We start from the raw sequence: 115,343 nt of genomic DNA on the forward strand, positions 1-115,343 counted from the left end.
TCGGTAGCAGTATTGGCCATTAGGGAATCCGGATTGAATCGAGCTCCCCAAAAACCCGCAGTCCCAACCCCTCCACCGAAGGGCTTGTCGGCTAGGTATTTTCCAAAGGTGATCTGATTTTCAAGTCTAACTTCCAAAGACCGATTATTGGGGTCAAGTGCTGTTCGCATTCTCCGTACTTGCTCTACTCCTTGAAAAAGAAAGGTGTATTTGAGTATGACAAATACCAGTATCATGGCAGAAAAGCCGACACCTAAAACTTTGAAATTTTTGGTCGTAATGAGGTAGGCTATTCCTCCAAAAAGTGGCACTGCCAAAGCCCCTCTCGTACCGGAAATAGCGAATCCCAGGAAGAACACTATGGCAAGAATTCCAAACAGAATTCTTTTGAAAGTAGGCAGGGGGCTTACTGCCAAAATTCCCGTCAATAGGGCCATCATGGCTTGAGAAGCACCAAATTGCCCTGCGTCACTGTAAAATGAAAAGACCCGAAGTACTCCGTGAAGGACATGCTCCTCGTGATGATTTTCATCCCAAAGCCATCGGTATTCAGCGGCATCTACTCCTAGGAGTTGTTGCTTAAATCCCCAAGCTGTCCCAGCCAAAGAGAGGATAATCAGAATATTCAGAAAAGTATAAAAGTGCTTCTCTTCCCTGAGAAAAAGATAGATCATGGGAACTGACAACATTTGATAAAACCCAATCCCGCGCATGGCATAAAACCAGGCTACTAGACCATTCCCATGAGGGTTTAAAATTTCAAAAATTAAATAACCCATCCAGACCAAAGAAAAAATGGTAATATCATTTTTGGTCCTTTTCCAATCGATCTTTATAGATGAGTTGATCAAGGAAAAAAGTAAAGAAAGGAAAAGGAAAATATCGATAGTCAAACCCCATGGTGCAACTATGTAGCGGCTCAACCCGGATATCAAAAAACCCATGATTAGACTAAGCCAAATGCCGGCTTTCGGGTCAATCCACAAGTAGGACAATAGTCCGATTACAAAGGGCAATCCCAATAAAAGAAACCCTGCCATCAGCCCTACCTTCACAATCATTACTGCCGCCAATAAGCCAAATCCTACCAAGAATAAAATCCCCAGTCCGCTTTCTAACTTGATAGCGCCTGTTTTGATTCTATTTGTCTGTGAATAGCTCATTGCCTTAATTTTGGTCAAAGCTACCCATCCCACAGTCGGTAATTTCTTATTAACGATTAGTGACTGAATGTCTTCGACCAATGGCAGAAAAATGCCGATTAATGAAAAAGCCTCCCGATTAGGAGGCTAAGGCTTGCAAAAACTCTTGGGATCTTGCTTCCCAACTATTCTTCGAAGCGAAGTCAATGCGTTTGTTAATTTTTAGGCGATTGTCGGCCCGTTTTTCCCGATGGATGCCTTTGATAAAACCTTCCTCATCTTTGGCAATCCGGACAATTCCCTTGAAATCACTCAGATTTGCAAAATCGGTAGTGACTACTGGCTTTCCTAAAGCCAAATACTCATTGATCTTAAGCGGATAAATGGATTGGGTGAAGGGTGTCTTGAGAAAAGGAATTAAACAGACACTCCAATCGCGAACAAAATCCTTGATCTGATCTTGTGGGCAACTCCCTAAGAAAATCACATTTTGGGGTAGGCTAGATTGGATTTTTACCGGCCCAAGTATTTCCACCAAATAATCCGGATACTCAAGCGCCACTTTTTCAAGAAGATCCAAATCTATTCGCTGATCAAATGCTCCAACATATCCCAGTTTCTTTTTGGCTTTATGAATTGGATCAGACGTAAACAAACTTAGATTAACCCCATTTTTTACACAGGAAACATGCGAGTGAAGTGGATCAAACTTTTTCTTTAATCCCTCCGAACTGACAATAACCTTATCTACCGTTGCTATGAATTTTTCCTCATAAACTTTTCCCCATTTTCCAGCCCAAGGAGTGGATGACATTTCATCATAGGCGTAGTAAGAAACAGGAAGCCCTTTCCATAATTTTCTGGTGTACCACCCAAATATCGGATTAAAAGCATTGACTACTTGGGTTTCTGAAGGATTTACTGTTTTCAAAATTTGCTTAATCGTACTTTTTATAAGCCTAGCATTGGCTTTCATTAGCGAGTCAAAAAGACTAGGCTGATTGATCCACTGGGTAGGAATCATAGGGGCTGAATTATATACCTCGATAGGTCCAAACTCGGTTTCTATTTTCCTAGCCTCGCTCTTGAGCAAATTCTGCCTCGGCGTATGTGGGTTCGAAAAATAATCCTTCCAGGTGTATGGATAATCCAGAAATATCACTCGATGCGTAGCCGCCATACGGGTAATCAGCTCTAGGGTAGACTTGACATAGGGCGTGTCCCAAGCCGGGAAACTATGAACAATGATCGTTTGCATAGGAATTAACTTAACAGGGATTTAACTTTGGCCCGTATCCAAGATCTTCGTCGAGGCACTTCACCAGTAATTTCTTCCATGATATCTGTGCGAACTCGATTCAAAAACAAGAGTGGTTTTTTGCCAATAAACTTTTTGAACACTTTTAGCGCATGCTGATCTGCCTCCGTCCACTTGCGATCTGCCCTCGCAATAAGAAGGAAGATCTCTCCTTCTTGTATTTCCAGATGAAAGGGGTGATGAAGCAAGGAAGGGATTTCTTTCAATTCGAATTGATCTTTGCATTGAGGGAAATAGGTCGCCAAATGCCTTTCCAAAGCTGAAATCAGACTACTTTTCCCTTCTCCAGGCTGTATACTTGAAAAAGTCACTCGTACCTTATCCCGATCCTGAGCCTGTATTCGGAGCTCTTGCACAAATAAATTGAGCGCTTGCTTAGAAAGCTGATCAAAATCCACCGGATGCTTCTCAAGATTTTTGGGGTATTGAGGAAGAATTCCCACCAATTTCAAGCCGGTCTGACTAGAGGCATTTTTTGGCGTTTTTAGGCTTCCATCTAAAATTTCCATAGTCACCACAAGTCCAGCTGGCAATACCAATCCCACCAGAAAAGACAGAATAACCATCATAGCCGCTTTGGATTTTTCAGGCTGAGCGGGGTAGTATGGAAAGTCAATTACCTTCAGATTGGTAGACATCATCATGTTATATTTGTGAAGTCTAGCCTGATTGTAGGAATGTAAATTTTCCAAATATTCGCGCTCTGCTACGTCAATTTCACTTTCCAGTCTTCGGAGAGTTGATCCAAGAGGAGCAAATCGATCATAAATCTGATCATATTCTTTCATCCTGTTATCAATCACCTGAATCTGAGCAGTAGCCTCTTCATAAGTAATGAGCGAATTAAGCCACTGAGTCAGAATATTGGTAGTGGGAACTCCGTCTGTGGTGTGATTATAGTCCACCACCCCGGCCGTATTGCTCATCATTTCGGCCTTCAGGGAATTGATCTTTTGCTCGAGTTCTTCTTTAAGCACAACCGTTTGAAAATCCTCCTGCCCTCCATCTAGGAGAGAAAGCTCCATTAATGCAAAGTTGTAATCGGCAATTTGACCCTGGCTTTTGGAGATCTCATTTTGTAGCCTCGCCAGCGTTTGTTTATCCGAAATTTCACTTTCCATCCGATTCAGTGAAGACTGGGCTGCCGCCTGAATTTGAAGTTGCTCTTGATATTTTTTATCCAATTCCTCCCTGTTTCCGGCGATGAAACGGGTTTGCTCATAGTAGTTGATGATTTGATTTTTCACCCGGAAGCTCAGCAATTCATCTTCTGCATTTTTTAAGCGGTCCAAGGTCTTTTGAGTAGCTTCCTCAAAAAACTGAATTACCGTATCAGATTGTCCTTCTTTGATATTCTTTTGCTTATTTATAAAAATCTCCGTCAACAGTTCCAGCGTCCGCTTACTCAAGAAAGGATCGATGGAAGTGTATTCCATTCGGATCATATCCGAGCTTCCTTCTCGGAAAACCTTGATTGTTTCCAATTGCTCTACGCCTATCAAAGGATTTTTGGAATAAGTAAGTTTATAGACCTCATTATCCTTGTCATTATCCCGAATAGCTTTGATAGATTCAAATAGCTCCTCAACTGTCCTTCCCTTGATCCCTGATTTGTCCACGCTTTCCAGCAAGGCTTCAAGCTCAGAATCATTATCTTCCAAAAGAGTCGCTTCATTGTTTTTTGCCTGAAAAACCAATTCTGCGAAAAGCCTGGCAGATAGTTCTCGATTTGTCTCGAGCGAGGTGGCCAAATTGATCAGGTTATCAATTTCATTATTAGTATAGGCATAGTCGATCCGATTACCCTTACTGCTCTCAATGTTATATCCAGAAATCAGACCGGTATTGAGTAGAGTATGACTCTTATACTCCTTTTTGTTTTGTAAAGAAAAGTATGCTACCGTGACAGCTAAGAATAAAGCAGATCCTAAAAGATATGGTGCGAAGCGGACTAAAAGCCGCACAAGTTGTACAAAGGTCATGATTATTTCAAAATAGGTGCTCCAACAATTTGCTCTAAAGTCTGCAAGTAAAACCAGGCGTCTCTTTTGGTCTTTTCCAGTTCGATTTTGGCGGTATTTAGAATATCCAATGCCATTCTGTACTCCGCCATAGTCGCTGTACCATTTTTGAAATGCTGTTCAGTAATCAACACCGCCGACTCGTCTGCCTCCACTTTTTTAGCTTGCAAGCGGATCGTTCCAATACTTTTCAATAATTCATTGTACCGTTTGATTACCTCCTGTTCAATGGTCTGTTCCAAATCCAATTTTTGATACTCGATCTCCTCAATAGCCAATTCTTGGATTTTGATCAGGTTTTTTCGAGTGGTTATTTCTGAAAGGGGTAATCTCAAAGAAGCTCCCACAAAATAGGTGGAGGAGGTATTGGTACGGAAGACCGTGCTGATATCCTGAGGCGTGCTGAGTCGATCCGCTACTACTACATTTCCATAATTGTATCCTCCAGTCAGCGCAATGTGCTGGGTCCAACCTTTCTTAGCGATCTTGATCTCTTCCTGTCGTTGCTCCTGCCCTTTGGAAAGGCGTGAAATCAAGGGGGCATTCGATATTGCTGTTTCGATCAAAACCCCTAAAGGAAGGAGTTTTTCTTCTGTCAAAGAGGTGTTAACTTCTTGGCCAAAAACCCAATAAGGCAAAAGGAAAATTAAAATCAGACTCCATTTTTTCATCATTCTGTGATTTGAGCTTACTCAGAGATTGCAGCAGAAGCTTCAGCAAAATGAGCTTTTGGTTTTGCTTTGGCCTTCACCATGAAAGGCTGTTCAATCCATCTGTAAGCGATTACACCACAAAGAAAAATCAAAGGGAGGGCGATTATCAGACTTATCGATAACTGACCGATATAGTCAGACCAATGACCGAATTTGCCGATGAACAGGTAAAAGCCTTCAAGTAAGGGTAGATGTGTCAGGTATAGACTGTAACACATTCCCCCGATGATTACTACCCAGGTGTAGGATAGAAACTTGGGAAGTATTCTTCCATAAAAAGCCGAAAAGAAAACACCTAACAGACCTAATTCAAATACAATGGATTTCCAAAGCTCTTCGGTCCAGGTATATGCAAGGATCAAAACCAATCCCGGAAAAAATAAATCCCAAACAATTGATTTGGTTTTAATTACAGGTCGAGTATAGAAGTCAGCAGCTAGCATTCCTACAAGGAAATGGGGGAGCTGTCCCAGCAAGGTTGCTTTATACGGCATCAAGTGCCAACCCATTCCATGTTGGAAAAGCAGAAAAGAAAAAATCAGATATGCAAGTCCCCACCTTCGGGCAAAGGTGTTTCTGATACTGAAATAGAACTTAGCTAAGAATGGGGCAATAAGGTAATACTGTATTTCTACTTCCAAGGACCAGGCCACCGGGTTTATGATAGAGTATTCCCCATAAATAAATTGATGGGTATAGGTAATACTCGCTAAGAAATGTCCCAATAACTCTTTTCCCGGATAATCCCCTTTCACCAACAAAATGATGGCAAAAATGCTCATCCATAAGAGGTAAGGAGGCTCGATACGGATCAATCGCCTCTTGATATAGCCCCCGTAAGATTCTTGTTTTCGATTTTGCGCAAAAGGAAGGCTAAGGATGAATCCACTAATAGCAAAAAATAAAAATACCCCGATCGTCCCTCTGGAAATAAGGAAAGAAAGCATTTCCTCTATAGCAGACAACGGCCCTACGTCTCCGTATTTGAAAAGTCTTTCATTGGCATGCTGAAGAATAACCGGCACTATGGCCAAAAACCTTAATCCATCCAGCACGGGAAGGAATTTTCCGGAATGGGGCTTCCGAATGAGTTTATTGCTAAGTGATGAAAAGAACATGGCTTAAACGTTTTCGTGTTGGAATGCTGCAAGAGGTGTTTTGAGCAAAATTTTCAGATCCAACCAGAAATTGTGCTTCTGCGCATACTCTATATCCAACTGGCAGCGGGAATCTTTACCTATGGTATTCTTTCCTCGCTCAGTCACCTGCCAGAGTCCTGTTAGACCAGCAGGCCCTAAAAATCGTCCTATTGCCTCATCAGAAGTGAGCTGTTCGGCTTCATATAAAGGAAGCGGTCGATTCCCCACTAACGACATATCCCCTTTTAGAATATTGAATAGCTGCGGCAATTCATCAATACTACTATTTCGGATAATCCGTCCGATTCTGGTGATTCGAGGGTCATTTTTTAGCTTCACAAAAGCCCCCTGAGAAGACTGATTTTTGGTAGATTCATAGACCATCTCCGGAATTAACCCTTCCGAACCTACGCGTAGGTTTTCTTTTCCTGCATGGAGAATTCTCTCTCGATCAAATGGAATGATGTCCTGGGAATTTTCCTCATTTTGCTGGTAGGCATTGAGATGTTTGAGCTGATCCAATAATTGATCAGCATCAGTCCGCATGGATCTAAATTTGTAAAATTTAAAAATCCGGTAATTCATCCCTACCCGATAGGAATAATAAAAGACTGGTCCTTTTGACTCCAATTTGATAAGAATAGCAACCAGCAAGAATAGCGGGCTCAGCAATATCAAAAGTAGGGAGGACACTATGATGTCAAATACTCTTTTAGCTAAAGGAATTTGTACTGTTGTTTTCATGTGATTATCGTAAAATTTTTAGGCTCGGATTGCTCGAGAATTCTTTTCCTTACAGGACTTGAACTTTCGAATTCTTGAATGATTTACTGATTATTTAATGGGTTAAAATTACTTCACTCCTTTCTCGAAAACCGCCTAATACGGTGAATGGAGGCCCTTTTCCGACGAATGGTGAATTTTATTCGATAAAAAAATTCTCATGGACTTCCCCTTTTTTATTTGCAAAAAAAAAAGAATCAGCATTCTCTTCCCTTTCAAGAAGATCTGCTGATTCTTTCAAAAAGCTAGGTTTAGCTTGATCTATTTTAAATAGAGCTTTTCGATATTTCTATATCCAGATTGACCTCTATACCAGTCCATATAACTATATCCATTACTTTTTGCCCAAGTGTCAAACATCAAATGCGCACTTCGAACATCCTGTTTTTCCTTTGGGTAATCAAATGATTCCGGGAGATGAATTGCCCAGGGAAGAGCAGTTTTTGACTTATAGAAAGAATTGGCTAATCCAGGATTACTGGCGTCATCAGACTGGCCAAAATAACCAACATCTGCTAAATCAGTAGGACTATACCCTGGAAGATGAATTTCCCTTCCCCTAATTTGATTTACAATTAGAAAAGGATTATAAGGCGCATTTCCTAGCTCACTAAGTGTTTTTGGGCTCGTAAAGGATATTTCCAAGGTTAATTCCTTTTGGCTAACCTGAATATCCGTGTCTTTGGTATTGATAAATCCTGTGTGATTCATCAAAAAGTGCACATTATCCGCAACCACAATGACTGCCTTCGCTTGACTTGCCTCAGTTCCATTTGCATTTCTCTTGATGAAGTTGTCATTTACTAATATCCCAGAAACCGACGAAACTGCGCTAGAGGGAATATTTAATTGGAACCCAAATCCATTTCTAAATCCAGCTCCCGCTGCTCTAAATTTAAATTTTGGTTCTAGAGAAGTTACTTGATTGGAGCTATTCATGACTTGCTTGATTTGATAATCTACCACCAGATCATTAAAGTCATAATCGCCCATTTCAGGCCAATTGTCCTCAAATGCAAAGCTCCCAAATGAGGTAGAAGAGGGATAATAGTTATCATAAGCCTTAGAAGGGTCGTCAGGATATTCATCCAAAATATCATTGATACCATCTCCGTCCCGGTCCAAGGTCCCCGGTTTATCCACCAAACTTACATCTTGATTACTGATGGCCCTTACAGGATTACTCGATACAAAAAGAATTGCATCATTAAAATCCTGATCACATCCGCTATTGTCTCTTCGAACGTCCTCAAAACCAAGCAAAAACACCTTGTTTTCCTCATCCCAAAGCAACACATTGTGTTGTTTTAGGGCTGGAGAAGATTCAGGATTCAGATTTTTGTCTGCAAATACAGGATAGTAGTAATTGCTCACTTGACTCCCATTCCAACCATTTGCAAATAATACCAATCCAATAGTAACACCTGCAGGAAACCTTCCGATATTTATCTTGTCTCCTGAGCGCAAAGCACCTCCACTTCCTACCATCGAGAGGTTTGGAAATAAAACTGTCACTTTCTCAATTTGGTCTATTGAGGTTGGAGGTTGATTGGTAGGATAGGTGTAAAATCCTATGGAATTTCTCCATCCTGCTCCCTCATGGACAAAAGTGATCCAAACGTCTGCCTCTTGGGTTACATCCAATGTAGTCTTTTTCCCTTCTGCCAGGTAGGTAGGATGATAGGTCGGTACAGGCTGGCTTTCTGGGAGTGAAGCATTGATGTAGTTCAAAAGTGTGGAAGAAATATAATCCCGCTGTGGCTCCAAATTAGCGGGGAGGCCTGAGGAATTATAAGATGCCGCATAAGCGAGAGGTAAAGCTACAGCCATTCGGGCATTGAGCCCTTCATCCACAAAGGCCTTGGGGTCTAGTTCATACGAAATTACTTCTGCAGGATTGCAAGCACCTTTGTAATTCAACGTTACGTTTCCCGCCTTTATCGGAACCAAAATACGATTGGGAATTCCAATGAAATGAGCTTCTATAATGACTTGATTCAGATAGCTAGGCAGCTTTTGCTTTGCCTTAAAATTCCCTAAACCATCAGTAAGCCCCTTCAGTAAAACGCTTCCAGATTCAGGGTTTATCAATTCAATTTTAATCCCTGCAAAAGGAAGATCTTGAGCATCTGAGAAATGGATGTCAATAAGGTTTTCACTTGTAGTATTGAAATCAAAAGTCCCGTATTCATTGACTCCTTCCTCAGCAGGAATAGGCTCAAAATCAGGCACCCGTACACAGGAAGCCAAGCCAACAAAAAGAAGTAATAATGACCGCTTCATTGGATTAGGCTACTGAGGAAAGAGTGCTCCCGAATGAGAATTGAGGCAAATGAGACTGAACACGAAGCTGAAGTTCAATCGGATTGAATGGTTTACTGATACAATCTTTGGCTCCACTCTGTAGGGCTTGGATTCGCTCCTGACTCTTGTCTTGGTCTGTCAAAACAATCATAGGGGTAGTTCGAATTGAACTATGAACGCCTAATTCTTGGATTTTTCTGGATGAAGAAAAATCGGCCAGAATAAGGTCAGGGGTATTTTCAGCAAGCCAGGTACTCGCCGCCTCCGGTGAGTCTACTGCATATACTTCGTAGTTTTTGCTGAGAAAGTTTATGAGGAAAAGCCGCATAAACTGATGCTTTTCGATAATTAGTACGGTTTTCATGACATCTTTTGGTTAAATGTTTCCCAAAAGTATCTTCAGCCATACTCTCAAAATCCTGAAAAAGGTAAGTATCTAAAATGTCTCGATAAGTGGACCTAATTCTTCGATGAATGGAATTAAAAAAATCACTTTTCAGAAGACTCACTTTCATCCCATACCACAACTTGATCCTCCAAATAATGAGGATAGATCTTTTGGTGGATCTTTTTCACCTCTTCGGTCAGCCGCTTACGAAATTCTTCCACATGTTCACCCGTTCCCGCTGCCATGAATACAGGTTCAATTCCAGTCTTTTTCTTATATGCTTCTGCCAACGCCTCGAAATCTTTGAAGTCAGCCTCTTCCCGCTCCATCTCAGACATCTCCATGATTTCAGCTTCTGAAGGCATAGTTTGTACCAGATCAATTTTATTAAAGACCAGCAAGACTGGCTTGTCTCCCGCATTAATTTCCCGAAGGGTCTGATTGACTACTGCAATATGATCTTCGAAACTTGGGTGAGAGATATCCACTACGTGCACTAGTAAATCTGCTTCCCGAATCTCGTCCAAGGTGGATTTGAAAGATTCGATCAAGTGAGTCGGTAATTTCCGGATAAACCCAACCGTATCTGAAAGAAGAAAAGGAATATGGTCCAAGACCACTTTTCGAACCGTGGCATCAACAGTCGCAAAAAGTTTATTCTCAGCCAGAATATCTGTTTTGGTAATCAAATTCATGAGGGTACTTTTCCCCACATTGGTATACCCCACCAAAGCTACCCGAACGATTCCTTTCCGGCCTTTTCGCTGGGTGACTCCTTGCTTTTCGATTTGCTTTAACTTGCCCTTGAGCAGGGAAATCTTATTTCGAATGTCCCGCTTATCGGTTTCAATTTCCTTTTCACCGGCACCACCCCGGGTGGACGTCCCCCCTCGCTGACGCTCCAAGTGAGTCCACATCCGAGTCAATCGAGGAAGCAGGTATTGATAGCGGGCTAATTCTACTTGGGTTTTAGCCTGGGCGGTTTGAGCTCTTTTCAGGAAAATATCCAAAATCAATAAGGAGCGATCATAGACTTTCACCTTCAACTCATTTTCGAGATTTTTCATCTGCGAAGGACTCAAGTCATCATCAAAAATGACCATATCCACTCCAAAGTGAGTAATATATGCTGCGACTTCCTCCAATTTTCCCTTTCCAATGAAAGTTCGGATATCAGGCTTTTCCATCCGCTGGGTAAACCGATAAACGGCTTTTACTCCAAGCGTCTCTGTCAAAAATGCCAACTCTTCCAAATGCTCTTCCACTTCCTGATCTGATTGATTTTGTCGAATCAAAGAGACCAAGACCGCCTTCTCTTGTTTGGGAGCCGTATCAATTAATTTTTTGAGTTTTCTAGAATATTTACTCATTCTTGTGTTTTCTATAGGTAAATAAGCAGATCTTAGGTCCTTTGGTTCACCTTCTTGGGCCGAGGAACTCACTAGGAAATCAGACTTTTGTGTGCAAAGGTCGTGATAATTCCATGAATTTGATTAGGATACTCTAGTTGGGAATATTTATTTTGACCGATCAATCCATTCATTATGCCAGAATTTCGAAAAAGTAAGCTTCAAGGTGTCATAGAAATTTATCCAAAAGTCTTTCGGGATGAAAGGGGTTATTTCTTCGAATCCTTTCGGCAGGACTGGTTTCAGGAGTTAGGTGTAGATGTTAATTGGAAACAGGACAATCAATCCTATTCCGTAAAGGGAACCATTCGTGGTTTACATTTTCAGCGACCTCCCTATGCTCAGGCCAAATTGGTTCGGGTCATTCAGGGAAAAGTCTTGGATGTAGTGGTGGATCTCCGCAAAGGTTCGGATACCTATGGCCAATCCCATTCTGTAGTTCTTGATGCAGACCAACACAACCTACTTTACGTGCCGGCTGGCTTTGCGCATGGATTCTCGGTATTGGAAGATGCCATTTTTTTATATAAGTGTTCTGAATACTATCACTTCCCAAGTGAAGGGGGGATCAGCTGGAATGATCCTGATCTTCGGATCGATTGGATGGTAGAAGACCCGATTATTTCCGAAAAAGACGAAAAATGGCCAACTTTAGCCACATTCACATCTGAAAGCGAAGGAGGATTCTAAGTCGTGGGACTACTCGATATTTTCAAGCGAAAACCTGTAGAAGTTGAGGACCTGGACCTGAATTGGTTGAAGGCAGATATGCATTCCCACCTAATCCCTGGGATAGACGATGGATCCAAGACCATGGAGGAGTCGATTGGGCTGATTCGGGAGATGGCGGAACTGGGACTTAAAAAACTGGTTACCACTCCTCATGTCATGTCCGAATACTACCGGAATACTCCCGAGATCATTCAAATGGGACTTGAAGACCTTCGAAAGGTTGTTGAAAAAGAGGGTATATCCATTGAAATTGAAGCTGCTGCCGAATATTACCTGGATGAAATTTTCCTCGAAAAGGTAAAATCGGGAGAACCCCTGCTAACATTTGGAGATAAATATATCCTGGTAGAAACCGGCTTTATCAATAAGCCTCAAATGTTGTTAGAGTCATTTTTTCAATTGGAAATGGCTGGATTTAAACCGGTTTTTGCTCATCCGGAACGTTATCAATATTTATTAGCTGACAAAAACCTTCAGCAGGAAATTCTCGACCGAGGAATTCTACTTCAGGTAAACATGCTTTCCCTAACTGGGTTTTATTCACGGCCGGTAAAGGATTTTGCCGAGTATCTTATCGATACGGGAAATGTCCGGTTTTTGGGTTCGGACTGCCACAATGCCCGCTACTTGGAAATGCTCAAATCCCTTTCTGCTACAAAATATTATCCTAAAATCAAGGATATGGATTGGTTGAATACCACACTTTGATCATTTTTCATGAATATTCTGATTACCGGAATCACAGGTCTTTTTGGAAGTTACCTAGCTGCAGAGTTTGCTTCGCTAGGGAAAATCATTGGTCTCCGAAGAGCCAATTCCTCCACTAGGCTTTTGGACCAAAAGAATCTTGAGATTACTTGGAGGGAAGCAGATTTAGGCGATCCAAGCCAACTTGAATCTGCCATGGAGGATGTGGATTTGGTTATTCATTCAGCGGGCATGGTTTCATTTTTCCCCTCCGATTCAGATCAACTCTACCAAACCAATGTTATTGGTACAAGGAATTTGGTAAATGCCATGCTGGATAAAGGCGTGAAAAAACTGATTCACATTTCCTCGGTAGCCGCTATCGGAAGATCAACTGAGCTCACGACGATCAATGAAAAATTCAAATGGACAGAATCTCCACTTAATACAGATTATGCGCGATCCAAATATGAAGGTGAATTAGAAGTCTGGCGGGGAGAGCAAGAAGGATTGGAGGTTTTGGTGATCAACCCATCGGTAATTTTAGGAAAAATCGCCGATGATCGAAGCAGTACCTCGATTTACAGTTATGTATTGGAGGAAAAATCCTACTACCCAAAAGGAGATATCAACTACATCGATGCTCGGGATGCGGCAAAAATTACCCGTCTTTTGTTTGAAAAAGAAGCTTGGGGAGAGCGCTTTATCCTAAATGCTGGGAGCATTTCCTACCAGGAATTTTTCAAGCAAATGGCTCAATCATTTGGTAAAAAAGCTCCTCAAAAACCTGTAACTCCTTTACTGCTGAATCTTGCAGTTTGGTATGCAGGATTCAGCCGATGGATAGGAGCATCCAAGATTCCATTGAATAGCAGTACAGCACGGATTTCACAATTATCTGTGAATTTTGACAATACCAAAGTCAAAAAAGCCCTTGGGTATGAGTTCCGCCCCCTCTTAGAAACATTTAACTGGGCTAAATAAACTTAATTTCCTTTTTGGCCGTTATCCATCACTGCCCTGAATAAGCCTTGATTTTTGACCAAAAAAATTCACATTTCAGTGTATTGAGTGACCAATTATTTTGGTAACTTATAAAAACCTTATGCGATACGAATGACCGGAGATCACGATCACGATTGGGAAAACGACAGAAAACTTGTCGAACGCTTCGAAAAATCCCTAAAATCAAACCTGGACTTATATTTTGACGAGGAAGAACTGGAAGACATCATCCGGTTTTATTTTGACCAACAGCGATTCATGAAAGCACTCAAAGCTTCCGAATTTGCACTGGAAAAATTCCCTTTCTCGATGGAAATCAAACTGCTCAAAGCCCAAAGTCTCATCTTTATGGATGAGGTTGAGGAAGGGCTTTCGCTCTTGGAAAACATCAACAATATTTCGCCAAATAATGAAGAGGTTGTTCTTGCTTTGGCGAATGCCCATATTATTGCCGGAAATCCTCAGGAAGGAATCGATTTATTGGAGCGATTTCTACCTCTAGCCGAAGACAAAGCAGAGGTCTTTTATTCCTTAGGAAATCTCTACCGCGCCAAAGGCGACAACAAAAAAGCAAGCGATTATTTCAAAGAAGCTGTCAAAATCCGAATCAACCACGAGGATGCACTTTTCCAATTGGCTATGATCACGGAAGAGGAAGGCTCTTTTGATGAAATCCTCCACTTTTATCAGGAATTTATCGATCAGGATCCTTATTCCGCAGGAGCTTGGTACAATCTGGGGGTCGTTTACAATCGACTTGGAAGATTTGAGGAAGCCATCAAAGCCTATGATTATGCGCTTCTGATTGATGATTCTTTTGCCTCAGCTTATTTCAATCTCGGAAATGCCCTGATGAATACCGGACAATACGAACAGGCGCGGGAAGCTTATCAAAACACCATCAACTGCGAGGGTGCAAATGCCGAAAACTGCTGCTATTTGGGAGCTGCTTATGAAAAACTTGGGCAGATTGATGAGGCTTTCAAGTATTTTAAGAAGTCCGCCAAACTGGATGAAGAATACGATGATGCTTGGTTTGGCTTGGGGATGTGTATGCTGAAAAAGGAAAAGTTTTTTGAAGCAATTCATTATTTCAAAAAAGCCCTCAACCTTAATAAAGAAAACCCAAATTACTGGGTGGGCCTTGCCGATGCGGAGTTTAACCTAGGGAATCTTCAGGCAAGTTCTGAAGCCTACGAAGAAGCCATCAATCTCGAACCAGGGATTATGGAAACCTATGTCAACCTTTCTTTGATTTATTTTGACCAAAATAGATTTGAAGAAGCTATCGATGTTATACGAGAGGGAATCGAGGAACTTCCGGAATCAGCTGAATTGTATTATCGCCTGGTCGTTTATCTGATTAAAATGGGTAAATACAAGGAAGCGTTTTCATATTTGGAAAATGCTTTAACTTTGGACTTTGACCGGCATACGATTTTGTATGAACTCATGCCTGAACTCAAGCAACAAAAGGCTATCTACAAACTCATTGCCCAGTATAAAGAAGACAACCCTAGCTAATCATTTTAAACTTTCAATCAATGAATTATGTGCTAAAGAATCTTCCGGTACGGACTGAAAAGCCACGTGTATCGGGATTTACTATGGCCATGGACAAAGGTCTTAGCCTGCGAGCAGTTGAAGATTTTATGAGTTGCTGCTCAGATTATGTAGATATCGTCAAGTTAGGTTGGGCTACCTCCTACGTGACCAAAAATCTGAAAGAGAAAATCCAGATATATCGCGATGCAGGAGTTCCTGTTTATTTTGGAGGAACCCTCTTTGAAGCTTTCATCGTTCGGGATCAATTTGATGACTACCGAAGAGTCTTGGACAAATATAACCTCGAGCATTGTGAGGTTTCCGATGGATCGATTTCACTAAATCACGATAAAAAGTGTGAATACATTTCTACACTTTCCAAGCAAGTGACGGTACTTTCCGAGGTAGGTTCTAAGGATGCCGCGAAAATCATCCCTCCTTACAAATGGATTGAGCAAATGCAAACCGAATTGGATGCAGGTGCTTGGAAGGTAATCGGTGAAGCCCGCGAAGGAGGAAATGTGGGTTTATTTCGGGATTCCGGGGAGGTCAGACAGGGATTGGTTGAAGAGATTCTAACTCAGATTCCTGAAGAAAAAATCATCTGGGAAGCACCGATCAAATCCCAGCAGGTTTGGTTTATCAAACTCCTAGGTGCTAATGTCAATTTGGGTAATATCAGCCCCTCTGAAGTAATTCCTTTGGAAACAATCCGTCTTGGATTGAGAGGCGATACATTTGATCATTTCCTAGGCGAAATCAAACTTTAATCATTCTCTAAAAAGAATGGGCTGGCCGATCACATCGGTCAGCCTTTATTTTTCTATGCGAACTGTTAAAAAATATTTGCTTACCTATTTAAAAGGAATGGCCATGGGGGCGGCAGATATCGTTCCCGGAGTCTCAGGTGGTTCCATTGCCCTAATTACAGGGATTTATCAGCGATTGCTGAACAGTATCAATTCTTTCAACAAAGCAAACCTCTCTCATCTACTCAAAGGAGAACTGAAAAAGTTCTATAAATCCGTCAATGGGACCTTTCTGCTCAGCTTGTTATTGGGAATTCTCACTTCGATTTTCACGCTTTCCAAGCTTATCACCTACTTGATGGATGAGCACCCCATTCCCCTTTGGTCCTTTTTCTGCGGATTGATTTTGGTAAGTGCTTTTATCATTTTGAAGGAAATCAAACGATGGCACTTGGGAGTGATTCTTTCCCTCTTAATCGGGACTTTTCTGGCTTGGTGGGTGACCGAACTCCCTCCTACAAGTTCCCCAGATGCAATCTGGTTTACCTTTGTCGCGGGGGCTATAGCTATCTGCGCCATGATTCTTCCGGGAATCAGCGGAAGTTTTATTCTGCTGATTTTAGGAAAATATGAAAACATTCTAGCTGCTGTTTCTGAACGGGACTTTTTAACCCTTGCTGTTTTTGCTATGGGTTGCTTGGTAGGGATTTTATCATTCAGCCGTCTAATTTCCTGGTTGCTTCGAAAGTTTTACTCCACTACCATAGGCTTGCTTTCCGGCTTTATGCTTGGTTCGATCAACAAACTTTGGCCTTGGAAAATGGTAACTCAATACCGGATTTCTTCCTCAGGAGAGGAAAAACCATTCTTGACCGAAAACCTTTGGCCAGCAGAATACTTAGATCGAGTGGGACAAGAACCGAATTTGGGCTTGGCTATTGCAGGGTTTCTTGGAGGAATCATTTTGGTGTTAGGAATTGATTACTTGGCAGCAATCTGGAAGAAATCATGAGAAAGTTTGGATTGATCGGCTACCCGCTGGGGCATTCTTTTTCCAAAAAGTATTTCACGGAAAAATTTGAAAAGGAGCAGATCCTGGATTGTAGATTCGATATGTATGAGATCGAGCAGGCCGATCAACTCCCTGAAATTTTAAAAAGCAACCCCGAATTGGAGGGACTTTCGGTAACAATTCCCCACAAGCAAGCAGTCATTCCTTTGTTAGATGAATTAGATCCTGCCTGTGAAGCGATCGGAGCAGTCAATTGCATCCAAATCAAAGAAGGAAGACTGAAAGGTTATAACACGGACTATATCGGCTTCAAGGAATCATTAGAAGAATGGCTGGAAGAAAAACCTTCAGGGGCCTTGATTTTAGGCACAGGGGGAGCATCAAAAGCTGTAAAGAAGGCCCTTGAAGATTTAGAAATACGCTTTCAATTCGTTTCCAGATCAGCTTCTTCAAATTCCATATCTTATGAAGATTTGAAGAAACAGCCTGGTCTTTTAGAGCAAAGTCCCCTCATTATTAACTGCACTCCATTGGGTACCTTTCCTAAAACGGATGCCATGCCGGACATTCCTGTTGACAAGCTATGCTCTAAAAACCTCGTCTATGATTTGGTGTATAATCCAAGCATCACCAAACTCATGCAAGCTTGTTTGGATCGGGGAGGAAAAGCCAAAAATGGGTTGGAAATGCTGGAAAGACAGGCGGAAGCTGCCTGGAAAATCTGGAACTCCAAGTAAAAAATCAATCAATTATTTTTCGAGGGATATCCCGTGGAAGGCGAGTTAGTAATTCGTAATTGACCTGTTGGGTCGATTCGGAGAAACTGGCAACTGTTATCTCCTGCCTTCCTTGCCTCCCGATCATTACAACTTCATCTCCAACTTGGACCTGTTTTAGGCTAGTAATATCCACAGCGATGGCATTCATGGTAACTGTGCCCACTACTTGGCAATATTTCCCACCAATCAAAACTTGGCCAGAATTGCTTAATAGCCGACTATAGCCATGACCATAACCCACCGGTACAATCGCCAACATCATATCCTTTAAGGCCATGAAGCTATTTCCATAACCCACAAATTCTCCCATTTCCACTTTTTTCAAACTCATTACCTGACTTTTCCAAGTAATCAGCCGCTTCAGAGGGTTTTTGTTGTTTTTGGGAAGATCTTTTAGCTTGGCAAAGTACGTCTCCTTAGTTGGCCAAAAGCCATAACCCGCAATGCCAATCCGAACCATGTCCATGATGGTTTCGGGAAAAATCAACGTAGCTGCAGAACAGGCAGTATGATAGCGATTGAAAAAAAGGTTATTCTCTGAGAGGTAGTTTTTGAAGTCATAATAAACAGAAATCTGATTCTTTACCCGAACATAATTGCTCACACTTTCAGCTCCTGCATAATGCGTGCAAAGTCCTTCCAAAACCACCTGATCTTTACCCTTTTGCAAGACCTCCACCAACCTTTCCCTATCTTCCCACTCAAACCCTGTCCGATGAAATCCAGTCTCCAGCTCCACATGTATTTTAGCAGGAATTTCGATCCTGCTGGAAACTTCAATAGCCTTTTGTAATCGCTGAAAATCAAAAACATAAAAACTAATGTCAGCACGGATTAAATCTTCCAATTCCTCCTCATAGAGCATTCCCATAATCATGATTTCAGAATTTTTGATAGAATGCTTTTTCACCATCCAAGCCTCATCCGAACTAAAGGTGCTAAAATGCCGAATACCTGATTTTTCAGCTATTTGGACCATTTGAGCGATTCCATGGCCGTAGGCATTTCCTTTGACCACCGCAGAAATAGTAGGCTTTGGACCGATTTCAGAACGGATGTATCGGATATTTTGGCGATAGGCTTTGGCGCTGATTTCAAGTCGGGAAGTTGGGACAGGTGCAGGAAAATTTTGCATGTCAAAAAGTAAGGGCATATAGAGGGAAATCACAAACCTTTTCTACTTTTAATCAAATGAATGCTATGAAGTCTGAAGAAAACATAACACGCTGTCCCTGGTGCTTATCTTTTGAGAAGTATGTGCGATACCATGATGAAGAATGGGGAGTGCCCGTTTATGACGACAGAGTACATTTTGAATTTTTGGTTTTGGAAAGTGCTCAAGCAGGTTTGAGTTGGGCGACCATTCTCAAAAAGCGGGAGGGCTATCGAAAGGCTTTTGCTGATTTTGCCTACCAAATCGTGGCCGATTTTCCAGAAAGCTATGTGCAGGAATTATTACAAGAACCTGGAATTATCCGCAATGCCTTAAAAATCCGTGCAGCCATTAATAATGCTAAGCGATTCATGGAAGTTCAGGAAGAATTCGGTTCCTTTTCCAACTATATCTGGTCCTTTGTAGGAGGAAAGCCTATCCAAAACCAAATCCAAAGTATGAAAGAAGCTCCTGCCACTAGTACAGAATCCGATCGCTTAGCCAAAGACTTAAAAAAGCGAGGCTTCAAATTTTTGGGAAGCACTACCATTTACGCCCACATGCAGGCTACAGGCCTGGTGAATGATCACCTCGTCGGATGTCACCGATATGAAGCAGTCAAGAAATTAGGCGAAAGCAAAAAAGACTAGCCAAACGATAAATAGCAAGGGAAGTAATATCGGCAAGGAGAATCGGATGATGTATCCAAAGAAGGAAGGCATTCGGATTCCGCTTTGCTCCGCGATGGATTTTACCATGAAGTTTGGACCATTTCCGATATAGGTCATCGCTCCAAAGAATACAGAGGCAATCGCGATTGCCATTAATTCAAAAGCAGAATCATGGAATCCATCAGCAGCAAACTGTCTGACTTGCTCAATATTGTTGATAGAGGCTCCCTTGGATGCCATAGCCGCAGCTAGGAAGTTTAGGTAGGTAGGAGCATTATCCAAAAAGCCGGATAAGGTACCCGTTCCCCAATAAAGGGTATTGTGAGTAATTAAGGCAGCACCTTCAGGAGACTTGGCGAAATTTCCAACCAACTCCAAAGCAGGCATCATCGTGCCGAAGATCCCAATGAAGATAAAGGCAACCTCCCGAATGGGTTCGAAGTTGAATTCGTTTCCTTTGATCGCACGCTGATCTGCAAACTTGTAGGAAAGAAATGCTACCGATAGCATGATAATTTCCCGAATGAAGGAAAATTTCTGCCCATCATACTCTATTGCCGGAACCCATTCGATCACGTTTGGATCAAGGAATACAGAACAGATGACAATAAATAACCAACCAAAGTTTTTAGAGCCGATCAAGGAGAACTTGTTGGTATAAGTTGCTGTCTCCAATTCAGAATCATCGGCAGATCTGCCAAACTTACGATCGATAACATAAAAGACTGCAGCAAGTACCAACAATGCAAATACCCAAGCTGGCCAGTTATGTGTCAAAGTCCAGAAGAATGGAATTCCTTTCAGGAAACCTAGGAACAATGGTGGATCTCCGATAGGAGTCAAAGAACCGCCTACGTTACTCACCATGAAAATGAAGAAAATGATATGGTAAGCCTGAATATTTCCTTTATTCAATCGGATAAAAGGACGAATCAACAACATGGAAGCTCCTGTCGTACCGATCAAATTGGAAATCAAAGCACCTATTAATAGCAAACTTACATTAGCAAGTGGAGTTGCTTTCTTGTCGATTTCGATCAGAATCCCCCCTGAAGCAATATAAAGGGAAGCCAAAAGAGCAATAAACTGCACATATTCCGCCAAGGCATGAACAGGTCCGTGCACATTATCCAAGACAAAGAGGTAATATAAAACAACTAGCAAGGCAAATGCTACTGCAATCTTGGGATAGTTATGATGCCAAAAATGCTCATAGAATAAGGGTCCTGTGGCAATCATCAGCAATAAAGCCACAAATGGAATCACCAACCATCCAGGAGGAGAATGATGCGCTTCTCCTTCTCCGTGCTCTCCTGCTACAGTTTCTCCATGAGAAGAATCTTGGGAATGGTTTGCTTCATCAGATTCCTGATGATCTTGGTCAGCAAGCATTTCCATGGCAATAGGCTCCTTTGCATAGCTTTCTACGGCCATGAATCCTTGAAAAAATAATATTCCGAAAAGTAGGGTGACTACTGGTATAAAATTCTTCATTTTTTGCTTCTAGGTGTGCTGCGTTCGATTTTGGATAAAATTAAGCAAAATATTTATTGACTAATCTATCCTCCTGAGCTTCGCTAAGCTACTGATTTTGCCGGAATTCGCCCAATTCAGAATGGAGAAAGCTCGGCGGAATTAACCAAAAATTAATGCCAACCGAGCTTTCTGAAAGCATACTTTTACACGAGTTGAGCCAAAGCTATTTTAAAGGAGCTTTCAACTAGTTTGGTTTTTTCTGGATTTTCCTGATACGTCTTTCGAAGAGCATTCCCAATCGTCTGACTGACATCCGAGAAAATCGCCTCATCGGTCACTTCCGCCTGCTCACTCATTAAGTAGGCAAAAACCCTTGCCATACCACAATTTGCTATAAAGTCAGGGATAACCGCAACTTGCCCATCTGTCCAAGCAGCAATCGGTCCGAAGAAAATCTCAGGGTCGGCAAAAGGAACATTCGCCCCACAAGAAATCACCTCCAAGCCTGCTTTGATCATTCGGTCAGATTGATCCTTGGTGATCAATCGGGAAGCAGCAGCCGGAATGAAAATTTCACTCTCCAAATCCCAGATCTTTTCATTGATTTCTTCGAAAGACATCAAATTATCCGCTACTAATTGATTTCCCTTTCGGTTCACGAATAACTCTCTGACTTCATCCAGGGTATAGCCTTCAGGATTTATTAAGCCTCCATTTTTATCAATGATCCCGACGATTTTTACGCCTTCCACTGCCAAAAAGCAAGCTGCTGCTGAACCTACATTGCCCCATCCTTGGATGACAGCACGCTTTCCTTTGATATTTCCACCCCAAATTTCATAATAATGCCGAACAGCCTCTGCTACACCATAACCGGTGATCATATCGGCAACCGTGTACTTTTTCGGACCATTAGGCGTGTATTTTGGATCCTCCAGAACTTTGGAAACCCCCTGTCGAAGCTGACCGATTTTTCGGATTTTTTCAGGTTCAGTGGCATGAAAATGCCCATTCACAATTCCTTCCTGGGGATGCCAAATCCCGTAAGATTCCGTAATGGGAATTACCTCATGGATTTCGTCTACGTTTAGGTCTCCACCTGTTCCGTAATAGTTTTTCAATAAAGGAGTTACGGCCTTGTACCAACGTTTCAGAACTTCCTCTTTTCTCGGGTCGTTGGGGTCGAAATTAATTCCTGATTTAGCGCCACCGATGGCAGGACCTGAAACCGTAAATTTCACCTCCATGGTTTTGGCCAAGGATTCCACTTCTCGCTTGTCTAGCCCTTTTCGCATCCGGGTTCCTCCACCTGCAGCCCCTCCACGCAGGGAGTTGATTACTACCCAGCCCTCAGCTTCAGATTCTGAGTCGGACCATTCAAAAATGATTTCAGGCTTTTTATTTTCAAACCTTTTCAGTAGCTCTTGCATGTTTTTTTGGGTTTATATCTGTGGCGCAAAAATAGAAAATTATCCAGCCTGACCCAGAAAAAATCCATGAGGGGAATTCACACCCTTCCAAATTCAAAATCAGCCATAAATCACTCCGGAACAGGAATCTTTATCGGCACCAGTAACATCGGAAAGCACATTGTCTATTCCTAAAATCCGCAGATAACCCAAAAAAGCAAAAATCAAGGCCTCCTTAAATTCTATTATAGTGGAAGAAACCTCAGCCTTCTCCCAATTAGATTCAAGGTAAAAGTCTAACCTAGAAATAAAGAATTCATGATAAGCTCCCCCGCCAGTAATTAAAACCCGAGGACACGTATTGGTCGAATGGCGATGAATAACTTGACTGATTTGAATGGCATAATGCTCAACGAGGGTTGCCAAAATATCTTTTTCATCCAGATCCGAATTTTCCAGCAATGGAAAAAAATCATTTTCCATGTCTTCTCTTCCCAAAGATTTGGCTCCAACTCGTTTGTAATAAGATAAATTATTGAGTTGGTTTAGTAAATCATTATTCACTTTTCCTTCGGAGGCCCACTTCCCCCCATCATCATAGGGAGCTCCGAGCTTTTGTGCAAAAGGATTGAGCAATAGGTTGAAAGGACAAGTATCAAAGGCCAAGCGCTTTCCATTTTCTTCCATGGAAATATTAGCTATCCCCCCCAGATTCAGACAAAAATCCATATCTGCAAAAAGTAATCGATCCCCTATCGGTACCAAGGGAGCTCCCTGACCTCCAAGTTGAACATCCAACATGCGGAAATCATTGACCACCTTGAATCCACTCTGCTTATGCAAAGCCCAACCATTCCCGATTTGGAGGCTGTATCCTTTTGAAGGTTGGTGAAAAACGGTATGTCCATGGGAACATACTGCCAATGGTCTCAGACTTTTTTGCTCACAAAAATCCCGCACCTGCTTTCCCATCCAAGCCCCGAAATCCACATCCAATTGGGTCAATTGCTCGGATGAAAGTAGATGGGAGTTTTGAAGTAATACACCAAGCTCTTTGGGAAAAGGCACGGTCAAAGCATGGAGAATTTTAAATGACCATTGGTCTCCTTTTTCAAATCGGCAATAAGCGATATCCAATCCATCACCGGAAGTACCGGACATCAAACCGATTAATTCCGCAGAATTCTCCATGGGTTAATGTTTGTTAAGTTAAATGAGGATTAAAGATAATTTTAGAAAAGATAAAAAGTAGGCTTTTTTGAATTGGTTATTTTGCAGGCCTTTTGTCACATGAAAAACTTAATCATCGACATCGGTAATACCCGCATCAAATCTGCTCTTTTCGAAGAGGATGAATTGATTTGGGAAAAATCCTTTCAGGAACTCGCTGAAGGAAAGTCCCTATGGGAAGAAATAGCCTTTGATGCTTGCCTGATTTCTTCCGTTCGATGGACGAGAGAAGAACTACAGCAAGGGCTGACCTTTTCCTTCCATTTTTTGGAATGGAATACTCCGCTTCCCATTATCAATGGCTATGGTACTCCACAAACCCTTGGTTTGGATAGAATCGCGGCGGCTGTTGGAGCTTGGAATTTGGCGGGTGGAAAAGCAGTGTTGGCGATTGATTTGGGCAGCTGCATGACTTTCGAATTGGTCGATCCGGAAGCTGTTTATAGAGGTGGAGCCATTAGCCCGGGGATGCGGATGCGAGCGAGAGCCATGCATGAATTTACCGCGAGACTTCCCTTGGTGTCGGTGGAGGAGAAACCGGGTTCACCCATAGGAACAAGTACCTTAGAAGGAATGAAAGCAGGGATTTGGTATGGAATGGCTCATGAAATAGAGGGTCATATTGCCGGACTAAAGCAGAAATTCCCGGATTTACAGGTATTTATTTGTGGGGGTGATGCCCAATCTTTTGAATCATTGGCAAAAGACCACATATTTGTAGTCCCAAATTTGGTCCTACGAGGATTGAATTGCATTCTAAACCACAATGTTAAACAGATTTAAATGGCATTTGCTGGGTGTTTGCTGCACCCTTTTCTTGTTTAGAGAGGTACAGGCTCAGTCCAGTGCATCTACCTATTCCGCTTTGGGAATCGGGGAATTCAACTACTCCGGATTGACCCATAATCAAGGAACAGGAGGTTTGGGAATCAGTTTTGGAACCGGATGGAATCCAAATGTGGTGAACCCAGCCCTACAGACAAGAAATACAATTTTTAATTTCCAAGCTGCACTCAATTACAAACGCATCAACGCAAACAACGGAACCGAAACCTCTAATGTAGACGGGGGAGGACTTTCTTACATTGCGATGTCTTTGCCGTTCAAGCCTACCAAGTTTACGATGGGTATGGGTTTGAATCAGCTTACCTCCGTTAATTATGATTTAGAAATCACAAGTCGGGTGGCAGGCACACAGCTCAACAGCTTCAATACCATCACCGGAGACGGGGGAATTTCTGAAGCCTATATTAGTGGAGGCTTTTTGCTAGCAAAAAATCTAAGCATCGGAGTTCATGGATCCTACCTTTTCGGATCGACCATCCGGACCAATCAACTGGCGATTTATGACTCCCTAGGTACTCAAGTCGGCAACTCTTCCGAATTTTATGAAAGATTAACAATCAGTGATGTTGGTCTAAAATTAGGTGCCCACTACTATTTCCGCCTAAACGAAAAGACCAACCTTCATCTCGGTGCCATTTATCAGACTTTAGGGGATGTCCGTGGAAAAGCTTTTGCCAAACTGGCTTCATTTGGGGAAGCTAGCGACCCAGATACGCCGGGTGACCTACTCGCCAATGACGAGAAGGGAAGTGTTTATATACCAAATCGTTACGGATTTGGGATAAGTTATGAAAGATTGAATAAATTTGTGATTGGCTTGGAAGGTCAGTATCAAGACTTTACCGGATTCCGATCCTTCTTGGGTGATCCTTTGAATCTTAGTGAAGCGATAAAAGTAGGCCTTGGGTTTGAAATTGTGCCGGATTATCTGTCAGTTGACAACCTAGCCAAACGATCCACTTACCGGGTAGGGGTGGAGTTTCAGCAAACTCCCTACTATCTGAACCAGACTTCAATCAATGACCTTGGCATTAACTTTGGAACCTCATTTCGTGTTAATCAATTATCCTTGCTCAACCTGGCATTCAAAGTGGGACGCCGAGGTACCTTGGAGCAAGGACTGGTCAGAGAGACTTATGTGAATTTCTCACTTGGGTTCTCACTGAATGATAACACTTGGTTCTACAAGCGTGTATTTGAATAAGTACTATTAAACCGAATAAAACCAACAGAAACCATGAAAATTAAATCAACCCTTCTGGGGCTTTCAGCCTTACTCCTGGCAGGCATGGTGCAGGCCCAGGATGGATGGAACTGGCCCGCAGATTCTGAGCAAGAAGCTAAAGCGCGTGAACTCAATGCCGCTTACACAGACTACATGAAGTCTGAGCAGTTTGTAGAAGCGACTAAGCCTCTCAACTGGCTATTAGTAAATGTCCCTGAGCTCAACGAGTCCATCTATATCAATGGGGTGACGGTATACAAAGGGGCTGCTGATGCTGCTGCTGACGAAGCCCAAAAGCGCGTCTACCAAGATTCCGTGATGTTGATTTATGACAAGCGGGACGAAATCTATGACAACGCGTCCAAGTGGATAGAAAATAAGGCCTATTTCGGCTATGGATTTTACAAAGGAACCAAGGAAAAATTGGGCGATGTAGTTGCGGACTTCGAAAGAGCAATCGAATTGAACGGTGAGCTGTCTTTGGTTGACCTTTATTCTGCTTATTTCGATGCAGTATATCGACACAATGCTTACAACAAAGCCTATCAGCCAGAAGAGGTCTTAGCTATCTATGATAAAATCCAGGATCATCTAGATAAAGCTGCTGCTGAAGGAAAGGACGTTTCCAGACCAAAGAGCACTACTGAGACTATTTTGGTGGCTATGAAGTTGATCGATTGTGACTTCATCGAAAATACCATGGGTCCAAAATTGGCCGCTGATCCTACCAATGAAACATTGGCAAATCAGATTTTCAAGTATTCTGTTCAATACAAGTGTTTCTCTTCTAATGCATTCTTGGCTGCTTTGGAGCTAATCGACTCCAAAAATCCAACCTACTCTACTTCTCAAGTACGAGCTATGCGTTACATCCAAGAGCAGGACTATGAAAAAGCACAGCCAGTTTTGGAAAAGGCTTTGACCTTAGCCGAAAATGATGCTCAGAAAGCTGAAATTCACATGGAATTGGCGAAGGTTCATGCAAACCTTGGAAGAAAATCATCCGCTAGAAATGAAGCTAAAGAGGCTGCGGCACTTAGCGAAGAATTCGTAAAAGACGCTTACACCTTGATTGCTGGTCTTTACATGAACTCCTTCAACGATTGTAGAGGTGGACAGTCTCGTGCAAAAGACTATTCAATCTATATTGCAGCTTATAATGCTTATCAGCGTGCTGGTGATTCTCAAGGAATGGCTTCAGCTAGATCTCGATTCCCTTCCAAAGAGGAACTCTTTACTGAAGGATTGCAAGCTGGTCAGACTATGAACACTGGATGCTGGATTGGAGAAACAGTAACCCTCGCTACCAGAGATTAATATCACCCAACCATATTTAAAGGCAGTCTTCGGGCTGCCTTTTTTTGTTGGAACTCATCTAGGCTTTTCCCGTATCTTTGTGCTGTGAATAGAATAATTGTTTTTGTATTACTTCTTTTTAGCTGGGCTACTACTTCCTGCAGGGAGGATGTGGATGCTAAAGCACTACAGGTCTATGAGGGCCCCGTTAACATAGCTTCCAATATCCATGTAGTTCAATCCGACTCTGCTATAATCCGATCCGAAATCAGAGCTCCCAAGCAATATGAGTATCTGGAAGGAGACATGGAGTTTCCTGAAGGTGTGGAAATCCAATTCTATGAAAAAGACGGAACCCTAAGTACAACTTTACGAGCGGATAAGGGCTATTTTAACAAAAAGGATAATCTTTATCGAGGTGTTGGAGATGTGCAAGTAATCAATATGCTGGAGGACCAAAGTTTACAGGCTGAAGAGTTGTATTGGGACCCAACAAAAAAGATTATTTATACGGAAACATTCGTAACGGTACGAGATAAGCAAACCCTTTTCAACGGAACAGGAATGGTAGCCGATGAAAGCTTTACTAATTACACGCTAAAAAATGTCCGGGATAGCCGCACGCTTCTTCCCGGTGAAGGCTTATGAAACTTGCAGACGTTTTAATTCTTTCCCTTGCTTTGGCTTTGATAATCATAGGCATCCACCAAACGCTAACGGTTGGTATTGGCTTCTCTTATACCATTTTTATGTTTGCGGTAGCCTTGCTATTTTGGTTTCAATATCGAAAAACTAAGCGGGCAGAAGAGAATGAAAATTCAGCTCCAAAAAGCAAAAAGAATAAGCGATAGGCTATGGAAACAAGCTACTTGATTTACGTTATCATTACCCTGCTGTTTTCGGCCCTATTCTCAGGAATAGAAATCGCCTACATTTCTGCCAACAAACTCCAAATTGAACTTCAGAGTAAGCAAGGTGCTTTAAGCGGAAAAATCCTGAGCAGCTTCGTGCAACGCCCCGGTCAATTCATTGGGACCACCCTAATGGGAAACACCATTTCCTTGGTGCTTTACGGTACTTTTATGGCCTTTCTCTTGGAAGAACCCCTTGCAAATTGGCTTCCGGAAGGTTTTAATCAAGAAGGGGTAGTCCTCATTTTACAAACCCTCATCTCCACTTTGATTGTCTTAGTGACTGCTGAATTTTTGCCAAAAAGTGTCTTCATGCTTAACCCCAACAGGATGCTTCACTTTTTTGCAGTTCCTTTTCTGATGATTTACTACGTGATGTATCCGGTGGTTTGGGCAGTAGTAGGTCTTTCCCGATTTTTCATCACCAAAGTTTTACGTCTCGAATACAGTGAAGACAAACCGGTTTTTACCGTAACGGACTTAAACAGCTTTATCCAAAACCATCTTTACCAAGACCGCTCAGAAGGTAATGCGGAGATTGACACCAAGATTTTTGACAATGCGGTAGAATTCAAAACTATTCGCGTAAGGGAATGTATGATTCCTCGAACTGATATTGTTGCTGTTGAAGTAGAGGACACGGTCGAAGAACTGAAAGAGGTTTTTGCTGAAAGTGGCCATTCCAAAATCATTGTTTATCGAGAAACCATTGATGATGTAATCGGCTATTGCCATCAGCTGGAGCTTTTCAAAAAACCTAAGACCATTGAAGAAATCCTCACTCCCATCATTATTGTGCCTGAATCAGCATTGGCGAATGAATTATTAATCCAATTTATTCAAGAGCGAAAAAGCTTGGCTTTGGTAGTAGATGAATTTGGCGGAACCAGCGGAATTGTGTCTATGGAAGATATTATTGAGGAAATTTTCGGGGAAATCGAGGATGAGTACGATAGCGATGATTTGATCGAACAAAAAATCTCCGATCAGGAATATTTGCTGAGTGCCCGACATGAAATTGATTATTTGAATGATAAATATGAGTGGAATCTTCCTGTTGGAGACTATGAAACCCTCTCGGGGTTGATTTTATCCTACACCGAAAATCTTCCAAAAAAAGGGGAGTCCGTGACAATAGGCCCCTTTACTTTTACAATCGTCTCCAAACAAGAGCATCGCATCGACTCTCTACGCCTGAAAATCAACCCATCTACAACTTTTTAGATAAGGCTTTGATTCAGAATATATTTTGAAAATCGTTCGCAATGCTATTATTTTGCGTCTCTTCTAAAAAAGTGTACTAAATCTAATGGCGTTAATTAAAGAAATAAGACAGCGGACAGGTCTCGCAATCGGTGTAATTGCCGGCGGGTTGATTCTATTCCTTTTGGGTGGGGATTTGCTAAGTCCTAACTCCACTTTATTGGGATCAAACAACCCTGTAGTGGGTGAAATTGCTGGTGAAGAAATCACCTACCAAGAGTATGTTGATAAGGTGGAAGAATTCCGCATTGCTTATCAGCAGCGAACTGGAAGAGCTCCTTCTGAAGTGGAAATGTTTACCGTTCGGGAGCAGGCTTGGCAGGCCATGATCGTTGAAAAAGTATTCGACGAAGAATACGAAAAGCTGGGAATGACCATCTCTCCAGAGGAATTGGTGGATATGGTACAGGGTAAAAACATCGTCCCTGAACTCAGACAGCAATTGATCAACCCACAAACCGGTCTGTTTGACAAAACCCAGTTGATTGCATTTCTTCAGTCATTGGAGACCGCTGACCCAGCTCAGCAGGCTTTCTGGGCTCAACAGGAACAACTTTTCGCAGAGTCTCGCCTTCGAATCAAGTATGACAACTTACTGTCTACTTCTGAGTATGCTACTTCTGCAGAAGGCAAAATGGAATACAAAGCAGCAAATACCATTGCTGAAGCCTCTATCCTTTTCGTGCCTTACTATGCTATTCCAGACACTGCTATTTCAGTTAGTGAATCTGAGATGGAAGCATATCTAAGAGATAATAAGGAGAAATTCCAAACCGGAAATACTGCAAACATTGAATATGTAAACTTCTCTATTCTTCCTAGCAGTGCTGACTCTGCTGCTGTGATTGAGGAAATCACTCAATTGACAGAAGAATTGAAAAATGCCGACAATGACTCTGTTTTTGTAAACAGAAACTCTGACTTACGTCCTGCATTTTACACTTTCCGCCCTGGAGATGAGTTTCCGGAGGATTTGACTCGAAATGTATCTGAATTTGTGGAAGGCGAAACTTATGGTCCTTTCGTCACTGCGAATTCTACTTATATCAGCTTCAAAGTTTCTGACAAATACGAAGGAACTCCTCGCATGAGAGCTTCTCACATTTTGTTTAGCACAGAAGGTTTGGCCGATGCTGCTAAGGCCGATGTAAAAGCGCAGGCAGAAGAAGTTCTTCAGGACTTAAAAAACGGTGGTGATTTCGCTACTGCTGCTCGTAATTACGGTCAGGATGGAACTTCACAAACTGGTGGTGATTTGGGATGGTTTGCTAAAGAAGAATTTGTGGACGAATTCGCAGAAGCTACCTATGCACGAAGAACAACTGGTTTGTTGCCAAATTTGGTAGAAACCGAATATGGATACCACATCATTGAAGTAACTGACCTTCCTAAAACCGAGTACACCAAAATCGCAGTACTTCAGAAAGAATTGATCGCTTCTGATGCTACTAGAAATGAAGCATTCAGAAATGCTGATTCTTTCGCTGCTGAGTCCGGTAACAGAAATGAGTTCACTGAAAATGCTGTAGACCAAAATTACCGAGTACTTCAAGCAAACAATGTAGATGCTACATCCAGAAACCTAAACAATCTTCAAAATGCCCGCGAAATTATCCGATGGGCTTTTGCTGAGGCTACTGAAGGTGAAGTTTCTCCAGTATTCGAATTAGAAAACGCTTACATCGTAGCGACTTTGGTGAGTAAGAAAGAAGAAGAAGAGACTACCTTGGCAGATGTAAGAGATCAAGTGGAAGGTCAAGTTCGAAATGACAAGAAGGCTGCCTTGATTATGGAAGCACTTGCTGGAAAGAGCACTTTGGAGGAGATGAAAGCTGTCTATGGTGATGATGCTTCCCTGAACGAAATTCCTGACTTGAAATTGAGCTCTTCAGTAATTCCTGGAATCGGATTTGCGCCTAAGGCTGTGGGAGCGATTTTTGGACTTTCTGAAGGAGGAATTACCAAGCCTATTCAAGAAGACATTGGAATCATTGTTGGTAAATTGAATACGCTAACTCCAGCGGCAGATATTGCTGATTACACCATTTATCAGGCACAGCTGGCTCAAAGCGGTGCGCAACGGGTTTCTTATCAAGTCATGATGGCGCTGGAAGATCTCGCAGATGTCAAGGACTACCGATACAAATACTTCTAAACAACCAAATTGGAACCCATGTCACTCGGCATGGGTTTCTTTTTAGAATTAAAATTCGAAAGGTAGAAAATGTTACAGAAGCCCTTTAGCAAAGAGACTTTCAAAGAAAAGCTCGAGGCACATGGAGAATTTCCCATGCTTTATATGTTTAAATTCATTGTCCCGAATGGACGGGAAAATGAAATAGGTGCGATCTTCCCAAAAAATGAGATGAGCCTAAAAGCAAGCTCTGGAGGAAAATACGTGAGCACCACGATTCAAGTGATGGTACACAGTGCCGATGAAATCATCAATTACTATGAAAAAGCCTCTTCCATAGAGGGAGTAATTTCACTTTAAAATTTCTAGCTGATGTGGAAAGAAGAAAATAATCGACTCAAAAAAACCTTTACCTTCAAGGATTTCCAAGAGGCATTTGCCTTCATGACTCGAGTGGCCTTTTTGGCAGAAGCTCAGCAGCATCATCCTAATTGGAGTAATGTGTATAATACAGTTGAGATCGAACTGACTACACATGATGCGGGAAATACGGTAACTGAAAAAGATCATCAACTAGCAAAAGCTATCGATGCTATCCTAGCATGAGCGAATCACTTCCCATCAGTTTGTATCTGGTTCCAACACCGATTGGAAATCTCAAGGACATCACCCTTCGGGCCCTAGAGATCCTCCAATCGGTGGATGTGATCTTAGCCGAAGATACACGAACCACGGGAATGCTGCTCAAGCATCTTGAAATTTCCAATTCCCTTCAATCCTACCATATTTTCAACGAACACAAAGCTGTGGAAAAGTTGGTAGAGCGAATGAGGAGAGGAGAAGTTTTTGCTCTGGTTTCAGATGCTGGGACGCCAGCAATCTCAGACCCCGGATTCCTACTGGTGAGAGAAGTAATAGCGGCTGGATTAGCGGTTCAAAGTCTTCCTGGCCCTACTGCTTTTGTGCCAGCATTGGTCAATTCAGGTTTACCTAACGACCGATTCGTCTTTGAAGGATTTCTTCCACATAAAAAAGGCCGTAAAACCCGGATTGATTCCTTGGTGGATGAACCTAGGACGATGGTTTTTTATGAATCTCCTCATCGCTTAATCAAGACCTTAGAGCAGCTTGCGGAAGCTTTTGGTGCGGACAGACAAGCCTGTGTTTCTCGTGAATTGACAAAAATCCACGAGGAAAATGTCCGAGGAACCTTAGAAGAGTTGATCGCTTATTATGAGACAAATCCATTGAAAGGGGAAATAGTACTCACTGTTGCCGGCAAACCTGAAAGGAAGGAATCAAGAGAAGAAAAACAGGAAAAACGATCTAAAAAATATCGGGATTGAGACCCCACATCTTTTTCCACCCTTACTTTTAAAACCGAATTACCCATGCTCAGTCAAGAAAAACTCCAGCTACTGTTAGAGCAAACCCAAGAAATAGCCAAGTCTGTTGGTGCCTTTATCCGAAAAGAGCGACAACATTTCGATGTGCAAAAAGTCGAGCACAAAGGATTCAATGACTTGGTTTCCTATGTGGACAAAGAGGCTGAGCGAAGAATCGTCGAGCAGCTAAGTGAGCTATTTCCAGAGGCAGGTTTTATAACCGAAGAGGGAACAAACTCGACAAGAGCTGAGGTATACAATTGGGTCATTGATCCGCTGGATGGCACTACCAATTTTATTCATGGTTTGCCGATATTCTCCGTAAGTATCGCCTTGATGGAGCGGGATGAAGTTATTCTAGGTGTGGTTTACGAAATCAACCTCCACGAATGCTTCTATGCAGTCAAAGGAGGAGGAGCTTTTTGCAATGAAACTCCAATCCATGTTAGTAAAGCGCCGAACCTAGCAGCTTCCCTGATAGCTACAGGCTTTCCTTACTATAATTTTGAACAGATAGATAAATACCTAGCTGCATTGAAATCCCTGATGCAAAGCACACATGGACTTCGTCGCTTTGGTTCTGCAGCGGTTGATTTAGCTTATGTAGCTATGGGTAGAATCGAAGGATTTTTTGAATACAACTTAAACTCTTATGATGTGGCAGCAGGTTCCTTGATTGTCCAAGAAGCAGGAGGGAAGGTCACGGATTTTTCAGGAGGCTCAGATTACATTTTTGGAAGACAGATTGTCGCCACCAATTCCATCATTCATCAAGAATTCCTAGAGGAACTTAATAGGATTTGGTCAGCCTAGGAAAAAATACCAGCACCCCAAGGTGACTAGTGAAACCACCATCCCCAAACCAGAAAGCAAAGCCGCTAATCGCGGCGCCAAATTATAATTGATTGCCACGATCGAGCCCGTAATCATCGGTGCCATGGCAGACTCCAAAACGGTCACTTTGAAAGTCAACCCCTCTGCATCCATGAAATTTCGGTAGAGGATATAGATTAATGCCGGAGCCAGAAGCAATCGGTATCCAAGTCCCGCCCAAAAATAAAGAGACTTCAAATCAGCTCGCTCCACCCGAAAACGTAAACCAATAGCCAAAAGGGCCATCGGAGCCATGGACTTCCCAATTAAAGTTAGGAATGGAAGCAGGAATTCAGGCGTTTTCAGCCCCACAAGACTCATAATCAGGGTTCCAATCAAAAATCCAAAGGGCGGGAACTTCAATATTTTCCAAGGGATTTGCCGGTAATCTCCGGACTGGTGACTATAGATCGAACCAATGATAATAGCCATAGATGAAACCAATAGAAATGAACCCCCTTGATCCATCAATAAGGCAATGGGTAATCCCTCAATTCCATAAAGTGCTTCTACAACCGGGAAACCCAAAAATGAGGTATTGGCCAAACCGGCTACAATTGATAGACAACCTGTAACCTGAGGGCTCCAGCCCAAGATTCTCCCCAAAATCCCAAAAATCAACCAAGAAAGGAAAAAGGTCAACCAGGCGGCCGATACCGGAATCAGTAACTCCCAACTAGGTTCAATGCTAGGAATATACAAAAGAGCGATGGCAGGAAGCACTAAATTAAACAGGTAACTATTCACCCATTTTATTGCTTTTTCAACAGGAAATCCGGGTCTACGCTGGCCAATTAGCCCAAGTACCAAAAACAAAAAAGCAAGGAAAGCCCCGATCATAAGGGAAAGATAAAAACTCAGGTTTTATTAACATAAAAATAATTTGGCATCATTGTAGCAGGCTGATAATCAGGATACTTTTACCGAAAGGAAAATGGCTTATGAAAAAACTAATACCTATCCTTATCGACAATAAATACTGGATACAATTATCCCAGCTACAAAGCGAGCAGGCCAAAAAGCTGAAGTCTTGGCTCCCATCCGGTTCATTAAAGAACCTCACCTATCAAGGAATACTTTTGAAGGATTGTCTACAATTCGAAACTTATGAATACTGGTTTCGGAATCAAGGTTTGAGAAACCAACGACAAGAACATTTGGATTTCTAATCCAAACCGAAGTTTTTCCGCTTTTCTGAAAAGTATTTTTCAAGATCCGGGTAAAAGGAACTACTCGCCTCAGGGATTCCATCCAACACCAATTCCATTCTTCCGTCCCAGGAATCTTGATTGACCTGCATTCCTTCGATCAAATAGATCAAATCCTCCAGAGTCATGGGCTCATCAACTTTGGATGGGTAAAGCATATAGTCATTTCCATAAAAATCGACTGCCTCGAGTTGAATCATCCGATCAATTTCATGGGCATAAATACTGATCTGCTCTCCCCATTGACTTTCGGGATAGTGTAAGCGTACCAAAAGAGCCGAATTGGTATCTTCAGAGAAGTAAGTAGCAGGTCGAAATTTAAAATCTATCATTTCCCGAAATTAGGAAAATTCACCTTTTTCATTCCTCAAATTTCAATTCCTTTCTACATTGGATAATAGGTACTTTCGGGCTATTTTTGGACTTCATTTAGCATAGGCCTTTTCTGTTTTTTGGTACAGCTAGGCTTTCAAACCCCTTGAATATGAAAAGAGATACGGTTGTATTTGACCTCATCAACAAAGAAGAAGACAGACAAAAGCGAGGCATTGAATTGATTGCTTCTGAAAATTTCACCAGCAAGCAAGTCATGGAAGCTGCAGGAAGTGTATTAACGAATAAATATGCGGAAGGACTTCCTAAGAAGCGTTACTATGGAGGTTGTGAAGTAGTAGATGAGATCGAGCAAATCGCAATTGACCGGGCAAAAGAACTCTTCGGTGCATCTTGGGCTAATGTGCAGCCTCATTCAGGGGCTCAGGCAAATGCTGCTGTGATGCTTGCCTGTCTAAATCCCGGTGATGCTATTCTTGGGTTTGATCTAGCACATGGAGGACACTTGACGCATGGTTCTCCAGTGAATTTCTCTGGTAAGCTTTATGATGCACATTTTTATGGTGTTGAAGAAGAAACCGGAGTCATCAACTATGACAAGGTTGAAGAAAAAGCCCTGACAGTAAAGCCCAAAATGATTATCTGCGGAGCTTCAGCTTATTCAAGGGATTGGGATTATGAACGACTTCGGGATATTGCTGATCAAGTGGATGCTATTTTGCTAGCCGATATTTCCCATCCATCAGGATTGATTGCAAGAGGGCTTTTGAATGATCCTTTGGAATATTGTCATATTGTAACCACCACCACACACAAGACTTTGCGTGGTCCAAGAGGGGGTTTGATTATGATGCGCGAAGATTTTGATAATCCATGGGGCTTGACCACACCAAAAGGTGAAATCCGAAAAATGTCTTCTCTCCTTGATATGGGCGTTTTCCCGGGTACTCAAGGTGGTCCATTGGAGCACATCATCGCCGCTAAAGCAGTAGCTTTCCAAGAAGCACTTTCTGACGAATACATGCATTACATCGTCCAGGTGAAGAAGAATGCGGCAGTGATGGCAGATGAATTTGTCAAGTTGGGATATAAGTTGATCTCAGGAGGAACCGATAATCACTTGATGCTGATTGATCTTCGAAACAAGGATATTACTGGAAAACTCGCAGAAGAAACCCTAGGCAAAGTAGATATCACCATCAATAAAAACATGGTTCCTTTTGATAATAGATCCCCATTTGTGACTTCCGGAATGCGCGTAGGCACCCCAGCGGTGACGACAAGAGGTCTTAAAGAGGACGATATGCGCAAAATTGTTGGATTGATTGACCGGGCCTTGATGAATCATTCCGATGAGGCAGTCTTGAATCAAATCCGAGCTGAAGTGAATGAATGGATGGTTCAATTTCCTTTATACTAATCTGTACCTAGTAAAGTGGCATTAGACCAATATCAAGAAGAAGAGGAAGGAATGTCCTTCCTAGATCATTTGGAGGCCTTGCGCTGGCATTTATTGCGGTCCATAGCAGCCATTCTGATCTTTTCAGTCATTGCATTCTTAGCCAAGAGCATTGTATTCGGCATGGTTATCCTTGGGCCTTCGAAGATAGACTTCTTTACCTATCGGGTTCTTTGTGATTTGTCCAGCTTTGTAAATATGCCGGCTCTTTGCATTGATGAACTTCCCTTCACCATACAAAGCCGTCAGATGACCGGGCAGTTTTCCATGCACATGACATCCAGTTTTGTGGTGGGATTCATTGTCGCCTTTCCTTATGTTTTTTGGGAAGTTTGGCGATTTATCAGTCCGGGACTCTATGACCAGGAAAAGCAAGCTGCCCGTGGAGCAGTATTCTTTGTGAGTTTGCTTTTCTTCTTGGGAGCAGCATTCGGATATTACATCCTTTCGCCGCTTTCTATCAACTTCTTATCCAACTACCAGTTGGACCCTTCCATTCTGAATGAATTTGACATTACATCATATGTTACTACATTGACCATGTTGGTTTTGGCTTCGGCCATTATGTTCCAACTTCCTGTGGTCATTTATTTCCTCTCCATGTCAGGATTGGTAACATCAGGAATGCTGCGAACTTACCGGCGTCATGCGATTGTCGTGATTTTGGTTTTGGCAGCAGTCATTACTCCTCCTGACGTGATCAGCCAATTGCTTATTGCAATGCCTATTTTGGTGCTTTATGAAGCAGGAATCAACATTGCAAAGCGACTAGAAAAGAAACGAGCATTGAAGGAAGCTGAATACGAGCGGGAAAGAGAAGAAGAAAACGATTAAAACTTATACACACATGGCGAAGAGAATTGCAATCGGCGGGGACCATGCCGGCTTTGAGTACAAGGAAATGTTAGTCGAAAAGCTCAAAAAGCAGGGATATGAGGTGAAGGATTTTGGTCCTTTCTCTGATGCTTCGGTAGACTATCCAGATTATGTTCATCCCCTTTGTACTGCGATCGAAAAGGGAGAGTTTGACCAAGGAATTGTAATTTGTGGAAGCGGAAACGGCGTAGCTATGACAGCAAACAAACATCAGGGAATTCGTGCTGCTCTTTGCTGGAATACTGCTTTAGCTTCCTTGGCTAGACGACACAACAATGCCAATGTAATCGCAATACCTGCGAGATTTGTCAATTTTCAAGATACCGAAAATATGGTGGAAACCTTCCTTACTACAGATTTCGAAGGTGGACGTCACAAAAACCGAGTTAATAAAATAGCCTGTGGTTAATCGATCCACAGGCTATTTTTTTCTTTAACAAGGTTTTACGATGGTCTAATTTTTAATGATGAACTTGTTAATCAAGCTCATTACTCCAGCTCCCAATAAGGAAGAAGGGAAGGCAATTATTTCAATAAATAAAATCTCAAAGGGCCAAAGGTTATGATAGGTAGGTCCTAATGCAAAAGAATCATAAACCACTCGGAAAAAGATTGCAAGTGCAAAACCAAGGGAAACTAGTACAGCAGTGTTGAGAGGTGCTTTCTTTTTTAATATTCCACCAATCACTCCAACAACAATACCAGCAATCCCCATCTTCAAAATATATGGCTGGCTAGAAATAATGACCTCCTTATAAGGAATTGGCCAATGAACAAAGCCTGCGGCAATAATTCCTAAGAATATGATAAGAAGAGAATAGCGGTCATTAAATAGTGATTTCATTGTTTATTTTTCAAATGCATTAACCTGATCAACATCAAACTTTTTCATCGCCTCACCGGGAATCAGTTTGTATGAAACTTGTCGTATCCCCCCTGTAGGATTTGAATTGGAATCGCCTTCCAAATAGATAGGAAATCGCTGAACAAGGCGAGTTTCAACCAAAGCAAATTCATCATGTCCCATATAGCCCTGACTGATATCTGGGTTTTCAGAAGTGGGGGGAAAATACACCTGACTCATGGATTTTAGATTGTTTACTGAGAAACCATACACATTCCCATAGCTACCGCTTCCATCTGAAACTGTGTAAACCATCAATTCCGGGGAGCCATCCGAATCTAGGTCTTCTACTTCAGCATCCACAACTTGTTCCCCAACCAGGTCAAAGGATTCATTATATTCCTGCTCTTTCAAACCAAAAGTAAAGACCGTTAACTTGGTCGCATCTTCCTCCTTTACTGAAGTCACATTGAAGCCTATTCCTTGAAGATTTAACACTTTGGAAAAAAGCGTAGGGTCAATTTGGTCCGCGTCTAAAACTCCATCAATCTTTTGATATGTTCCTTCCAGCGTCGCCCCTCCACTACAGAAGAAGTATAAAATTCCGTTATCTGCTGCATTCTCTGTGGATATTTGAAGGCTTCCATCCTGAAAAGAAAAAACAATCTGCTTCCCATCCTGATAGCTTGAGTATTGATTTTCGGATAAGGGGTAGGCTTTGGTGTCATAGGTACAGGTTGGTTTTTTTCGATCGGCTCTAGATCGTACGGAAATGGAAATGCTACCATCCTTTCCGGGCTTGACTGCTACTGATACCCAATCATACCCTTGATCGCGTTGTGCATAGCCCTCATCGACATAGTTTCCAAAAACAGATGATTGCGACTCATCAGGTGATTCAGCGACAATTTCAGCAGGGTTTTCCTGCTCTTCAACTTCTTGATTTTTCTGGCTGCAGCTTAGAAGTACGCTGCCGATCAATGCCATCAAAAAAATCTTTTTCATAGCGCTAGAAGGTTATTTTTCAGTGGGTTTCAATAATTAACCCTAATGCAAAATAGACGATTTAAGGAAAAATCCTAGCTGATCAACTTAGGATAAACCATATTCAAAAACCAAAAAAGAAAAATCCCCGCCTGTTTGAATCAAGCGGGGATTGATAGTTTATGCTGAATTTAAGCTCTAAAGAATCGATCGAAACTGCTTTAAAAACCGGACATCATTTTCGGTAAACAAGCGTAAATCCTTGATCTGATACTTCAGCATGGCAATTCGTTCAATACCCATTCCGAAAGCAAAGCCCGTATACTTTTTGGAATCGATACCACAATTTTCTAAGACATGAGGATCTACCATTCCAGAACCTCCTATTTCGACCCAGCCTGTTCCTTTACAAACATTACAGCCTGCTCCTCCACATAGCAGACAAGAAATATCAATCTCTGCACTTGGTTCGGTAAAAGGGAAGAAAGAAGGGCGGAAACGCACTTTGGTACCTTTGCCAAACATTTCCTTGGCGAAGTGATAAAGCGTGTTCTTCAAATCCGCAAAACCTACATTTTCATCCACATATAATCCTTCCACTTGGTGGAAAATACAGTGAGCACGGGCAGAGATAGCTTCATTCCGGTACACTCTACCCGGGGAAAGCGTTCGGATCGGTGGTTTTTGATTTTCCATCACCCGAACCTGCACCGAAGAGGTGTGTGTCCGAAGCGCGATATCCGGATTCTTCTCGATAAAGAAGGTATCCTGCATTTCTCGCGCAGGGTGATTTTCTGGGAAATTCAAAGCCGTGAAATTATGCCAGTCGTCTTCGATTTCCGGGCCTTCAGAAAGATTGAATCCGATGCGTTCAAAAATCTCAATGATGCGCTGACGGGTAGCAGTCAATGGATGGATTCCCCCAATCGCATGATTGGAAGGAGGAAGTGTCAAATCCAGATCAGCTGATTTTGCTTTTTTATTGGCAGTATTTACCTTCTCAATAAGCTCCTGGAACTTAGCTTCTGCGAGTTGCTTTACGCTGTTGACCAATTGGCCGTAAGCACGTTTCTCTTCATTGGGAATTTGACCCATGGCAGCGAAAAGTTCACCTACCACACTTTTTTTGGAGATGAACTTCATTCGATAGGCCTCTAACTCATCTGCATTTTGGGCATCAGCCGCCGCGATGGCAGCTTTTATCGCTTCAATTTTTTCCTGATGCATGGATATTTCCTTTCTAAAGCCACAAAGCTACAATTTTTAAGTTTTTGAAGAGGTGTAAAAAGCAGAAGTTCCTCTTGAAAAAGAAAATAGCCCAGATTTTTCAACCTGAGCTACTTCTATTTTAATGATTTTCGGATTATTACCAGGTTCTTCCTCCTCCCGGACGCATTCTTCTCCATGGGCTATCATCTGGTTCTGGCTCCTTGAAGTTACCAATGATATAGGTGAAGGTGAGCATTCCATAGCGGGTCAAGACATTAGTAAACACATCAGTTATAGCCACATCGGAAATCGTTCTGCTAATGCTGTTATTTTGGTTTAGCAGATCGAAGATCACAACCTTTAATTCGGCCTTGTTATTCTTCGCAAAGCGGAAGCCGCCTTCTATATTCCATAGCCAAACCGACTGATCAAACCCTTCTGAAAGCCCACTATACAACATGTTGTTAATGTTGTTTCCAACGAAAAGCTTTCCATTGTTTGGAGAGAAATACAAGCGAATGTTAGACTCTTGGATGTAATAGTTTTGATCTAAGTTGGCTTGCAGACTGGAGTTAACAATAGTATATGTACCAGTCGTGCTTACCGAGAAATCCACATTCTTACTGATATTGGAGCTGATGGTAATACCCTGACTAATGTCAATGTTATCGTTGATATTTTTCTCTCCATTAATCAAGCCTGGAGTACGGTTGAAGCCCAATCGGGTATTTGTGTTGAATTGCAACTTGAGCTTAGGAATTGGCATCCCATAGGTCGCAAACGCACGAACTCTCCAGTTACCATCCAAATTGACAGGCTGAGAAATCTGACCACCCGGACGAAGGAGTACCTCACCATTGATCAAGGTGTCCTGTGTTGCAACAAAAGTGCTATTACCAATAAAATTGCTCGTTGCCGAATAGTTGATGAAGGTGAAGAAAGTCTTGGATTTCTCGAGATTCACCTTGGCGATGTTGGCGAAGATATTGTGATTATAACTTTGTCCAAGACTCGGATTACCTACCCGTAAATTGAGTGGGTTTTGGTTATTGATCACATTTTGAAGCTCGCTTACACTTGGCTCATCCGTATCTGTTCGATATCGGATTCTCCAAGAAAATCCTGTCTCCCGATTTCTGAAATTGATATTTGCACTAGGAAGGATATTGTTGAAATCTCGCTTGAAAACACCCTCAGTTGGGAAGAATGCCTCATTGTCCAATCGGGCAAACTGATAATCCAAATTCAGGTTGATGCTGTAGCCATTATTATTATAAGCATAACCACTTCGTAGTCGTTGGGTGATGAATTTGTTGTTAAACTCATTACTCAAGGCAGTATCCAAAACAGGAAGATTTTCCTCATTGAAAACTCGGGTTTTCTGATCCGCCATAGTCTTATTGTTGGCTACTTGGTAACCAAATGTACCCATAGCTTTCTCACCCAAAGGCTCGGTCAAAGTAACATTCACCCGATAATTGAATCCATCATTCAAGGCGTCTGTCCTCTGAATGGTGGTATCCAATAAATTTCTATTGTAATCCCTACTCGCCGCCGTCAAATCAGACAATTGGTCACGATTATTCCAAGTGGTAGAGATATCTGTAGAAAGTGTTCTTCTTGGTTTGTCGAATTTATAGCGATAAGTGATATTGTTTGACACATTAAATGCCTTGGTTTCTGCATCCGAAATGGATCGAAGGGCAGAAAGCGAATCCCCTTCATTTCCCAAAGTCAATGCATCCCGATCACTGAAGGTTTTATTATTCTGGAATGACAGACTCGGAGTAATGATAATGCTATTCTTTTCATTCAAATCTGCCTCAATTCTCGCATTTGCTCGGTGGTTGTAATTATCCACACTATTGATCAGATTTTCCTGATAAAACTGGCTTTGCGTTTCAGAGATAATCCGCTCTTCATTCGTGATTTGCTGAAGGGTATTATTAGTATTATTGAAGAAATAACTTCCTGTCACATTGACCTTTTTACCCCACTTATCACTGTAATTGAGGCCAATGGCATTGGTCTGAATGATACCGATATCATTTCCGACGAAGAAATTGTTATTTCCTCCACCCCATCGGCCACCGCCTCCACGGAATCCACCTCTTCCTCCTCCTGAGGAATTGGCTGTAACTCCTGCCAAGTCTTGAGAGGAAAAGTTTTGCTGATTGACATTGTTAGTCAAACCCAGGATCGAAAAACGCCTATCTCCACTGAAGAAGTTAAGGCTACCTCCAGCCGAATAGCGGTCATCGGTACCATAGCCTGCATAGACCCTTCCAAATTGGCCGTTTTTGCGATCCTCTCTAAGAATGATATTAATCGTCTTGGTATAATTTCCATCGTCAAACCCAGTCAACCGGCTTTGGTCGGAGCGTTGATCCAAAACTTCTACTCGCTCGATCGCATCGGCAGGTAGATTTCTTAAGGCAATGCTAGGATCTGAACCGAAGAATTCTCTTCCATCCACCAAGACTCGTTGAACTGCTTCCCCTTGGGCTTGCAGCTGCCCACCCTGCATGGTGATTCCTGGCATTTTTCGAATCAAATCTTCTGCCTGTGCATTTTCCATGGTTTTGAAGGCATTGGCATTAAAGGAAGTCGTATCTCCTCGCTGCTCTCCAACTGGAACTTGTCCCTCAATCAGGACTTCTCCAAGTTCTTTGGTGTCTTCCTGAAGCACAAAGGTCCCTAGATCGTTAGGGTCACGAAAACTGTGGACTTTGGAAATTTTTTGATAGCCTATAAAGGTGATTTCTATTTTCACTTGAGGAATATCAGGCCGCACAAGTTCAAATTTTCCCTGTCCGTCTGTGACAGTTCCCCGAAGAAGTGAATCTGCTAGGGTTTTGATTTGTACATTGGCCCCCACCATGGGCTTATTGATAGTGCCGTCCATGACGATGCCGGTAAGTTTTCGTTCGGGACGGTCTCCACTTTGGTTTCGTTGCGCTAAAACAGGTTGCGCTGCTAATAAGCTGAAAACCAACAAAAAGAATACTGAATAGTTTTTCATAGAAAGACAAAGTTCAGCTTCTTTGACTCATTGACAAAGGGGAAGGTTTAAATCGGATTTACTAAAAAATAAGAATGGAGAATTTGAAGGATAAATGGCAAAATTCTAATGTGGTTTTCACTCAAATTTTGCTCATAATTGCCTGATAGGAGATTCCAAAATGGCTGTCATCAAAAACCACTTGCTCATTCTTCACTAAAATAACCTGAGGGGACTGATGGGGCACACCAAACTCTTTAGCCACCTGATTAGAAAGGTCTCGATAGGAAATCAAGTCTAAAAAATAGGAAGTGACTTTTTCATCATCCTCACTTCGCCAATTCCAAGCAAGCCGATCCAAGGACATACTACTGATAGAGCAACGCGTACTATGCTTAAAAATCAGAACAGGCCTATCCTTACTTTGACGCTTTATTTCTTCTATTTGCTCAACTTGGGTCAGTTTTTGCCAATTCATACGTTATGATCTTAATTTTAGTCTCAGCTTTTCTATACAGCCAAGAGTCGATACATGGATAATTCAAACGCAACTCATTTGCAAAAATACACCCTTTACTTATTTAGTTCCCTGTTTTTGTTTTTTTCCTGCAAAAGCCTGGATATTACTTCTCCTGGTCCCAGTCCGGTCGTTCCTCCTGCAAATTCTCAAGTGAACCTAGCCACACAAATGCCTGCAAAAACCATGGATCGGCTGATCAATTCTCAAGTTCCCCAAACCCTGGTTCAAGAGGAAAATATGCAGTTTGGAAATGGAATAGAAGGAGACTTGGAAATTCGCCGAAATGGAAAAATCCAATGGGCTTCTTTGGATGATGAGCGCTTGAAATTAACAGTCCCTTTGCAAATTGAAGGTGAATTTGGTTTACAGCAAGGAGGCTTGGGAAATTTATTTCGTCGAAGGGTACCCATTAATCGAGAACTGGCTCCTTCCTTCTTGATAAACCCAGAAGTCAAGGAAAATTGGTCCCTATACCTAGAAGATTTTGAGCTTTTGGACCTTGGAGGTGAATTGAAGTTGGAGGTGCTGGGAATGGGGGTTGACCTATCAGGTACCCTTGAAAAACAGATCAATCAATGGGCGGCCCAAAACTTAGGACCAAACCATGAATTGGCCCCGTTGAAACCTTGGGTCAATTTACTTTGGGAGCAGGTGGGAAAACCCTTTTCGGTAAGTTGGGAAGGACAGGAACTTGGATTTTCCATTCAACCTCAAGAAGTCAATTTTGAAGAGTTTTTCTCTGAAGAAAACCAACTCGCCTTGCGCTTGGGACTCAATGGAACCATCCAAACCCATCCTTCAGATGCGCTGCCTTCGCGTGCCTTTCCCCTACCAAATTTGAGTCCAAACCCTTCGGATGAAAACCTACTTCAGGCATTACTTCCTTTAAGTATTGACTATTCTACTATCGATCAGGAACTGGAAAGTTTTTTGGGAAATAAAACCGTTCGCGTGGACCGGAAGACCTTGATGGAGCTGTCGAATTTTAAAACAGGTGCTTTTGGAGAATTGCTCAAAATTGAAATGGACTTCAAGGCTATTCGAAATAATGGGGAAGAAATTGAGGGAGCGCTTTTTGTGGTGGGTAAGCCTGAATTCGATGCTCGATTACAGGAATTAAAAGTATCCGATCTCAACTTTAAACTGATCAGTGATAATGCCAAAGCCAAATGGGCTGTTGCTTTGAAAAAGGGAAAAATTATCCGAAGAATAGAAGCAGAGGCGGTTTTTCCTCTGGAAGAATTACTTCTTTCTACTTCCCAATCCTTTTCGGAGAGACTGAGTTTACAAACTCCTTTAGCGGATCTCAAGGTCAAAAATTTATCATTGAGCCCTGAAGGGTTTTATCCTTTGAAAGATCAATTGCAAATTCATATTCAGGCAAATGGGGAAATAGAGGTGAGTTGGAAATAATCAACGAAATAATTGCTGATAGTTGACTATTCCTTTTTTCTCAGCCACTTTCAACAATTTCAATAAAAGCTGAGCTGTCAAAAAAGCATCGCCTCCGGCCGTATGACGATCATCGCTTGGAATTTGATAGCGCTCACAAAGAGCATCCAAGCTGTATTCCTTCATAGGAATCTCCTGCCAATTCACATGAGGTCCATGCTCCAATCGAACCGCTAATTCCAAGGTATCAAGACTTGGATTTCTAAAATTCTTAAGCCCCGAGGAGCTTCCTATCTTTTGGAGCATTTCCAGATCAAAATTCAAGTGATGCCCCACCAAAATGGATGGCCCTATGTATTCCAATAGCTTTTCAGAAAAGACCTTAGGCCTAAGGAGATTTTCCCGATTCACTAATCCGTGAATCATAGCGGTATCGGCCCCTTCTTTCGGGGATTCCGGATACCATTCAATAGCAGTTTCTACTAGGATTTTTCCCTTTTGGATCTTGATGCCACCAAAGGAAATCACATAGTCATTTTTGGGGTCCAAACCTGTGGTTTCCGTATCCAAAACCACAAAATCCAATTGCGTGATCTTTCGGATACCGGGAATAGGCTTTTCAAAAAGTCGAAGGTATTCCTCCACAAAATCCTGCTTCTTGGATTCAGATCGAAAGGGCCACCAACTCATGATCGAAAATAGTCCAATTGAAAACGAACCTGAACGATTTCCTGTAGCTCCTGAATCGGAGCAAAGGAATTTTTAAGCAAATGACGCTGGATTTTGCCCAATTTTTCCGGAGCAATAAATCGCCCACTGGAATTTTGCTGCAAGCCCTCCAAAGCACGCATTCGCATCAATATTTCATAGGCTTTAGCAGCCTGAGTAAACAAATCCTTGTAGTTCGGTTCTACTTCTGCCAATTTTTCAAAGCGCTTGAAGGTATTGTTGACTCCTGGAATTCCATGGTATAAAATGAGCAAACGAGCTAAGTCCGTCAAAGGCAACATTGCTCGCGCTTTTATGTCAAATTGATCGCGATGCTCTCCTGATTTCTCCACCAAAAAATTGCGGAAAAAGCCCAAAGGAGGAGGATTTTGTAAGGCATTCTGTGCAAGGAAATTAAGGAAAATCGGCTTTTTCTTGATCTCATCAAAGATGTGATTACTCAAGTCATCACCCAAAGATCGGCTTCCTTTCACTACCCGGAAATCAAAAAAGATGGAAGATTTCATCAAGGCTTCCGGGCTTGGATGGAGAATCCATTCGGAAAATTGTGCCTTCCAAGACGATATTGGCAAAACCCATTTGGGGTTGGAAGCCATGATTTCTCCCGGACAGGAAGCAAAGCCACAAGTCAAAAGGGTCTCCACAACGTAAGTTCCTAGCTGTAGGAAGTAATCTTTCGCTTTTTCTTTCAGCTTTTCAGGCACATCTCCGTAGACTAAAGCATTGTCTTGATCTGTTCGCAAAAGCTGTTCTTCTCTACCTTCTGACCCCATGGACAAAAAAGCAAAGGGAACAGCTTCCATTTCTGGAAAATCTGGAAGTAATTGTTTTTGTCCTTCTTCAATCGCCTGTTGAATGATGACATCATTGATTTCGGTCATCACTCCTGCCACGAAATCCATAGAAACTTCATTCTCTAAATAATAGCGAAGCATGGTTTCGGCTCGATCCCGAATCTGCCCCATTTCTTCACTGCTTTTTGCATTGATCAGGGCATGAATCAAAACAGCCGGAGAATTTCCCATGGAAAGCAGCACATCATGATCCGAAAAAATCCCACAAACCCGACTTTTTGGTGTTCCATCTTCTGTCAAGACCAAGTGATGAAGCCGATTCTTGATCATGCTGAGATATAACTCTGCAAAATCACTATCCGGTTTTTTGGTGATAACAGGAGAAGACATAATCTCCGAAACAGGCAGGCTAGGAGAAAGTCCCTTTGCCAAAACCTTACTTCGCAAATCTTTGTCTGTAAGTATGCCAATAGGAAAGTTAGATTCATCGCAAATCACAATGCTGCTTACCTGCTTTTTATCCATTCGATTGGCAGCTTCTTGCACCGAATCTGAAGTTTTACAGGTAAGAACATTTTTGGAGATTTGAATGGTACTCTGACCTGAAAAAATCAATAGTGAATGGTCCTGTTCTTTTCGGCCAAAGACCTCCCTAGCTTTTTGTCCTTGGCCCAAATCCGTACGAAAAACTACCTGACCAGCAGCAAACCCGGCAGCGAAATACAAGGAAACCTTTGGATTCTTTTCGAGAAGCTTTTCAAACTCTTCGACCGGAACTGCATAAACCAGGGAGTTTTCTCCAGCTAAGGCATCCAACACATAGGGTCTTTTACCAAGCAATGCCAATACCCCAAAAAGATCCCCTACATCACAATATTCCCGGATTTCTCCCTCCTCCTGAAGGAGAATCTGTCCTTCTTTAAGAATAAAAAAATGGGGATTTGCCGGCTCTCCTTTGCGGAAAAGGACTTCATTCTTAGCCAAATAACTGATCTCAACCGAACAGGCAATTCCTAACAAATCTTCTTCCTCCAAAAAAGAAAAAGGAGGGTGTCTCCGAAGAAACTCTGCCACGCGATTGATGATGACATTACTCATTGGAAAAGGAAAGAGGGTATTTTGGAATTTTTTCTGCCAAACTGGCAAAAATTTATTTGGTTAACTTTTTGTACTTGAAATGATTCAAATTATTTAAATGAAATCATTTTCCCAATTCATCCGACCAATTAGAAGGCTCTTATGGGCCTTGATTGTCGCTTTTATGGTTGGGGTTCATAATTTTTACAAGCAGGAAATGGACTCGCCAGATTCAATTGTTTCTTCCATCGAGCTTGAGGCAGAGGAGGAAGATTCTTCTCCAAAAGACTAAAAAAGGAGCTAGAAAACCAGCCCCTTGATTTGTTATTTCCTTCCCTGAATAATCTGATTGACTACTTCCGGATCAAGTAACGTACTGGTATCACCCATATTTTCAGTGATTCCCTCTGCCACTTTTCGGAGAATTCTACGCATAATTTTTCCTGAACGGGTTTTTGGCAATCCTGGTACAATCTGAATCTTATCTGGCTTGGCAATCGGACCAATAATCTTGGAAACTGTATCCTTGATTTCATTGACCAGATTCTCCTCCGTTCGGTTTTTCATATCGCAGATCACATAAGCATAGATTCCCTGACCTTTGACTTCGTGAGGATAGCCCACTACCGCAGATTCAATCACCAAAGGATGCTCGTTGATGGCATTTTCTACCTCAGCAGTGCCCATTCGGTGACCGGAAACATTGATCACGTCATCCACACGTCCGAGAATTCGGTAATAGCCATCATGATCCCGCTTCACGCCATCTCCGGTAAAATACATTCCCTTATAGGTAGAAAAATAAGTTTTCCTACATCGGTCATGATCTCCGTATGTTGTGCGAATCATAGACGGCCAAGGGAATTTGATACAAAGATTTCCCTCAACACCATTTCCCGTAAGCTCTTTTCCATCAGCATCCACGATGCAAAGCTGAATACCCGGAAGAGGTAGCGTAGCATAGGCGGGTTTGGTAGGTGTAATTCCCGCCAAAGGCGAAACCATAATTCCACCTGTCTCAGTCTGCCACCAAGTATCTACGATGGGACATTTGCCTTTTCCAATATGCGTGTGATACCAATGCCATGCTTCCTCGTTGATGGGCTCACCTACAGATCCTAAGACTTTCAAGGAACTCAAATCATAACCTTCTACCGGCTCAGTTCCAAAGGCCTGAAGTGCTCGAATTGCTGTTGGGGCAGTATAGAATTGATTGACTTTGTGCTTTTCAACAATCTGCCAGAATCTTCCCGGATTGGGATAGGTCGGCACGCCCTCAAACATGAGGGAGGTAGCCCCGGCTAAAAGAGGCCCATAAACAATGTAAGAATGACCGGTAATCCATCCGATATCAGCGGTACACCAATAAATATCTCCCGGAGAATATTGGAAGACATTTTCGAAGGAATACTTGGTATACACCATATATCCTCCAGTGGTATGGACCACTCCTTTAGGCTTTCCCGTGGATCCGGATGTGTACAGAATAAAGAGCATATCCTCAGAATCCATCACCTCAGCCTGGTTTTTGGTGGATTGGCCCTCTACCAATTCATGCCACCAATAGTCACGCCCCTCTTTCATGGTAACTTCCTGCCCGGTGCGCTTATAAACAATTACGGTCTCTACGGAAGCTTTATTTAGGGATTCATCGACAACTGCCTTTACTGGGATTTTTTTGTTTCCTCTGAAATTTCCATCCGAAGTCAAAACCGCTTTTGCTTTGCAATCTTGGATTCGATCTGCCAATGCGGATGCGCTGAAACCGGCAAAAACGACAGAATGAATAGCGCCAATTCGGGCACAAGCTAACATAGCGACAGCTGCTTCAGGCACCATGGGCATGTAGATAATCACCCGATCACCTTTTTGAATTCCTTTTGATTTCAGCACATTGGCAAATCGACAGACCTCCTCATACAATTCCCGATAAGTCAGCGTCCTTCCTGTTTCATCAGGGTCATTAGGCTCCCAAATAATGGCAGGCTGATCAGCATGGGTAAAAAGCTGCCGTTCGAAAATATTCTCTGTAATATTTAATTTTCCATCTGTAAACCACTTGACATCTGGCTTTTCGAAATTCCAGTCCAAGACCTTAGACCATCTTTTCCTCCAGAAAAAGGAATCTGCGATCCGGGCCCAAAATTCCTCTGGCTGGCTAACGCTTTTTTGGTACTCGTATAAATAGCCGCTTAGGGTATGTAATCGGTCACTCATGGTTCAAAAGGTTTATTGTTATTAAAATAGAAATCAATCAATGGTCAATCGCTTTGCCCGCTCCCCGAGGAATTCGGATTTCTTCGATCATTTCCTGAATGGACGCCGGTGGTGCAGGCGTAAACCGTGACACCACTACACAAACGATAAAATTCAAAATCATCCCAATCGAGCCAATTCCCTCTGGTGATACACCAAACCACCAATATTTGGCGGTATTCAGCTCGGGGCTGATGAATTTGAAATAGGTAATATAGCCTAAGGTAAAGACCAATCCGACCAACATGCCGGAAATAGCCCCTTCTTTATTGATTCGAGAAGAAAAGATACCCAATAGGATAACAGGAAAAAAGGATGCAGCTGCCAATCCAAAAGCAAATGCCACGACTTGAGCCACAAATCCAGGTGGATTAACCCCGAAATAACCCGCCAAAATCACCGCTCCGGCTGCGGCTATTCGTGCAATCATCAACTCTTTCTTCTCGGTGATTTCCGGGCGGAAAGTCTTAAATAAATCTCGAGATACGGAGGTCGAAATTACCAAAAGCAATCCTGCTGCTGTGGATAAGGCCGCAGCCATTGCACCTGCAGCCACAAGACCGACCACCCAATTTGGAAGTTCGGCGATCTCAGGACTGGCCAAAACCATAATATCCTTATCAATCTGCAGCTCATTTTGATTAGGATCGGGAAGGTATTGAACGATTCCATCCCCATTTTTATCATCCACCTGGATCAGGTTGGTTTTCTGCCAAGTTTGGACCCAAGTGGGTAATTCGGAAACGGGTTTTTCAGAGGTACTATTGATGGCATTATAAATCCCAAAAGCTGCGACCGCCGGGGCAGTTGTGTACAAAATAGCAATGAATACCAAGGCATATCCCGCTGAAAGCCGAGCATCTTTCACCCGTGGAACCGTAAAGAACCTCACAATGACATGTGGTAAACCTGCCGTTCCGACCATCAGGGCCAAGGTGATCATGAACATATCGGTCATGCTCTTTCTACCGTCCGTGTAAGCGGCAAAACCCAAATCGTCCAGCACGCCATCCAATTTGTCCAGCAAGGATACTCCTGCCTCCACTTCTCCTCCAAAACCCAATTGTGGAATAGGATTCCCGGTCAATTGCATGGAAATGAAAATGGCAGGAACCATGTAAGCGAAGATGAGCACGCAATATTGGGCAACTTGGGTGTAGGTAATTCCCTTCATGCCTCCCAAAACCGCATAGAAAAACACGATGATCATCCCGATCACCACGCCCCACTCGATAGGGACTTCCAAGTATCGGGAGAAGACAATTCCCACTCCGCGCATTTGTCCAGCGACGTAGACAAAGGAGATAAACAAGGCACAAATTACCGCTACCACCCGTGCGGTGTTGGAATAGTAGCGATCTCCCACAAAGTCAGGAACCGTAAATTTCCCGAATTTCCGAAGGTAAGGAGCCAATAAAAGAGCTAGAAGCACATAGCCTCCAGTCCAGCCCATCAAATAGACAGAACCATCATATCCGGCAAAAGCGATCAAACCCGCCATAGAGATAAAAGAAGCCGCCGACATCCAGTCTGCCGCAGTAGCCATTCCATTGGCGAGGGGAGAAACTCCTCCACCCGCAACGTAAAATTCCTTTGTTGAGCCGGCACGTGACCAAATCGCAATTCCAATGTACAGAGCGAATGTCAGGCCTACGAGTATGTATGTCCAGGTTAGAATTTCCATTTCAATCAGCTTTATTCTTCATCCACATCAAACTTCCGATCGAGCCGATTCATCCAATACACATAGGCAAAAATCAGCAGGACAAAGACATAAATCGACCCTTGCTGAGCAAACCAAAAGCCCAATTTAAATCCTCCAAGTTGAATGGAATTGAGTTCTTCTACCCATAAAATTCCACAGCCAAAAGAGACCAAAAACCAGATCAGTAGCAGAACTACCAAGGTTTGTAAATTCTTCTTCCAGTAAACTTTTGTTTTCTGTTTGGGATCGATGGGCATAGCTTATTCGGTCAGAACATCATTTATCCTATAAAGTAGCAGGTACTTCTAGGGATTTCCAACCGCTTTTATATAAAAATTTGAAATTTTAGGAGGACTTTTAAAAAAATTTCATCCTAGTCCTTAAAGTAAAAACTCAGAAAGTATAGCCAATCCAGCAGCTAAGAAACTCACCAAAAGCTTGTTCAACTGAAGTTTATGATGCGGGCTACTTTCAAAAAAGATGGTGGTAGAAATATGCAAAAAGCCACCGGACACCAAGCCAAAGAGTACTCCAATCCATTTGGTTTCCAATAATCCACTTTGGAAAATATAAGTGCTCAAAATCATCCCCAAAGGAGAAGCTAGGGCAAAAACCACCAAAAGAATGAAAGTCCATCTCTTGGAAAGTACCTGAGAAAGAACTGCCGCCAAGGCAAATGCAGCTGGACCTTTGTGCAATATAATTCCTAAAAGTAGGGTGTTTTCATTGTGTACATGCCCACCCGTTTCCCCCATCAGAGAGCTATGAGAAAGCAAGGTCCCCTCCAAAAAAGCATGAATAAACAAACCCAACATCACCGTCAAAACCCCCTTAGATTTGGGACCATGTGGCAAGTGAATATGTCCATGCTCAATCCCACTTGATAGGTATTCGAGAAGCTGTTGAAGCAGGAAACCAATCAGGATGTACAAACCCATTTTGCCACTATCGAAGGCATTGTCAAACAACTCCGGAATAATGTGCAAAATGGTAATGGAGAAAAGGTAAGATCCCGCAAAAACCAGAAATAGCTTGAAATATCTTTCCTTAAATGCCGGTGCAAAAAACACCAAAGAGCCGGCTAGAAGAACTGTGAAAAAAAGAAGAATGAAATTAATTACCATGCTGTGACAGGACCGCTCAGAATACGGTCATGCTTGTAAACCTCCGCAAAGGTAAGAAAATTCAATAATGTTGCATTTATTTAAAAATACTCCCCTCAATCCGTCATAAAGGAGAGATAGGGTCTCAAGCTTTCACTCACATAGCTCTGATAATTGCCCGCTTCATCACTGTAGATCAAAAAGACCTCAATCTCATCCAATTCCTCATCCAAGGCAATGGCTTTTTCTAGCCCCATTACCATCATAGCAGTGGCAAAAGCATCCGCAGTCATACAATCAGGACCGAGCACCGTGGCAGAAAGCAAATTATGTCGAACAGGAAAGCCTGTTTTGGGATCAATGGTGTGAGAAATTTTTACCGAATCTCGCACATAAAAATTCCGATAATTTCCAGAGGTAGCCATTCCCTTATTATTAAGAGCAATGATGGAATAAAGATCAGATGAAGAGGAATCTTCATCTGGCCGGTTGACTCCCACTTTCCAGATTTCCCCTTTGTCATTCACTCCTCTCGCAACCAACTCTCCTCCAATCTCAACCAGGTAATTTTGAAGACCCTTCGAATTCAAAAATTCTGCTACAACGTCAACTCCTTGTCCTTTGGCGATGGCAGAAAAATCCAAATAGATCCCATCTACCAATTTATACACCAGCGTATCATTAAACTGCACTTTTTCAAAACCCACCTTACTCAACAAATTCTGGATATCAACCGAATCTTTCAATTCCGGACCACCCGGTCCAAAACCCCAAACATTCACCAAAGGGCCTACGGTAGGATCAAAAGCCCCTCCGGTTTTTTGGAAAATTTCTTTGGAAGCTTTCAGCACCTGCGGAAAATACGGGAGTTCAAATACCAAACTATCCTCTCGGTTAAATCGGCTTAATTCAGAGTCAGGAATGTAGGTAGAAAGACTTTGATTAAAGATTTGCAGCAAGGAATCCACCGAGTTTTTCAAATTCCTTCCTTCCGAATCCAAATAGGTAATCTGATAGGTTGTGCCCATCGTTTGCCCGGTGATGGTAATCTTCTGTTCAGAAGCTACCTGCTGCTGTTGGAAGTCGTTCGGTTCTTGCCCTTGGTTTCGCCAGAGGTACACGGCCAAAACCATAAGCAAAAGGACAAGCGAATAAATAATGTTTTTTTGTTGGTTGGATCGCATAGCTTGCAGGAATATCTGCTTCAAATTTAGGGCATTTTTTAGCTTGCCTCCCCTTGAAGCCTTGGAAAATCTAATCGCTCGCATGTGTTATTTTCTATATTTGTGACAAAGCAAACTCATGAGAGAAGACTATCTAAGTGGTGATGAAGAAAGCCTGAGTCCAAAAGACCGGGAATTTGAGCGGGCGCTGAGGCCGCTGAATTTTGATGATTTCACGGGACAAGCCAAAATCGTGGAAAACCTCAAGGTCTTTGTTCTCGCTGCCAAAAAGCGAAGCGAACCTCTCGATCATGTCTTGCTTCATGGCCCTCCCGGATTGGGAAAAACCACCCTCAGCCATATCATCGCCAATGAACTGGAGGCGGGAATCAAAATTACATCGGGGCCTGTTTTGGACAAACCTTCCGACTTAGCAGGACTTCTCACTAATTTGGAAGAAGGTGATGTGCTTTTTATCGATGAAATCCACCGACTCAATCCCATCGTGGAAGAATACCTATATTCCGCTATGGAGGATTTTCGAATCGATATTATGCTGGATAGCGGCCCGAATGCCCGATCCGTTCAGATTTCCCTGAATCCTTTTACCCTGATCGGGGCCACCACCCGTTCTGGTTTGCTTACTTCTCCGCTTCGTGCGCGTTTTGGAATTAATTCCCGCTTAGAATACTACGATGCTAAATTATTGACTGACATCGTGAGCCGTTCAGCTGGAATTTTAGAAACTCCCATAGAGGAAGTTGCCGCCTTCGAAATAGCCAGAAGAAGCCGTGGCACTCCACGTATTGCCAATATGCTTTTACGTAGGACTAGAGATTTTGCAGAGGTGAAAGGGAATGGAAAAATCACCTTAGACATCGCCAAACTAGCACTCAATGCACTCGACGTGGATGAGCATGGATTGGATGAAATGGACAACCGCATCTTGCTCACCATCATTGAAAAGTTCAAAGGTGGACCGGTAGGATTGGGAACCATCGCCACAGCTTGTGGGGAAGAAGCCGAGACCATCGAAGAAGTGTATGAGCCCTTTTTAATTCAAGAAGGATATATGAAGCGCACGGCCCGAGGAAGAGTCGCCACAGAATTGGCATATAAGCACCTGAAAATCAAACCAAATCCCGGAATGGGATCCTTGTTTGGGGATTAAAGCAAACTCGCTGCTTCTTGATCTAAAAACCAAATCAATTTTCCGCTCTCTGGTTGTACCAAACTGGCAGGATAAGCTTTTGCCGAAGGCTGATTTTGAAGGATTTCCTGCACCTTTTCGGCTTTCCCTATTCCTGTCACTAAGAAAGCCACCTCTTTGGCATGGTTGATAATTCGGCCAGTCAGCGAAACGCGAATCTGTCCCGAAACAGGATGAGCTACCGCCACACAATTAGAAGGGGCATCCCATTTGGCAATGGAATCAGGAAAAATTGAAGCCGTATGACCATCGTCACCCATTCCTAATATCACCAAGTCAAATTGAGGCAAACCGCCTACCATAGACAATTGCTCATCCAAAACTCTTCCATAGCGAACCGCTTCGGATTCGGGATTATTTTCTCCCTGAATTCTAAAAATATTGACCTCGGGAATTCGGACCTTGGACAAAAGATGGTCCCTGGTCATTTTGTAATTGCTTTCGGAGTCAGTTGGCTCCACACAACGCTCATCCCCCCAATACAGGAAAACCTTGTTCCAATCAATCTGATGCGAATAATGGGCCGCCAATTCGTTGAAAACAATTTTTGGCGTACTGCCTCCGGATAAAGCAATGTGCACGGTAGGTTTGGAGGCAATCAATTTCACCAAATACTCACAAAAAGCCTTGGCTACTGATTCCTTGGATTCAAAAATTCGGGTTTCCATCAAATACAATTTCAATTAGCAAAGAATACAGAATCCGGTCTCATCGGTCAGATGGTCTCCGGGATTTCTCCAACCAAAACTATCCTCGATCATTTCGTCGGAGTTGCGAGGACCCCAAGTACCCACAGAGTATCCATAGGTATTGACGGCTGGATTATTTTCCCAGCATTTCAAGATAGGATCCACGAAACGCCAAGCTGCCTCCACTTCATCAGCCCGGGCATAAAGTGTGGTATCGCCCTGCATGGCATCCAAAAGCAGGCGCTCGTAAGCATCCATAACCTGAGCAGACTCAAGATCTGAATAGTAGAATTCCATATTTGCTTGATCCACATGGAAGCCTAAACCCGGAACTTTCACACCAAATTTGATCAGAATTCCTTCATTTGGTTGGATACGGATAATGAGCTTGTTGTCCTTTCGGTAAGCATCCTGACTCATAAATACCTCATGAGGAGGAGTTTTGAAGTGAATAACCGCTTCCGTCACCTTGGTTGGCATGGCCTTACCAGTGCGAACATAGAAGGGAACTCCCTTCCAGCGCCAGTTATCCACATAAAACTTGATTGCCGCGAAGGTTTCCGTAGTCGATTCCGGATTGACTCCTTCCTCTTCCCGATATCCTTTGTGTGTTCTCCCCTCAATTTGAGTAGTGACATATTGCCCCCGAAGCGTATTCTTGATAATTTCTTCATCGGATTTCATAATTCGAAGAGACTTCAAAGCCTTCACTTTTTCATCCCGGATCTCCTCCGCATCGGCACTGATCGGCGGCTCCATCACGATGAGAGAAACAATCTGAAGCAAGTGGCTTTGGAACATATCCCGCAGAGCCCCAGACTTGTCATAATAGCCTCCACGCTTTTCCACACCAACGGTCTCGGCATTGGTGATTTCTACATGGTGAATGTAGCGGCGATTCCAAAGGGGCTCAAAAATGGAATTTGAAAAACGGGTAACGAGCAGATTCTGCACCGTCTCCTTTCCTAAATAATGATCGATTCGATAGACCTGCTTTTCTTCAAAATAATGATGCAGGGTTTCGTTCAGTTTCTTGGCAGATTCCAGATCGTAACCAAAAGGCTTTTCCACAATCAATCTCCTGAAGCCACCATTTTCTTGGCTTAGGTTTGCCTCATTGAGGTTTTTGGCGATGGTGCCATACAAACTGGGAGGAGTGGAAAGGTAAAAAATATAATTGCCCTGCGTTTGGTACTGTTCATTCAGCTCGGCAATCTTTTGAGCTAGATCATCATAACTTCTATCGTATTCACTTCCCAAATCGTGGTAGTGAAACTTCTCAGCAAAGGTTTTGATGAATTCGTCTTCCTGCTTTGCAATGGCTTTTTGTAGAAAAGGACTTTTCCAGATGGATTTATCCCGAAACTCCTTGTCGGAAAGTTGGCTACGGCTCACCCCGAGTACGGCAAAAGATTCAGGAAGGTGTCCATCTTTGTAAAGATCAAAAATAGCAGGAATGAGTTTACGAGTTGTCAGGTCACCGGATGCCCCGAAGATTATCAGCATCTGATTGGGTATTTTTTTCATCGGGAGCAGACTATTTTAGCGAAGTGGCACATGGAAAAGGGCAAGAATCAAGGTTTTTTTCCAAAATCCAGCAAGACATCAATCAATCGGTTAATTTTGGATCCGTGCACAAAAATAAGTGTATTTGTGAGAATCTGAGGCAGTAGGGAATAAGAGTGCCAAATATTTTAAAACAGAAAATTGACAATCATGCAAAACACGCAATATGATTTTGGTTTGATCGGATTAGGTGTCATGGGGCGGAATTTTATTCTGAATGTCGCAGACCATGGTTTTTCGGCATTTGGCTATGACCTGGACCGTGAAAAAGTGGATGCGCTAAAGGAGGAAGGAGGAGACCTGAATCGGGTCGATGCCACGCAGGATTTGGCCACTTTTGTGCAAGCCCTTGGCAGTCCCCGTAAGATCATGTTGCTGGTACCTGCCGGAAAAATCGTCGACCAAGTCATTGATCAATTACTCCCTCACCTGGATCAAGGAGATATCATCATCGATGGAGGAAATTCATTTTTCACGGATACGGACCGTCGGGATGCCTATTTGAGCGAAAAGGGCATTCATTTCTTCGGTTCGGGTGTATCAGGAGGAGCCAAAGGAGCTCGACGTGGACCGAGTATCATGCCCGGAGGAAACCGGGAAGCTTATGAGCATGTGCGTCCCATCTTCGAAGCCGTTGCGGCCAAGTTCCAAGGCGAGCCTTGCGTGGCTTATTTGGGCCCTAAGTCTGCCGGTAACTATGTGAAAATGGTTCACAATGGGATCGAATACGCCATGATGCAATTGACCTCGGAAGTTTATGACCTGCTTCATCGGGGAGCTGGACTTTCAAATGATGAACTGCATCAGGTGTTTGATTCCTGGAATAAGGGAAGGCTGCAGTCCTTCTTGGTAGAAATCACAGCTGAGATTTTCCTCAAAGAAGACGAATTGGGAAATGGTCGCTTGGTGGATATGATTTTGGACAAGGCCAAGCAAAAAGGCACAGGAAAATGGACTTCTCAAAATGCCATGGACCTAGGAATTCCAGTGCCAACCATTGATATGGCTGTCAGTATGCGAGAAATTTCCGCGTTGAAAGCAGATCGTGAAAAGGCAGATGCCCTTTATTCCCATCCGGAAATGCCTGCTTTGGATAAGGAAGAATTGATCAGCTTGAGCGAACAAGCCCTTTATTTCGCCTTTATCATTTCTTACACCCAGGGCTTGCACCAACTGGCGGCAGCATCCAAAGAATATGGCTATGAGTTGAATCTATCCCAGATTGCGAAAATCTGGCGTGCAGGCTGTATCATTCGGGCAGGTTTATTGACGGATATTGCCGAAGCCTTTGAAGCTAAGCCTGAATTGGAAAACCTCTTGCTGGCTCCGGGCTTTGTGGAGAAAGTTCAGGGAACCTTGGATGCAGTACGAAAGACCACTCAACTAGCTATCGCAGGAGGTATTGCTATGCCGGGCCTGCTCACGACTATCAGCTACTTTGATGCCTTTAGTAGCGGACGCCTTCCGCTTAATTTGATCCAAGCTCAGCGAGACCATTTCGGCTCACATACCTATGAGCGTATCGATCGAGAGGGAATATTTCATACCGAATGGTAAATTGAAAAATTCTGAAATCAGGAAAGCTTCGGGAGAAACCTCGGAGCTTTTTTGATTGGGTTAATTCAAAAATTATTTTTAGTTAAGATGAGTCGATTTTTGGAGATCTTTTCATAAATTGCTTTTAGTTCAATTTTTAATCAGTTGAAAACGATTTTTATTAAAAGTGGTGTTTGGAGAAAAAAGGGATTAGTCCTGCTAGAATTTGCATACGATGAGGAGCTGAAAGAACTGGTCAAAAGCCTACCGGGTGCTGTTTGGAACGGAAAAAGAAAAGCCTGGATTCTCCCTTATCAAGATACAATTCTGGAAAGCCTATTAACTATTTTCAAAGGAAAGGCTTGGTTGGACTACTCTGGTTTTCAAAAAATCCAACCCGAAAAGCTCCCCGCCGAACTTCCTGAATTAAATCAATCCCTGAATTACGAGATTCAAAAATTTGCTGAATGGATGCAAAACCGTCGTTATGCTGCCTCCACCATTAAAACCTACAGTCAGAGTCTTAGTCTTTTCTTCAGGTTTTTAAACAATAAAAACCCCGAGGAAATCACTACGGAGGATTTGGAGAATTTTCATCAAACATATATTCTTAAGAGAAAATACTCCGTTTCATTTCAGTCCCAGGTGATAAATGCGGTTAAGCTATATTATTCGAATAAATTGAAGCGAAAACTTGATCCTATAGAAATCGAGCGACCCAAAAAACCAAAACTATTGCCTCATGTACTCAGCAAAGAGGATGTGAAATCAATACTTCAAGCTCACAAGAACATCAAGCATCGAACCATGCTAAGCCTAATTTACGCCTGTGGGCTGAGAAGAGGAGAGTTACTAAATCTCAGACTCGGAGATGTAGATTCCAAAAGGGGCTTACTTCGGATCAATCAGGGCAAAGGAGCCAAAGATCGAGTAGTGCCTATCAGTGAAAAGGTTGTAGAAATGTTAAGAGATTATTACAAAATGGAGAAACCTCAAAATTATCTATTTGAAGGATCGAAAGCAGGAAAGCCCTATTCTGCAAAAAGCCTTGAAAATGTTTTGAATCAAGCTGTTCGGAAAGCCAAACTAAAGGATAAGCCAACTCTTCATTGGCTGCGGCATAGTTACGCAACACATCTATTGGAGTCTGGAACAGATCTAAGGTATATTCAAGAACTTTTGGGTCATGGAAGCAGTAAAACTACTGAGATATATACACATGTATCTACTAAATCCCTTCAAAAAATTAAATCTCCATTTGATGATTTATAAAAAAATAAACGCCACAATTCTTAGGGCTTCATGGCGCTTAGCCACCCAAAACAGAACGCTATCCGCCATTTTATGGCGTAAATAAGTAAGTTGGCGGTAATTTGAAGAAACAATTAACAACGAAAAACATTCAAGAAAATGAAGCTATAAGTAACTGTAAGATAGAATAAGAATTGAAATATCCTTTAATACGCAAAGTAGAAAGGGCGATTGTTAATATTAAAAAATTAGAAAATGACACAGTTACAAATGATTGACAAAACAAAGTCAATAGCTCAAAATGATAAAAATATTTCTGCCGTATTTATGTACGGGTCATTTACCAAAAATGAAGGGGACAAATATTCAGATATTGAATTCTACATCTTCTTGAAGGATAAAGAAAAATTTTCCGCTGAAAATTGGGTAAGCCAAATTCATCCTTTGGCATTATATTTTACCAACGAGTATGGAAGTGAAGTTGCCATTTTTGAAAATATGATAAGGGGGGAGTTTCATTTTTTGACAAACGACCAAATGGAAGTTATCAAATCGTGGGACGGTTTGGTAGAGTTTAGCGACTTTGACAAGATGATTTTAGTAGATAAAGAAGATTTATTGACTAACACGCTCAAAGAAATAAAAACTAAAGTACCTGATCGAACAACAAATGAAAATATCCTGTGGTTGAGCCAATCATTGTTGAATGTTTTACTTACAACAAGCAACTTAATTAAACGACAGGAATTTGCTCACGCATACCAAAGCTTATCAAATGTTCAAAAATATTTACTTTGGTTAATAAGAATTGAAACATACCAAACCAAACATTGGGAAAGTCCAACAAAAAGCTTGGAAAAAGACATAGATCCATATTGGTATTCGTTATTTCAGCAGACAACATCAGAATTAGATCCGACAGATATTAAAACAGCTTTCAAGAAGACATTAACATTGACTGAAAAACTTTTTGATAATCTTGGAGTTGAAGCAAAATTAAAGGGGGTATTAAGGAGAATTGAATAAAAAAACTACCGCCAACATTGTATAAGCGTAATGCGGGCGAAGTGGCTAAAATTTGGTATTTTGGCATCTATCAAAGTTCGTGCTAGCGGACAGTGTATTGCTCCGAAAACCCGCACTACGCTTATACTTGACCGTTAGCTGCAAGGCAAAAAAAACGATGAGATACAAACCGACACCAATAAATATCATTTGCGGACTATTAATAATAGCCTCAATTTATGGTGCAATTTTCCCAGGACCTATGGGATTCGGTTTTCTTGGACTTTTTTACCTTCTTCCAATTGCCATTTTTGGTCTTCTACTTGACTATCTTGGACAAAAGACAATTAAAGGTTACAAGAGACTATTCCTAATTGAAATTGGAATTGTTTGTGTCATTGCTTTTGGCTTTGTGTGGCAAGAACGAACTAAGACCTATATAATTCCAGACCAAAGGAACTTTGAATTTGTAGTTACAATCTATGATGTAAAAGACTCGGAAGAACTACCAGTCAGCTTTTTTACGTGGACTTATGAAAAAGAAATTCCAGAAAATGGAATTCTATTGACCTCGAACAGAATCAATTCGGACTTGCCCAAAACAGAGATGTTTACAAAAGCAGGATTAAGCCTTCAAGACAGAAATGACACGGTTGACTTGTGCTTTGGTCGAGCAAGTACCTCTAAAATTGAGATTGATGGAGAAAATTATAACTACCAGGCCTGGAAAATAGATAAAGGCGGAACAATCGGATATTCCTCAAGTGATATTGAAAAATTGGAGGAAGAACTAAAAAAGTATTTAAAAAGAAAAAAGCCCAGCAGCTAACATCGGCTATAGCAAATGCGGGATGACTTCTTAAAAATGAAGATATTACAACTAAACAACAATCGGTCTGGCGGACAAAGATTCGGTTTCAAAATCCCGCACTTGCAATAGCCGGGGCCGTTGCCAGTAATATCAAAATGACCGAAGATTTAAAACAATACGAAAAGTCCATTAAGAAAAAACACAGCTTTAGTTGGACACCTAAATTTGAAGAGGAAATAAGAACCGATTTAAATAAAACCGTAATAATTCCGATTGTAGTAAAAACTTTTGAAAAATTAGGTTGGGATTTAATTTATCAAGAAGAAACAATTGCAGAAGCTAAACGAAAAGGCGATTGGAATAGATGGACTGAAAAAATAGCGGTTTCTTTTGATTATGGTAAATTAACAATCAAAAGTGTTTCTCTAGGTAATGAAATGTGGGACAACGGAAGAAATTCAAAGAGGGTAAAACTATTTATTCACGCATTCAAAGAAATTGAAAAAGAATACGACAGAGAAGCATTAGCCGAGTTAGAACAAGAAGTTGAAAAGACAAATAATTGGGATGATTATGAAATACCTGAAAGTTTGCCACAACCAAAAACGAGAAAGAAACCTCAATTTTCGATTCCAATTGTTGGAGGAATAATTACTGCACTTTTATTAGGTTTTATTGTTGCTTTTCTCTCTGTAGAAGGAATTTATATAATAGGTCTTTTTGAGGTTGGTGTTGCAATTGCAATGGGTTTTATACTAAAACAGTTAATTAAAATAAGTAATTACACCTTTTACGACAATTTACACTATCTATTAATTGGAATGATTTTGATAACATATATTTCAAATCAATATTTTCAGTATCAAATAATATTAAATCAAAACAACTTTCAACCTTTTAGTTTTTGGGAATTTATGCAAGCTAGATTTGAAGTAGGATTAACAATCAAACAACTAAATACTGGTTGGATAGGACTATTAATAAGTTGGGTTTTACAATTAGTAATCACATATTTTGTTGGAATTTTAAGACTTTCTTCAAGCTTAATATCTTATTCACTTGAAAGAGTACCAATGGAAGTTGTGGATTTTGCTTACTACCATTTTGTTAAAGAAAAAACAGAAGACCAAGTAAGAGAAGAATTATCAAAAATGGGGTGGACTGAAAAACAAGACCAAGAAGAAGTTTTTGAAGCAATAGGTGCTATGCAAGGAGCAACAGAAATGAATCGAATGGAATAAATACTACTGGCAACAATGTATAAAAAAATAGGCGAAACAGTACTAAATTCAAGGCTTTTGGCTCGTATCAAACTTTGTGTTTAATTGAAAGTTCAGCACTTCGAAATCGCCTACTTTTCATATACTAACCGTTGGACTCAATTCTAAAATGGCAAAGCAGAATCCTTGGATAATCGGAATATTAGGTTTTGGAGTTTTTCTATACCTAGCATGGAATAATTTTCAAATACTATTTGCTCCATGGACAAAAACAGCAGAAGCCAAAGCAGTGATTACAGAAAATGCTCTTGGGTATGGGCCAATGGGGAGAGGATTTACTCAAATTATCACGATATCCTATCAGGTTGACGATTCAGTTTATGTTCAGAAGAAAAAACTTTCTCAGAGGATCGATAAAAAGGAAATTGGATCAAAGGTATTAATAGAATATGCCGTTAAAGATCCTGGCAATTTTGAAATCAAAGGTTTTTTGAAATAATGAACTAATATTTTTATCAAAAAACTTTATCTTCCAACATGGAATCAATTGACTTCATTTCTGAGATAGTGGTTTTCAAACCCTCCCAAGGTAGTAATGAATTTGAAATCATTTTGGATGGGGAGCACGATACGGTTTGGGTCACCGAACAGCAGCTTGTTGAGTTATTTGGTAAAGCTAGAAGAACGATTGGTGAGCACATCCGAAATATTTACAAAGAGGGAGAATTGGAAAAAGAGTCAACTTGGCGGAATTTCCGCCAAGTTCAAAAAGAAGGGCAAAGAATAGTAAAAGGGAAGTTTAAGCTTATAATTTGGATGAAAGATGAATAAGAAAAATAAGTGAAAATACATTGGTCGCCCTGGCATTGGCAGTAGCACAAAGTTTACCCGAGCAAAGGGATTTGATAATAAAACTGATAGTGAACCTAATAAAGAACTGAGTCCAACATCACCTTGAATCCAGCGGGCGGTTTCGAGTAAACAGAAAGTTTAGTATCTTTAAGAAGTTAGGAGCAGGCTGGAAGAGAACGGCTCCGAATGCCCGCCATCTCCAAGCTGAATCCCGTTAATTTTTAATAAATATGAAAATAATAGGTATTCTAATTTTATTATTCTTTTTCAGTTGTTCCCGATCAAATGAATCCAATAAAAATTTTATCTATCCACCAGAATGGGAGCCACACAAAGCCATTTGGACCGATTTTAATTTTGAACCCTACAATGCTGTACCGAATGAACAAGCAAGACTGAAACTTATCTCAATCCTTTCAAGGAATATAAAAACAAAAGTGGTTTATAATAATGATTCGTTGATGGAATTTGGCAAAGAAAAGCTCAAGGAATTATCGGCTAACATTGACAGTCTTGAATTTATCAAACTACCTTATCAATCCTCATGGATGCGTGACCCTTTAATGTTTATTTCGAATGGTGAACAAGTAAAAGTTTTGGATTTTGAATGGAGTTGTTATGGAGTTTATAATTGTGATGAAGACCAAAGAGGTTTACTTTCCAATACCCTTCAAGATTTAAAAGGATACGAAAAAGACTCTACAGGTCTGTATTTAGAAGGTGGAGCTATAGAGGTCAATAGCAATACTATTATTGCTTATAAAGCACTGGCTACACAAAGAAATCCAGATAGAAAAATTGAAGAAGTTGAAAGGATTCTGCTGGATAAATTGGGTAAAGAACAAATTATTTGGCTAGACGAATTTCCGCTTATTGATAAGCCTATGATTAAAATTGACCAATTTATTGGACAAGGTGCTAATGGGCATATTGATGTTACAACTCGGTTTTTAAATGACACAACAATTCTAGCAACGGTTATATCAGAAAATGATCGAGATAAAAACTCTTTATTATCTCATGATTATGAAGTATTCCAAAAGAATTTAGCTCAATTAAAGGCTGCTCGGCAGCCAAATGGAGAACCGTACAATATTGTTACTATTGAAGCGCCTGATTATTCACTTTATGAATATTCTACTATCATGACAGAGCCAGTTTACTATGGTTTATTAGACGAAGAGTCAAGAGAAAAAATTTCGTTAGGTGATTCCATCCGCTTCGTACCTGCTTTAGAGTATGCCAATTTCACGATTACAAATGGAGTAGTAATAGCATCAGAATATTGGAAAGAAGGAATGCCAGAATCAGAGAAAGATAAAGACGAAAAACTTCGTGCAATTCTAAAGAAATATTTCCCTAATCGAGATATAGTCACCTATGACGCTTTACCTATCAACTGGGGTGGAGGTGGCATACATTGCCGTACTCAGCAAGAACCGAAATAAACTAAACACAACATTGTATATAAGCCATTAAAACGACCGTTTATTAGAGTCGTTGTGCATCATAATCTGAAACTGCTGAGCAATGATAAAATTTTTTAGAAAAATTAGACAAAAACTACTTGCTGAAAATAGATTCAGTAAATATTTGGTGTATGCAATCGGAGAAATTGTTCTTGTTGTAATTGGAATTCTAATTGCTCTTCAAATAAACAATTGGAATGAGTACAAAAATAATGAAGCAGTTGTAAATATTTACTTCAATCAATTACTTCAGGATTTTAATCTTGATAAGATTTACATTGAAAAGATTACTCTACATCTGGATTCTAATATTAGAAAGTATAATGATTATAAAAAAATAATAGAACTCCCTGAATTACCTATTGATAGTAATATATATTATATAGGCAAATTAGATTGGCTTACTAGTAGTATTATATTTCAAAGTAATACTATAAAAACTTTAGAAAGTTCAGGTGATATAAAGTTATTGCCAGCAGATTTAAAAAAGAATCTAATTGCACTTAAAACTCTGCAAGATAGAACAATGAGTTCCATTAATTTCAATAATGAACTTTATGGAGAAAGGATTGGGTATGCAAATAGATTTTCTGGAGGTGGCGACTTTATTGCTAGCAACAGTAAAAATTCAAAAATTGTAGAGTACTATTCCAATGAAAAAAGAAAGATAGATTGGTTGTTTGCCCTTCAGAATTCTCAAGAAGTTAAAACGATTGGAGAAAAGGCAACCCTAGCTAACCTAACTAAGATTTCAGAAGACCTAGAAGAACTTACAAAACAAATAAAAGATAAAATTAAATAAATAACCAAAGCAAAATAATGGCTATATGTAATTGCTAGTTTTCGCCTAGTTCTGAAAATCCTCGAGGATTTTCAGTTTGGTGCGTACTTGCAAAGTTGAGTGCTAAACCACCCAACTACTCATAGCCGAGACCATTGTGCATCATAATCTGAAACCGCTAATCAATGATAAAATTCTTCAGAAAAATTAGACAAGATTTACTTTCAGAAGGAAAGACGAGAAAGTATTTGAAGTATGCTATTGGGGAAATTGTTCTTGTAGTAATTGGGATTTTAATCGCATTGCAGATTAATAACTGGAATGAAAACAGAAAAATCGACGCCAAAAGGCAAATTTATTATCGTCAGCTTCTAGTAGATTTAGAAACCGATAAGGATTATTGTAAAAATAGAATTCTGGATTTCGAAGCTATCTTGAAGAAATACGCAGATTATGAAAATGAATTCCAAAAAGGAGCATTAAATCTAAAGACAAGTTTAGAAAATATAAATGACCTTGAGATAGGCGGAATACATTTATTCTTTAAGACAAATACGATCAAGACACTTATTAGTACTGGAGAAATCAATTTATTTTCACAAAACATCAATAATAGCCTATCAAATTATTTAGATTTTCAAAATGAATTGATTAAAGGCAACAATTCAAACGCCAATACAATGCTTGACATGATTGCGCAAAGTTCCATGTTAGGATATTCTTATTTTCGCAAGAGAACTGGAAACCAACCAGAACTATCTAAAGAATTGAATATTCAAGATAATATTCCAAAAATTTTTATTCAACTCGAAGCTTATCATAGTTGGAAAGCGACTACATTAAAAACTTCAATAAGAAACCTGAATAACTTAATTATAAATGCTGATTCTACAATAACTATTATCAATAATGAACTAAACAAATAACGAAAGCACAACAATGGCTATAAGTAATTGCTTGTTCTCGCCTACTTCTGAAAATCCTCGCGGATTTTCAGTTTGGTGTGTTCTTGCAAAGCTAAGTGCTAACCCACCCAACTACTCATAGCCCAGACCGTTAGCTTCAATAAATAGATATGAAAAAACATTACCTCCTCCTTTTCATCTCAGCGATTTTATTTTCTTGTAATCAAGAACCACCAGCTGATTATTTGATACAAAATGGTACCATTATAGACGGTCTTGGGAATCCCGCAATCAAAGCAGACTTATTGATTCGTAACGGAAAAATGGAGCTCGTAACAAGAGGAAAGGACGTTAGTGCCACTGAGACAATAGACGCAACTGGCTTAATTATTTCACCGGGATTCATTGATGTCCATAATCACTCCGATGAAAGCATAAATGATCCTGCCAAAAGGTTGAATGAAGGATTTATTCGACAGGGTGTTACGACTATTGTTGGTGGACCTGATGGTCGCTGGGCACCAGCCACTTTGAAAGAACTAATCAGCGCATACGACTCACTGGGCATTGGAACCAATGTTGCATTTTACGTAGGTCACAATGGTATTCGTAGAACAGTAATGAAAGAAGATCAACAAAGGAAGCCTACCTCCGCTGAACTCAACCAAATGAAAGCCCTGGTTCGGGAGGGGATGGAAATGGGTGCAGTAGGACTTTCAACAGGTTTAATGTATACGCCTGGAACGTTTAGTGAAACGGAGGAAGTAATAGAACTTGCAAAAGAAGTTCAACCCTACAAAGGCATCTATGATTCACATGTTCGGAATCCGGTTCAAGCATTTGTTCAATCTCATGCAGAGGTAATCGAAATTGCGACCGCTGCTAATATAACTGGTAAGTTGGGTCATCTCAAAGCGGTGGGGCTGCATAATGAAGGTGCCATCACTGATGTAATTGAAATGGTTGAAAGATCAAGAGTTAATGGACTTAATATTGTATCCGATCAATACCCATATAATGGTGCCCAGACTGCAATTTTGGAAGAAATTATTGTAGTTCCCTCTACCTTGAAAGAGGATCAAATAATTGATAGTCTGTGGATGGCTGGACAAAAAGAAAAAGCACAAGATATAGTCAAAAATATCCTTGCCGACCCTGAAAAAAGAGCGCTGATCAAAGAAACAAGTGAAAATGGTGAGAATGGTGGATTCGCCTGGCTAAAAGCCACCGGATATTCAAGCATAAGAGTTACCAACAGTACGGATCATCCAGAATTAGTAGGCAAATACCTCTCTCAAATTGCCGATGAGAAAAACGTAGATGGATTTGATTTAGTTTGCGATTTGATCATCAGCAGTAAAGAACGTGTATCTGTTACTTTGGGAGGGATAAATGAAAATGATGTTCAAACGCTTCTGAAACAACCCTGGAATATGGTCGCAAGTGATGGTGCTTATGCCGAAAATTCGACTGAATCCGGAGGACACCCCAGAAGCACCGGTACATTTACTAGAGTTCTAGGTCATTACGTACGTGATTTGAAAGTTCTTCCTATAGAAGAGGCAATACGAAAGATGACGTCATTCCCTGCTGATGTAATCGGCTTCAAAAACAGGGGTAGAATACAAAATGGATTACCTGCGGATATTACAATATTCAATCCGGAGACAATTATTGATAATTCAACTTTCGAAAAACCAAATTTATATTCAAGTGGAGTGGTACATGTCTTTGTTAATGGCATTCCGGTTTTACTAAACGAAGAAATGACAGGGAATGCTCCGGGTTATTATTTGAATAGGAAAACTGAAGCTAACATAAAATAAACGGCATTAAAACGACCGTTTATTTGGGTAGTAGCAAAACCAAATAACGCTTTTTGAACAGAAACTATTTTTTAGGAAGAAGCCTTCCACTGACTGGCTCAAGGTCATACATAACAAATGTTTCGATAATGCTTTCCATATCTTCATTTTCTCCGTGATCCTCTTTCCCTTGCTCGGTTTCTAGAAAATTGTAAAGCGTTTCTTTTTTGTCATAAGTGGCCCATACAACTACGGAGTTTCTTTCTTTATCGACACTAACCTGATAGGCTAGGAGACCGTCAGATTTTTTGTCCATTTTCATAGTTGGAGCTTTAGCAATTCTCACCAAATCCTCCAATTTCCCTGGTTTAGCAGTCGATACTGACACAAAAGTGTACGTTGGATAATTCATATTCATCATAAATCAAGTTAAATACCATGTTTCCGATACAAATATAAAAATTTACTTCAAAAAAATAATATTTTATGTAATTTTATTCAATTTCGATGTAGGTTTAGATATAATGGACTACACACTACTCAAAGAACTGATACGGTATGTTGAGGAGTATCAAAAAAAATACTCTTCTGATAAAATTGAAGAGTTCACTATTTGGCTCAATAACGAATTGTTTAATGGTAAAAATCGAGTAGCAGAAGCCACACATGATGAATTGCTAATAGCCTTTAAATTGATGCATCTGAACAAGGAATTGAGAAAAAAGACTAAAAGCGTTTTGTCAGAATCGAAAATTTCCTCAATAGATGAATACAGCTTTCTATTGCATTTAAGCCATCAAGACAGTTTCAGAAAAATGGAATTGGTAGAACTTCACAACCTAGAAGCTCCCACTGGAATTGAAATCATTAAAAGACTTCTGAAAAATGGACTTATTGAGGAATTTCCAGATGAGGAAGATAAAAGAGCCAAAAGAATCAAGATTAGGAAAAAAGGGGTCGAAGAATTGAATGGACTCAAACCTAAAATGGATTCTGTCTTTTCTAAATTTTCTGAACCATTGAGCCTAAATGAAAAAATTCAGATTAGTGGAATTTTAAATAAACTGATTGATTGAAAATCAGGCTCATACAAACTGAAACCTACCTTAAGCATTTTCTATCGTACAGAACCACGTAAGTTTTTTTATTTTCTGCGCTTTCCAGAATAAGTTTTTAACTTGAAAGGATCCCGGATTTTTGGACCTATTCAATTTGCTTACGTAAATACTCCCAAGAGCCACAAAACAATTCAATAAAACCTCAGCCATTGGAAAAATCAGGCCGTCTGATAGTATTAGCAGTATTTATCATCCTCCTTGCTTGCAAAAAATCAGGCGAAAAAAGAGATACTCAATCAGCTAAAGTGGAAGCGCAATCCATAGACTCGATTAAGACAAAAGAGGTAAGATTTGAAAGTGAGGGTGTGAGTTTAGCTGGAACGATCTATGAACCCCAAAACTCATACGCAGCATTAGTGATCGTTCATGGATCAGACCAAGTTCCAAGAATGACTGAATTCGCACAACTCTTAGCCAAAAATGGTATTACCGTCCTAACCTACGATAAGCGAGGAGTTGGGGAATCAGAAGGAGTTTATGCGGGTCCAGAAGTTGGGACAAACAATATCAGCCCAGAAAATCTAAATCTACTGGCGAAAGATGCGAGTGAAGCGGTGAATACGTTGCAAAAGCAAATTAAAAATATCCCCATAGGACTTATTGGCTTTAGTCAGGCAGGTTGGATCATTCCCATTGCTGCAAACCAAAATCCCTCAATTGAATACATGGTCATATTTAGCGGACCTACTATTACAACCAAAGAGCAGCTTCGATTTCAGTTTTATACGGATGGAAATACGGATTTTTGGGAAAATCATACCGAAGCAGAGGCTCGTGAACATATCAAAAATGACCCCGACCGGTATGAATTTACCGATACAGACCCAAAGGTTTTTCTGGATAAACTTTCAATTCCCGGATTGTGGATCTTTGGAGAAAAAGACATTCAGGTTCCAGTAAAAATGGCTGTAAAGCATTTGAATGCATTGAAAGCAGCAGGAAAACCATTCGATTACTATTTATTTCCGACCTTAGGCCATAATACCGCATTTTCAGAATCAAATGAACCTGTTGATATGGCCATTCAATGGGTAAAAAGAGAAGCAAACCCCCAAAATGAATAGCACATTAAACCTCCCAAAAAGCCTAACAATCTTCGGCATTCCAGTATTGATTATCGCAATTCTTGTCCTTATCGCGAATTCATCCTTTTTCCCCTTAAATCCAGATAGCCTTTCGATTGGAATTACCTTTGACTTATTAATTATCGTCCCACTCGTTTATTTTCTATTGATTAGAAAAACAGCGATTCCCAAGACCACAATTATTCTTTTTCTAGTTTTAGGAATGGTGGATGCTTCAGTCATACTGCCTCCTCAAAATCAATATTATCTTGAGCTTTTTAAGACCTGGGTTTTCCCTTTGGTGGAACTTTTCGTGATTTCCTTTGTGATTTACAAGGTAAGTCAAGCAGTAAAGCGCTATAAATCAAATCAACGCTCGTCTGTAGACTTTTTTACAACGCTAAAGAATACCTGTTATGAAATACTACCAAAAGCTGCAGTTATCCCAGTAGTAACAGAAATAGCGGTTTTTTACTACGGGTTTATTGATTGGAAAAAAAGAAAATTGAATGAGAATGAATTTTCCTATCACAGAGAGAGTGCAACGGTAAGCATTCTGATCACAATCCTATTTTTGGTAGTAATAGAAACCTTTGTATTTCACTTACTTCTATCCCAATGGAGCACAATAGCGGCAAGCATTTTGACCTTTCTGAGTATTTACTCAGGCTTCCAACTTTTTGGATTTATGAAATCTATGTTTAAAAGGCCGATTTTAATCCAGGATGAAAAGTTGTACCTACGTTTTGGGATTATGAGTGAGACGACTATAGAATTATCCAAAATCAAAAGTTTGGAGATTTCTTCAAGAGATTTGGAGTTCAATAAAGAGACCAGAAGGCTTTCCATATTAGGAGATCTTGATAGTCATAATGTGATTATCCAATTAAAAGAGGAGAATACAATGACAGGGCTATATGGCTTTAAGCGTACCTATAAAAATTTGGCTTTGCATGTGGATGATAAAGTGAGGTTTGGAAATAAGATGAATGAGGCTATGCAACAAGTTGTCTAGGAAATAGCGGTTCGAGTTTATGCTTGAATCGCTTTTATTTTTTATCAGAAGATCTATCTGTTAAAGAACCCTACTCTTTTTTTCAACCTTGAATTAATAAAAAACCCTAGCCTTAAGTGTAGCTATTGACAGGGATTCTTTCGTATTCGATTTTATTTAAACTAGCAACTTATGAAAGCAGTCATCTGTACAAAATATGGTCCCCCTGAGGTTTTGAAAATCCAAGAGGTCCCCAAACCCGTTCCCAAAGATGATGAAGTCTTAGTCAGAATCATGGCAACGGCAGTAAATTCAGGCGATGTCCGGGTTAGAGGGCTTGCGATGGAAGGACTTATGAAACTTTTTATGCGATTTGCTTTAGGGTTTTCGAAGCCTCGAAAACCAATCTTGGGCACTGTTTATTCTGGCATAATAGATACAGTAGGAAAGGACGTTTCAAGGTTTAAGGTTGGAGACAAGGTCTTTGGGATGACGGGATTTAATTTTGGCACCTATGCCGAGTATATCTCAATCAAAGAGAAGGATAACATCTCATTGATGCCTAAAAATGCAAATTTCGAGCAGGCTGTTTCCATCATTTTTGGGGGACAAACCGCACTTTATTTTTTGGAAAAAGCTAAAATCCCCGAAAAGAAAAACCCTTCTGTTTTGATCATTGGTGGAACGGGATCAGTGGGTTTATCTGCGATACAAATTGCTCAATATCATGGAGCCGATGTGACGGCAGTTTGTAGTTCGAAAGGAAAAGAGTTAGTAGAGAGTTTAGGCGTTTCCAGTTACATTCTATACGATCAAGAGGATTTTACAAAAAAGAATTTTCAGTATGATTTCATTTTTGATGCCATAGGCAAAACCACCAAGAAGCAATGCAAGCCACTTTTGAAAAAGGGAGGAACTTATAAAACAGTCGGTGATTTCGAATATGCAGCAGAATCACTGGAGCAATTGGTATCCCTTAAAGAATTGTATGAAAAACGTAATTTGAAAGCTGTCATTGATAAAACATTCACCATGGAAGAAGTAGTGGAAGCTCACCATTATGTGGATTCAGGAAGAAAGAAGGGAAATGTTATTTTAGTCGTTTCGAAAGAAAAACATCTTTAGTCTAAAAAGAAGAGGCTCAAGTTTGAAGACCTAAAAATCTGAGCATCAATTCAACGGGTAGTCTTTTTCTAAAGAATAGCTGGTGGAAGTCTGTAAAATATTAGCCTTACGAAGAAATTCGACTTTAGAGAAAGCATCAGCTTGCCTAGGATATTAATGAATGTTTCCCCCCTAGAAAGGGTGGATTTGTATTTGCAATAAAAATTTGAGATGTAAGACATACAGAATTTACGCCCCTTTAAGTAAACATTCTTGGTAGGGGACTGATAATCATGTTGAAAGTCCTAAGTTTACCATCCTAAAACTTTACAAAAAGCCTTAGGAAAATCACCCAAACATATGAAAACTACAATTTTGATCATTTTTTCATTCTTATTCACGCTTGCTTCATTTGGACAAAAAAAGTTCGCGCAACAAGAGGTTTTGGAAGACTTACAGTATTTGCGCGAATCATTGGAAGAAGCCCATTATAATTTATATGCCTACATCACGGAAGAAGCATTCAACCGAAACTTTGAAGCTGTAAAATCTTCCATCACTCAGGATAGCCTCTCGACTCTTGAAGTCACCTCTTTGTTTCAAGCTGTTATTTCAAAGGCTAATAATGGCCATACAGAGATCCCTTTCCCGGGTTCAGCTTACATAGATTATGCTTATTCAGGCGGTACGGTTTTTCCTTTAGAACTGGCATTTGAAAATGGGAAGGCATTGATTCGAAAAAATTGGTCCGAAAATCCTGAATTGGAAATAGGGGCCGAAATCACAAGCATAAATAATCAACCTTTCCATGAGCTACTTCAAAAAATATATCCCTTTCTATCGGCTGAGCGGAGATATTTTAAGCTTGCGAAACTGGAGCTCTTTTCTTTTCCAAGGCTTTACTGGCAGGCCTTTGGTGAGCAGAAAACCTTCGAGATCGAAATCAAGAAAGATGGGAACCTAGAGACATATCAAATCCCTTCAATTCGTGTCATAGAAGACTATGAAATGAATAGAAATGAAATATTCTCCGGTGAACGAGAATTGCAATTTGTCCATCAATCAGCCTATTTGAAACCTGGAAATTTTGGTGGTGACGAACAAGAGTACAGGAGCTTTATCGACTCCTCATTTGTAGAAATCAAAAAGAAGAATGTCCCAAATCTTATCATAGATCTTCGAAATAACCTTGGCGGAGATGACTCTTTCAGTGACTACCTGGTTTCTTACATCGCCGACAAACCATTTCGATGGAACTCAGAATTTACCCTCAAAACAAGTGCAATTTTGAAAGCCCATGTCCGAGAGAATTATGACACTACGGATGTTTATTGGCAAAATGTTTTGACCCATGAGGATGGTAGCATTTATCCCTATGAGTTTCCCGAAAAAGATCCCCAACCCGCGGAAAAAAGATATTCCGGTGAAGTATATGTTTTGGTGAATAGGCAATCCCATTCCCAATCAGCGGTAACAGCAGCACAAATTCAGGATTACGGTTTTGCCACTATTGTAGGAGAAGAAACTGGAGACTTCCCAAGTCTATATGCCAGTCAATACAGCTATGCATTGCCTAATACAGGTATTGAGGTGAAAATTTCCAAAGGATACATTGTACGGGTAAATGGAAGCAAAAAAGCGGAAGGAGTAATTCCCGACATCTATATCAAAGATCATCTTTTGGATGAGGATGATGAAATTTTGGATGGCTTAATTAAGCATATTGAGCAAAAGCAGTAAATAGCTTGGAAAATATTGAAACCACAGCAGCAATCATCTTCTCGGTATTCACTGGAATAGTCATCATTTTTCAGGGATGTTTGGCTGCGGGAGCTCCTTGGGGAGCGGCATCTATGGGAGGAAAATATCCCGGGAAATATCCCTCAAGAATGAGGCTTATTGCGGTCATGAATATGGTGATATTAGGCTTTATGGCAGCAGTGGTATTATCCGAAGCCAAGGTGCTTTTTCCCGGGCTAAACTCAATTTCCCATATCGGAATATGGGTGATTGTGGTATTTTTTATTCTCGGAACAATCATGAATACCATTACTCCTAGTAAGATAGAGCGTATTTGGGCACCCGTGGCTTTTATTCAGCTAATTGCAAGCTTGATTGTTGCCATTAGTTGAATTTTATGTTTAATTAAAATTTCATTTTTAGAATTTAAACATGAAGAAAGTATTATCCTTTTTTAAATGGTTTTTGGGTATAGCCTTTGTCTTAATTATTCTCCTAGCAGGATTAGCATGGTGGTATATTAAATCCGAAGAAAAACAGCTATCCGGTGAAAATACTGCCCTTGTTGATACATCCCAGTTTACCACTCAATTCGGCAAAATAGCTATAACAAATATTGGTGTCCTTTCGGCTGACCAAGATTCTATACTCCCAAATCGTACCGTCCTTATAAACAATGAACTAATCGAATATGTAGGAGAAAGCAAAAGCATTCCAAATAGCTACAACATAATTGATGGTCAAGGAAAGTATTTGATTCCGGGTTTAATTGACACACATATCCATCCATACAGAAGTAAAAATGACCTTTTGCTTTTTCTCGCTAATGGTGTAACTCAAGTCGCGACCATGAGTTCCTGGAGAGGGCTTTACTTAGAGTGGCGAGATGAAGCAAAAAAGGGTGCCCTGATGCCCCAGATTTTTGTTGCTGCTGGGCCAATGAATAGTGCAAGCGATTTTAGAAGTAAAGTTTATGGGTTACTCGGACCAATCCCCATTTTCAATGATACCGCAATAACCAAGAAAACCATTGCTGAATTTAAGGATTCAGGTTATGATGCTCTAAAAGCCTATAGTTTGGATAGAGACAACTATTTCGCAGTTTCTCAAGCCTCTAAAAAGTACAATATTCCAATGGTTGGTCACCTGACACCAGCCGTAACACTTGAAGACTTATTCAACTCAAATCAATCTCAAATTGCACATGTGGAGGAAATTACAAAAGCAATGGAACGTGAATTTGGGGGTCGATCAAAAATCTATTACAATAATACGGAAGACTACATTTCCTTTTTGAAGCAACATGCTGATAGCCTTGCTAAAAGAATAAAGGATAAAAATATTACTATTTCTACCACCGTGAATGTTTATCCAAGGGCCAAGCAGCAGGACTTGGATTTACCAAGCTATCTTAAATCCATACAACTTGAATATGTAAATCCTGGTATTTTGGAGGGCTCCATATTCAATCCAGGCTGGCTACCTGGAAGCAATAGGTATGAGGATACCAAAAATACCGATCCAGAAGGCATTAAAAAAGCTGAGATTTACTGGAACACCTATATAGAAGCTGTAAATATTATGACCCTTGCATTTGCTCGAAATGGAGTAACTCTTACCGTCGGGACTGATGCAGGAAACCCAGGTATCGTCCCTGGATTTTCACTTCATGATGAATTGGAGCACCTAGCTGATATAGGAATTAATCCAAAATATATACTAGATGCAGCCACAAAGAACTCCGCAGATTGGATGGGAAGCAATACTGGAATAATTCAAAAAGGAAAGGTTGCGAACCTTGTGATATTAAATGCGAATCCGTTGGAAAATATCAGCAATACTCGGAATATTTTCGGTGTAATGGTTAGAGGTAAGTATTTAGACAAAACCCAATTAGATGAAATTTTAAAATCTGTATCTGAGGCCAATAACCAAAGCAGAAAAATTGGTATAGAGGAGTATTTATCAAGATAAAGAATTCAAAAAACTGGATATAGCATTGGTTTTAAAAAATATTCAATGAGCGGGAGGAGAATTGATGACAACTACTCTAAAGGACCCTTTTGTGAATGTAATAGGCTGATTTACAACCCATATTTCGAATTGAAGGGCTAAAAAAGTCTTCCAGCCAATCCATCACTGATGTCGCATTTGGGCTAATACTCTACACTGAAAAATTAACCGCAAAAAAAGAATTAACTTGAATAGATGAAGCATTAAACAGTGAGGGTAAAATTATTAAAGACAGTGCCATGGAAAATCGAATTTCAAAAAGCAGCTATAGATTGTTCAAAAATAGGGGTCTTGTCTTCTTCTTATTGTTTATCCTATTTTTTGCCAGCCATGTTTCCCTTGCTCAGAAAAAGAAGAAAGCTTCCGTAGGTCCGGCTGGTGGAACTATTGAACTCTCTCCTCTTGAGTTGAGAGAAACAATGAATGACTTCTTTTACAAGTTCTCTCGGACAATCACAGAATCGGCAGACAATATCATTAGACTTTCCTCGAATCCTAGTATTGATCAAGAAGCTTTGATTTGGAAAATAAATGCCATTCCTATTGCTAACGAGGCGATATACAGTAGAGATCCCTTCCTCGGATACATAGATTTAGCTGTTTTTACCTATCAGATGAAACTGTATTTTGAAAATGGGGCAGGAAAGGAATTATTTGGAGACCATCAAAATATTGCCATCAATGCTGTTGATTCGCTTTGGGAAGACTTGCTGGATATAGGTCGGAATCTGGTGCCCGATAATGATATATCCGAAGGAACGCAGCTTGTAATTGATTTTGCCAAGCAAAATCCTCTCAGGAGCTCCTATTTTGTCCGGCAATCCACCATCCCTTTGATGACAAAAATCCAAAATGTCGAAAAAGTAACTTTCAAAGGTTTGGCGGTAGATATGGCGCAAAGCATTGATGATTTGCGCTCCCAAATCAGTTCGTATATGGAGGTCTTGCCAAAACAGGTGCGCTGGGAATCCGAATATTTAATCAATCAAGCATTAAACAGCCCTGAACTAAGCAGCCGACTGGATTCGCTTGCCGACTTATTGGAAAGGACAGTTTTGGTAATCGAATCAAGTAATGAACTGATCGATAATCAACGCGAAGCAGCATTTGAAGATATCCGGGGAGAGCGAATAGCGGTAATACAAGCCCTTCGCCGAGAACGGGAAATTATCCTGGCTGAGATCAAAAATGAAAGAGAAATTATTTTAGCTGAACTATTCGAACAACTCACTATTCAGCGGGAAGCAACAATTCAAGATTTAACTGCATTGACCAATCAAAGTATTGAAATGACGTTCGTCCGTATGGAGGATATCGTAGATAAACTTTATTGGCGAACTGTGACTTTGATTGCAGTTTTGGTTGTGTTGATATTCCTCGGAATGATTGTTTACAAAAAAATCTAAAGGGTTTTCACTCAAAATCTAAATACCACTTAAAATACTTTTTTTGAATTTTTGCTTTCTCCTTGCGGACATGCTCGAGGTAGGCATTGGCTACTGGAGATAATTTTTTGTCTTTTAGCCAGATCAATCGCCAATCTGTTTTCAAAGGAAGCCCACGCTTGCGGATAATCTTCAAGGAACCTTCAATCAATTCACTTTTTATCCCAATCAGCGGCAAAATGGAGTGTCCAATTCCAGCCAGCACAGCTTGTTTGACAGCTTCATTGGAGGTCAATTCGATCTGCTTCCTTTTGCTTCCCTTCTTATCAAAATACTGCTCCATCACCTGACGGGTAGCAGATCCTTCCTCACGATAAATCAAGGTCTTATTCTTTGAGTAATTGTCCGTGTTTCCTACCAAATACAACTTGTTTTCCATCAGCAAAACCTCCTCCACTTCCACTTCCTCCGGTAGGACCGAAACCACCGCAAAATCAATTTCATTGTTCTTAAGGCTTTCGACTACCTTGGACTTATTCGTCACATCCAAAACTAAGTCAATGCCTTTGTGGGCATTCAAAAAATCTGTCAGGAAAAAAGGGATTACATACTTCCCAGTGGAAGCTACCGATATGCGAAGCCGACCGGTGAAAATCCCCTCGTACTCCTTGGTCTTGTATTTCAACGCCTCCAATTCATCAAAGATCCGACGGGCAATTTCAGCCACCTCATAGCCAAATTCCGTCACATAAAGTTGGCGACCTACCACCTCGGTAAGGGGAAATTTAAATTGACTTTGAAAGTTTTTTAGCTGAATAGACACGGCAGGTTGGGTCATAAAGAGTTCCTCAGAAGCCTTGGTAATACTCTCTGTTTCAATGACTTTCAAGAATACCCGCAATTGGTTGATCGTGTAATTCATATATTTTGTTTATGCTTTACATTATAAATATAAATAAAAATATATGACCCCGGCCCGATAAATTTGCACAAAACTCTCAGTATGAATTCATTGATCTTGAGTAGTCTCTTTATCATCCCCGCCCTTCTATTTTCCCTTTCCAATTTCCGATCCATTTCCCTTCGCAAGAGTTACGACCTTATACAATTCGGTTTGTATACGGCAATAATTCTCGGTCTAGGAGCTATGGTCTGGACCCATTTCAACGAACCTATCCATGCGAGCCTGATCCAATACGCAGACTTTGGGTTGACGATTCGCTTGGATGCGCTCAGTTCCCTGATGTATACCATGATCGGCATCATAGGATTGGTGGTGGTCCGTTACAGCAGGAATTACCTGGATGGTGAAAAACGCCACAAGCAATTTATCGCTCGACTTGCTACAACCATTGCCTTTGTACAGCTATTGGTGATTTCTGGAAACCTAGCCATTTTCTTCATTTCCTGGGTTGGCACTAGCATGGGCCTACATCAACTTTTACTTTTCTATCCAGAGCGGAAAAAAGCACGCTTGGCAGCACACAAAAAGTTCATAATTGCCCGAATGGGAGATTTGACTCTTTTATCAGCTTTTATCCTTATCTACCTGCAATTGGGAACGGCTGATTTGTCACAGATTTTCGAACAGGTTCAAAATCTTTCCCGAGAAACCTTGCCATTCCAATTGGAATTGGCCGGTATACTTCTGGTGGCAAGTGCTTGTCTCAAATCAGTTCAAATCCCTTTCCATGGCTGGCTTTTGGATGTGATGGAAACGCCCACGCCGGTATCAGCTTTATTGCATGCTGGCCTACTCAATGCAGGTCCATTTTTGATCTTACGGTTCGCTTATCTGATTGACCTGACTTCTACGGCTACCATCATTTTGATCATTATCGGAGGGCTAAGTGCACTGTTCGGTGCAATCATCGCAATTTCACAACCATCGATAAAAACTTCCCTAGCCTATTCAAGTATTGGCCACATGGGATTTACCTTGCTGGTTTGCGGTCTGGGAGTATACGCTGCCTCCCTTTTACACTTGGTAGCTCATTCCTTTTACAAGGCCCATTCTTTCCTTTCTTCAGGAAGCCTGATCGAAAAAGTGCAAACTAGCGGAGCAGACCATTACAAGCGATCATATCGGATAGGAAGAATAATCTTAGCCTTGATTACTTCAGTTGTGCTCTACTTGGGAGTTACTTCATTCTGGCAAAACAGCATGGAGATGGAGTTTCAACTTTCGGTTATCTCTGGAATTATTTTCCTGGGCATCCTATCCCTCCACATAAATACCTTAGACTCTACCAACGGAGGCCGCTCCATAATTTATCTAATTGTTGGTTCATTGCTCGTAGTCAACTGCTTCTACCTATTTGAGCATGCATTTGCCTTTTTGCTTAAGAATCAAATACCAAGTATCCGAACGCTCAGCGAAACTGATAAAGGGATCGTCCTAGGATTAATGATCTTATTCACCCTGACCGTATTAAGCCAGTCCATGTTCTCGCAGTTTGCAAATTCCCTCTTCTTCCGGCGGATGGAAATTCATTTCAGAAATGGATTGTATCTCAATCATATCCTGAATCGCTTCATGAATTCTTTGACCCTTAAACCTATCAAGTAAAACTCGAACCCCATGCATACCTCGGTCAACCAAAAAGTTCTGGAAAAAGTAAGCAAGCGAATTGCTCCTTCCTGGCCTCTCAAAAACTTCGTGGCGGTAAATCCCTACGCAGGTTTCACAGACACCCCCTACGCAGACACTGCCAGAATCCTAGGTTCCAGAGCAGGAATTGGTATGACCATGCCCCTAGCGTTTTACTTAGGACAGGTGAAAGATGGGGTGATTCAAAGAAAGGACATTCAAAAAGCTTTGGAAACAGCTAGAATGGGGAATACTTCGGTAGATACCATTCTCGGAAAAGCACAAAAGATACAAAAAGGACAACCGCAAAGTGGTTCAGATTACAATCTCCTGGATGTGGCTTCAAGGATAGAACTGAAGGACTGGAATGAGCTTTTGATAGACCGGGTTTCTTTTTGGGCAGCAGCACATTTTGACCGAGATGTAAGCGTATGGAAAACCAAAAGCTCCGGGAAAAATCTCTATCAAGCCTGGAAACTAGAGGCACAAATCGATCGAACTACTGAAATCATGGGACTACCGGGATTTCGCTCCGCCATCAAGCAACTCCCGAACAATCCTCTGGAATTTATAGATGCCTTCCTTTCTCAACTTGGATTAGATGAAGAGGAAACGGAGGCTTATTTACATGCATTGCTGTTAAAAGTGCTGGGTTGGTCTTCATATATCTCGGGACTCGATTTTCACAATAGCCTGTATGACGGAAATAAATCGAACCTTACAGAATTCCTCGCAGTCTTGTTGACTTGGGAAAATTACTTCCTCAACCATTCCCCGCAAAAACAGGAAATAAAAGCTATTTGGTATCAAAAATGGAATACGGGAGAACCTCTTTCTTCCCAAAACGAATCACTCAAACTTGCGCTTCTTTTTCAGGATGCACTTGATTTTGCCTCTCAAAGAGAATTGAAATCGGTATTCCAAAAGCAAAAGCCTTTGGACTCAAAGGCTGAAGCAAAAGCTCAAATGGTATTTTGCATAGATGTACGTTCGGAAGTTTACCGTCGAAATTTAGAACGGGTAAATCCACAAATTGAGACGGTGGGCTTTGCCGGATTTTTTGGATTTCCTGTCAACTACGTGCCTTTGGGACATGAGGATGGAAAAAACCAATGTCCGGTTCTAATTCCATCTTCTGCTTTGGTTAAAGAAGCTTGCACGGATCAAAAGCATGCGGCTAAAAAAAGGATTTCAGATCATCAGATTGGCAAAACCTGGAAAAAATTCAAATCCGGAGCCATCACTTCCTTTGGATTTGTAAGCCCGATTGGCTTATCCTTTTTACCAAAGATTTTGCTCAACTCTTTTCACATCACACGGCCCAATAAAGACCCGAAACAGGATGGAATCGGAAAATGGCAAAAGAAGGGAAAGATGCTTGATTTGTCTGCTATCAGTCTGGCCGATAAAGTGGCAATGGCAGCATCATCTTTGACTGGAATGGGTATCAAGGATAATTTGGCACCTTTTGTTTTGATAACTGGGCACGGCTCTTCTTCAGTCAACAATCCACATGCTTCGGGATTGGATTGTGGAGCTTGTGGTGGACATTCCGGGGAAGTCAATGCCTTGACCGCTCAGTATGTATTTAATGATCCGGAGGTTCGAAATAAACTCAAAGAACAAGGCATCAACATCCCCGAAGAGACCATTTTCTTGGCTTGTCTCCACGACACCACTACAGACGAGATTAGCTTTGTCAACGACAGCTGGGTTCCGGAATCACGTCAGAAAGAACTGGCAGACTTGAAGCAATCCCTTCAGCTAGCAAGCAAGCATACACGACTCGAACGGACGCTTCGCTTGAATATAGAAGGAAAATCAGATGAAGAAATCGAGAACCGTGTAAAAGCTCGGGCCGAAGACTGGGCTCAGATTAGACCTGAATGGGGCTTGGCCGGATGCAACTCCTTTATTGTGGCTCCGCGTGATCGATCCAAAGGCCTAAAATTGGATGGAAAGTCATTCCTCCACAATTACAATTGGAAGGAAGATCCAGAATTCAAGGTTTTGGAAATCATTATGACCGCTCCTATGGTGGTTACGAGCTGGATTAACCTTCAGTATTATGCAAGTACTACCGACAACCAACGGTTAGGTGCCGGAAACAAAACTCTCCATAACATTACCTCAGGCTTGGGAGTCTTGGAAGGATCAAGCGGGGACCTTCGGATTGGACTTCCACTACAGTCGGTACATAATGGGGAAAAATTCGAACACCTGCCTATCCGACTCAATGTCGTAATAGAAGCTCCAATTGAGGCCATCAATAGCATTTTAGAAAAGCACGATCACCTCAGACAACTATTCGATAATGAATGGATCTATCTTCACTGCATGGATGAGCAAGGAAAAATAAGTCATACCTATCACAAAAACTTGCAGTGGAAAGCTGAAGAGAAAGTGGCAGCTCAGGTAGTAGAATCTGTTTTATAATCAGGGTTTTTGGATATAGAGACCGGTTTTGAAAGAAATTCTTAAATTGCTTTAGTTGAAATCTAAAACCTGACAACATGAACCAAAGCGAACTATCTCAATTAAGCGATGAGGAACTGCTGGAAGTAGCTAAAAACAACAAGCCCTCACCCATTTTCGATGCATTTTTTATTGGTTTTCTTATCGGGATAATAATTTTCAGTGTGGCATCCAATACATGGGGTCTTGTCACCATCATTCCTTTGTTTCTGATTTATATATTTCTGAAGAAACCGAAGAAATATGAGGCTCTAAAGCATGAGCTGAAAAAGCGGAATTTAGGATAGAGCTGTTCTTGAGATTAGAAGTAAGTATCCTGTGAACTTTTGTTTCCTTTTATTTAACAAATCCTTTAAACACGATTTTTGAGGCTGACACTAGTTTTTTTAAATCAGGGATAAATTGAAAATTTTTTATATTGGATTAGGCTCTTAATTCCTTTTGATATACCATAAGGTGAATTTTTCATCCCTAAACATATTATATATGAATACTAAAGGCGGATATTTTAACAAGTTGTATACAATAAATTCGTATTACATGAAAAATTCACTGTGCCTTATTGCCTTTATACTATTAACGAGTTGTAACAACCAGCCAACAAAAGAAAAAAAAGCTTCTGCTACTTACTTTCGAAACAAGCCACTAGAATCTCCTATTCCATATAAAAGTGAAATTATTGAATTTATAAATGTTCGGGATAGTATCGTGTTACAAGGCACCCTTACTTATCCTGACAAAGAAACCAACTCATTTCCGGTTGTCGTACTCATGCACGGAACTGGGAGACATGACCGTGATTATAGTGTATATGGTCATAAGCCCTTTCTAGTAATAGCCGATTATTTAAGCAGGAATGGGATAGCTGTCTTGAGATATGATAAACGAGGTTGCGGAGAATCAGGAGGTAATTTTGACTTGGCTACTTATGATGATTTTGCTTCCGATGGATGGAGTGCCGTGCAATATTTAGAAGATCGTGAAGACATTGATTTTCATACTATCGGGATTGCAGGACATAGTGAAGGAGGTTCTACGGGTCCTATGGTTGAAGCGAAACATGAATTGGATTTTTTAATCCTATTAGGTGCTCCCGGATTACCTTACCCTAAAGCAGACAGTTTGTACTCTAGTGGAATGGCCAAAGCAAGGGGCTATTCTATCGAGCAGATAGTAAGAGAATCCATGGTTAATGATTCTATAATAAAGCTAGCATTAGAAATGGAACTCGGACAACCGCTAGAAGATTCAATTTATAATTTGGTCCATAGAAACCGAAGGGATCTTTCCGAGTTGAAAGGACTTTCGGGAGAAGAGCTCGAAGAAGTAATTGAGTGGTTTTATATAGAATATTATGCCAGACCAGCCTTCAAAGAATTTTGGGAAGGACCAAGTCCAGAAGAATACCTAAAGCAAGTACGCTGCCCAGTCTTATCTATTGGAGGAACCTTAGACCTGAATGTTCCAGGTGCTGAATCAGTGGCTGCCATTGATCTGGCGCTTAAGGAAGGAGGAAATACCGAGGTTACCTCTGTATTATTACCCAATCTCAACCACATGCTACAACCCGCAAAAACAGGATTGCCTGAAGAAGTAGATAGTATTGAATTAACCATTGAGCCTGATGTCCTTATACTGATAAAAGATTTCATTCTTAAACAGTCGAACAGAAATACTCCATCCGGTAAATAAAATAATGCATTGAAAAAGGTATATATCAAATAGAGAAATTCTTTATTCCAAACGATGAAGACTCTACATTTTTAATTCCTCATTCCCCTGACCCCTTTATTTTTATCAGGTAAGTGGCTGACAATTATCATGTTTTCATATCCATGCAGGAGATAACTTGATCTCACTAACCTAACTCTACTGTCATGGAAAATCTAAAAAACCCAATCCTGGACAAGGCAGACAACTTTTTTTATGCTGCGAAAGATGAATTATGCAGGCCCGAAGAGGACGTAGTCGCCTATAGCGTATGCCGAAACGCCTATTACGCCGTCGTGAATTACCTCGGTAGCTTCCTAGGTGAGCATGGCGTTGAGTTCCAGGAAAAAGATCAAGTAGACGATCTTTTGAAGCAGTGCAGAGCCATTGATGGCAAGTTCAATACACTAAATCTTTCCCCCATGTATCGCAGAGCCGATACTGAGGATCCTTGGATGAATATTGACATGGCGAATGATTTCATCATTATGGCTGAAAATACCCGCAAAGTAGTATCGGGTAATTAATCACTAGCAATCCTCCTTCTTATGAGCAATAAAACTAACCCCAAATACCCTGGGATTCGGGCAGCCCTTGACGGAAATACAGCCGCCATTATGTGCGAAAGAGAATCCTCAGATGCAGCAGGAGCTTATCCTATCACCCCCTCCACCCAAATGGGTGAATATTGGGCGGAAGAAGCTGCCAAAGGACACCTTAACATTTCCGACAAGCCGCTCATCTTTATTGAGCCTGAAGGGGAGCATGCAGCAGCAGCGGTGACAGCTGGCCTTTCCATGACGGGTCAGCGAGCCGCTAATTTTTCATCCGGACAGGGTATAGCCTACATGCACGAATCTTTGTATGCTGCTGTAGGTAAACGTCTCACTTATGTCTTGAACATAGGTGCGAGAGCCATGACAAAATCTACCTTGAATGTACATGCTGGACATGACGATTATCATGCGGTGGATGATACAGGCTTTTTCCAGATGTTTGCCAAAAATGCCCAACATGTGGCAGATTTAAACGTGCTGGCTCACCATATAGCTGAGCTCGCACTTACCCCTGGGATTATTGCTCAGGATGGATTTTTGACCACTCACTTGATTGAAAGTTTGTATGTGCCTGAGCGGGAACTGATCAAGGAATTTCTCGGCAGACCGGACGATATCATCGATACACCTACTCCAGCCCAGCGGATTATTTATGGAGAAAAGCGAAGAAGAATTCCAGAACTCTGGGATGTGGATAATCCACTAATGGCGGGTATTGTGCAAAATCAGGACTCCTACATGCAAAGTGTGGCAGCCCAGCGTCCCTTCTTTTTTGATCATATTAAAGACATCGCGGACAAGGCCTTTGATGAATATGCCGAACTAACCGGAAGGCAATATCAACGGGTAATGACTTACAAGGCAGAAGATGCCGACTACCTGATTTTAGGTCAGGGAAGCTTGATTCCAAGTGCTGAAGCAGTAGCTGATTACCTAAGAGCCACCCGGAAAATAAAAGTTGGGGTGGTCAATTTGGTCATGTTCCGCCCTTTCCCTTCTGATCTTCTTTCTAAAGTAATCAAAGGCAAAAAAGGGGTGGTCGTCTTAGAACGACTTGACCAGCCTTTGGCAGAAGATCTTCCCATCGCGAGAGAGTTGCGGGCCGTGATTTCCAAATGCTTGGAAAACGGATTATCAGACGGACAAAAGCCCTATCCAGAAATAGAATCTTATCATCAGGCCAAGGACGTACCTAGGCTTTATTCTGGTTCATTTGGAATGGGTAGCCGTGACTTACAAGCTGAAGGAATTATCGGGGCTGTGGAAAACATGTTACCCGAAGGAAAACATAAAAAGCATTTTTACCTGTCCATCGACTTTATCCGGGAGAATGCCTTTACCCCTAAACAACGGGCCTATCAGGAAACCATTCTCGAAGCCTATCCCAATATCAAGGATTTAGGAATCCGTGGATCGGAAAATCCAAACCTCATGCCTAAAGGGGCAACTACGGTTCGCTTTCACTCCATTGGTGGTTGGGGAGCGATTACCACCGGTAAGAACTTGGCGATGACGCTTTATGATCTTTTGGGTTTTGATATCAAAGCAAATCCCAAGTATGGATCTGAAAAGAAAGGTCAGCCTACCACTTATTACCTAGCAGCTGCACCCGAGCCTATTCGGATGAACTGTGAGTTTTATTTTGTGGACGTGGTGCTTTCTCCGGACCCAAATGTCTTCAAGCATACCAATGCCTTAGCAGGCTTGAAAGAGGGCGGATGCTTTATCATTCAAAGTGAGAAAACCTCTCCTGATGAAGTTTGGGCTGACATTCCAAAGCGATACCAAAAAATCATCATCGACAACAAGATCCGGGTATTCTACATCGATGGATTTAAAATCGCCCGTGAAGAAGCAACAGATCCAGAATTGCAATTGCGTATGCAAGGGATCGCTTTCCAAGGTGCATTCTTTGCTGCCTCTCCTTTGATGGAAAGTGCAGGATTAAATGAAAAAGACTTACTCAAAGCCATCGAAGATCAGCTCCAGCATAAGTTTGGTGCCAAAGGTCAACGAGTGGTTGATGATAACATGCGCGTAGTGAAGCGCGGATTTACGGAGGTGCATGAAATTCTAACTAAAGAGATTCAAACCGGCACCAACGGACAAGCAGCCCAAAGTGTAGGAATTCCGCTTCCAAAAATGCTGAAGGAATTGCCCCAAAGCCAATCCAAATTGAGTGATATCCACCGATTCTGGGAGCAAACAGGCAATTTCTATGCGCAGGGAATGGGGAATGACAACCTCACCGATCCATTTATCGGCCTGAGTTTGATGCCTGCCACTACGGCGGTTTTCAGAGATATGTCAGGCATCCGCTTTGAGCACCCTGAATGGATTCCGAATAATTGTACAGCCTGCGGCAAATGTTACACAGTCTGTCCTGATACAGCTATTCCAGGCTTGGTGAGTGATTTGAAAGATGTACTGGAAACAGTCGTTAAGCGAGTCAAAAAGAATCATGACAACGTCATTCATTTGACCAAAGCTGTCCGTACCCTGGAAAGCAAGGTTAGGGCTTTGTTTAAGGATGCAGCTGAAGACCAAACAGTCAATCAATTGATCCACATTGGAATCGACCAATTGACTGAGGAAAACAAGGACAATGCAGATATGGTGAATGAGCTCGGCTGGTTCAAAGAAGAACTGGGAGACTTCAAATTTGCTTTGACCCGTCCTTACTACGATTTGCATGAGAAAAAATCCCCGAACAGCGGTGGCTTGTTTAGCATCACTGTCAATCCAAATACCTGTAAAGGCTGTAATGAATGTATTAAAGTCTGCGAAGATGATGCTTTAGTATCCGTGATTCAGACAGAAGGCTCCATTGCCCGATTGAGAAAAGATTGGGATTTGTGGTCAGACCTTCCTACCACTCCTGAAAAATTCAATCGAATTGACAGTTTGGAGGAAAAAATCGGACCGCTGGAAACCATCTTATTAAATAAGGATGCTTACCAGCACTTTGTAAGTGGGGATGGTGCCTGTCTGGGTTGTTCCGAAAAATCCGTGGTGCATTTATTCATCGCGACGGTAGAATCCTTGATGCAACCCCGCATCAAGAAGCACATAAATCAGTTGGATGAACTTATCCAAAAACTGGAGCAACACATCCAATCCCGACTTCTGGAATCCATCAATATCAAGAATACAGATGCGATAGAAAGGATTCTCAACGAGTCTCGCAACACTGATTTAACCATGTCTGGCATTGCCAGCAAATTGGAAGCAGTAAGCGGAACTAAACCGATTGACCAAGAATGGCTAAAAGAAACAAGCCATTTGATCTCAGAACTCAGAAAACTGAAATGGAAATATACAGAAGGGACAACCGGCCGAGGTCGATCTGCTATGGGTATGACCAATGCCACAGGATGTACCTCTGTTTGGGGTAGTACCTACCCTTACAACCCATATCCATTCCCTTGGGCAAACCACCTCTTCCAAGATTCACCATCCATGGCGATGGGGATCTTTGAGGGACACATGTCTAAGATGGCCGATGGATTTAAAGCCATTCGAAAAGCCAACTTGATTCTCGAAGGCAAGTACAAGGCAGAAGAGCATAAAGACTTCTTTACCTACTTCAACTGGAAGCAATTCACAGATGAGGAATGGTTGCTTTGCCCTCCGGTTGTAGCCTTGGGCGGTGATGGTGCCATGTATGACATTGGCTTCCAAAACCTCTCCAGAATGATGGCTTCCGGAAAGCCAATCAAAGTTATTGTGGTGGATACCCAAGTGTACTCCAACACAGGTGGACAGGCATGTACCTCAGGCTTTATCGGTCAGGTATCTGACATGGCGCAATACGGCAAGGTGTGGAAAGGAAAACCGGAACCTCGAAAGGAAATTGGCTTGATTGCCATGGCACACCGTAACACCTATGTGATGCAAGGAACCCTGGCAAATACCAGTCACATGATCGAAGGCTTTATCGATGGTTTGATGACCAAGCGACCTGCCCTATTCAACTTGTATACCACCTGCCAACCTGAGCATGGCGTTGCAGATGATTTAGGTTCTCATCAGGCAAAATTGGCTGTAGAGTCCAGAGCTTATCCAATATTCCGATACAATCCTGATTTGAGTGTAAAAGTACAGGAGGCTTTGGATATCTCAGGAAACCCTGCTATCGATCAGGATTGGCCTACTTATCAATTGAAATATGTTGAAAATGGGGTTGACAAATCCATGGAGGTTCCGATGACCTTTGCGGACTTCGCCTTGACTGAGGGACGTTTCAGAAAGCATTTCCGAAATGCTCCTCGAAATACCTGGAATGAAAATATGATCCTGCTCACTGAATTCTTGGACATGAGCGAGGAAGATCGGGAAGGTAAATTCCCATTCATCTGGGCGGTAGACAGAAAAAATCAATTGACTCGAGTAATCGTAGCGAAAACCATTGTCGAGTCCTGTGAAGAGCGAAGAGACTTCTGGATTTTGCTACGGGATTTGGCGGGCACGAAACCTGAGGCCGCTACTGAAGAGGATCTAGAAAGCAAAATCAGAGCGGAAATTGTCGGAAAGATTGCCAGAAAACTGGCACAACTTGCCGGTGGAAATGGAGTCGATCTAACCTCCTCCATGATGCAGTCAAGCCCTACCGAGCAGCATGCAACTACCCAAGAGCAAGCGCCTACTACACAAACTGAATCTTCAGCTTGGATTGAAACAGATGAATGCACCTCCTGTAACGAGTGCATCAATCTCAACCCTAAAATATTTTCATACAATCAAGATAAAAAAGCCTATATCAAAGACGCACAGGCAGGACCCTATCAGGACCTAGTTCTAGCTGCCGAAAAATGTACAGCACAGGTAATCCATCCAGGATTGCCAGCTGACAAGACAGGAAAGGACATTGAAAAATGGATTAAAAGGGCCGAGAAATACAATTAAAGGATATGCTAACCATCAACAGACATACCTTTAAGCATGGTATTCATCCGCCTGAAAATAAAGATGAAACCAATGGCCTACCTATCAGGCAATTTTCCTTTGCCCCTCTAATTATACTTCCTGTTGCCCAGCACATAGGAAAGCCTTCCAAAATCATCATTCGGGAAGGACAAGAAGTAGTTAGGGGGCAAAAATTGGCGGAATCTGATGGGTTCTTGTCTGTGCCTCTTCATTCTCCCGCCAGTGGAATCATTCGCAAAATTGCCAATGTTCCCACCCTTTCGGGAAAAATGACAACCGGAATCTATCTGGAACCTTTTCCTTCATCCACACAGGAAATACTGGAAGGCAATCCGATAGATTTGGAAACTGCCACACCTGAAGAAATTCTCCTGGGAATTCAGGAAGCAGGGATTGTCGGCTTGGGAGGAGCAGCGTTCCCCACTCATGCCAAATTGAAAATTCCAGAAGGAAAGCATTGCGATACCCTCATCATCAATGGAATTGAATGCGAACCTTACCTGACGACTGACCATCGGGTGATGCTAGAGCAACCGGATGATATTTTCATGGGGATTAAATATCTGATGAAAGCGACGGGAGCGAAACACACGATCATAGGAATAGAGGCAAATAAGCAAGATGCTGCCGAATTCCTAGCGAGCAAACTTACCGGAAAAGAGCCTATCTCTGTTCAGGTTGTTCCTGTAAAATATCCTCAAGGTGCCGAGAAAATGCTGATTACAGCACTAATGGGCAAGGAAGTTCCGTCTGGAGGCCTGCCAATTGATGTGCATGCCGTAGTGGTCAATGTGGCGACTACCGCAGAAATCGGCCGCCTTTTACCCCATGGCCGAGGCATTCAGGAGCGGGTGATTACCATTACTGGTCCTGGAGTCAAGAAGAAAGGCAATTATCTCATTCCTATTGGTACTCCACTACGATATGTATTGGAGCAAGTGGGAGTAGATGAAAGCATAAGCGAGGTGTACATGGGAGGACCCATGATGGGTGTGGCTGTAGGAAATTTGGACATTTCCATTGTCAAAGGCACCTCAGGAATTGTTGTTTTCAACCAAAAGCAAGTGCATCGCTCCGCACAAGTGTACCCATGTATCAAATGTGGCGCCTGTGTAGATGCCTGTCCACTTTCACTCAACCCTTCCAAATTGGGCATCCTAGCCAAGTTTGAAAGCTATGATAAAATGGCCGAGGAATACCATCTGATGGACTGCTTTGAATGTGGCTCCTGCTCTTTCGTATGCCCATCTCATATTCCGCTGGTTCAGTACTTCAGGCTATCCAAATCTATTGTCCGCAAAAGAAAATCAAAGAATGTTTAAGCAAACATTACATATCAGCACTTCGCCACACTTGGTCAAAGGAAGCAGTGTGGAGATCATTATGCGCAATGTGGTTTGGGCTATGTTACCTGCGGCCGCATTTTCAGTATATGTCTTCGGCTGGAATGCTGCCTTGGTGTTGATTACGTCCACTTTATCCTGTGTGTTAACCGAACATGTGCTTTGCCGATTATCAAAGAAAAGAAGTACTGTCTCCGATTGGTCGGCAATCATCACAGGATTACTATTAGGTCTAACCTTACCTCCCATTTTTCCACTTTGGATGACCTTCTTAGGCGGTGTCATCGCCATAAGCGTTGGTAAATTCCTTTTTGGAGGCTTGGGATATAATGTTTTTAACCCTGCCTTAGTTGGAAGAGCTGTACTTCAGGGAGCTTTCCCCGTTGCCATTACCACTTGGTATGACGGTTTTTCGGCAGATCGATTTACTACTATCAACAGTTCGCTGTTTGCAGCCCCATTTATGAAACCGGTGGTTGACGGAGTATCGGGTGCCACACCTCTTTCAGCTTTTAAGTTTGACGGAGTTGTTACCGACACCGCAGATTTGGCTTTTGGTTTTGTCAGTGGGTCTGCTGGAGAAACAAGCGCCATTCTGATCCTTTTAGGGGGAGTTTATCTGGCCATACGAAACTTTATGAATTGGAGAATTCCTGTCTCCATCCTTGCGACGGTCTTCATTTTGAGTGGCATATTCTATTGGGTGGATCCTTCCAAGTATCCTTCCCCATTATTTATGCTCTTTTCCGGAGGACTAATGCTCGGTGCAGTCTTTATGGCAACCGACATGGTGGCTTCACCCATCACCAAATGGGGAGTCATGCTTTATGGAGCCATTATCGGAACACTAATCGTGGTAATACGGATTTGGGGTGGACTTCCGGAAGGAGTCATGTACGCCATTTTGTTAGGAAATGCAATTTCACCTCATATTGATCGATTGATTCGCTATCGGGTTTATGGAACTTCATTAAAATCATCATGACAGATTCAAAGACCATAGCGCCTCCTTCCAATAGCTTTAAAATGCTGCGTGCCATGGCTGGCATCGGTATTATTTGCGGGATACTGATCGTATTCACCTATGAAGGAACCTTGCCAAGAATTGAATTTCTGAGAGCAGAAGCCCTCAAAGAGGCAATCTTTAAGGTACTTCCTGGAATCACCGAAATGCAGCCCTATGCATATAAAAACAATTCTTTTCTCCCTGCAGAAGAGACAGATACAGATGTAGTCTATGCCGGATATGACAGCGAAGGAAATTTTAAGGGGATTGCCATTGTAGCAAGTGGTCAAGGCTATGCAGATCAAATCAAGATCATTTACGGATATGATCCGGATAATCAGAAAGTGGTAGGATTCTATGTCTTGGAAAGCAAAGAGACTCCGGGATTAGGAGACAAAATTGAAAAAGATCCCACCTTCCTTGAAAATTTCACAGCCTTGGATGTAGCTCTAAACGATGATCAATCGACTTTACAGAACCGGGTTGTCACTGTCAAAAAAGGTACAAAAACCAATGCTTGGGAAGTAGACGGTATCAGTGGCGCAACCATTTCCTCTCGTGCGATTGGTGAAATCATTAACGCAAGTGCTTCGGAATGGGCACCGCTTATTTACAAAAACAAGACGGCTTTTAATTCCCTCGAAAATGAATAATGAGATAACTAAAGCGACGGCACCCACCACTACTGATGAGTTTATCAAAGGCTTGTGGAAAGAGAACCCGGTTTTTGTGCAGGTCTTGGGGATGTGTCCGGTATTGGCTGTTTCGAATACGGCAGTCAATGCACTTGCAATGGGTTTGGCGACTGCTTTTGTACTGATAATGTCCAATAGTTTGGTTTCAATGCTGCGCAATTTTATCCCGAAAGAGGTGCGCATCGCATCCTACATTCTCATCATCGCCACTTTCGTGACCATGATTGACTATGCAATCCAAGCCATAAGTGTTGACCTTCACAAGAATCTTGGCGCATTCATCTCTCTTATAGTGGTGAACTGCCTTATCCTAAGCCGCGCTGAAGCATTTGCTTCAAAAAACACCTTGACAAAATCCATTATGGATGCCTTGGGAATGGGCTTAGGCTTTACCCTTGGTTTAGTTAGTCTTGGTGTGGTAAGAGAGATTTTGGGAAGCGGGTCAATATTCGGAATCGCTATTCTTCCTGATACCTTTCAGGAATGGGTAATCATGATTCTACCTGCCGGAGGCTTCTTCACATTGGCTGCATGGTTATTGGTTTTCAACTTGTATAAACAAAAACGCAACGCATTATGAATCAGGAATCATTCAGCCAAATATTCATCAATGCCGCCTTGGTAAACAACTTTGTTCTGGCCTATTTCCTTGGTATCTGTCCTTTTTTGGGCGTTTCGGGGAAGATAAATACCGCTGGAAAAATGGGGGGAGCGGTAACCTTTGTGATGCTCATTAGCTCCATGTGTGCCTATGGCATCCACGCCTTTTTGGAGGCAATTGACGCGCCGTTCCTTCAATTGATCAGCTACATTGTGGTCATCGCCTCCACAGTACAATTGGTGGAAATGTTTGTGAAGAAAATGAGCCCTGCACTTTTCCAAGCCTTGGGTATTTTTCTTCCCCTGATCACGACAAACTGTGCCATCTTGGGTTTGGCCTTATTTCAAACCAACAAAGGATACGATTTCTTTCAAAGCGTCACCTATGCATTTGGTGCCGGAACAGGATTCACACTAGCCCTCCTGTTGATGGCCGGATTACGAGAGCAACTTGATTTTGCGGAAGTACCCAAAGTCATCAGAGGTACCGTCTTGACCTTGGTAGCAGCAGGGATTTTATCCCTCGCATTTATGGGATTTTCAGGATTGGGAAGTTAAAGAGCAATAACAATGATGGTCAAATACCTAATCGGAATACTTGGAATAACGGGCTTAATGCTAGCCTGGGTTATTGTTCAATACTTATGGCGATTGGCTTTTATGGATAAACACTCATCAGAAGACGTGCTTGCCGGAAGAGGGGACTGTGGCAATTGCGGTTGTGGCACGGTATGTCAAAGAAAAACTACTAAAGAATAAAAAAATGGCACATTTATCAGATTTTGACACCCGAAGGCAACATGCTGCCACAGTTAAAAAGACCCGAAGGCTAACCCCTGAAGACACGGAAGAAGTCCGGGAATTGATTTTGGAGGTGAAAGACCCTTCATTTCATTGTGAAGTTGATCAAAGCTTTGGTGTTTTGATTCAAACAAAAGATGATTTTGGAAACACCATGCACCATCGTTTGTACAGTGTGGCCGATTTGCCCGAAAAAGTAAAAGGCAAAACAAGAATCACGCTTTTGGTGAAGCGCTGTAATTATGTGGATCCTTTCAGCGGAGAGCTGGAATATGGGATTGCCTCCAATTACCTCTGCGATCGAAAAGTAGGGGACGAAATTACCATCACCGGTCCTTTCGGTCTTCCCTTTAAGGTCCCTGAAGACCATGACGCCAATTTAATTTTGATCGGTATGGGGACAGGTATCGCTCCTTTTAGAGCATTTATCAAGCATATTTACACGCACATCAGGGATTGGAGAGGAAGGATACGGCTATTCTACGGAGCCAAGACAGGGCTCGAATTGCTGTACCAAAATGAGTTGGATAATGACCTGACCAGTTATTACGATCAAAAGACTTTTCAAGCCATTCATGCTTTGAGCCCAAGACCCTTGTGGAACGATGTCATGACCTTAAATCAATCCATTGAGGAGCGATCAGAGGAAATAATCGAAATGCTTTCTAGTCTCAACACCTACATCTATGTAGCCGGACACGAAAAAGTAAAGGAAGGTTTGGATGAGGTATTTAGCAAATTGATGGGTTCTGAGGAAAAATGGGAAACCAGAAAAGCGGAACTCATAGCAGGTAAAAAATGGGCTGAAATCATCTACTAGCGAAAAAGGAAATGTCAATAGTCATCGCAGTTTTAGCTCTTGGTGGACTCACCCTAGCATTGGCCATCTTATTGGTAGTGGCTAATAAGAAGCTTTACGTCTATGAGGATGAGCGCATCAATGTGGTGGAAGATATGCTGCCACATGCTAATTGCGGTGCCTGTGGTTTTCCGGGTTGTAGACCCTTTGCGGAAGCATTGGTGTCAGGAAAAGTCCTCCCCAGCAAATGTACAGTCAGTTCGCCCGAAGGCAGGGAGGCTATCGGGGAGTTCCTTGGTATTTCCGTAGGGGATGAAGAAAAGAAAGTGGCCCGATTGGCTTGTGGAGGTGGCACGAATGTGGCCCGAAATAAAGCCAAATATGAAGGGCTGGAGAGTTGTCAAGCAGCCGCTTTAGTCAGTGGTGGAGGAAAGGGCTGTTTTTGGGGTTGCCTGGGTCTGGGAGACTGCCAAAAAGTATGTGATTTCGACGCCATTCATATGAATGAGCATTCACTGCCTGTGGTGGATCTTGATAAATGTACCGCTTGCGGAGATTGCGTAGAAGTATGTCCAAAGGACCTTTTTTCCCTTCAACCTATCAGCCACCAACTTTGGGTAAATTGCAAAAATCTGGAGAAAGGAGATGAGATTCTAGAAGACTGCCAAGTAGCCTGCACTGCCTGCGGTCGCTGTGCTATGGATGCGCCGGGAGACCTTATTGTGATTGAAAATAACCTGCCAGTTATCAACTATTCACTGGCCCACCAAACCCAAGACCCGATTCAGCGGTGCCCGACTGGAGCCATCGTCTGGCTCGATCCAAAACTGGGAATCGTAAAAGGAAAAGAAAGTGCCAAAATCATCCGTAAAGGGGATAGAGAGCCTGGTTTTTCTTAAATAATCCCATAAATTTTTCGATTTCAAATCTTGATTTTCAAGCGCTTAGTAGACTGGACTGTGCCCTTGAAACCTGACTTTTATCTAGCTATTAGCTGATTTCGGTCAATAAAATCTAGGATAATTTTTTGGTACTTACTATGCATAAAACTATAGGCCATGATCAGTAATCCAGCCAGTCAACCTTCCGAAACGAATCGATTTGAAAGGACCAAAATCAAAGAAGCCGTAATTGAGATTGTCAGTGACTCAGGCGAAGGTGCACAAAAATGTGGACAAAGCTTGGGAGCCATTTCAGCCAAAATGGGAAATGGAGTATGGACAGTTGAAATTATCCCGGCAGAAATCCAACCTCCCGCCCGATCCAAAGCAGGCGCATCTGGAATCAGGGTCAGGATGGGTAGCAACAAAATCACCAATATGGGTGACCATGCCGATTTGGTGGTTGCTCTCAATGAGCAAGTGCTTTATGGGCGGATAGACCAAAATGCCTATAAACCGGGAACCTACCTTCTCATAGAAAATAAATGGGCTACGCATACGGAGGAAACGGCTATCGCTTACAAAGAATCCATTGAGCATTTCAAAGAATTGGGATACTACATCTTTGAAATTCCCATGGAAAAGGAATGTCTCAAGCATGTAAGCGATGCCAAAAAAGGCAAAAACATGTGGGTACTCGGCCTGCTCTGCAATCTTTATGATCGAGATCTGGAAATCGCAGCCAATCAGGTCAAATATATCTTCCGAAAAAAGGATGAGAAGATCATACAAAGCAACCTCGATTTACTTTTTGCAGGATATGAATATGCCAATGAGAACTTCCCCATGCATTTCACCATTCCAAGCAAATTAAGTGAGGAAGACTATGTGGTAATGAATGGGAATGAGGCTATCAGTCTTGGGGTTATGGCGGCTGGAATCGAAGTATGTTCCATGTACCCCATCACTCCAGCCACTTCTGCTACCCATGCCATGGCAGAAACCATCGAATCGGCAGGGGGAATTATTCACCAAGCTGAAGATGAAATTGCGGCAATTGGTTTTGCTGTAGGTGCATCCTATGCCGGGAAAACGGCCGTTACCATTACCTCTGGACCTGGTATCGCGCTTAAAACAGAATTTATTGGATTAGCCATTATGGCTGAAATCCCACTGGTAATAATCGATGTGCAACGTGGAGGACCATCTACTGGCTTACCTACCAAGGTGGAACAGGGAGACTTATTAGCTGTATTATACGGTGCTCCCGGTGATGCACCGAAGGTAGTACTTGCCCCATCCACGATAGAGGAGTGCTTCCATTTTGTCATTTTGGCTAGAAAACTGGCCGAATCTTTCAGGACCCCAGTTTTTGTGCTGACAGATGCAAATTTGGCAACAGGTGTACAGCCTTTCCCTCGTCCAAAAATCAAGGCTGAATGGTTTCCTGAACCATTGGACCAAAGCCCTTGGAAAGAAGGGGTCAAAGTCTATGATTGGGATAAAAACACAGGAATTAGCAAAAGACCAATTCCGGGACAGAAAGGCGGAATGTACACCTTAACCGGACTGGCACATGATGAAGATAGTCATGTCGCTTACGACCCTGCCATCAACCAACGAGCGGTAGAAAGCAGAAGTCGCAAATTGGCTGCTCTGCGAGAAACACTGAAGCCACCTACTATCCATGGCGATGAAGAAGGAGATCTGTTGTTGGTAGGTTGGGGATCAACCCGAGGGGCTATTGAAGAAGCTGCAGAAAGAGCCAGAGAAAAAGGAGCAAAAGTGAGCAGTATTCACCTCCGTTTTCTAAGTCCCATGGAGCCCGGACTGAAGAACATTTTCGACAAGTTTAAAAAAGTGATGACGGTAGAAATCAATTACAGCGATACCGTTGGAAACCCCTTGATAACAGCAGAAAACAGGCGCTATTCCCAATTGGCTTGGTACCTGAGAGCGCAGACGCTTACTGACATTGATTGCTTAAGCAATGTTTACGGACAACCCATGAGCCCGATTCAGATTTTACAAAGGCTCGAGAAAGAACTCAACTTAACCTTAATCGACTAGACCATGATTTCTTTTCAACCAGATTTTTGTGAAATCGCACTTCCGGAAGAAGGGCATTACAGCATTGAGGATTATGGAAGCAGTAAAGCAAGATGGTGCTCGGGCTGTGGCGCTCATACCATATTGCATTCGGTACAAAAGCTCTGTGAGGATGAGCAGCTTCCTCCAGAAAAAACCGTATTTGTCTCGGGAATTGGCTGTAGCAGCCGCTTTCCTCACTATATGAAGACCTATGGTTTTCATGGCTTACACGGTAGAGCTCTCCCTGTAGCAAGTGGGGTGAAATTTCGAAGACCCGATCTGAACGTATTTGTAATCACGGGGGATGGGGACTGCTGCTCTATCGGAGCCGGTCATTGGGTACATGGCATTCGCTACAATATGAAAATGGTGGTTTTGCTTTTTGATAATTCTATCTATGGATTGACAAAAAAACAAACCTCTCCAACCAGTCCCTTAGGCACCCATTCCAATACCCACCCTAGAGGATCCGTCATCCCGCCTATCAATCCTATTCAGTCAACTTTGGGATTCGCAAATGTCTCTTTTGTCGCCCAAACCATTGATTGGAAACCAGCGCATCTGAATGCTACACTGAAAAAGGCCTTTGATCATCCCGGATTGGCTTTTGTACGAATTGTGCAACGCTGCCCAATTTGGATGCGGGACACCTATGAGCCAACTGTCAAAGATCCAAATGCTCTAACCTTGTTGGATCATGAGGATGGTATTGTATTGGATGAAAAAGCCAAAAGCACTTTCCGCCATATTGAACAGCATGATCCTAGCGACCTTCTCAAAGCCAGAGAAATGGCTGAATTGGTAAAAGAAACCACACCTATTGGCCTCTTTTATCAAAATAAAAATGCCATCCGATATGATGAATATGGTGCCCACAATTTGGGAATTTCAGTAGAAGAACGAATTGGGGCCATCAATACGCTCATGGATCGATACGCCATTTAACTCCAAGGCTATGAAAGAAGAATTGAAAAATAATACTGCGGTAGATCATCAGCCCCTCACTTGGGAAAAAAGCGATCCGGCCACCGAAGCCGAAATGCAAGCCTTTTGGAAAAAATTGAGGCATTTTTATAGAACAGGCATTCTTCCAAAAGATGATAAAAGAATGTCTGTAACATCTGCATTGTTGGATTATTTAGATGAAGGGGAGGCTTCTTCCTATCCCTTCACTATTGCAGAAAAAAATGGCATGAGTCGAAGCATAAACCTAAATTCAAATACCCCATTTCAATTTTTGGATTATTTGGTTTCCAAGCACCATGTCAGCAACCGAAAGTCCTTTACTTCTCAATTGTCCGAATTAATTACAGGCTTAAATAAGCTTTTGCAGATTGAGGACAGTCAGGCAGAACAGGAATCCCTGAAAAACACCTTTGATTTTGCGGATGAGTTGATCGCTTTTGACAAAATGGTCAACCTGCTTCCAAAAAATCAGAAGGCCGAACTTTCCGAAAAGCGCCTTCAAAGACTTACTGAAGTAATTTCCACTCTTCAAAAAGGCCTGAATCATTACAAAGAAAAGGAGAGTGTGGTTGTACTTGAAAAAAGCTGGAAAGAGGCTATCTACAAAGAGAAGTTATTTAAAAACTCCCAATTAGTCGAAACCAACAATGATGCTTTTGATGAAGCATTAGAGCTATTCAGCAAAGAGGTAAAATCATTTGTTGAATTGATCAGGGCATTTCGAATTGCTTCTTTGGAGATCAAAGATGAATTCAAGGAAGAAATTCATAAGGAATATTTTGATCACTTTACCTGGTATCGATTATCTCAGGAGGAGCTCAATTTATTTCACCCGGTCATTCTGATTGTGGATAAGGGCTATTTGTTTGATCATTTAACTTCCTTTTCAAAGCTTTTAGCTTCCAATAGACCTATCAAAGTGTTGGTTCTGAATCAAGAGCTGATCACTTCACCGGACAAAGATTTAGCTTGGGAAGATGCTTCAAGACAGTACAAACAAGAAATTGCCACTCTGGGGATTGCCCATCGAAATGTTTCTGTTTTTCAAAGTGGAATGGATGAACCTGAATCAATCCTGGAAGGAATTCACGATTGCTTAAAATCCACCTCCCCAAGCATTTGTTACCTTTCCCTTCCCGATGTAAAGAAATTTGAAGGAAAAGAGCCGGCTCAAATTATGAAAGCTGAAAATGCCAGTCGGTATTTTCCAAAAATCAGCTATAACCCTACTCAGAGAAGTGCTTCTGGAAAGAGATTTCAACTTTCTAAAAACATTCAAGTATCAAAGGCCTGGCCTAACTTTAGCCTATCTGCAAAAGGTTCAAATGGTTCCAACATGGAAATTGAAGCAGCCTTTACCTATGCAGACTACAAAGCCATTTTCCCTGAAAAAGCTAAGGAGCTGATGCTTGTTCCTTCCAAATATTACAGTGAGCATTTGGTTTCACTTAGTCAATATTTAGAATTAGAAGAAGCCGAACTCTACGGAAAAATCCCTTTTATCTGGGTAAAAGACGAAACTGGCCATCTTTTGCGTGCGGCAGTGCCTAATGTATGGGTAGTCTCCTGCCAAGAGCGCTTGGATTTTTGGAATCAATTGAGAGAATTAGCCGGAATATCTGAGGTCTCAATAGGAGGAGAATCTACTCCAATTGATCAAGTTAAAACAGGGGAAGAATCTGATGTTTCTTCTGAAACTGATCGACAAGAGGTATTGAAAAGCCTTCAGGAAGAGGCAATTGCAGTAGCGGCTCAACGATTAATTTCTGTGCTGTTGGATGATGAAGAATTCAAGTTTAACGAAGCGGCTTTAACCGAAGAGTGGCCCTTGAAAGAGGAAAGTCCTGCTATCCAAAAAGAATTAGTGACTAAAGAGGAAACTACCTCCAATCAAGTCAGTGGCCCTTGGGTTGAAACTGAAAATTGCACCTCCTGCAATGAGTGTGTGGATAAGTATCCCAAGCTTTTCAAGTACAATAAGGACAAACAAGCCTACATCGATGACCCTTCTAAGGGGACCTTTGAAGAGTTGGTAAAAGCAGCGGAGAAATGCCCCGCAGGATGTATTCATCCCGGAGCGCCTTTAAACTCGAAAGAACCCAATCTGGAAAAGTTAATCAAGCGGGCAGAAAAGTTTAATTAGAAGAACAAAAGACACAAAAACCATTGGGATTCATTTATTATTATTTTTCATCTTAGAAAAATGGGTCTAAAAGTGAGCCCCATCAGATTTTGAAAAACCAATAAATGAGGGAGAAAAAGAACCTATTTACGGATAAAGAATCTATTAAAACCATTGATCGGTTTCGGGTTATTTATTTCGGAATAGCAGTCTTTTTCTTCTTTTTGACCGAAATAGGAAGGAATATTTACCGACCCTTTATCTATTCCAATCAAATTGATGATTTTGGAATTGCGGACAGTATTGGCAATTCCGGTGGAGTAATCGTACAGATTTTTTTCACATTGGCGGTTTTAAACTCTCCCGGAAAGAAAGCTTTCCATGTGATTTGGTTCATTGTGATCGGTTATATCCTCTATGAAATTGCCCAACCCTATTTACCTCGAGGTGTCTTTGATTGGAAGGATATTTATGGAACACTAATAGGAGGATTTATTTCTTTACTCTTATTGATTCTAATTAGGAAGATTGTTTTAAATAAGGTTCTTCATAAGTTTTGATTAGTCTCTTGAAATAAGAAATACCCTTGTGATCTGCCTTCTCAAATATGCATAATTGAAAAAATGAATATGAATCAAATCCAAAAGGCCTCACAATAGGATTTTAAGTGATTGATTTTTAAATTATTACCACTATCCCTCAAAGAAAATTAGATTAATTACATTATTGCCTTTTTCCAGGAAGGATCAAAAGGATTTTTGAAGAACCCTGCCAGTTTCTCTAAAACCAGCAAAACTATGGATAAAGCTCTCCAAACCATGATCGATAATATGCCTGAAAAAACAGGCAAAAGCCTAGAAGAATGGACTAAAATTCTTAAAGCCAAATCATTTAGTAAGCATTCTGAAGCGGTGAATTTTTTGAAATCCGAGTATGGAGTAACTCATGGGTTTGCCAATACGATTGTTGCACTTTCCAAAGATGATATTGGGTCGGATAAAGACCTTGTCTCTGAGCAATATCAAGGTAAGGAAGGGTTATTGCCGATTTATGAAGGTTTAATTTCCTACATAAAGACTCTAGGAGATGACATTACGATTACTCCTAAAAAAGGAAGCGTGAGTGTTATCCGGAAAAGGCAATTTGTGTTGATCAAACCCGCCACAAAAACAAGAATTGATTTAGGCTTTAAGCTCAAGGACAAACCCACAACAGATAGACTGGAAAACTCCGGCCCTTTTGGAACCATGTGCACCCATAGAGTTCAAATCTTTGATCTAAAAGAGTTGGATCAAGAACTCAAAGACTGGATCAAAGAAGCCTATGAAAAATCCATTTAATCAACTTGACCCCAACCTAAAATGAAAGTCACACCTGAACACAATGAACGAATCGCAAACATGAAATTTGGTTCTGTCTATCCCCACTATCTCTCAAAAGTGGAGAAGAAGGGAAGAACAAAAGAAGAACTTCTCAAGGTGATAGAATGGCTTACCGGATTTGACGAGGGAAAATTGAATGAGCTTATTCAAGAGCAAGCAACTTTTGAGACATTTTTTCAAAAGGCAAAATTGAACCCGAATGCTGAACTGATTACAGGAGTAATTTGCGGCTATCGAATTGAAGAAATTGATAATGCACTGACCAAACAAGTCAGATACCTCGACAAATTGGTAGATGAGTTAGCAAAGGGAAAGAAAATGGAAAAGATTTTACGATCAGAGTAAAATATTGAGAGGACTATAATTAGACTTTTTTAATTGATTTTTGTATTTTCAGAAGAACTGATCTCTAAGCACTTAAATGCTGCTATTAGTTAAACGTCGGTTTTATTCTTTGGCTAATTAGATTTTTAACTTAACTCATGCACTTATGAAATCCTTCAAAACAACTTTCCATTCATTGAGGGCCATTATTTATTCGGCCTTGTTCATCCCTTTTTTAGGAATCCAATCCTGCGGTTCTAGCACTCAAACAGAGACTACAGCTACCGAGGAAGAAGCACCTGCTCCTCCAGTCATGGAGATAGTAACTGAAACCATGGATTTTCAAATGCCGGATACCATTCCATCAGGTTGGTATACCTGGAGATACCACAACAATTCCAATCAAACTCATTTCATCCTGATTGATGATTATCCTGATGGAATTACTTTGGATTCTATCAAGGCACGGGTTCTACCAGTTTTTGGAAATGGAATGGCATTACTCAATGAGGGAAAAACCGATGAAGGATTTGCCGAATTTGGCAACCTCCCTTCATGGTTTTCAGAAGTTGTATGGCGGGGAGGGGTAGGATTGGTTTCTCCGGAAGCAACTACTGAATCCATTCTGAAATTATCTCCTGGAACCTATTTCGTGGAATGCTATGTGAAAATGAATAACGGAATGTTTCATACCAATATGGGTATGATAAAAAAACTGGTGGTTTCAGATGAAGTATCATCTTTAGCAGAACCAAAAGCAGATATTTCGATCAGCCTCTCAGGTGAATCAGGAATTACTGTCGATCCACCATCAGTTCCGGGAAATTATACCTTTGGTGTTCATTTCTCAGATCAAATGATCCATGAAAATTTTGTCAGTCATGACCTGAATTTGGTGAGGTTACAGGATAATGCCAATGTACAAGACCTGGAAGCTTGGATGGATTGGAGAGATCCCAAAGGATTGATTGAACCAGCCCCCGAAGGAGTCATATTCTTAGGAGGAGTCAATGATATGCCTGCAGGGGAAACCGGTTATTTTTCAGCCCAACTTGTTCCTGGACAATATGCCTTCATTTCAGAAGTACCAAACGCTTCTGGAAAAAACCTCCTGAAAGTTTTCGAGATTACTCAATAGGTACTTTTCCTCGCTGTAGAAAAGGAGACTTGTTGAAAAATAAATTTCATGTCAGGCTGAGCGAAGTCGAGTCCCATATTTAGCTAATGAAAGCAATATTTCGACTAGGCTCAATATGAAAAATGGTTTTTAAAGAAAATCGCTTTTCTATGAGAAATCCTATTCCTTTCCCTGAGTATTAATTTACCTCGATTACAAATCGAGCATATCTGGTCATTGGATGAATCCCAGAATCTTTTACTTCAGCAATCACATGTAAGAATCCTTTGGACTGTCCATCCAACTGTACTTGCACTTGATTTCCTTGAGAGGAAAGCTTTGTCTCTCCACTATAAGTTCCTACCTCCTTGTATATCCAGAATTTAGTTTCCAAGCTATCTCCATCCGGGTCGGAAGTTTCCACCTCTAAGGTCAATACCTCACCGGGCCGACTTTGAATTCGGTTGGAACCTTTCGGCAAAACCACCGGTGGGTGATTAGCTTCGGCAAAATCCTTCACGCACCAATCTGCTCGAGCCGCAAAATCCTCCTGAATTGCCTCAATCCATCGAATCTGAGGATAAGTAGCATCAAGAGTATCGGTAAAAGGATTGTAATCCAAAACACCAGCTCCATCTTCCCAGCGATTTGGTTGATCGACAGATTGAACCAACCGGCCTCCCCAACCTCCCCATTCGGGATGATTAAGATTGTCCAAACCCACGCCTATTAAATGTAAGTACGCAGGAGAATCCCCTTCAGAAATAAAATCATAGATGCCAAAAGTACCCCATTGAGCATTTTCAAGCCGGGTAGGATCTCCATGAATATGCTCATCATCACCTTCCTGCTTTTGACCATCTCCATAACTGTAATATTTCTTAAGCAGAGGGCCATGATTATTGATGATTTCATTTCCCATAAAATCCCCTTCAAACAAATAATGCTGTGACTCAGGAACTACACGTTTCCAAGGGTAGGCAAAGCACCAAAACTGACTGGAATTGTAATAAATTCGAATGTCCGGCCAATTGGGAGCAATGTATTTTCGATAGGTAGCGTCCTGATCCAGGATTGCATAAATGATAGCCTTGTCCACTACTTTTTGATATACCGATTCCCATTCTGCGGTTCCTTTGTACTCGTCCTCAATGGATTTTAAAGCTCTTGCAATCGTATTCGTACCACCCCAAACCTGAAGGTAAATAGGCTCCATATCATCATCTAAGAGCTTTTCTTTGATATAATCGGAACCCGGAGTATCCTTTTCCATTTCCCCTTCGAAATCAATATTCCCAACCCGAACTAGATTTCTTAAATGAACAGCAGTTGGAAAGCCCTCCGCATGCTGACTTAATTTGGGATATACCTCCTCATAGGCATCCAAAAGCGGATTCATCCATTCGGTACCTGGCCATCTCAAATCCGGAATTGCCCCATACATACGCTTTGTCATTTCCATTTCAGAGGTGAATAAAGTCCCCTTTCCATCCCCTTTGTAATGCCACATAGAGGAAGAATAAATCAAACCCTCAATTCTGAATTCATTAGCATACAGAAGCATGCGGATAAATGAATCCACATCATCAATCTCTCCATCTGTCGTGACAATGGTTCTGGGTTTTGTTTTTTGCTCAGAAACAGGTTCCGAAATTGTCTCGGGTTTAGGTTGACAAGAAAGAACTAATAATAGAGCGAAAAAGAAGAGAAGATATTTCATAGGCTTGGTTGTAAAGCCTTCAAAATAGTAAAATGACAGGAAACTCCCATTTTGTAATATCTTCTTATTGAATGACATTCTGATAAATAAGCCATGGATCTTAAAAATCAAAGCCGAATATAAGTCACTGATTTTCAAATAATTTTTTAAATTACATCTAACCGGCAAGCATTTTTTATGATTGAATTTCTCCGAAGAATTAGACAGAATCTGATTTCCGAAAATAAAATCGGCAGGTACTTGAAATATGCTGTTGGGGAAATATTACTCGTTGTAATCGGAATTTTGATCGCTCTCTCCATAAACAACTGGAATACCAACCGATCCACCCAAAAAGAGACACTCAACTATTTGAGTAACTTAATTAATGACCTGAATAATGACATCTCTTCCTTTGATGGAAATACCAATTTCAATAAAACGAGACTAAAGGGAATCTTTTATTTATTAGAGCAGGCAGGATTAAACACCCAACGATTTACAGAGATGGATTGGGTGGATGTTTCGAAAAATGATCCCCAAAACCGACTTTGGCAAGGGGCTTTCCCGGATACTTTAAATAGGGATTTTATAAATCTCTCCTTCCAATTATTGGGTCGCGGATTTGGCGGGGTTTCCTTAAACAAATCAGTAATCAACGAACTCTATTCCACCGGCTCCTTCTCCCATATCAAAAACACCAACCTAAAGACTAAGATTGGGAATTATTATAGCTATTTAGCTCAAAGGCTTGAAGGTTATGCCATTGAGGAACATGAAGAATGGGCAAACGAAACCACTCGCTTTTTTCGTGACAAATACGGAATTTTTACCCTTGATGTCTCTGATTTAGAAGACCCTATTGGAATAATCAAAGAGAAAAAAGATGCAGAGCATCATCTACGGTACCTAGCTTTAGAAGTGAATTATCATTGTGTTTGGGCACAGCAAGCCAAAAAAATGGCATTAGATCTAATCCAACTAATCGAAGAAGAACAAAAGCTTTTGAGGAATTGATTAATTCTTTCCTACCAACTGCTCTGGAAAAAGAACTATTTAAACTACCCTCAATGATCAACCTGATTCTTAATCTTTAACCAAAAACAAAATGCAGAAATACAAAAACTTACATAAGTGGATGATTATCCCCATGCTGTTTATGCAGTTTGGGATTTTTAGAGACTATTGGGGAGATTTTTCGGAAAATGCCTGGTCTGTTCATGTTCACTACTGGACTGGGACAATTTGGTACCTCTATTTGATTATTCAACCCTACTATGCCACGCATGGACAGTTAGAAAAGCATAGGACAAATGGTATCATTGGAATGTTTTTAGCCGGAGGCGTCTGTATTACTGCTTTTAGCATGATGTATCGGGATATCGCAACTACCCAAAGAGCTACAGAAATGCCCGATCTGTTTGGCCCTTTTGAGCCCTGGTTTTTCTTCGGAGTTGCTGCTGTGGAAATTCCAATGATCATAGCCTTCGGATATGCAGTTATTAAAAGCATACTCCAAAGAAAAAATCTAGAAGATCATGCTTGGTGGTTGATTTCAACGGTATTTATTATCATGATGCCAGCCTTGGCACGCGGAATTCAAAATGTATATGTTGGGATGAACATAGACGATTGGCCGAATATCGACATCATGGGACCTGTTTATTTCGCACAAGCTCTCATTATAGGTTTGACTCTAGTGACAGCTTGGAAGTATAAAAAGTTGAAGCATCCCGGTACCTACCTAGCAGTAGGAATTAATATTTACACCTGCTTTTTGGAACCTCTTGGACGATCAGAAACGGTACAACATCTATTGAAAACTCTTATAAAGGGTTAATCAATTACTGAAAATCCTCCTCAGGCCGAGAAGTTTTCAGCTTTTTCCTCACCAAAAAATATTTTTATCTTTCTATCATTGATGCAATTTACTTCTCTCACACACCTATGAACTTACCCAAAATAACAATTTTAGCTGCCTTACTTTCATTTGCAGCATTTGCACAAGCTCAAGATGGAACCATATATCCGCTCGAAGCTCCCGCTGAACCAAATGCCATCTTGCTTGGAACCGGCGGTGTTGAAGATCAACCTTCTCCTGAAACTTGGTTTCGCCAATGGGGAGATCCCATGGCACGAAATATTTCAACTGCTACCTTGACGCCATTTTTACCTGAACCAGGTACCGCAAATGGAGCCGCAGTAATAGTCGCACCAGGTGGAGGTTTCCGATGGCTATCCATGGGAAATGAAGGATGGGAAGTTGCGGAGGCTTTGGCAAAGCAGGGAATTGCCGCATTTGTGCTAAAATACCGCCTTCACCCGACACCTGAATCCCTTGATGATTTCTCGGCTTGGATGAATCGCCCTCGACCAGCCCCTTCAGAAAACTCTCAAGGAAATTCCAGCAATAATCTTTTACAAGTGGACCTTTCCAACCAGCTTGAGGATGCCGAAGCTGCTTATGCTCTTATTCTTGAACGAGCCGAAGAATGGGGAGTCGACACTAAAAGAATAGGAATGATCGGGTTCTCAGCAGGAGCCGGCCTTACCATGCATGCTACTCTCCATTCCAAAACCATGGACTTAGCCTTTATTGGTCCAATCTATGGAGGAATGGGACCTGTAGAAGTTCCAAAAGAGGCCCCTCCCATGTTCAACGTTATCGCTACCGATGACTTCCTCTTTAGGGGGCAGTTCGGCATAATAGATTCTTGGTATAAAGCAGGAATCCCTGTTGAGTTTCATCTCTACCAAAACGGCGGTCATGGATTCGGTCTTGGAAACCCTAACCGGACTAGTAATCGTTGGTTTGATGCCTTTATCCACTGGCTAGATGTCAATAAATTTCTTGCTACTAAATAGGGACAAATTCAGGAAAACCTTCGTTTTGCTTCCTTTCGATAATTTCCTATACTTTTGGAAAAAGAAGAAAGTAAACAATGAGAAAGATTTTTCTGCTGTTTTTAGGTTTGGCTATTGCCTCCTGTACTAGCGAAACCGAAAAAATAGAAGCCTCCGAAAACCCAATTTCCCAACATTTAGATGCCTATTTCACGGCATTAACCGACCTCAAGGAGTTCAATGGGGTAATACTAGCCTTCAAAAATGATAGCCTTATTTTAGACAAGGCCTATAACCTATTTCCAAATCCTAATAGCAGTACCTATGTGAGTACTGAAAGTCAATTTGATATTCATTCGGTAGCCAAACTGATGACTCACTACCTTATTGTCAAACTGGAAGAAGAAGGCAGACTATCAGAAGAGGATCCGATCAATCGCTTTTTTCCTGATTTTCCAAAAGGAGATCAGATCACGGTCAAAATGCTATTAGACCACTCCTCCGGCTTGCCTAGAGAACTTCTAGATTTGGAAGGGAATGAGTTTGATTTAGAGCCTAGTGAAATTGTAGCACTTGCCAAAAAGCAACCCTTACTTTTTGAGCCTGGCGAAGATGCCCAATATTCGAATGTTGGTTATGAATTACTTTATGAAGTCATTTCACAGATTTACGGCAAGCCTTTCTCTCAATGTGTTGTGGATGAAATCTTCGTCCCTTTAAAAATGGATCACAGTGGGGCTCATTTTTATACCAATAACAAGCGCTTAGAAAACCCAGCAAAAAATCATGTACTACAGGACACTTCTCTTGTTCAAGTTCCGAATATTCTGGAGGATGAATTTAAAACAGCACGTTTTTATTCGACTGCTGCAGATTTGGACAGATTCCTAAAAGCTCTAGAGAAAGAACCTTATGCTTCAGTTTTAAAAAATGAAGCAGGTGTCATTGCAAAAGACGGTGGATCGAAAGGAATCCGGGCTCAGGTCTATACTGATTTAGAAAAAGACTTTCGCTTTGTCCTTTTGGCTAATTATGATGAAATGCCTTTTTTCAAAACCATTGAAGATGTCAGTAAAATCCTTGATTCTGAATTGGTAGAAATTCCTAAGGAACTTAACCGTGTTGCAATAGAAGTGGAGCCAGATATTCTGGAGCAATATGTTGGCTCTTATTCCTTCGCTGATTTTGATGGATTGATATTGCGAGTAGAAATGGAGGAAAATGGAATAGCGGTTTTTCAGGATAATGAAAAAATCGGATTTCTTATGGCAGAATCTCCTACCGTCTTTTTTGAAAACCCAAAGGAGCCAGAATCTTTTGAGTTTATCCCAAATGAGGAAGGATCATACGATGTCATGATGGGTTGGAAGGGTATTTCAGTGAAAGGAAAGCGGCTTTAAAACAAGCTTCCAACCCTCGCTTTATTGCACTTAAAATGCTAACTTAATAGAAGTTAAATCAGGGAAATCAAGAGGAGATTTTCCAAAAATCATGCACTCAAGAATGATCAAAAACGTTTTCTTAAATGAGGAAACGAATGAATAACAAAAATTTAAAATCATGAGCATTTTATCAGACAATGTAATTCCGGGTAAACAAGGGAAAGTATTTGAAACAAATGCGAAGGAAGCAAAGGATTTAGAGCAAATCCGCAGCAAATTATTAGCTATGGAGGGGATTCACGAAGTCACTCTAAATCAAGATAAATTCCCGAAAGAGTTTACTGTACAAACATCCCAAATGGTTCCTATCAAAGACATCGAACAAGCCGTAATTTCTCAAGGCTTTCATGCGGTGCCAAAAGGAATGATTGAATTGTAAACTCAAAACTCTTTTTAAATAAAACCCATTGAGGAAAGCCCTCAAATAAAAATCCAATGAAGAAATTTCTTTGGCAGCTTCTAATTGCCCTTTTGGTAGTTGGCTGCACTCAAGCCCCTATTAAAGAGGAAGCTAAACCTTTAGAAGAAGCCACTTGGTGGAAGGAAGGAGTTCTTTATCAAATTTATCCACAAAGCTTCAAGGATACGGATGGAGATGGATTTGGAGATTTAAATGGGGTAATTGAAAAACTAGACTACATCCAAAGCCTAGGCGTAACAATGGTTTGGATGAATCCCTTTTTTGATTCTCCGCTTGTGGACAATGGTTACGATGTGAGTGATTACCGAGCCATTCTTCCTCGCTATGGAACGATGGAAGATTTTGAGCGAATGCTCGATGGAATGCATGAGCGCGGGATCAAATTTGTCCTGGATGTAGTGGTAAATCACAGTAGCAATCAGCACGAATGGTTCCTACAATCTAGAAGTTCGAGAGACAACCCTTATCGGGATTATTATCATTGGTGGCCAGCAGAAAAAGGCGAGCCTCCTTATCGCCATAGTCTTTTTGATCCCGGAGGAGCATGGGAATATGATTCCCTAACAAACGCTTATTACCTCCACACTTTCGCCGAAGAACAGCCTGACCTGAATTGGGAAAACCCCAAAGTCCGTCAGGAGGTCTATGATATCATGAAGTTTTGGGCCGAAAAAGGAGTCGATGGATTCCGGATGGATGCCTTTCAATTTGCTAGTAAGGATACAACCTGGCCGGAGTTTCCCGAAGGACATGAAAAAGATTTCATCAAATGGTATGGAATGCGTCCTCAATTACATGAATACCTGAAAGAAATGAATCGGGAGGTAATTGAGAAATACGATGTCTTTGCTGTGGCAGAAGGAGCTGGAAGTACTTTCCAAGATGCCCATGATTTGGTGGATGCTGAGCGGAAAGAGTTACAAATGGCTTATCACTTTGAATCGGTGGATATGTCACGAACACCTGAAGGTTATACCTTATCACAGTTTAAAGATGTATTCAGTCGATGGGATAGTGCCTTCTCAAAAAAAGGTTGGATTGCCATTTTCCTTTCCAACCATGACAATTCCCGGTTAGTGAATCGCTTTGGAAACCCAAGTCCTGAATTCCGTACTCCTTCCACGCAAATGTTAAATACCTTCCTCTTGAGTATGCGTGGGACACCTTACACGTACTATGGGGATGAAATTGGGATGACCAATATCGACATGCCAAACATTGAAGAATATGTGGATGTGGAGGCTATCGGCAAATACAAAACCGCAGTGGCAAATGGTGAGGATTTAGCGGAATTCATGAAAGTATTGAATTACAGTTCCCGTGAAAACGGCCGTACGCCCATGCAATGGGATGATTCGGAGAATGCAGGTTTTACGACCGGAACCCCTTGGAAAAGGGTGAATGAAAACTACAAAGAAATCAATGTAGCCTCTCAAGACTCAGACCCTAACAGCATCTTGAACCATTTCAGAAAAATGACCAAAGTGAGGAAAGATAATCCTGTTTTGGTCTATGGAGATTATGAATTGATCCAAAAGGAGCATCCGGATATTTATGCTTATTCCAGAACCTTGGGTGAAGAAAAAATGCTTGTATTACTGAATTTTTCTAATCAAAATTCATCCATTGATCTTCCGGAAATTGAGGGGGTAGAAACAGTCATTGATAATTACAAGGACTACACAAGAGATGGGGCAGCGTTTGTTTTGAAACCTTATCAGGCTGTGATTTTGAAAATGAAATAAGAGTCTATCCAACTTGGAGTTTCATCCGATTGGAGGTGAGGGCATTGTATTCTCTTACGCTGAAACCAATCATCCACCAAGTCAACCAAGCTACATAGGTGTACATTTCTGCATTTGCTGTGAAAAGGGGCAACAAAAGACCTACTTTGGTTACGGCTCCCACAAATGCAATCCTGGCGGTCATGGTGTCATTCGTTTGGTAAAAAACTCGCAGACTCAAAACTACACCCGTGGCCAGAGTCAATGGGTATAAAAACATCCCAAGCCAGCCCAATTGAACTCCATAAATCAAGAACTGATTTTCTCCACCTACTCGTAAATCATCTGTCACGCTTCCCACATTTCCGCTCATTGCCAGGCCTATCCCAAAAGGATTGGCTAGCATGGAATCTAAGGCAAGAAGCCATTCAACCACGTGACCGATACTAGAACTGTTTTCAAAGGTCAGCGTATCGACGACGAAAAAGTAAAAATCCTCTGAGGCGAAAAAGACCACATAAAGTCCAAAACCAAGCAAACTTAGAAATCCCAAACCGATCAATTTATATAATCGGAAGACCAAAGCGATGAAAAAGATCATGACGAAAAAGGCTCCAAAAGCAGCACGGGAAGCAGAGAAAACCAAACTCCCAAGCGAACAAGCCATCACTAACAAATAGAACCAATTCGTTTCTTTTTTATTGGTCAAAAACCAGATTAATCCCGCGGCAAATCCCATCAAAACCGAACTGGCCATTTCCAAAGGGTCTGAAAAAAAGCTGGCTAATCGCTTTGTGACTGCCTGAGTTTCGAAAGTCCAAGTCAAGCCAAAATTACCGGTTGGATCAATATCATTTATTGCCTGATTGTATAAGGCGTATCCCGTAAACTGCTGTAAATGGGCATTTAGAAGGAAATTTTCCACCAAGTTCACGAAGAAAGCAGCAATCGCCACGATGAAAATGATCTGAAATAAACGTCTGATTTCCATTGCGTCAAACCGGGTATTTCTCCCTAAAAAATACACCATACCCGGAATGAGCATAGTCTTAAAATAAAGGAGCTTATTCATAAACGAGGCTTCTCCTAAAGGCAGAAATAGGTATACAAAAGCTAAAGCAAGAAAGCCCAAAAAAAGCCAATCTGTGGAAAGAAGCCGAATAGGGTATTGGGCTGGCTTTCGCTGATACAATACAAAAACCAATACCGCTATGATAACTACCAATTCCTTTAGAATCTGAAATATTGCCACCGCTTCAGTAGAACGGGTAACCAAATAAACGACACTAAGCGTAGTGATATAAAATGGTAAAAACCCTGCCAGAAAATAGATGAAATAATTCCACTTTCCTTTGAAAAGCATCTCTTGCAAAACCCAAAGAAATCCGGCCCCAATAGCCAATGCCATCAAAATGAAAAAAATCAAGGCCATGTTGGTGCAGGTTTTAATTTGACACTAAAGCCATCTCGGATTCCCTTCGCAACTGCCTTCAGCTTTTTAAATCTACCTCTAAGCAAAAAGTAAATCATCCAAAGGGTAAACCTTACAATATGATAGGAAAAGCCTACAAAGGATAGGTTGGAATTACTTGACCGAAGAAGAAATAATTGATTTCGGACATGGTAATAAAATACCCGCGGACTTAATACTCCCTCATCATGCTTTTTCTTGGAACTGCCACCTGCTTCATGATAAATCCGAGCCTCAGGAACCAAGGCAATTTCAAACCCTTGTTTCCGAATTCTAAGCGACCATTCCACATCTTCGAAATAGGCAAAATATTGCTCATTCAACAAGCCCGCTTCCAAAATCGCTTCGCGTTTGATAAGCATGCAACAACCCGTTGCCCAATCCAATTCTTCCGTTTTGGGGGAATAACTTTGGATATTTTTCCTGTCTCCCAAAGTAATCGCTCTTCCCAACAATTTTTGCCATTTGCCACCTGCACCCCAGATTTTTTGCTTCTCATGCAAAAAACATATGAGAGGTTGAAGTATTCCAAGTTTAGGATTATGAGAAAATTGATGCATCATATTTCCCAAGAAACCTGCCTCCACC

The 115,343-nt window shown here is 41.4% G+C and carries 105 protein-coding genes (2 of these 105 running past the window's edge); 71 read left to right on the forward strand and 34 right to left on the reverse strand.

Features of this window, described 5'->3' with window-relative positions; translation table 11 throughout:
• The 9 genes from E4S40_RS05035 to hflX form a co-directional block, all read right to left on the reverse strand.
• Positions 1-1,163 carry the 5' portion of an O-antigen ligase family protein gene (locus E4S40_RS05035; RefSeq protein WP_135071824.1) on the reverse strand. Its footprint begins 280 nt before the window's first position, so only the first 1,163 of its 1,443 coding nucleotides appear in the window; its start codon is at positions 1,161-1,163; its stop codon lies off the left edge, out of view.
• A gap of 118 nt (positions 1,164-1,281) precedes the next feature.
• Positions 1,282-2,400 carry a glycosyltransferase gene (locus E4S40_RS05040; RefSeq protein WP_135071826.1) on the reverse strand — a complete coding sequence of 373 codons (1,119 nt, stop codon included), beginning with the start codon at positions 2,398-2,400 and terminating at the stop codon, positions 1,282-1,284.
• A 5-nt stretch (positions 2,401-2,405) separates the two neighbouring features.
• Positions 2,406-4,442 carry a GumC family protein gene (locus tag E4S40_RS05045; protein WP_135071828.1) on the reverse strand — a complete coding sequence of 679 codons (2,037 nt, stop codon included), beginning with the start codon at positions 4,440-4,442 and terminating at the stop codon, positions 2,406-2,408.
• A 2-nt stretch (positions 4,443-4,444) separates the two neighbouring features.
• Positions 4,445-5,155, reverse strand: coding sequence for a TolC family protein (locus E4S40_RS05050; protein ID WP_135071830.1), 711 nt, complete (start codon positions 5,153-5,155; stop codon positions 4,445-4,447).
• 14 nt (positions 5,156-5,169) lie between these two features.
• Positions 5,170-6,312, reverse strand: coding sequence for an acyltransferase family protein (locus E4S40_RS05055; protein WP_135071832.1), 1,143 nt, complete (start codon positions 6,310-6,312; stop codon positions 5,170-5,172).
• 3 nt (positions 6,313-6,315) lie between these two features.
• Positions 6,316-7,077: a sugar transferase gene (locus tag E4S40_RS05060; protein WP_135071834.1), complete on the reverse strand. Its 762-nt coding sequence runs from the start codon at positions 7,075-7,077 to the stop codon at positions 6,316-6,318.
• Positions 7,078-7,377: 300 nt separating this feature from the next.
• Positions 7,378-9,399, reverse strand: coding sequence for an LruC domain-containing protein (locus tag E4S40_RS05065; protein ID WP_135071836.1), 2,022 nt, complete (start codon positions 9,397-9,399; stop codon positions 7,378-7,380).
• A 4-nt stretch (positions 9,400-9,403) separates the two neighbouring features.
• A complete protein-coding gene (locus tag E4S40_RS05070; RefSeq protein ID WP_135071837.1) occupies positions 9,404-9,784 on the reverse strand; it encodes a response regulator transcription factor in 381 nt (126 codons plus the stop codon).
• A 125-nt stretch (positions 9,785-9,909) separates the two neighbouring features.
• Positions 9,910-11,178: a GTPase HflX gene (gene hflX / locus E4S40_RS05075; protein WP_135071838.1), complete on the reverse strand. Its 1,269-nt coding sequence runs from the start codon at positions 11,176-11,178 to the stop codon at positions 9,910-9,912.
• Positions 11,179-11,352: 174 nt separating this feature from the next.
• Here hflX and rfbC point away from each other — a divergent pair, with 174 nt between their 5' ends.
• From rfbC to E4S40_RS05110, 7 genes are all read left to right on the forward strand, one after another.
• Complete coding sequence (gene rfbC / locus E4S40_RS05080) at positions 11,353-11,907, forward strand: dTDP-4-dehydrorhamnose 3,5-epimerase (RefSeq protein WP_135071839.1); 555 nt, start codon at positions 11,353-11,355, stop codon at positions 11,905-11,907.
• Positions 11,908-11,910: 3 nt separating this feature from the next.
• Positions 11,911-12,657 carry a tyrosine-protein phosphatase gene (locus E4S40_RS05085; protein ID WP_135071840.1) on the forward strand — a complete coding sequence of 249 codons (747 nt, stop codon included), beginning with the start codon at positions 11,911-11,913 and terminating at the stop codon, positions 12,655-12,657.
• 9 nt (positions 12,658-12,666) lie between these two features.
• Positions 12,667-13,620, forward strand: coding sequence for an NAD-dependent epimerase/dehydratase family protein (locus E4S40_RS05090; protein ID WP_135071842.1), 954 nt, complete (start codon positions 12,667-12,669; stop codon positions 13,618-13,620).
• 132 nt (positions 13,621-13,752) lie between these two features.
• Positions 13,753-15,165 carry a tetratricopeptide repeat protein gene (locus E4S40_RS05095; RefSeq protein ID WP_135071844.1) on the forward strand — a complete coding sequence of 471 codons (1,413 nt, stop codon included), beginning with the start codon at positions 13,753-13,755 and terminating at the stop codon, positions 15,163-15,165.
• 20 nt (positions 15,166-15,185) lie between these two features.
• Positions 15,186-15,956 (forward strand): phosphosulfolactate synthase, encoded by a 771-nt coding sequence (locus E4S40_RS05100; RefSeq protein WP_135071846.1) that lies wholly within the window; start codon positions 15,186-15,188, stop codon positions 15,954-15,956.
• Positions 15,957-16,011: 55 nt separating this feature from the next.
• Entirely contained in the window at positions 16,012-16,947 is a 936-nt protein-coding gene (locus E4S40_RS05105; RefSeq protein WP_135071848.1) for a DUF368 domain-containing protein, read from the forward strand.
• Complete coding sequence (locus E4S40_RS05110; protein ID WP_135071850.1) at positions 16,944-17,684, forward strand: shikimate dehydrogenase family protein; 741 nt, start codon at positions 16,944-16,946, stop codon at positions 17,682-17,684. Before E4S40_RS05105 ends, E4S40_RS05110 begins: the two co-directional genes overlap by 4 nt.
• 4 nt (positions 17,685-17,688) lie before the next feature.
• Here E4S40_RS05110 and alr read toward each other — a convergent pair whose 3' ends face one another.
• The gene (gene alr, locus E4S40_RS05115) at positions 17,689-18,861 is read right to left on the reverse strand and encodes an alanine racemase (protein ID WP_135071852.1); all 1,173 of its coding nucleotides are present in this window, start codon (positions 18,859-18,861) and stop codon (positions 17,689-17,691) included.
• Between the two features lie 65 nt (positions 18,862-18,926).
• On the opposite strand from alr, the gene E4S40_RS05120 reads away from it, so the two are divergent.
• Positions 18,927-19,529, forward strand: a complete 603-nt coding sequence (locus E4S40_RS05120; protein ID WP_394345398.1) for a DNA-3-methyladenine glycosylase I — start codon at positions 18,927-18,929, stop codon at positions 19,527-19,529.
• Here E4S40_RS05120 and E4S40_RS05125 read toward each other — a convergent pair.
• The 3 genes from E4S40_RS05125 to E4S40_RS05135 form a co-directional block, all read right to left on the reverse strand.
• The gene (locus tag E4S40_RS05125) at positions 19,506-21,044 is read right to left on the reverse strand and encodes a sodium:proton antiporter (RefSeq protein WP_135071856.1); all 1,539 of its coding nucleotides are present in this window, start codon (positions 21,042-21,044) and stop codon (positions 19,506-19,508) included. The genes E4S40_RS05120 and E4S40_RS05125 overlap by 24 nt on opposite strands.
• A gap of 185 nt (positions 21,045-21,229) precedes the next feature.
• On the reverse strand, positions 21,230-22,456 hold the full coding sequence (locus tag E4S40_RS05130; protein ID WP_135071858.1) for a Glu/Leu/Phe/Val dehydrogenase dimerization domain-containing protein: 1,227 nt from the start codon (positions 22,454-22,456) through the stop codon (positions 21,230-21,232).
• A gap of 99 nt (positions 22,457-22,555) precedes the next feature.
• Entirely contained in the window at positions 22,556-23,626 is a 1,071-nt protein-coding gene (locus E4S40_RS05135) for an anhydro-N-acetylmuramic acid kinase (RefSeq protein ID WP_135071860.1), read from the reverse strand.
• A gap of 99 nt (positions 23,627-23,725) precedes the next feature.
• Here E4S40_RS05135 and E4S40_RS05140 point away from each other — a divergent pair, with 99 nt between their 5' ends.
• From E4S40_RS05140 to E4S40_RS05190, 11 genes are all read left to right on the forward strand, one after another.
• A complete protein-coding gene (locus tag E4S40_RS05140) occupies positions 23,726-24,448 on the forward strand; it encodes a type III pantothenate kinase (protein ID WP_135071862.1) in 723 nt (240 codons plus the stop codon).
• On the forward strand, positions 24,432-25,715 hold the full coding sequence (locus E4S40_RS05145) for a hypothetical protein (RefSeq protein ID WP_135071864.1): 1,284 nt from the start codon (positions 24,432-24,434) through the stop codon (positions 25,713-25,715). The genes E4S40_RS05140 and E4S40_RS05145 overlap by 17 nt, the downstream gene beginning before the upstream one ends.
• Positions 25,716-25,748: 33 nt before the next feature.
• Positions 25,749-27,053 (forward strand): tetratricopeptide repeat protein, encoded by a 1,305-nt coding sequence (locus E4S40_RS05150; RefSeq protein ID WP_135071866.1) that lies wholly within the window; start codon positions 25,749-25,751, stop codon positions 27,051-27,053.
• Between the two features lie 84 nt (positions 27,054-27,137).
• A complete protein-coding gene (gene lptC / locus E4S40_RS05155) occupies positions 27,138-27,680 on the forward strand; it encodes an LPS export ABC transporter periplasmic protein LptC (RefSeq protein ID WP_237563134.1) in 543 nt (180 codons plus the stop codon).
• Entirely contained in the window at positions 27,677-27,883 is a 207-nt protein-coding gene (locus tag E4S40_RS05160) for a hypothetical protein (RefSeq protein ID WP_135071868.1), read from the forward strand. The genes lptC and E4S40_RS05160 overlap by 4 nt, the downstream gene beginning before the upstream one ends.
• Before the next feature lie 3 nt (positions 27,884-27,886).
• Positions 27,887-29,167 (forward strand): hemolysin family protein, encoded by a 1,281-nt coding sequence (locus tag E4S40_RS05165; RefSeq protein ID WP_135071870.1) that lies wholly within the window; start codon positions 27,887-27,889, stop codon positions 29,165-29,167.
• 85 nt (positions 29,168-29,252) lie between these two features.
• On the forward strand, positions 29,253-31,361 hold the full coding sequence (locus E4S40_RS05170) for a peptidylprolyl isomerase (protein WP_135071872.1): 2,109 nt from the start codon (positions 29,253-29,255) through the stop codon (positions 31,359-31,361).
• A gap of 69 nt (positions 31,362-31,430) precedes the next feature.
• Positions 31,431-31,700, forward strand: coding sequence for a DUF493 domain-containing protein (locus E4S40_RS05175; protein ID WP_135071874.1), 270 nt, complete (start codon positions 31,431-31,433; stop codon positions 31,698-31,700).
• Positions 31,701-31,712: 12 nt separating this feature from the next.
• Positions 31,713-31,946 (forward strand): 4a-hydroxytetrahydrobiopterin dehydratase, encoded by a 234-nt coding sequence (locus E4S40_RS05180; RefSeq protein ID WP_135071876.1) that lies wholly within the window; start codon positions 31,713-31,715, stop codon positions 31,944-31,946.
• Positions 31,943-32,686 (forward strand): 16S rRNA (cytidine(1402)-2'-O)-methyltransferase, encoded by a 744-nt coding sequence (rsmI, locus tag E4S40_RS05185; protein ID WP_135071878.1) that lies wholly within the window; start codon positions 31,943-31,945, stop codon positions 32,684-32,686. Before E4S40_RS05180 ends, rsmI begins: the two co-directional genes overlap by 4 nt.
• Before the next feature lie 45 nt (positions 32,687-32,731).
• Positions 32,732-33,538 (forward strand): inositol monophosphatase family protein, encoded by an 807-nt coding sequence (locus E4S40_RS05190; RefSeq protein WP_135071880.1) that lies wholly within the window; start codon positions 32,732-32,734, stop codon positions 33,536-33,538.
• Here E4S40_RS05190 and E4S40_RS05195 read toward each other — a convergent pair.
• The gene (locus E4S40_RS05195; protein ID WP_135071882.1) at positions 33,530-34,438 is read right to left on the reverse strand and encodes an AEC family transporter; all 909 of its coding nucleotides are present in this window, start codon (positions 34,436-34,438) and stop codon (positions 33,530-33,532) included. The two genes, E4S40_RS05190 and E4S40_RS05195, sit on opposite strands and share 9 nt — an antisense overlap.
• A 101-nt stretch (positions 34,439-34,539) precedes the next feature.
• Between E4S40_RS05195 and E4S40_RS05200 the strand changes: the two genes are divergently transcribed.
• Positions 34,540-34,767: a hypothetical protein gene (locus tag E4S40_RS05200; RefSeq protein WP_135071884.1), complete on the forward strand. Its 228-nt coding sequence runs from the start codon at positions 34,540-34,542 to the stop codon at positions 34,765-34,767.
• Here the strand turns inward: E4S40_RS05200 and E4S40_RS05205 are convergent.
• Positions 34,764-35,138 (reverse strand): UDP-glucuronosyltransferase, encoded by a 375-nt coding sequence (locus E4S40_RS05205; RefSeq protein WP_135071886.1) that lies wholly within the window; start codon positions 35,136-35,138, stop codon positions 34,764-34,766. The two genes, E4S40_RS05200 and E4S40_RS05205, sit on opposite strands and share 4 nt — an antisense overlap.
• 152 nt (positions 35,139-35,290) lie before the next feature.
• Here E4S40_RS05205 and glyA point away from each other — a divergent pair, with 152 nt between their 5' ends.
• The 3 genes from glyA to rpiB are packed head-to-tail and all read left to right on the forward strand — an operon-like array spanning position 35,291 to position 37,883.
• The gene (gene glyA / locus E4S40_RS05210) at positions 35,291-36,559 is read left to right on the forward strand and encodes a serine hydroxymethyltransferase (protein WP_135071888.1); all 1,269 of its coding nucleotides are present in this window, start codon (positions 35,291-35,293) and stop codon (positions 36,557-36,559) included.
• 15 nt (positions 36,560-36,574) lie between these two features.
• Positions 36,575-37,432 (forward strand): twin-arginine translocase subunit TatC, encoded by an 858-nt coding sequence (gene tatC / locus E4S40_RS05215; protein ID WP_135071890.1) that lies wholly within the window; start codon positions 36,575-36,577, stop codon positions 37,430-37,432.
• Between the two features lie 13 nt (positions 37,433-37,445).
• Positions 37,446-37,883: a ribose 5-phosphate isomerase B gene (gene rpiB, locus E4S40_RS05220; RefSeq protein WP_135071892.1), complete on the forward strand. Its 438-nt coding sequence runs from the start codon at positions 37,446-37,448 to the stop codon at positions 37,881-37,883.
• 45 nt (positions 37,884-37,928) lie between these two features.
• On the opposite strand, the gene E4S40_RS05225 is transcribed toward rpiB, so the two are convergent.
• The 5 genes from E4S40_RS05225 to ytxJ all read right to left on the reverse strand — a co-directional run bounded on the left by E4S40_RS05225 (position 37,929) and on the right by ytxJ (position 43,990).
• Entirely contained in the window at positions 37,929-38,318 is a 390-nt protein-coding gene (locus tag E4S40_RS05225; RefSeq protein ID WP_135071894.1) for a hypothetical protein, read from the reverse strand.
• 3 nt (positions 38,319-38,321) lie between these two features.
• Entirely contained in the window at positions 38,322-39,323 is a 1,002-nt protein-coding gene (locus E4S40_RS05230) for a hypothetical protein (protein ID WP_135071896.1), read from the reverse strand.
• A 177-nt stretch (positions 39,324-39,500) separates the two neighbouring features.
• Complete coding sequence (pheS, locus tag E4S40_RS05235) at positions 39,501-40,529, reverse strand: phenylalanine--tRNA ligase subunit alpha (RefSeq protein ID WP_135071898.1); 1,029 nt, start codon at positions 40,527-40,529, stop codon at positions 39,501-39,503.
• A 139-nt stretch (positions 40,530-40,668) separates the two neighbouring features.
• Entirely contained in the window at positions 40,669-43,533 is a 2,865-nt protein-coding gene (locus E4S40_RS05240; protein WP_135071900.1) for an outer membrane beta-barrel protein, read from the reverse strand.
• 121 nt (positions 43,534-43,654) lie between these two features.
• Positions 43,655-43,990: a bacillithiol system redox-active protein YtxJ gene (ytxJ, locus tag E4S40_RS05245; RefSeq protein ID WP_135071902.1), complete on the reverse strand. Its 336-nt coding sequence runs from the start codon at positions 43,988-43,990 to the stop codon at positions 43,655-43,657.
• A 54-nt stretch (positions 43,991-44,044) separates the two neighbouring features.
• Here ytxJ and E4S40_RS05250 point away from each other — a divergent pair, with 54 nt between their 5' ends.
• Positions 44,045-45,445, forward strand: coding sequence for a DUF4403 family protein (locus tag E4S40_RS05250; RefSeq protein ID WP_135071904.1), 1,401 nt, complete (start codon positions 44,045-44,047; stop codon positions 45,443-45,445).
• Here the strand turns inward: E4S40_RS05250 and E4S40_RS05255 are convergent, their stop codons facing one another.
• On the reverse strand, positions 45,446-46,114 hold the full coding sequence (locus tag E4S40_RS05255; protein WP_135071906.1) for a 3'-5' exonuclease: 669 nt from the start codon (positions 46,112-46,114) through the stop codon (positions 45,446-45,448).
• Positions 46,111-48,045: a DUF294 nucleotidyltransferase-like domain-containing protein gene (locus E4S40_RS05260; RefSeq protein ID WP_135071908.1), complete on the reverse strand. Its 1,935-nt coding sequence runs from the start codon at positions 48,043-48,045 to the stop codon at positions 46,111-46,113. Before E4S40_RS05260 ends, E4S40_RS05255 begins: the two co-directional genes overlap by 4 nt.
• Positions 48,046-48,142: 97 nt before the next feature.
• On the opposite strand from E4S40_RS05260, the gene E4S40_RS17150 reads away from it, so the two are divergent.
• Positions 48,143-48,316, forward strand: coding sequence for a hypothetical protein (locus tag E4S40_RS17150; RefSeq protein ID WP_202615339.1), 174 nt, complete (start codon positions 48,143-48,145; stop codon positions 48,314-48,316).
• Positions 48,317-48,348: 32 nt separating this feature from the next.
• Here E4S40_RS17150 and acs read toward each other — a convergent pair whose 3' ends face one another.
• The 5 genes from acs to E4S40_RS05285 all read right to left on the reverse strand — a co-directional run bounded on the left by acs (position 48,349) and on the right by E4S40_RS05285 (position 54,272).
• Complete coding sequence (gene acs, locus E4S40_RS05265; protein WP_135071910.1) at positions 48,349-50,241, reverse strand: acetate--CoA ligase; 1,893 nt, start codon at positions 50,239-50,241, stop codon at positions 48,349-48,351.
• Between the two features lie 37 nt (positions 50,242-50,278).
• A complete protein-coding gene (locus E4S40_RS05270) occupies positions 50,279-51,964 on the reverse strand; it encodes a sodium:solute symporter family protein (protein ID WP_135071912.1) in 1,686 nt (561 codons plus the stop codon).
• Positions 51,965-51,975: 11 nt separating this feature from the next.
• Complete coding sequence (locus E4S40_RS05275) at positions 51,976-52,242, reverse strand: DUF4212 domain-containing protein (RefSeq protein WP_135071914.1); 267 nt, start codon at positions 52,240-52,242, stop codon at positions 51,976-51,978.
• Positions 52,243-52,365: 123 nt separating this feature from the next.
• Entirely contained in the window at positions 52,366-53,109 is a 744-nt protein-coding gene (locus E4S40_RS05280) for a ZIP family metal transporter (RefSeq protein WP_135071916.1), read from the reverse strand.
• Between the two features lie 95 nt (positions 53,110-53,204).
• Positions 53,205-54,272 carry an FAD:protein FMN transferase gene (locus E4S40_RS05285; protein ID WP_135073071.1) on the reverse strand — a complete coding sequence of 356 codons (1,068 nt, stop codon included), beginning with the start codon at positions 54,270-54,272 and terminating at the stop codon, positions 53,205-53,207.
• Between the two features lie 118 nt (positions 54,273-54,390).
• Between E4S40_RS05285 and ruvB the strand changes: the two genes are divergently transcribed.
• Entirely contained in the window at positions 54,391-55,422 is a 1,032-nt protein-coding gene (gene ruvB, locus E4S40_RS05290; RefSeq protein WP_135071918.1) for a Holliday junction branch migration DNA helicase RuvB, read from the forward strand.
• Here ruvB and pgl read toward each other — a convergent pair.
• Entirely contained in the window at positions 55,419-56,129 is a 711-nt protein-coding gene (gene pgl / locus E4S40_RS05295) for a 6-phosphogluconolactonase (protein WP_135071920.1), read from the reverse strand. The genes ruvB and pgl overlap by 4 nt on opposite strands.
• Before the next feature lie 15 nt (positions 56,130-56,144).
• A complete protein-coding gene (gene zwf / locus E4S40_RS05300) occupies positions 56,145-57,677 on the reverse strand; it encodes a glucose-6-phosphate dehydrogenase (protein ID WP_135071922.1) in 1,533 nt (510 codons plus the stop codon).
• Between the two features lie 189 nt (positions 57,678-57,866).
• Here zwf and gndA point away from each other — a divergent pair, with 189 nt between their 5' ends.
• The 11 genes from gndA (at position 57,867) to E4S40_RS05355 (ending at position 69,372) form a co-directional block, all read left to right on the forward strand.
• Positions 57,867-59,273: an NADP-dependent phosphogluconate dehydrogenase gene (gene gndA, locus E4S40_RS05305; RefSeq protein WP_135071925.1), complete on the forward strand. Its 1,407-nt coding sequence runs from the start codon at positions 57,867-57,869 to the stop codon at positions 59,271-59,273.
• 144 nt (positions 59,274-59,417) lie between these two features.
• Positions 59,418-60,524, forward strand: coding sequence for a site-specific tyrosine recombinase/integron integrase (gene xerA, locus E4S40_RS05310; RefSeq protein WP_135071927.1), 1,107 nt, complete (start codon positions 59,418-59,420; stop codon positions 60,522-60,524).
• Positions 60,525-60,758: 234 nt separating this feature from the next.
• A complete protein-coding gene (gene lnu(I), locus E4S40_RS05315; protein WP_135071929.1) occupies positions 60,759-61,529 on the forward strand; it encodes a lincosamide nucleotidyltransferase Lnu(I) in 771 nt (256 codons plus the stop codon).
• Between the two features lie 157 nt (positions 61,530-61,686).
• Positions 61,687-62,337: a hypothetical protein gene (locus tag E4S40_RS05320; RefSeq protein ID WP_135071931.1), complete on the forward strand. Its 651-nt coding sequence runs from the start codon at positions 61,687-61,689 to the stop codon at positions 62,335-62,337.
• A 137-nt stretch (positions 62,338-62,474) separates the two neighbouring features.
• A complete protein-coding gene (locus tag E4S40_RS05325; RefSeq protein ID WP_135071933.1) occupies positions 62,475-63,560 on the forward strand; it encodes a hypothetical protein in 1,086 nt (361 codons plus the stop codon).
• A 148-nt stretch (positions 63,561-63,708) separates the two neighbouring features.
• Positions 63,709-64,038: a hypothetical protein gene (locus E4S40_RS05330; protein ID WP_135071935.1), complete on the forward strand. Its 330-nt coding sequence runs from the start codon at positions 63,709-63,711 to the stop codon at positions 64,036-64,038.
• A 38-nt stretch (positions 64,039-64,076) separates the two neighbouring features.
• The gene (locus E4S40_RS05335; protein ID WP_161971776.1) at positions 64,077-64,370 is read left to right on the forward strand and encodes a hypothetical protein; all 294 of its coding nucleotides are present in this window, start codon (positions 64,077-64,079) and stop codon (positions 64,368-64,370) included.
• A gap of 251 nt (positions 64,371-64,621) precedes the next feature.
• Entirely contained in the window at positions 64,622-65,839 is a 1,218-nt protein-coding gene (locus E4S40_RS05340; RefSeq protein ID WP_135071939.1) for an agmatine deiminase family protein, read from the forward strand.
• An 82-nt stretch (positions 65,840-65,921) separates the two neighbouring features.
• Positions 65,922-66,662 carry a DUF6090 family protein gene (locus E4S40_RS17155; RefSeq protein WP_135071941.1) on the forward strand — a complete coding sequence of 247 codons (741 nt, stop codon included), beginning with the start codon at positions 65,922-65,924 and terminating at the stop codon, positions 66,660-66,662.
• A gap of 164 nt (positions 66,663-66,826) precedes the next feature.
• Complete coding sequence (locus E4S40_RS17160) at positions 66,827-67,567, forward strand: DUF6090 family protein (protein ID WP_135071943.1); 741 nt, start codon at positions 66,827-66,829, stop codon at positions 67,565-67,567.
• 149 nt (positions 67,568-67,716) lie between these two features.
• On the forward strand, positions 67,717-69,372 hold the full coding sequence (locus tag E4S40_RS05355) for an N-acyl-D-amino-acid deacylase family protein (RefSeq protein WP_135071945.1): 1,656 nt from the start codon (positions 67,717-67,719) through the stop codon (positions 69,370-69,372).
• Positions 69,373-69,436: 64 nt separating this feature from the next.
• Here E4S40_RS05355 and E4S40_RS05360 read toward each other — a convergent pair whose 3' ends face one another.
• Positions 69,437-69,763 (reverse strand): hypothetical protein, encoded by a 327-nt coding sequence (locus tag E4S40_RS05360; RefSeq protein WP_135071947.1) that lies wholly within the window; start codon positions 69,761-69,763, stop codon positions 69,437-69,439.
• Positions 69,764-69,875: 112 nt separating this feature from the next.
• Between E4S40_RS05360 and E4S40_RS05365 the strand changes: the two genes are divergently transcribed.
• From E4S40_RS05365 to E4S40_RS05400, 8 genes are all read left to right on the forward strand, one after another.
• Positions 69,876-70,427, forward strand: a complete 552-nt coding sequence (locus E4S40_RS05365) for a MarR family winged helix-turn-helix transcriptional regulator (protein WP_135071949.1) — start codon at positions 69,876-69,878, stop codon at positions 70,425-70,427.
• 191 nt (positions 70,428-70,618) lie between these two features.
• Positions 70,619-71,533, forward strand: coding sequence for an alpha/beta hydrolase family protein (locus E4S40_RS05370; protein WP_202615340.1), 915 nt, complete (start codon positions 70,619-70,621; stop codon positions 71,531-71,533).
• The gene (locus E4S40_RS05375; RefSeq protein ID WP_135071951.1) at positions 71,526-72,548 is read left to right on the forward strand and encodes a hypothetical protein; all 1,023 of its coding nucleotides are present in this window, start codon (positions 71,526-71,528) and stop codon (positions 72,546-72,548) included. Before E4S40_RS05370 ends, E4S40_RS05375 begins: the two co-directional genes overlap by 8 nt.
• Before the next feature lie 171 nt (positions 72,549-72,719).
• Positions 72,720-73,652, forward strand: coding sequence for an NAD(P)-dependent alcohol dehydrogenase (locus tag E4S40_RS05380; RefSeq protein ID WP_135071953.1), 933 nt, complete (start codon positions 72,720-72,722; stop codon positions 73,650-73,652).
• Between the two features lie 339 nt (positions 73,653-73,991).
• Positions 73,992-75,371 carry a S41 family peptidase gene (locus E4S40_RS05385; protein WP_135071955.1) on the forward strand — a complete coding sequence of 460 codons (1,380 nt, stop codon included), beginning with the start codon at positions 73,992-73,994 and terminating at the stop codon, positions 75,369-75,371.
• Between the two features lie 5 nt (positions 75,372-75,376).
• Complete coding sequence (locus tag E4S40_RS05390; RefSeq protein ID WP_135071957.1) at positions 75,377-75,763, forward strand: hypothetical protein; 387 nt, start codon at positions 75,377-75,379, stop codon at positions 75,761-75,763.
• 40 nt (positions 75,764-75,803) lie between these two features.
• Positions 75,804-77,345 carry an amidohydrolase family protein gene (locus E4S40_RS05395; protein ID WP_135071959.1) on the forward strand — a complete coding sequence of 514 codons (1,542 nt, stop codon included), beginning with the start codon at positions 75,804-75,806 and terminating at the stop codon, positions 77,343-77,345.
• A 278-nt stretch (positions 77,346-77,623) separates the two neighbouring features.
• Positions 77,624-78,790, forward strand: coding sequence for a hypothetical protein (locus tag E4S40_RS05400; protein ID WP_135071961.1), 1,167 nt, complete (start codon positions 77,624-77,626; stop codon positions 78,788-78,790).
• Positions 78,791-78,797: 7 nt separating this feature from the next.
• On the opposite strand, the gene E4S40_RS05405 is transcribed toward E4S40_RS05400, so the two are convergent.
• Entirely contained in the window at positions 78,798-79,691 is an 894-nt protein-coding gene (locus E4S40_RS05405; protein ID WP_135071963.1) for a LysR family transcriptional regulator, read from the reverse strand.
• Positions 79,692-79,772: 81 nt separating this feature from the next.
• Here E4S40_RS05405 and E4S40_RS05410 point away from each other — a divergent pair, with 81 nt between their 5' ends.
• From E4S40_RS05410 to E4S40_RS05505, 20 genes are all read left to right on the forward strand, one after another.
• Entirely contained in the window at positions 79,773-81,338 is a 1,566-nt protein-coding gene (locus E4S40_RS05410; protein ID WP_135071965.1) for a proton-conducting transporter transmembrane domain-containing protein, read from the forward strand.
• Between the two features lie 12 nt (positions 81,339-81,350).
• Positions 81,351-83,795, forward strand: coding sequence for a YbcC family protein (locus E4S40_RS05415; protein WP_135071967.1), 2,445 nt, complete (start codon positions 81,351-81,353; stop codon positions 83,793-83,795).
• Between the two features lie 77 nt (positions 83,796-83,872).
• On the forward strand, positions 83,873-84,121 hold the full coding sequence (locus tag E4S40_RS05420) for an FUSC family protein (RefSeq protein ID WP_135071969.1): 249 nt from the start codon (positions 83,873-83,875) through the stop codon (positions 84,119-84,121).
• A 253-nt stretch (positions 84,122-84,374) separates the two neighbouring features.
• Positions 84,375-85,526: an alpha/beta hydrolase family protein gene (locus tag E4S40_RS05425; RefSeq protein ID WP_161971777.1), complete on the forward strand. Its 1,152-nt coding sequence runs from the start codon at positions 84,375-84,377 to the stop codon at positions 85,524-85,526.
• 185 nt (positions 85,527-85,711) lie between these two features.
• The gene (locus E4S40_RS05430) at positions 85,712-86,071 is read left to right on the forward strand and encodes a hypothetical protein (RefSeq protein WP_135071973.1); all 360 of its coding nucleotides are present in this window, start codon (positions 85,712-85,714) and stop codon (positions 86,069-86,071) included.
• A gap of 21 nt (positions 86,072-86,092) precedes the next feature.
• Positions 86,093-91,006: a 2-oxoacid:acceptor oxidoreductase family protein gene (locus E4S40_RS05435; RefSeq protein WP_135071975.1), complete on the forward strand. Its 4,914-nt coding sequence runs from the start codon at positions 86,093-86,095 to the stop codon at positions 91,004-91,006.
• Between the two features lie 5 nt (positions 91,007-91,011).
• On the forward strand, positions 91,012-92,349 hold the full coding sequence (gene rsxC / locus E4S40_RS05440; RefSeq protein ID WP_135071977.1) for an electron transport complex subunit RsxC: 1,338 nt from the start codon (positions 91,012-91,014) through the stop codon (positions 92,347-92,349).
• Complete coding sequence (locus tag E4S40_RS05445) at positions 92,342-93,355, forward strand: RnfABCDGE type electron transport complex subunit D (RefSeq protein ID WP_135071979.1); 1,014 nt, start codon at positions 92,342-92,344, stop codon at positions 93,353-93,355. The genes rsxC and E4S40_RS05445 overlap by 8 nt, the downstream gene beginning before the upstream one ends.
• Positions 93,352-94,029: an FMN-binding protein gene (locus tag E4S40_RS05450; protein WP_135071981.1), complete on the forward strand. Its 678-nt coding sequence runs from the start codon at positions 93,352-93,354 to the stop codon at positions 94,027-94,029. The genes E4S40_RS05445 and E4S40_RS05450 overlap by 4 nt, the downstream gene beginning before the upstream one ends.
• Positions 94,022-94,651, forward strand: coding sequence for an electron transport complex subunit RsxE (gene rsxE, locus E4S40_RS05455; protein ID WP_135071983.1), 630 nt, complete (start codon positions 94,022-94,024; stop codon positions 94,649-94,651). The genes E4S40_RS05450 and rsxE overlap by 8 nt, the downstream gene beginning before the upstream one ends.
• Positions 94,648-95,229 carry an electron transport complex protein RnfA gene (locus E4S40_RS05460; protein ID WP_135071985.1) on the forward strand — a complete coding sequence of 194 codons (582 nt, stop codon included), beginning with the start codon at positions 94,648-94,650 and terminating at the stop codon, positions 95,227-95,229. The genes rsxE and E4S40_RS05460 overlap by 4 nt, the downstream gene beginning before the upstream one ends.
• A gap of 205 nt (positions 95,230-95,434) precedes the next feature.
• On the forward strand, positions 95,435-96,292 hold the full coding sequence (locus E4S40_RS05465; RefSeq protein ID WP_135071987.1) for a ferredoxin reductase domain-containing protein: 858 nt from the start codon (positions 95,435-95,437) through the stop codon (positions 96,290-96,292).
• A gap of 11 nt (positions 96,293-96,303) precedes the next feature.
• Positions 96,304-97,170 (forward strand): RnfABCDGE type electron transport complex subunit B, encoded by an 867-nt coding sequence (locus E4S40_RS05470; protein ID WP_135071990.1) that lies wholly within the window; start codon positions 96,304-96,306, stop codon positions 97,168-97,170.
• 159 nt (positions 97,171-97,329) lie between these two features.
• On the forward strand, positions 97,330-99,222 hold the full coding sequence (locus E4S40_RS05475) for a 2-oxoacid:acceptor oxidoreductase subunit alpha (protein ID WP_135071992.1): 1,893 nt from the start codon (positions 97,330-97,332) through the stop codon (positions 99,220-99,222).
• A gap of 3 nt (positions 99,223-99,225) precedes the next feature.
• Positions 99,226-100,188 (forward strand): thiamine pyrophosphate-dependent enzyme, encoded by a 963-nt coding sequence (locus E4S40_RS05480; RefSeq protein ID WP_135071994.1) that lies wholly within the window; start codon positions 99,226-99,228, stop codon positions 100,186-100,188.
• 10 nt (positions 100,189-100,198) lie between these two features.
• Positions 100,199-102,352, forward strand: coding sequence for a ferredoxin (locus E4S40_RS05485; RefSeq protein ID WP_135071996.1), 2,154 nt, complete (start codon positions 100,199-100,201; stop codon positions 102,350-102,352).
• A 104-nt stretch (positions 102,353-102,456) separates the two neighbouring features.
• Positions 102,457-102,891, forward strand: coding sequence for a hypothetical protein (locus tag E4S40_RS05490; RefSeq protein WP_135071998.1), 435 nt, complete (start codon positions 102,457-102,459; stop codon positions 102,889-102,891).
• Positions 102,892-103,128: 237 nt separating this feature from the next.
• Positions 103,129-103,671, forward strand: a complete 543-nt coding sequence (locus E4S40_RS05495; protein ID WP_135072000.1) for a DUF4287 domain-containing protein — start codon at positions 103,129-103,131, stop codon at positions 103,669-103,671.
• A gap of 21 nt (positions 103,672-103,692) precedes the next feature.
• Positions 103,693-104,058 carry a DUF2200 domain-containing protein gene (locus tag E4S40_RS05500; protein WP_135072002.1) on the forward strand — a complete coding sequence of 122 codons (366 nt, stop codon included), beginning with the start codon at positions 103,693-103,695 and terminating at the stop codon, positions 104,056-104,058.
• A 145-nt stretch (positions 104,059-104,203) separates the two neighbouring features.
• Positions 104,204-105,175 (forward strand): hypothetical protein, encoded by a 972-nt coding sequence (locus E4S40_RS05505; protein ID WP_135072004.1) that lies wholly within the window; start codon positions 104,204-104,206, stop codon positions 105,173-105,175.
• Between the two features lie 178 nt (positions 105,176-105,353).
• Here E4S40_RS05505 and E4S40_RS05510 read toward each other — a convergent pair whose 3' ends face one another.
• The gene (locus E4S40_RS05510; protein ID WP_135072007.1) at positions 105,354-106,874 is read right to left on the reverse strand and encodes a DUF1593 domain-containing protein; all 1,521 of its coding nucleotides are present in this window, start codon (positions 106,872-106,874) and stop codon (positions 105,354-105,356) included.
• A gap of 177 nt (positions 106,875-107,051) precedes the next feature.
• Here E4S40_RS05510 and E4S40_RS17165 point away from each other — a divergent pair, with 177 nt between their 5' ends.
• From E4S40_RS17165 to E4S40_RS05540, 6 genes are all read left to right on the forward strand, one after another.
• On the forward strand, positions 107,052-107,870 hold the full coding sequence (locus tag E4S40_RS17165; protein WP_135072009.1) for a DUF6090 family protein: 819 nt from the start codon (positions 107,052-107,054) through the stop codon (positions 107,868-107,870).
• Between the two features lie 91 nt (positions 107,871-107,961).
• Entirely contained in the window at positions 107,962-108,693 is a 732-nt protein-coding gene (locus E4S40_RS05520) for a hypothetical protein (RefSeq protein WP_135072011.1), read from the forward strand.
• Between the two features lie 107 nt (positions 108,694-108,800).
• Positions 108,801-109,718: an alpha/beta hydrolase gene (locus E4S40_RS05525; protein ID WP_135072013.1), complete on the forward strand. Its 918-nt coding sequence runs from the start codon at positions 108,801-108,803 to the stop codon at positions 109,716-109,718.
• 77 nt (positions 109,719-109,795) lie between these two features.
• A complete protein-coding gene (locus tag E4S40_RS05530; RefSeq protein WP_135072015.1) occupies positions 109,796-111,097 on the forward strand; it encodes a serine hydrolase domain-containing protein in 1,302 nt (433 codons plus the stop codon).
• 160 nt (positions 111,098-111,257) lie between these two features.
• A complete protein-coding gene (locus E4S40_RS05535) occupies positions 111,258-111,518 on the forward strand; it encodes a heavy-metal-associated domain-containing protein (protein WP_135072017.1) in 261 nt (86 codons plus the stop codon).
• Between the two features lie 56 nt (positions 111,519-111,574).
• A complete protein-coding gene (locus E4S40_RS05540) occupies positions 111,575-113,305 on the forward strand; it encodes a glycoside hydrolase family 13 protein (protein ID WP_135072019.1) in 1,731 nt (576 codons plus the stop codon).
• Between the two features lie 4 nt (positions 113,306-113,309).
• On the opposite strand, the gene E4S40_RS05545 is transcribed toward E4S40_RS05540, so the two are convergent.
• Positions 113,310-114,716 carry an O-antigen ligase domain-containing protein gene (locus E4S40_RS05545; protein ID WP_135072021.1) on the reverse strand — a complete coding sequence of 469 codons (1,407 nt, stop codon included), beginning with the start codon at positions 114,714-114,716 and terminating at the stop codon, positions 113,310-113,312.
• A protein-coding gene (locus E4S40_RS05550) for a glycosyltransferase family 2 protein (RefSeq protein WP_135072023.1) crosses the window boundary here: on the reverse strand, positions 114,707-115,343 show its 3' portion. 287 nt of this gene lie beyond the right edge of the window; only the last 637 of its 924 coding nucleotides appear in the window; the start codon falls outside the window, past its right edge; its stop codon occupies positions 114,707-114,709. Before E4S40_RS05550 ends, E4S40_RS05545 begins: the two co-directional genes overlap by 10 nt.

Origin of the sequence: Algoriphagus kandeliae (genome assembly GCF_004571135.1) — a bacterium.
Lineage (GTDB): Bacteria > Bacteroidota > Bacteroidia > Cytophagales > Cyclobacteriaceae > Algoriphagus > Algoriphagus kandeliae.

Excerpts from the sequence above, each read along its gene's own strand:
- E4S40_RS05380 (WP_135071953.1), top strand. The coding sequence starts at position 72,720 with ATGAAAGCAGTCATCTGTACAAAATATGGTCCCCCTGAGGTTTTGAAA.
- E4S40_RS05270 (WP_135071912.1), bottom strand. The coding sequence starts at position 51,964 with ATGGAAATTCTAACCTGGACATACATACTCGTAGGCCTGACATTCGCT.
- E4S40_RS05335 (WP_161971776.1), top strand. The coding sequence starts at position 64,077 with ATGGAATCAATTGACTTCATTTCTGAGATAGTGGTTTTCAAACCCTCC.
- glyA (WP_135071888.1), top strand. The coding sequence starts at position 35,291 with ATGAAAAGAGATACGGTTGTATTTGACCTCATCAACAAAGAAGAAGAC.
- E4S40_RS05180 (WP_135071876.1), top strand. The coding sequence starts at position 31,713 with ATGTGGAAAGAAGAAAATAATCGACTCAAAAAAACCTTTACCTTCAAG.
- E4S40_RS05405 (WP_135071963.1), bottom strand. The coding sequence starts at position 79,691 with ATGAATTACACGATCAACCAATTGCGGGTATTCTTGAAAGTCATTGAA.
- E4S40_RS05450 (WP_135071981.1), top strand. The coding sequence starts at position 93,352 with ATGACAGATTCAAAGACCATAGCGCCTCCTTCCAATAGCTTTAAAATG.
- E4S40_RS05340 (WP_135071939.1), top strand. The coding sequence starts at position 64,622 with ATGAAAATAATAGGTATTCTAATTTTATTATTCTTTTTCAGTTGTTCC.
- E4S40_RS05225 (WP_135071894.1), bottom strand. The coding sequence starts at position 38,318 with ATGAAATCACTATTTAATGACCGCTATTCTCTTCTTATCATATTCTTA.
- E4S40_RS05055 (WP_135071832.1), bottom strand. The coding sequence starts at position 6,312 with ATGTTCTTTTCATCACTTAGCAATAAACTCATTCGGAAGCCCCATTCC.
- E4S40_RS05105 (WP_135071848.1), top strand. The coding sequence starts at position 16,012 with ATGCGAACTGTTAAAAAATATTTGCTTACCTATTTAAAAGGAATGGCC.
- E4S40_RS05520 (WP_135072011.1), top strand. The coding sequence starts at position 107,962 with ATGCAGAAATACAAAAACTTACATAAGTGGATGATTATCCCCATGCTG.
- E4S40_RS05050 (WP_135071830.1), bottom strand. The coding sequence starts at position 5,155 with ATGATGAAAAAATGGAGTCTGATTTTAATTTTCCTTTTGCCTTATTGG.
- E4S40_RS05040 (WP_135071826.1), bottom strand. The coding sequence starts at position 2,400 with ATGCAAACGATCATTGTTCATAGTTTCCCGGCTTGGGACACGCCCTAT.
- E4S40_RS05445 (WP_135071979.1), top strand. The coding sequence starts at position 92,342 with ATGTTTAAGCAAACATTACATATCAGCACTTCGCCACACTTGGTCAAA.
- E4S40_RS05165 (WP_135071870.1), top strand. The coding sequence starts at position 27,887 with ATGGAAACAAGCTACTTGATTTACGTTATCATTACCCTGCTGTTTTCG.
- E4S40_RS05330 (WP_135071935.1), top strand. The coding sequence starts at position 63,709 with ATGGCAAAGCAGAATCCTTGGATAATCGGAATATTAGGTTTTGGAGTT.
- E4S40_RS05110 (WP_135071850.1), top strand. The coding sequence starts at position 16,944 with ATGAGAAAGTTTGGATTGATCGGCTACCCGCTGGGGCATTCTTTTTCC.
- E4S40_RS05255 (WP_135071906.1), bottom strand. The coding sequence starts at position 46,114 with ATGAGTTGGTGGCCCTTTCGATCTGAATCCAAGAAGCAGGATTTTGTG.
- E4S40_RS05090 (WP_135071842.1), top strand. The coding sequence starts at position 12,667 with ATGAATATTCTGATTACCGGAATCACAGGTCTTTTTGGAAGTTACCTA.
- rsxE (WP_135071983.1), top strand. The coding sequence starts at position 94,022 with ATGAATAATGAGATAACTAAAGCGACGGCACCCACCACTACTGATGAG.
- E4S40_RS05480 (WP_135071994.1), top strand. The coding sequence starts at position 99,226 with ATGATTTCTTTTCAACCAGATTTTTGTGAAATCGCACTTCCGGAAGAA.
- E4S40_RS05375 (WP_135071951.1), top strand. The coding sequence starts at position 71,526 with ATGAATAGCACATTAAACCTCCCAAAAAGCCTAACAATCTTCGGCATT.
- E4S40_RS05200 (WP_135071884.1), top strand. The coding sequence starts at position 34,540 with ATGAAAAAACTAATACCTATCCTTATCGACAATAAATACTGGATACAA.
- E4S40_RS05500 (WP_135072002.1), top strand. The coding sequence starts at position 103,693 with ATGAAAGTCACACCTGAACACAATGAACGAATCGCAAACATGAAATTT.
- E4S40_RS05070 (WP_135071837.1), bottom strand. The coding sequence starts at position 9,784 with ATGAAAACCGTACTAATTATCGAAAAGCATCAGTTTATGCGGCTTTTC.
- E4S40_RS17165 (WP_135072009.1), top strand. The coding sequence starts at position 107,052 with ATGATTGAATTTCTCCGAAGAATTAGACAGAATCTGATTTCCGAAAAT.
- E4S40_RS05065 (WP_135071836.1), bottom strand. The coding sequence starts at position 9,399 with ATGAAGCGGTCATTATTACTTCTTTTTGTTGGCTTGGCTTCCTGTGTA.
- E4S40_RS05230 (WP_135071896.1), bottom strand. The coding sequence starts at position 39,323 with ATGAAAAAGATTTTTTTGATGGCATTGATCGGCAGCGTACTTCTAAGC.
- E4S40_RS05540 (WP_135072019.1), top strand. The coding sequence starts at position 111,575 with ATGAAGAAATTTCTTTGGCAGCTTCTAATTGCCCTTTTGGTAGTTGGC.
- E4S40_RS05195 (WP_135071882.1), bottom strand. The coding sequence starts at position 34,438 with ATGATCGGGGCTTTCCTTGCTTTTTTGTTTTTGGTACTTGGGCTAATT.
- E4S40_RS05325 (WP_135071933.1), top strand. The coding sequence starts at position 62,475 with ATGACCGAAGATTTAAAACAATACGAAAAGTCCATTAAGAAAAAACAC.
- E4S40_RS05365 (WP_135071949.1), top strand. The coding sequence starts at position 69,876 with ATGGACTACACACTACTCAAAGAACTGATACGGTATGTTGAGGAGTAT.
- E4S40_RS05415 (WP_135071967.1), top strand. The coding sequence starts at position 81,351 with ATGCATACCTCGGTCAACCAAAAAGTTCTGGAAAAAGTAAGCAAGCGA.
- E4S40_RS05060 (WP_135071834.1), bottom strand. The coding sequence starts at position 7,077 with ATGAAAACAACAGTACAAATTCCTTTAGCTAAAAGAGTATTTGACATC.
- gndA (WP_135071925.1), top strand. The coding sequence starts at position 57,867 with ATGCAAAACACGCAATATGATTTTGGTTTGATCGGATTAGGTGTCATG.
- E4S40_RS05045 (WP_135071828.1), bottom strand. The coding sequence starts at position 4,442 with ATGACCTTTGTACAACTTGTGCGGCTTTTAGTCCGCTTCGCACCATAT.
- E4S40_RS05140 (WP_135071862.1), top strand. The coding sequence starts at position 23,726 with ATGAAAAACTTAATCATCGACATCGGTAATACCCGCATCAAATCTGCT.
- E4S40_RS05240 (WP_135071900.1), bottom strand. The coding sequence starts at position 43,533 with ATGAAAAACTATTCAGTATTCTTTTTGTTGGTTTTCAGCTTATTAGCA.
- E4S40_RS05320 (WP_135071931.1), top strand. The coding sequence starts at position 61,687 with ATGAGATACAAACCGACACCAATAAATATCATTTGCGGACTATTAATA.
- hflX (WP_135071838.1), bottom strand. The coding sequence starts at position 11,178 with ATGAGTAAATATTCTAGAAAACTCAAAAAATTAATTGATACGGCTCCC.
- E4S40_RS17160 (WP_135071943.1), top strand. The coding sequence starts at position 66,827 with ATGATAAAATTCTTCAGAAAAATTAGACAAGATTTACTTTCAGAAGGA.
- zwf (WP_135071922.1), bottom strand. The coding sequence starts at position 57,677 with ATGAAAAAAATACCCAATCAGATGCTGATAATCTTCGGGGCATCCGGT.
- rsxC (WP_135071977.1), top strand. The coding sequence starts at position 91,012 with ATGCTAACCATCAACAGACATACCTTTAAGCATGGTATTCATCCGCCT.
- E4S40_RS05510 (WP_135072007.1), bottom strand. The coding sequence starts at position 106,874 with ATGAAATATCTTCTCTTCTTTTTCGCTCTATTATTAGTTCTTTCTTGT.
- E4S40_RS05095 (WP_135071844.1), top strand. The coding sequence starts at position 13,753 with ATGACCGGAGATCACGATCACGATTGGGAAAACGACAGAAAACTTGTC.
- E4S40_RS05100 (WP_135071846.1), top strand. The coding sequence starts at position 15,186 with ATGAATTATGTGCTAAAGAATCTTCCGGTACGGACTGAAAAGCCACGT.
- E4S40_RS05170 (WP_135071872.1), top strand. The coding sequence starts at position 29,253 with ATGGCGTTAATTAAAGAAATAAGACAGCGGACAGGTCTCGCAATCGGT.
- E4S40_RS05420 (WP_135071969.1), top strand. The coding sequence starts at position 83,873 with ATGAACCAAAGCGAACTATCTCAATTAAGCGATGAGGAACTGCTGGAA.
- E4S40_RS05490 (WP_135071998.1), top strand. The coding sequence starts at position 102,457 with ATGAGGGAGAAAAAGAACCTATTTACGGATAAAGAATCTATTAAAACC.
- rsmI (WP_135071878.1), top strand. The coding sequence starts at position 31,943 with ATGAGCGAATCACTTCCCATCAGTTTGTATCTGGTTCCAACACCGATT.
- E4S40_RS05250 (WP_135071904.1), top strand. The coding sequence starts at position 44,045 with ATGGATAATTCAAACGCAACTCATTTGCAAAAATACACCCTTTACTTA.
- E4S40_RS05460 (WP_135071985.1), top strand. The coding sequence starts at position 94,648 with ATGAATCAGGAATCATTCAGCCAAATATTCATCAATGCCGCCTTGGTA.
- E4S40_RS05385 (WP_135071955.1), top strand. The coding sequence starts at position 73,992 with ATGAAAACTACAATTTTGATCATTTTTTCATTCTTATTCACGCTTGCT.
- E4S40_RS05400 (WP_135071961.1), top strand. The coding sequence starts at position 77,624 with ATGGAAAATCGAATTTCAAAAAGCAGCTATAGATTGTTCAAAAATAGG.
- E4S40_RS05535 (WP_135072017.1), top strand. The coding sequence starts at position 111,258 with ATGAGCATTTTATCAGACAATGTAATTCCGGGTAAACAAGGGAAAGTA.
- E4S40_RS05150 (WP_135071866.1), top strand. The coding sequence starts at position 25,749 with ATGAAAATTAAATCAACCCTTCTGGGGCTTTCAGCCTTACTCCTGGCA.
- E4S40_RS05190 (WP_135071880.1), top strand. The coding sequence starts at position 32,732 with ATGCTCAGTCAAGAAAAACTCCAGCTACTGTTAGAGCAAACCCAAGAA.
- acs (WP_135071910.1), bottom strand. The coding sequence starts at position 50,241 with ATGAGTGACCGATTACATACCCTAAGCGGCTATTTATACGAGTACCAA.
- E4S40_RS05430 (WP_135071973.1), top strand. The coding sequence starts at position 85,712 with ATGGAAAATCTAAAAAACCCAATCCTGGACAAGGCAGACAACTTTTTT.
- E4S40_RS05485 (WP_135071996.1), top strand. The coding sequence starts at position 100,199 with ATGAAAGAAGAATTGAAAAATAATACTGCGGTAGATCATCAGCCCCTC.
- E4S40_RS05475 (WP_135071992.1), top strand. The coding sequence starts at position 97,330 with ATGATCAGTAATCCAGCCAGTCAACCTTCCGAAACGAATCGATTTGAA.
- E4S40_RS05125 (WP_135071856.1), bottom strand. The coding sequence starts at position 21,044 with ATGAAGAATTTTATACCAGTAGTCACCCTACTTTTCGGAATATTATTT.
- E4S40_RS05525 (WP_135072013.1), top strand. The coding sequence starts at position 108,801 with ATGAACTTACCCAAAATAACAATTTTAGCTGCCTTACTTTCATTTGCA.
- rpiB (WP_135071892.1), top strand. The coding sequence starts at position 37,446 with ATGGCGAAGAGAATTGCAATCGGCGGGGACCATGCCGGCTTTGAGTAC.
- ruvB (WP_135071918.1), top strand. The coding sequence starts at position 54,391 with ATGAGAGAAGACTATCTAAGTGGTGATGAAGAAAGCCTGAGTCCAAAA.
- E4S40_RS05435 (WP_135071975.1), top strand. The coding sequence starts at position 86,093 with ATGAGCAATAAAACTAACCCCAAATACCCTGGGATTCGGGCAGCCCTT.
- E4S40_RS05545 (WP_135072021.1), bottom strand. The coding sequence starts at position 114,716 with ATGGCCTTGATTTTTTTCATTTTGATGGCATTGGCTATTGGGGCCGGA.
- ytxJ (WP_135071902.1), bottom strand. The coding sequence starts at position 43,990 with ATGAATTGGCAAAAACTGACCCAAGTTGAGCAAATAGAAGAAATAAAG.
- E4S40_RS05205 (WP_135071886.1), bottom strand. The coding sequence starts at position 35,138 with ATGATAGATTTTAAATTTCGACCTGCTACTTACTTCTCTGAAGATACC.
- E4S40_RS05260 (WP_135071908.1), bottom strand. The coding sequence starts at position 48,045 with ATGAGTAATGTCATCATCAATCGCGTGGCAGAGTTTCTTCGGAGACAC.
- alr (WP_135071852.1), bottom strand. The coding sequence starts at position 18,861 with ATGCAAAATTTTCCTGCACCTGTCCCAACTTCCCGACTTGAAATCAGC.
- E4S40_RS05135 (WP_135071860.1), bottom strand. The coding sequence starts at position 23,626 with ATGGAGAATTCTGCGGAATTAATCGGTTTGATGTCCGGTACTTCCGGT.
- E4S40_RS05130 (WP_135071858.1), bottom strand. The coding sequence starts at position 22,456 with ATGCAAGAGCTACTGAAAAGGTTTGAAAATAAAAAGCCTGAAATCATT.
- E4S40_RS05175 (WP_135071874.1), top strand. The coding sequence starts at position 31,431 with ATGTTACAGAAGCCCTTTAGCAAAGAGACTTTCAAAGAAAAGCTCGAG.
- E4S40_RS05160 (WP_135071868.1), top strand. The coding sequence starts at position 27,677 with ATGAAACTTGCAGACGTTTTAATTCTTTCCCTTGCTTTGGCTTTGATA.
- E4S40_RS05395 (WP_135071959.1), top strand. The coding sequence starts at position 75,804 with ATGAAGAAAGTATTATCCTTTTTTAAATGGTTTTTGGGTATAGCCTTT.
- E4S40_RS17155 (WP_135071941.1), top strand. The coding sequence starts at position 65,922 with ATGATAAAATTTTTTAGAAAAATTAGACAAAAACTACTTGCTGAAAAT.
- E4S40_RS05505 (WP_135072004.1), top strand. The coding sequence starts at position 104,204 with ATGAAATCCTTCAAAACAACTTTCCATTCATTGAGGGCCATTATTTAT.
- E4S40_RS05280 (WP_135071916.1), bottom strand. The coding sequence starts at position 53,109 with ATGGTAATTAATTTCATTCTTCTTTTTTTCACAGTTCTTCTAGCCGGC.
- E4S40_RS05355 (WP_135071945.1), top strand. The coding sequence starts at position 67,717 with ATGAAAAAACATTACCTCCTCCTTTTCATCTCAGCGATTTTATTTTCT.
- E4S40_RS05285 (WP_135073071.1), bottom strand. The coding sequence starts at position 54,272 with ATGCGATCCAACCAACAAAAAAACATTATTTATTCGCTTGTCCTTTTG.
- pgl (WP_135071920.1), bottom strand. The coding sequence starts at position 56,129 with ATGGAAACCCGAATTTTTGAATCCAAGGAATCAGTAGCCAAGGCTTTT.
- E4S40_RS17150 (WP_202615339.1), top strand. The coding sequence starts at position 48,143 with ATGAAATCATTTTCCCAATTCATCCGACCAATTAGAAGGCTCTTATGG.
- E4S40_RS05425 (WP_161971777.1), top strand. The coding sequence starts at position 84,375 with ATGAAAAATTCACTGTGCCTTATTGCCTTTATACTATTAACGAGTTGT.
- rfbC (WP_135071839.1), top strand. The coding sequence starts at position 11,353 with ATGCCAGAATTTCGAAAAAGTAAGCTTCAAGGTGTCATAGAAATTTAT.
- E4S40_RS05145 (WP_135071864.1), top strand. The coding sequence starts at position 24,432 with ATGTTAAACAGATTTAAATGGCATTTGCTGGGTGTTTGCTGCACCCTT.
- E4S40_RS05360 (WP_135071947.1), bottom strand. The coding sequence starts at position 69,763 with ATGAATTATCCAACGTACACTTTTGTGTCAGTATCGACTGCTAAACCA.
- E4S40_RS05530 (WP_135072015.1), top strand. The coding sequence starts at position 109,796 with ATGAGAAAGATTTTTCTGCTGTTTTTAGGTTTGGCTATTGCCTCCTGT.
- E4S40_RS05470 (WP_135071990.1), top strand. The coding sequence starts at position 96,304 with ATGTCAATAGTCATCGCAGTTTTAGCTCTTGGTGGACTCACCCTAGCA.
- E4S40_RS05120 (WP_394345398.1), top strand. The coding sequence starts at position 18,927 with ATGAAGTCTGAAGAAAACATAACACGCTGTCCCTGGTGCTTATCTTTT.
- pheS (WP_135071898.1), bottom strand. The coding sequence starts at position 40,529 with ATGCATCAGGAAAAAATTGAAGCGATAAAAGCTGCCATCGCGGCGGCT.
- E4S40_RS05465 (WP_135071987.1), top strand. The coding sequence starts at position 95,435 with ATGGCACATTTATCAGATTTTGACACCCGAAGGCAACATGCTGCCACA.
- E4S40_RS05275 (WP_135071914.1), bottom strand. The coding sequence starts at position 52,242 with ATGCCCATCGATCCCAAACAGAAAACAAAAGTTTACTGGAAGAAGAAT.
- E4S40_RS05495 (WP_135072000.1), top strand. The coding sequence starts at position 103,129 with ATGGATAAAGCTCTCCAAACCATGATCGATAATATGCCTGAAAAAACA.
- E4S40_RS05410 (WP_135071965.1), top strand. The coding sequence starts at position 79,773 with ATGAATTCATTGATCTTGAGTAGTCTCTTTATCATCCCCGCCCTTCTA.